The organism is Roseateles paludis (assembly GCF_039872745.1).
GTDB lineage: Bacteria > Pseudomonadota > Gammaproteobacteria > Burkholderiales > Burkholderiaceae_C > Pelomonas > Pelomonas paludis.
The window spans coordinates 384,038-498,962 of sequence record NZ_JBDPZD010000001.1 but is presented as its reverse complement, the minus strand read 5'-3'; the positions used below and the strand labels follow the sequence as shown (position 1 = coordinate 498,962).

At 69.2% G+C, this 114,925-nt stretch carries 91 protein-coding genes (2 of these 91 cut by a window edge); 43 read left to right on the top strand and 48 right to left on the bottom strand.

Features of this window, described 5'->3' with window-relative positions; genetic code table 11:
- The 3 genes from ABDJ85_RS02305 to ABDJ85_RS20325 form a co-directional block, all read left to right on the top strand.
- Nucleotides 1-1,060, top strand: the 3' portion of a protein-coding gene (locus ABDJ85_RS02305; RefSeq protein WP_347703110.1) for a GGDEF domain-containing protein. The gene continues 182 nt to the left of window position 1, outside the view; 1,060 of the gene's 1,242 nt are visible here — the last part of the coding sequence; the start codon falls outside the window, past its left edge; the stop codon is at nt 1,058-1,060.
- A gap of 117 nt (nt 1,061-1,177) precedes the next feature.
- A complete protein-coding gene (locus ABDJ85_RS02300; protein WP_347703109.1) occupies nt 1,178-2,740 on the top strand; it encodes a peptide MFS transporter in 1,563 nt (520 codons plus the stop codon).
- 26 nt (nt 2,741-2,766) lie between these two features.
- Nucleotides 2,767-3,474, top strand: a complete 708-nt coding sequence (locus ABDJ85_RS20325; RefSeq protein WP_430765508.1) for an alpha/beta fold hydrolase — start codon at nt 2,767-2,769, stop codon at nt 3,472-3,474.
- Between the two features lie 183 nt (nt 3,475-3,657).
- On the opposite strand, the gene ABDJ85_RS02295 is transcribed toward ABDJ85_RS20325, so the two are convergent.
- Complete coding sequence (locus tag ABDJ85_RS02295) at nt 3,658-4,365, bottom strand: LiaI-LiaF-like domain-containing protein (RefSeq protein ID WP_347703108.1); 708 nt, start codon at nt 4,363-4,365, stop codon at nt 3,658-3,660.
- Between the two features lie 235 nt (nt 4,366-4,600).
- Complete coding sequence (xylB, locus tag ABDJ85_RS02290) at nt 4,601-6,067, bottom strand: xylulokinase (RefSeq protein WP_347703107.1); 1,467 nt, start codon at nt 6,065-6,067, stop codon at nt 4,601-4,603.
- Between the two features lie 161 nt (nt 6,068-6,228).
- On the opposite strand from xylB, the gene ABDJ85_RS02285 reads away from it, so the two are divergent.
- Nucleotides 6,229-8,205: a PEP-CTERM sorting domain-containing protein gene (locus ABDJ85_RS02285; RefSeq protein ID WP_347703106.1), complete on the top strand. Its 1,977-nt coding sequence runs from the start codon at nt 6,229-6,231 to the stop codon at nt 8,203-8,205.
- A 25-nt stretch (nt 8,206-8,230) separates the two neighbouring features.
- Here the strand turns inward: ABDJ85_RS02285 and chrA are convergent, their stop codons facing one another.
- From chrA to cysQ, 3 genes are read right to left on the bottom strand one after another with little or no spacing between them, the layout of a single operon-like run.
- Entirely contained in the window at nt 8,231-9,460 is a 1,230-nt protein-coding gene (gene chrA / locus ABDJ85_RS02280) for a chromate efflux transporter (RefSeq protein WP_347703105.1), read from the bottom strand.
- A gap of 29 nt (nt 9,461-9,489) precedes the next feature.
- On the bottom strand, nt 9,490-10,503 hold the full coding sequence (locus tag ABDJ85_RS02275; protein WP_347703104.1) for a sulfotransferase family protein: 1,014 nt from the start codon (nt 10,501-10,503) through the stop codon (nt 9,490-9,492).
- Between the two features lie 49 nt (nt 10,504-10,552).
- The gene (gene cysQ, locus ABDJ85_RS02270; protein WP_347703103.1) at nt 10,553-11,317 is read right to left on the bottom strand and encodes a 3'(2'),5'-bisphosphate nucleotidase CysQ; all 765 of its coding nucleotides are present in this window, start codon (nt 11,315-11,317) and stop codon (nt 10,553-10,555) included.
- A gap of 287 nt (nt 11,318-11,604) precedes the next feature.
- Here cysQ and cysC point away from each other — a divergent pair, with 287 nt between their 5' ends.
- Nucleotides 11,605-13,317 carry an adenylyl-sulfate kinase gene (gene cysC / locus ABDJ85_RS02265; protein WP_347703102.1) on the top strand — a complete coding sequence of 571 codons (1,713 nt, stop codon included), beginning with the start codon at nt 11,605-11,607 and terminating at the stop codon, nt 13,315-13,317.
- Here the strand turns inward: cysC and ABDJ85_RS02260 are convergent.
- The 7 genes from ABDJ85_RS02260 to glnE all read right to left on the bottom strand — a co-directional run bounded on the left by ABDJ85_RS02260 (nt 13,302) and on the right by glnE (nt 21,943).
- Nucleotides 13,302-14,492 carry an ROK family protein gene (locus ABDJ85_RS02260; RefSeq protein ID WP_347703101.1) on the bottom strand — a complete coding sequence of 397 codons (1,191 nt, stop codon included), beginning with the start codon at nt 14,490-14,492 and terminating at the stop codon, nt 13,302-13,304. The two genes, cysC and ABDJ85_RS02260, sit on opposite strands and share 16 nt — an antisense overlap.
- An 18-nt stretch (nt 14,493-14,510) precedes the next feature.
- Nucleotides 14,511-15,449, bottom strand: coding sequence for a hydroxymethylglutaryl-CoA lyase (locus ABDJ85_RS02255; protein WP_347703100.1), 939 nt, complete (start codon nt 15,447-15,449; stop codon nt 14,511-14,513).
- Between the two features lie 3 nt (nt 15,450-15,452).
- Nucleotides 15,453-15,929: a nucleotidyltransferase gene (locus tag ABDJ85_RS02250; protein ID WP_347703099.1), complete on the bottom strand. Its 477-nt coding sequence runs from the start codon at nt 15,927-15,929 to the stop codon at nt 15,453-15,455.
- Between the two features lie 123 nt (nt 15,930-16,052).
- Complete coding sequence (locus tag ABDJ85_RS02245) at nt 16,053-18,047, bottom strand: acetyl/propionyl/methylcrotonyl-CoA carboxylase subunit alpha (protein WP_347703098.1); 1,995 nt, start codon at nt 18,045-18,047, stop codon at nt 16,053-16,055.
- Between the two features lie 20 nt (nt 18,048-18,067).
- The gene (locus tag ABDJ85_RS02240; RefSeq protein ID WP_347703097.1) at nt 18,068-18,667 is read right to left on the bottom strand and encodes a hypothetical protein; all 600 of its coding nucleotides are present in this window, start codon (nt 18,665-18,667) and stop codon (nt 18,068-18,070) included.
- Entirely contained in the window at nt 18,657-19,211 is a 555-nt protein-coding gene (gene rrtA / locus ABDJ85_RS02235) for a rhombosortase (protein ID WP_347703096.1), read from the bottom strand. Before rrtA ends, ABDJ85_RS02240 begins: the two co-directional genes overlap by 11 nt.
- A complete protein-coding gene (gene glnE, locus ABDJ85_RS02230) occupies nt 19,208-21,943 on the bottom strand; it encodes a bifunctional [glutamate--ammonia ligase]-adenylyl-L-tyrosine phosphorylase/[glutamate--ammonia-ligase] adenylyltransferase (RefSeq protein WP_347703095.1) in 2,736 nt (911 codons plus the stop codon). The genes rrtA and glnE overlap by 4 nt, the downstream gene beginning before the upstream one ends.
- A 129-nt stretch (nt 21,944-22,072) precedes the next feature.
- Here glnE and ABDJ85_RS02225 point away from each other — a divergent pair, with 129 nt between their 5' ends.
- Nucleotides 22,073-26,206 (top strand): YhdP family protein, encoded by a 4,134-nt coding sequence (locus ABDJ85_RS02225; RefSeq protein ID WP_347703094.1) that lies wholly within the window; start codon nt 22,073-22,075, stop codon nt 26,204-26,206.
- Nucleotides 26,203-26,997 carry a carbon-nitrogen hydrolase family protein gene (locus ABDJ85_RS02220; protein ID WP_347703093.1) on the top strand — a complete coding sequence of 265 codons (795 nt, stop codon included), beginning with the start codon at nt 26,203-26,205 and terminating at the stop codon, nt 26,995-26,997. Before ABDJ85_RS02225 ends, ABDJ85_RS02220 begins: the two co-directional genes overlap by 4 nt.
- Nucleotides 26,998-27,004: 7 nt before the next feature.
- Here the strand turns inward: ABDJ85_RS02220 and ABDJ85_RS02215 are convergent, their stop codons facing one another.
- Both ABDJ85_RS02215 and ABDJ85_RS02210 read right to left on the bottom strand, forming a co-directional pair.
- Complete coding sequence (locus tag ABDJ85_RS02215; RefSeq protein ID WP_347703092.1) at nt 27,005-27,763, bottom strand: substrate-binding periplasmic protein; 759 nt, start codon at nt 27,761-27,763, stop codon at nt 27,005-27,007.
- 17 nt (nt 27,764-27,780) lie between these two features.
- On the bottom strand, nt 27,781-28,350 hold the full coding sequence (locus ABDJ85_RS02210) for a hypothetical protein (RefSeq protein ID WP_347703091.1): 570 nt from the start codon (nt 28,348-28,350) through the stop codon (nt 27,781-27,783).
- A 145-nt stretch (nt 28,351-28,495) separates the two neighbouring features.
- Here ABDJ85_RS02210 and ABDJ85_RS02205 point away from each other — a divergent pair, with 145 nt between their 5' ends.
- Both ABDJ85_RS02205 and ABDJ85_RS02200 read left to right on the top strand, forming a co-directional pair.
- Entirely contained in the window at nt 28,496-29,314 is an 819-nt protein-coding gene (locus tag ABDJ85_RS02205) for a hypothetical protein (RefSeq protein WP_347703090.1), read from the top strand.
- A gap of 206 nt (nt 29,315-29,520) precedes the next feature.
- Nucleotides 29,521-31,215, top strand: a complete 1,695-nt coding sequence (locus ABDJ85_RS02200) for a DUF7453 family protein (RefSeq protein ID WP_347703089.1) — start codon at nt 29,521-29,523, stop codon at nt 31,213-31,215.
- On the opposite strand, the gene ABDJ85_RS02195 is transcribed toward ABDJ85_RS02200, so the two are convergent.
- Nucleotides 31,188-32,381 carry an FAD-dependent monooxygenase gene (locus tag ABDJ85_RS02195; protein ID WP_347703088.1) on the bottom strand — a complete coding sequence of 398 codons (1,194 nt, stop codon included), beginning with the start codon at nt 32,379-32,381 and terminating at the stop codon, nt 31,188-31,190. The genes ABDJ85_RS02200 and ABDJ85_RS02195 overlap by 28 nt on opposite strands.
- Before the next feature lie 37 nt (nt 32,382-32,418).
- On the opposite strand from ABDJ85_RS02195, the gene ABDJ85_RS02190 reads away from it, so the two are divergent.
- Both ABDJ85_RS02190 and ABDJ85_RS02185 read left to right on the top strand, forming a co-directional pair.
- Complete coding sequence (locus ABDJ85_RS02190; protein ID WP_347703087.1) at nt 32,419-33,399, top strand: potassium channel beta subunit family protein; 981 nt, start codon at nt 32,419-32,421, stop codon at nt 33,397-33,399.
- Nucleotides 33,396-36,608: a P-loop NTPase fold protein gene (locus ABDJ85_RS02185; RefSeq protein WP_347703086.1), complete on the top strand. Its 3,213-nt coding sequence runs from the start codon at nt 33,396-33,398 to the stop codon at nt 36,606-36,608. Before ABDJ85_RS02190 ends, ABDJ85_RS02185 begins: the two co-directional genes overlap by 4 nt.
- Here the strand turns inward: ABDJ85_RS02185 and ABDJ85_RS02180 are convergent.
- Nucleotides 36,589-37,185 carry a hemerythrin domain-containing protein gene (locus ABDJ85_RS02180; RefSeq protein ID WP_347703085.1) on the bottom strand — a complete coding sequence of 199 codons (597 nt, stop codon included), beginning with the start codon at nt 37,183-37,185 and terminating at the stop codon, nt 36,589-36,591. The two genes, ABDJ85_RS02185 and ABDJ85_RS02180, sit on opposite strands and share 20 nt — an antisense overlap.
- Before the next feature lie 265 nt (nt 37,186-37,450).
- Between ABDJ85_RS02180 and tkt the strand changes: the two genes are divergently transcribed.
- The 4 genes from tkt (at nt 37,451) to ABDJ85_RS02160 (ending at nt 44,318) form a co-directional block, all read left to right on the top strand.
- Entirely contained in the window at nt 37,451-39,466 is a 2,016-nt protein-coding gene (gene tkt / locus ABDJ85_RS02175) for a transketolase (protein WP_347703084.1), read from the top strand.
- A gap of 84 nt (nt 39,467-39,550) precedes the next feature.
- Nucleotides 39,551-40,576, top strand: coding sequence for a hypothetical protein (locus ABDJ85_RS02170; protein ID WP_347703083.1), 1,026 nt, complete (start codon nt 39,551-39,553; stop codon nt 40,574-40,576).
- Nucleotides 40,577-41,092: 516 nt separating this feature from the next.
- Nucleotides 41,093-42,091, top strand: a complete 999-nt coding sequence (gene gap, locus ABDJ85_RS02165; RefSeq protein ID WP_347703082.1) for a type I glyceraldehyde-3-phosphate dehydrogenase — start codon at nt 41,093-41,095, stop codon at nt 42,089-42,091.
- 139 nt (nt 42,092-42,230) lie between these two features.
- Nucleotides 42,231-44,318, top strand: coding sequence for a S8 family serine peptidase (locus tag ABDJ85_RS02160; protein ID WP_347703081.1), 2,088 nt, complete (start codon nt 42,231-42,233; stop codon nt 44,316-44,318).
- Here ABDJ85_RS02160 and ABDJ85_RS02155 read toward each other — a convergent pair.
- Genes ABDJ85_RS02155 through ABDJ85_RS02145 form a run of 3 tightly spaced genes read right to left on the bottom strand, consistent with a single transcriptional unit; the run spans nt 44,280 to nt 46,215 of the window.
- Nucleotides 44,280-45,005 carry a hypothetical protein gene (locus ABDJ85_RS02155; RefSeq protein ID WP_347703080.1) on the bottom strand — a complete coding sequence of 242 codons (726 nt, stop codon included), beginning with the start codon at nt 45,003-45,005 and terminating at the stop codon, nt 44,280-44,282. The two genes, ABDJ85_RS02160 and ABDJ85_RS02155, sit on opposite strands and share 39 nt — an antisense overlap.
- A 4-nt stretch (nt 45,006-45,009) precedes the next feature.
- Complete coding sequence (locus tag ABDJ85_RS02150; protein ID WP_347703079.1) at nt 45,010-45,744, bottom strand: biotin--[acetyl-CoA-carboxylase] ligase; 735 nt, start codon at nt 45,742-45,744, stop codon at nt 45,010-45,012.
- A 6-nt stretch (nt 45,745-45,750) separates the two neighbouring features.
- On the bottom strand, nt 45,751-46,215 hold the full coding sequence (locus ABDJ85_RS02145) for an SET domain-containing protein (RefSeq protein ID WP_347703078.1): 465 nt from the start codon (nt 46,213-46,215) through the stop codon (nt 45,751-45,753).
- 227 nt (nt 46,216-46,442) lie between these two features.
- Between ABDJ85_RS02145 and ABDJ85_RS02140 the strand changes: the two genes are divergently transcribed.
- From ABDJ85_RS02140 to ABDJ85_RS02125, 4 genes are all read left to right on the top strand, one after another.
- Nucleotides 46,443-49,040 (top strand): DNA topoisomerase III, encoded by a 2,598-nt coding sequence (locus ABDJ85_RS02140; RefSeq protein ID WP_347703077.1) that lies wholly within the window; start codon nt 46,443-46,445, stop codon nt 49,038-49,040.
- 12 nt (nt 49,041-49,052) lie between these two features.
- The gene (locus tag ABDJ85_RS02135) at nt 49,053-50,879 is read left to right on the top strand and encodes an ATP-binding protein (RefSeq protein WP_347703076.1); all 1,827 of its coding nucleotides are present in this window, start codon (nt 49,053-49,055) and stop codon (nt 50,877-50,879) included.
- Entirely contained in the window at nt 50,876-51,844 is a 969-nt protein-coding gene (locus tag ABDJ85_RS02130; protein ID WP_347703075.1) for an AEC family transporter, read from the top strand. The genes ABDJ85_RS02135 and ABDJ85_RS02130 overlap by 4 nt, the downstream gene beginning before the upstream one ends.
- 73 nt (nt 51,845-51,917) lie before the next feature.
- Nucleotides 51,918-54,740 carry a M16 family metallopeptidase gene (locus ABDJ85_RS02125; protein ID WP_347703074.1) on the top strand — a complete coding sequence of 941 codons (2,823 nt, stop codon included), beginning with the start codon at nt 51,918-51,920 and terminating at the stop codon, nt 54,738-54,740.
- 181 nt (nt 54,741-54,921) lie between these two features.
- Here the strand turns inward: ABDJ85_RS02125 and kdgR are convergent, their stop codons facing one another.
- The 4 genes from kdgR to kduD all read right to left on the bottom strand — a co-directional run bounded on the left by kdgR (nt 54,922) and on the right by kduD (nt 59,053).
- Nucleotides 54,922-55,740: a DNA-binding transcriptional regulator KdgR gene (kdgR, locus tag ABDJ85_RS02120; protein WP_347703073.1), complete on the bottom strand. Its 819-nt coding sequence runs from the start codon at nt 55,738-55,740 to the stop codon at nt 54,922-54,924.
- Nucleotides 55,741-55,817: 77 nt separating this feature from the next.
- Nucleotides 55,818-56,954 (bottom strand): pectinesterase family protein, encoded by a 1,137-nt coding sequence (locus tag ABDJ85_RS02115; RefSeq protein ID WP_347703072.1) that lies wholly within the window; start codon nt 56,952-56,954, stop codon nt 55,818-55,820.
- The gene (locus tag ABDJ85_RS02110) at nt 56,951-58,123 is read right to left on the bottom strand and encodes an oligogalacturonate lyase family protein (RefSeq protein ID WP_347703071.1); all 1,173 of its coding nucleotides are present in this window, start codon (nt 58,121-58,123) and stop codon (nt 56,951-56,953) included. Before ABDJ85_RS02110 ends, ABDJ85_RS02115 begins: the two co-directional genes overlap by 4 nt.
- 168 nt (nt 58,124-58,291) lie before the next feature.
- A complete protein-coding gene (gene kduD / locus ABDJ85_RS02105; protein ID WP_347703070.1) occupies nt 58,292-59,053 on the bottom strand; it encodes a 2-dehydro-3-deoxy-D-gluconate 5-dehydrogenase KduD in 762 nt (253 codons plus the stop codon).
- 445 nt (nt 59,054-59,498) lie between these two features.
- On the opposite strand from kduD, the gene ABDJ85_RS02100 reads away from it, so the two are divergent.
- From ABDJ85_RS02100 to ABDJ85_RS02075, 6 genes are all read left to right on the top strand, one after another.
- Nucleotides 59,499-62,459, top strand: coding sequence for a TonB-dependent receptor (locus ABDJ85_RS02100; protein WP_347703069.1), 2,961 nt, complete (start codon nt 59,499-59,501; stop codon nt 62,457-62,459).
- Nucleotides 62,460-62,621: 162 nt separating this feature from the next.
- A complete protein-coding gene (locus ABDJ85_RS02095) occupies nt 62,622-63,149 on the top strand; it encodes a PEP-CTERM sorting domain-containing protein (RefSeq protein ID WP_347703068.1) in 528 nt (175 codons plus the stop codon).
- Nucleotides 63,150-63,163: 14 nt separating this feature from the next.
- Nucleotides 63,164-65,974: a pectinesterase family protein gene (locus ABDJ85_RS02090; protein ID WP_347703067.1), complete on the top strand. Its 2,811-nt coding sequence runs from the start codon at nt 63,164-63,166 to the stop codon at nt 65,972-65,974.
- Nucleotides 65,971-66,696 (top strand): rhamnogalacturonan acetylesterase, encoded by a 726-nt coding sequence (locus ABDJ85_RS02085; RefSeq protein ID WP_347703066.1) that lies wholly within the window; start codon nt 65,971-65,973, stop codon nt 66,694-66,696. Before ABDJ85_RS02090 ends, ABDJ85_RS02085 begins: the two co-directional genes overlap by 4 nt.
- A 19-nt stretch (nt 66,697-66,715) precedes the next feature.
- The gene (locus ABDJ85_RS02080) at nt 66,716-67,057 is read left to right on the top strand and encodes a hypothetical protein (protein ID WP_347703065.1); all 342 of its coding nucleotides are present in this window, start codon (nt 66,716-66,718) and stop codon (nt 67,055-67,057) included.
- A gap of 8 nt (nt 67,058-67,065) precedes the next feature.
- Nucleotides 67,066-67,557, top strand: coding sequence for a YgjV family protein (locus tag ABDJ85_RS02075; RefSeq protein ID WP_347703064.1), 492 nt, complete (start codon nt 67,066-67,068; stop codon nt 67,555-67,557).
- On the opposite strand, the gene ABDJ85_RS02070 is transcribed toward ABDJ85_RS02075, so the two are convergent.
- The 8 genes from ABDJ85_RS02070 to ABDJ85_RS02035 are packed head-to-tail and all read right to left on the bottom strand — an operon-like array spanning nt 67,547 to nt 74,406.
- The gene (locus ABDJ85_RS02070; protein ID WP_347703063.1) at nt 67,547-67,945 is read right to left on the bottom strand and encodes a type II toxin-antitoxin system death-on-curing family toxin; all 399 of its coding nucleotides are present in this window, start codon (nt 67,943-67,945) and stop codon (nt 67,547-67,549) included. The two genes, ABDJ85_RS02075 and ABDJ85_RS02070, sit on opposite strands and share 11 nt — an antisense overlap.
- Complete coding sequence (locus tag ABDJ85_RS02065) at nt 67,942-68,166, bottom strand: AbrB/MazE/SpoVT family DNA-binding domain-containing protein (RefSeq protein ID WP_347703062.1); 225 nt, start codon at nt 68,164-68,166, stop codon at nt 67,942-67,944. Before ABDJ85_RS02065 ends, ABDJ85_RS02070 begins: the two co-directional genes overlap by 4 nt.
- A gap of 38 nt (nt 68,167-68,204) precedes the next feature.
- Nucleotides 68,205-69,326, bottom strand: a complete 1,122-nt coding sequence (locus ABDJ85_RS02060) for a dienelactone hydrolase family protein (protein ID WP_347703061.1) — start codon at nt 69,324-69,326, stop codon at nt 68,205-68,207.
- Nucleotides 69,327-69,344: 18 nt separating this feature from the next.
- Entirely contained in the window at nt 69,345-70,652 is a 1,308-nt protein-coding gene (locus ABDJ85_RS02055) for a TRAP transporter large permease (protein WP_347703060.1), read from the bottom strand.
- Nucleotide 70,653: 1 nt separating this feature from the next.
- Nucleotides 70,654-71,142, bottom strand: coding sequence for a TRAP transporter small permease (locus ABDJ85_RS02050; RefSeq protein ID WP_430765516.1), 489 nt, complete (start codon nt 71,140-71,142; stop codon nt 70,654-70,656).
- 2 nt (nt 71,143-71,144) lie between these two features.
- Entirely contained in the window at nt 71,145-72,104 is a 960-nt protein-coding gene (locus ABDJ85_RS02045; RefSeq protein WP_347703058.1) for a TRAP transporter substrate-binding protein, read from the bottom strand.
- Between the two features lie 14 nt (nt 72,105-72,118).
- Nucleotides 72,119-73,465 (bottom strand): pectate lyase family protein, encoded by a 1,347-nt coding sequence (locus ABDJ85_RS02040; protein ID WP_347703057.1) that lies wholly within the window; start codon nt 73,463-73,465, stop codon nt 72,119-72,121.
- A complete protein-coding gene (locus ABDJ85_RS02035; RefSeq protein ID WP_347703056.1) occupies nt 73,465-74,406 on the bottom strand; it encodes a sugar kinase in 942 nt (313 codons plus the stop codon). The genes ABDJ85_RS02040 and ABDJ85_RS02035 overlap by 1 nt, the downstream gene beginning before the upstream one ends.
- A gap of 155 nt (nt 74,407-74,561) precedes the next feature.
- On the opposite strand from ABDJ85_RS02035, the gene garD reads away from it, so the two are divergent.
- From garD to ABDJ85_RS01960, 15 genes are all read left to right on the top strand, one after another.
- Nucleotides 74,562-76,145, top strand: coding sequence for a galactarate dehydratase (gene garD / locus ABDJ85_RS02030; protein WP_347703055.1), 1,584 nt, complete (start codon nt 74,562-74,564; stop codon nt 76,143-76,145).
- A 45-nt stretch (nt 76,146-76,190) separates the two neighbouring features.
- The gene (locus ABDJ85_RS02025; protein WP_347703054.1) at nt 76,191-76,487 is read left to right on the top strand and encodes a DUF2249 domain-containing protein; all 297 of its coding nucleotides are present in this window, start codon (nt 76,191-76,193) and stop codon (nt 76,485-76,487) included.
- Between the two features lie 16 nt (nt 76,488-76,503).
- Nucleotides 76,504-76,827 (top strand): metal-sulfur cluster assembly factor, encoded by a 324-nt coding sequence (locus ABDJ85_RS02020; protein ID WP_347703053.1) that lies wholly within the window; start codon nt 76,504-76,506, stop codon nt 76,825-76,827.
- Entirely contained in the window at nt 76,824-77,897 is a 1,074-nt protein-coding gene (locus ABDJ85_RS02015) for a DUF8744 domain-containing protein (protein WP_347703052.1), read from the top strand. Before ABDJ85_RS02020 ends, ABDJ85_RS02015 begins: the two co-directional genes overlap by 4 nt.
- Nucleotides 77,898-78,059: 162 nt before the next feature.
- A complete protein-coding gene (locus ABDJ85_RS02010; RefSeq protein WP_347703051.1) occupies nt 78,060-78,836 on the top strand; it encodes a GntR family transcriptional regulator in 777 nt (258 codons plus the stop codon).
- 109 nt (nt 78,837-78,945) lie between these two features.
- On the top strand, nt 78,946-80,670 hold the full coding sequence (locus ABDJ85_RS02005; RefSeq protein WP_347703050.1) for a fumarate reductase/succinate dehydrogenase flavoprotein subunit: 1,725 nt from the start codon (nt 78,946-78,948) through the stop codon (nt 80,668-80,670).
- A gap of 30 nt (nt 80,671-80,700) precedes the next feature.
- Nucleotides 80,701-80,934, top strand: a complete 234-nt coding sequence (locus tag ABDJ85_RS02000; RefSeq protein WP_347703049.1) for a 4Fe-4S dicluster domain-containing protein — start codon at nt 80,701-80,703, stop codon at nt 80,932-80,934.
- A 10-nt stretch (nt 80,935-80,944) separates the two neighbouring features.
- Nucleotides 80,945-81,904, top strand: a complete 960-nt coding sequence (locus ABDJ85_RS01995) for a HEAT repeat domain-containing protein (RefSeq protein WP_347703048.1) — start codon at nt 80,945-80,947, stop codon at nt 81,902-81,904.
- A complete protein-coding gene (gene fdxA, locus ABDJ85_RS01990) occupies nt 81,901-82,230 on the top strand; it encodes a ferredoxin FdxA (protein ID WP_347703047.1) in 330 nt (109 codons plus the stop codon). The genes ABDJ85_RS01995 and fdxA overlap by 4 nt, the downstream gene beginning before the upstream one ends.
- Before the next feature lie 73 nt (nt 82,231-82,303).
- Complete coding sequence (locus ABDJ85_RS01985; protein WP_347703046.1) at nt 82,304-83,728, top strand: ABC transporter substrate-binding protein; 1,425 nt, start codon at nt 82,304-82,306, stop codon at nt 83,726-83,728.
- A 27-nt stretch (nt 83,729-83,755) separates the two neighbouring features.
- Nucleotides 83,756-84,694: an ABC transporter permease gene (locus tag ABDJ85_RS01980; protein WP_347703045.1), complete on the top strand. Its 939-nt coding sequence runs from the start codon at nt 83,756-83,758 to the stop codon at nt 84,692-84,694.
- Nucleotides 84,691-85,527, top strand: a complete 837-nt coding sequence (locus ABDJ85_RS01975) for an ABC transporter ATP-binding protein (RefSeq protein WP_347703044.1) — start codon at nt 84,691-84,693, stop codon at nt 85,525-85,527. Before ABDJ85_RS01980 ends, ABDJ85_RS01975 begins: the two co-directional genes overlap by 4 nt.
- Nucleotides 85,528-85,833, top strand: coding sequence for a gamma-butyrobetaine hydroxylase-like domain-containing protein (locus tag ABDJ85_RS01970; RefSeq protein ID WP_347703043.1), 306 nt, complete (start codon nt 85,528-85,530; stop codon nt 85,831-85,833).
- Nucleotides 85,834-85,838: 5 nt separating this feature from the next.
- Nucleotides 85,839-86,891, top strand: a complete 1,053-nt coding sequence (locus ABDJ85_RS01965) for a YeiH family protein (RefSeq protein ID WP_347703042.1) — start codon at nt 85,839-85,841, stop codon at nt 86,889-86,891.
- Nucleotides 86,892-87,094: 203 nt separating this feature from the next.
- Nucleotides 87,095-87,871 carry a ferredoxin--NADP reductase gene (locus ABDJ85_RS01960; protein ID WP_347703041.1) on the top strand — a complete coding sequence of 259 codons (777 nt, stop codon included), beginning with the start codon at nt 87,095-87,097 and terminating at the stop codon, nt 87,869-87,871.
- Nucleotides 87,872-87,895: 24 nt separating this feature from the next.
- Here the strand turns inward: ABDJ85_RS01960 and ABDJ85_RS01955 are convergent, their stop codons facing one another.
- Nucleotides 87,896-88,810: an alpha/beta hydrolase gene (locus ABDJ85_RS01955; RefSeq protein WP_347703040.1), complete on the bottom strand. Its 915-nt coding sequence runs from the start codon at nt 88,808-88,810 to the stop codon at nt 87,896-87,898.
- 110 nt (nt 88,811-88,920) lie between these two features.
- On the opposite strand from ABDJ85_RS01955, the gene ABDJ85_RS01950 reads away from it, so the two are divergent.
- Entirely contained in the window at nt 88,921-90,216 is a 1,296-nt protein-coding gene (locus tag ABDJ85_RS01950; RefSeq protein ID WP_347703039.1) for an Hsp70 family protein, read from the top strand.
- Here the strand turns inward: ABDJ85_RS01950 and ABDJ85_RS01945 are convergent.
- From ABDJ85_RS01945 to ABDJ85_RS01935, 3 genes are all read right to left on the bottom strand, one after another.
- On the bottom strand, nt 90,203-91,744 hold the full coding sequence (locus tag ABDJ85_RS01945) for a glycosyl hydrolase family 79 C-terminal domain-containing protein (protein ID WP_347703038.1): 1,542 nt from the start codon (nt 91,742-91,744) through the stop codon (nt 90,203-90,205). The two genes, ABDJ85_RS01950 and ABDJ85_RS01945, sit on opposite strands and share 14 nt — an antisense overlap.
- A gap of 79 nt (nt 91,745-91,823) precedes the next feature.
- Entirely contained in the window at nt 91,824-95,276 is a 3,453-nt protein-coding gene (locus ABDJ85_RS01940) for a right-handed parallel beta-helix repeat-containing protein (RefSeq protein ID WP_347703037.1), read from the bottom strand.
- A 240-nt stretch (nt 95,277-95,516) separates the two neighbouring features.
- Nucleotides 95,517-96,698, bottom strand: coding sequence for an alpha/beta hydrolase family protein (locus ABDJ85_RS01935; protein WP_347703036.1), 1,182 nt, complete (start codon nt 96,696-96,698; stop codon nt 95,517-95,519).
- A gap of 162 nt (nt 96,699-96,860) precedes the next feature.
- Here ABDJ85_RS01935 and ABDJ85_RS01930 point away from each other — a divergent pair, with 162 nt between their 5' ends.
- Both ABDJ85_RS01930 and ABDJ85_RS01925 read left to right on the top strand, forming a co-directional pair.
- Complete coding sequence (locus tag ABDJ85_RS01930) at nt 96,861-97,343, top strand: GreA/GreB family elongation factor (protein ID WP_347703035.1); 483 nt, start codon at nt 96,861-96,863, stop codon at nt 97,341-97,343.
- A 355-nt stretch (nt 97,344-97,698) separates the two neighbouring features.
- Nucleotides 97,699-101,739: a S1 RNA-binding domain-containing protein gene (locus tag ABDJ85_RS01925; protein ID WP_347703034.1), complete on the top strand. Its 4,041-nt coding sequence runs from the start codon at nt 97,699-97,701 to the stop codon at nt 101,737-101,739.
- 136 nt (nt 101,740-101,875) lie between these two features.
- Here ABDJ85_RS01925 and ABDJ85_RS01920 read toward each other — a convergent pair whose 3' ends face one another.
- From ABDJ85_RS01920 to ABDJ85_RS01860, 13 genes are all read right to left on the bottom strand, one after another.
- On the bottom strand, nt 101,876-102,604 hold the full coding sequence (locus ABDJ85_RS01920) for a GntR family transcriptional regulator (RefSeq protein WP_347703033.1): 729 nt from the start codon (nt 102,602-102,604) through the stop codon (nt 101,876-101,878).
- A gap of 11 nt (nt 102,605-102,615) precedes the next feature.
- The gene (gene hpxZ, locus ABDJ85_RS01915) at nt 102,616-102,999 is read right to left on the bottom strand and encodes an oxalurate catabolism protein HpxZ (protein ID WP_347703032.1); all 384 of its coding nucleotides are present in this window, start codon (nt 102,997-102,999) and stop codon (nt 102,616-102,618) included.
- Complete coding sequence (locus ABDJ85_RS01910) at nt 102,996-104,411, bottom strand: AtzE family amidohydrolase (RefSeq protein WP_347703031.1); 1,416 nt, start codon at nt 104,409-104,411, stop codon at nt 102,996-102,998. The genes hpxZ and ABDJ85_RS01910 overlap by 4 nt, the downstream gene beginning before the upstream one ends.
- Nucleotides 104,408-104,611 (bottom strand): DUF4089 domain-containing protein, encoded by a 204-nt coding sequence (locus ABDJ85_RS01905; protein ID WP_347703030.1) that lies wholly within the window; start codon nt 104,609-104,611, stop codon nt 104,408-104,410. Before ABDJ85_RS01905 ends, ABDJ85_RS01910 begins: the two co-directional genes overlap by 4 nt.
- Nucleotides 104,612-104,625: 14 nt before the next feature.
- On the bottom strand, nt 104,626-105,447 hold the full coding sequence (locus ABDJ85_RS01900) for an ABC transporter ATP-binding protein (protein ID WP_347703029.1): 822 nt from the start codon (nt 105,445-105,447) through the stop codon (nt 104,626-104,628).
- Nucleotides 105,444-106,280: an ABC transporter permease gene (locus ABDJ85_RS01895; RefSeq protein ID WP_347703028.1), complete on the bottom strand. Its 837-nt coding sequence runs from the start codon at nt 106,278-106,280 to the stop codon at nt 105,444-105,446. Before ABDJ85_RS01895 ends, ABDJ85_RS01900 begins: the two co-directional genes overlap by 4 nt.
- A gap of 5 nt (nt 106,281-106,285) precedes the next feature.
- Complete coding sequence (locus tag ABDJ85_RS01890; RefSeq protein WP_430765507.1) at nt 106,286-107,281, bottom strand: ABC transporter substrate-binding protein; 996 nt, start codon at nt 107,279-107,281, stop codon at nt 106,286-106,288.
- Between the two features lie 21 nt (nt 107,282-107,302).
- Nucleotides 107,303-109,222, bottom strand: a complete 1,920-nt coding sequence (atzF, locus tag ABDJ85_RS01885; protein WP_347703026.1) for an allophanate hydrolase — start codon at nt 109,220-109,222, stop codon at nt 107,303-107,305.
- Between the two features lie 278 nt (nt 109,223-109,500).
- Nucleotides 109,501-110,817: an MFS transporter gene (locus tag ABDJ85_RS01880; protein WP_347703025.1), complete on the bottom strand. Its 1,317-nt coding sequence runs from the start codon at nt 110,815-110,817 to the stop codon at nt 109,501-109,503.
- Nucleotides 110,818-111,618: 801 nt separating this feature from the next.
- Nucleotides 111,619-112,593, bottom strand: coding sequence for a helix-turn-helix transcriptional regulator (locus tag ABDJ85_RS01875; RefSeq protein WP_347703024.1), 975 nt, complete (start codon nt 112,591-112,593; stop codon nt 111,619-111,621).
- A gap of 2 nt (nt 112,594-112,595) precedes the next feature.
- Nucleotides 112,596-113,372 (bottom strand): 16S rRNA (adenine(1518)-N(6)/adenine(1519)-N(6))-dimethyltransferase RsmA, encoded by a 777-nt coding sequence (gene rsmA / locus ABDJ85_RS01870; protein ID WP_347703023.1) that lies wholly within the window; start codon nt 113,370-113,372, stop codon nt 112,596-112,598.
- Between the two features lie 89 nt (nt 113,373-113,461).
- Nucleotides 113,462-114,778: a peptidylprolyl isomerase gene (locus tag ABDJ85_RS01865; RefSeq protein ID WP_347703022.1), complete on the bottom strand. Its 1,317-nt coding sequence runs from the start codon at nt 114,776-114,778 to the stop codon at nt 113,462-113,464.
- Nucleotides 114,775-114,925: the 3' portion of an LPS-assembly protein LptD gene (locus ABDJ85_RS01860; RefSeq protein ID WP_347703021.1), read on the bottom strand. 2,246 nt of this gene lie beyond the right edge of the window; the window shows 151 of its 2,397 coding nt (coding positions 2,247-2,397); the start codon falls outside the window, past its right edge — the gene reads right to left on this strand; it ends in the stop codon at nt 114,775-114,777. The genes ABDJ85_RS01865 and ABDJ85_RS01860 overlap by 4 nt, the downstream gene beginning before the upstream one ends.

Sequence of the window (114,925 nt, the reverse complement as noted above, 5' to 3'; positions counted from 1 at the left end):
TGACGGTGTCGCCATCGAGTGCGAGCTGAAAGCGGGCTTCCAGTTTCCCTACTGCGAGCTGCAGATCGATCTCGGGCGCGCGGGCATCGACTTCACCCAGTTCAGCCACCTGCGCTTTGCCTTGGAGGCCGAGGGCCCGACCACTGACGGCCAGCCCCCCCAGGTGCGCGTCTTCCTGCTCGGCCGTCGTGTGGGCCAGGCGCTGCCGGTACCGCCCGGCGGCTACAAGCCGCACGAGGTGGTGTGGTCGGCCACCCGGGCCGCCAGTGCCGTGCAGCTGCGGCCCGACCAGTTCGTCGTCAGCTCCTGGTGGATGCGCGAGCACCCCGAGCGCATCGAAGAGATCGGCCCCAAGCTCGACCAGGTGCACATCCTCAGCATCGGCACCGGCGGCAATGCCGCGCCGGGCCTGCACCGCATCCGGCTCTACTACGCCGAGCTGGTGGGCAACTGGATGCCCGTCGGCACCCTGCGCCTCGGGCTGCTGCTGCTGTGGATGGTCTCGCTGCTGGTGTATCTCGCGCTCGACGCCCGCGCCGCCCACCGCCGCCTGCGCCGCCACACCGACGACCTGGAGCAGCGCGTCGAGCGCGACCCGCTGACCCAGCTGGCCAACCGCGCCGGCGTCGAACGCTTCATCGAGGAGTTGCGGCGCCAGGGCGACAACAGCTACCCGGTGTCCATCGTCTTCCTCGACATCGACCGCTTCAAGGACATCAACGACGCCCACGGCCACGCGGTGGGTGACGCCGTGCTGGTGCAGTTTGCGCAGGCGCTGCGCCACCACCTGCCGCGCGGCGACCTGGTGGCCCGCTGGGGCGGCGAGGAGTTCCTGATCCTGATGCGCCAGACCACGGCGGCCGAGGCCACCAGCGCCGCCCAGCGCCTGCGTGACCGCCTGGCTGCCGAGGCCTGGCCCGAGGGCCTGCACATCACCGCCAGCTGGGGCGTGGCCGAGGCCACCACCCCGGCCGAGATGGCCGACTGCCTGCAGGCCGCCGACGCCGCCATGTACCGCGCCAAGCGCGACGGCCGCGACCGCGTAGAGACCCGCTTCTAGACGACGCCCGCGTCGGGTTTGCGAGCCACTGACACCTGCTGCCGCAGCGGGACAATCGAGGCCTCGCGCCCGGGCACACCCGTCCTGGCAACGATCCACTTCGTTCAGGCACCCATCTTGAGCACCTCTGCAAGCTCCACCGCGCCCACCGGCGCTTCCGTGGCGGCAGCCGGCCCCGACATCCTCGGCCAGCCCAGTCGCCTGTTTGTTCTGTTCTTCACCGAGATGTGGGAGCGCTTCTCCTACTACGGGATGCGCGCCTTGCTGGTGCTGTTCCTGGTCTCCGAGGCCAGCAGCGGCGGCTGGGGCTGGAGCCGGGCCGACGCCCAGAACCTCTACGGCTCCTACACCTCGCTGGCCTACCTCACGCCCATCATCGGCGGCTACATCGCCGACCGCCTGCTGGGCACGCGCCGCTCGGTGCTGCTTGGTGGCTTTGTCATCGCGGCCGGCCACATCACCCTCTTCTTCGACACGGTGCCGAGCTTCTATGCCGGCCTCGGCCTCGTCATCCTCGGTACCGGCCTCTTCAAGCCCAACATCTCCGCCCTCGTCGGCCAGCTCTACAGCAAGGACGACTCGGGCCGCCGCGACGGCGGCTACACGCTCTTCTACATGGGCGTGAACGCCGGCGCCTTCTTCGGCATTTCGCTGTGCGGCTACATCGGCGAGAAGGTGTCCTGGCACCTCGGCTTCGGCCTCGCGGGCATCTTCATGATCCTCGGGGCGCTGCAGTTCTACTTTTCGCGCAGCCTCTTCGGCACGATCGGCGACCGCGTCGAGCGCAAGGACGCTGCGGCGCCCGTGCCGGCCGATGAACCGCCGGCCAATGTCGTGGCCGACCGCCTCAAGGCCGTCATCGTCTTCTCGCTCTCGACCATCTTCTTCTGGTTTGCCTTCGAGCAGGCCGGTGGCTCCATGACCATCTTTGCGGCCGACTACACCGACCGCACCCTGGTCGGCGCTGCAGGCCTGGCCTTCAAGCTCATCAACACCGCCATGACCCTGGTGCCAGCCGCCCTGCTCACCTGGCTGCTGTTCAAGCTCTACCAGGGCACCGGTGGCAAGGTCTGGCTGGCCAACCTCAGCCTGGCTGTGGCTTTTGCCGTCATCTGGGGCCTGTGCCTGTGGATGCTGGGCCGCGAGTTCGCGATGGACCAGAGTGAGGTGCCTGCCACCTGGTTCGGCGTGCTCAACAGCTTCTTCATCGTCGTGCTGGCGCCGATGTTCTCCAAGATGTGGGAGGACAAATGGAACCCCAGCGGCCCGGTCAAGTTCGGCGTCGGCCTCATCCTGCTCGGCCTCGGCTTCGCCGTGCTCTCGCTGGGCTCGGCCGGCATCGCCCCCGGCGCCAAGACGGCCCAGGTCAGCATGATGTATCTGACGCTGGCCTACCTGCTGCACACCATGGGCGAGCTTTGCGTCTCGCCCGTCGGCCTGTCCTACATCTCCAAGCTCGCGCCCGTGCGCCTGCTGGGCCTGATGTTCGGCTTCTGGTACCTCAACGCCGCCATCGCCCACAAGCTCGGCGGCTCCGTCGGCGCTTACATCGACCAGGTCTCACAGGCCTACTCGATGTCCGTCTTCTTCCTCATCTTCACCGCCATCCCCGTCGCCGCCGGCCTCGTGCTCATGGCCATGACGCCGCTGATGAAGCGGTGGATGCATGGGGTGCATTGAGGCCTGTGACCTCGTGTAGCGAATACATGGTGGTCACTACCCTCGTCTTGCTGCCAGGCATGGATGGGAGCGGCGATTTCTTCTCCCCTTTCGTCCGATGCCTGTCGCCACACTTGAACGCGCAAGTCGTCCGATACCCAAGTGATCGGCCTTTGAACTACGCGCAACTCACGGACTGGGTAGCAGAGCGTCTTCCCAGCGGCGAGCAGTACTGCGTCCTCGCTGAGTCCTTCTCTGGGCCTATTGGCATCGAGTTGGCGGCTCGCAGTCCTCAGGGTATGGCGGGTCTGGTTTTGTGCTGCACCTTCGCCGACTGCCCGCGCCCGGCGCTTCGGTGGCTTGCACCGGTATTGCCTTGGGTGCCTCAGAGCTTGCTACCGATCTGGCTCATTGGACGAGCGTTGATGGGTCGCGATTTCGATCCTGCGCTTCAGCGTGAACTCGCGCGGGTTCTTGCGTCGTTGCCTGCGTCGGTGACCACTGTCCGTGCGCTTGCTACGTTGCGGGTTGATGTTCTGGCGAAGTTGCGGCAAGTTCAAATGCCTGTCTTGTACCTTCAGGCTGCTGCGGACCTAGTGGTTCCTGAGCGAGCCATGCGCCGCATGCTCGCTGCCCAACGGGCCATACAGGTGTGCCGACTTCCTGGGCCGCACTTTCTCTTGCAGACGCGCCCAGATGAGGCGGCTCGTGCAGTAGAGGGCTTCGTGAGTCATCTGCAGGCGCATAGGCGTTGATGCGCGAGCCCGTAGGGGCACACGGTGGCCTGCCCCCCCTCCTGCTTTTCGCCGCGTCCCGGCGCCGTAGGACCGTCGAAGGGGGAACCGCAGGCACCAACGTTTCAGGCGCCCTCGCGGGTGTCGTATCGCTGAATGGTTGAGCCCCCTCCGTCCACTTGCCGGAACTCGGGAGAAACGGACCTAGTGCCGGACTTCAACGCTGCCGAAGCGCGTCCGCGCGCGCAACACCAGGCGTGGTGCCGTGGCGGCCGGTGATGTCGTGCGGTTGATGACGCTACCGAGCAGCGCGTCCAGCTCCACGGCCACCTGCCAGCCTTTCGGGACGATCAGCGTCAAGCTGCTGCAGTGGCCGTCGAAGTCCAGCACGGCCTCGTGACCGTCCAGGGCGGCGTCGGTCAGGTCCAGCTCCAGGTTGCTGAAGCCCAGTTCGATGCGTCCGCCCCGGAAGCTGCGTGACTCGCTGCGCTGGCGCAAGTTGCTGAACCGGGCGTCAAGGTCCAGACGGTCGCCCGGCAGCAGCACGGCGCCAGCGTGTTGGGAGCTCAGGCCGCGCATCACAAGGGCCACGCCTGCCGCGATGACGAATGCGGGCCAAGCGTCGCGCATCGTGATGTCGGCGATGCCGAGGTTGCGTGCCATCAGCACGCCGCCGACCGCGATCAGCACCGCGCCGACCCAGCCGTTGCCGGCCTTGCCGGCGAAGGCCAGCCGGGCCAGGCCGCCCAGCAACAGCGCCAAGGGCCAGAACTGATGCAGCGCCGGCAGCTCGATCAGACGAAGTTGGCCGAGCAGCGCCGCAGTACCGGCCGCAACGATCACCAATCCGAAAAAGATGCGGTACGCGGGATGGCTGCCCTGGTTCTCATGGCGCAGTTGAAGGCTTTGCATAGAAGGCTCCGTGGGGTGGTGGATGACGCCAGTGGACCCTCCAGTCGTCCATGCTCCGACGGGCTTGCGACGAATCGACAGCGGCGGAGGTGAATCGACAGATCGCGCAGCGAACCCCAACATCTCCATCGGCGGAATTCGTTGGGGCTCGCTGCCTACAGCCCCCAGTCAGGCACACAAAGCAAAAGCCGCCGGGGCCTGAGCCACCGGCGGCTTTGCTTTGGAGGGGCAGCGCTTACAGCGTCAGCGCCAGATCCTTGACGCGCGGATACAGCGCATCAAAGCGCTGCAGGCGCGGCGCGTAGAAGCTGCTGCGGCTGGCGTCCGGCGCAAAGATGCGCGCGGTGGGCGGGGCCTTGCAGACGTCGGCGACCTTGGCGCCGGTGGCCAGAGCGCCGAGGCGGGCAGCACCCAGGGCGCCGCCTTGGGCGCCGCCGGTGAAGGTCTCGATCTCCACGCCCAGCACGTCGGCGTGCATCTGCGCCCAGTAGGCGCTGCGGGCACCGCCGCCCACGAGGCCCAGGCGGCTCACGGTGGCGCCGGCGTCACGCAGGGCGGCGAGGCCTTGCGCCATGCCGAAGGCGACGCCTTCAAGCACGCTGTGGGCGATCTCGGTCTGGCCGTGCGAGGCGTCAAGGCCGAAGAGCATGCCGCGGGCGTGCACGTCGTTGTGCGGCGTGCGCTCGCCCGACAGGTAGGGCAGGAAGATGGGTGACTGGGCCGAGACCTTCTCGCCGGCTTCCAGCGGGGCGAGCAGGGCGGTCTCGTTCTCGGCCTTGAGCAGCTTGGTGACCCAGGCCAGGGCCGACGCGGCGGTGAGCATCACCGTCATCTGGTGCCAGCGCTGCGGCAGCGTGTGGCAGAAGGCGTGCACGGCGCGGCCGGGGTTGGGGCGGAAGGCGTCCGTCACCAGGAACATCACGCCGCTGGTGCCCAGCGAGATGAAGCCCTGGCCGGGCTCGACCGCACCGATACCCACCGCGCTGGCGGCGTTGTCACCGGCACCGCCAGCGACGACGACGCTGCTCGGCAGGCCCCAGGCGGCGGCCACGGCGGGCAGCAGGGTGCCCGAGACATCGCTGCCTTCGACCAGGCGCGGCATGTGGGCGCGGGAGAGGCCCGTGGCGGCCAGCAGGGTGTCGTCCCAGTCGCGCTTGGCGGGGTCGAGCCACAGCGTGCCGGCGGCGTCGCTCATGTCATTGGCCAGCTCGCCCGTGAGCTTGAGGCGCAGGTAGTCCTTGGGCAGGATGACCTTGGCCACGCGCGCAAACAGCGCGGGCTCGTGGTGCTTCATCCACAGCAGCTTGGGCGCGGTGAAGCCGGGCATGGCCAGGTTGCCGGTGCGGGCGTGGAGGTCGGGCACCAGCTTCAGCAGCTCATCGCACTCGGCGGCGCAGCGGCCGTCGTTCCAGAGGATGGCGGGGCGGATGGGCTGCAGGTCGCCATCCAGCGTGACGGCGCCGTGCATCTGGCCCGAGAGCCCGATGCCGCGGATCGCGCCCCAGGCGGCACCGTGCTCGGCGCGCAGGCGGGCGGCGGCCTTCTCGGTGGCGGCCCACCAGTCGGTCGGCAGCTGCTCGCTCCACAGCGGCTGCGGCCGCGAGACGCTGAGCGCCTCGCCCGCGCTGCCGACGATGCTGCCGTCCTCGGCCATCAGCAGCAGCTTGACTTCAGAGGTGCCCAGATCAATGCCCAAAAACATGCGTGTTCCTTGTTGAAGCGATTCGGAGGTCAGAACCCCGCATTGGACATTAATTTGGCCGGCGAATCATCTGGATATTCCCGAGCCAGGCCTGCGGCGCCTGAGATGGTGCGGAGACGGAGGCCGGCAAGACTCCGGGCCTTCAACGCCACGGAGCCCCCATGCGCCCACGCACGCTTGCCCGCATCGCCGCCCTGATGCTGACGGTCCAGATCACACCGCCGGTGCTCGCGCTATGCGCGCCCGGGCCAGGCGGCTGTGGCTGCGGTTTGGCGCCACCGTGTCCGGCGCCACCACCCCCACCCCCGCCGCCTCCGCCACCGCCGCCCCCACCGCCGCAGCTGTCCCGCTACATCGGCCCGGCGCAGGGCGTGGTGGACACGCGAAAGAGCCTGTGGGAGTCCCCCGACGCACCGGACGACCCGGTGCCGGTGAGCGTGACCCAGGTGGAATTCAGCGCCGACACGCCGGCCCGCGTACCTGGCACGCAGCTGGTGCTGGCGCTCAATGCCAGCCGCTCGTGGGCCTCGGTCAGCGCGGGGCTCGACCTCAGCCTGCAGATGAACGGCAACAGCCTGCGCCTCACCAACAACGACCTGCCCCCTGGCGCCCCGGCGCTGTCGGTGCTGGGCGGGCAGACCCGGCTGCTGAACGGCATCGTGCGGGCCGACGCGGGCGACGTGCGCATCGGCAGCGGCAACCGTGCCGCCAGCCTCGTGCTGGATAACGGCGCCCAGCTGCTGATGGGAGGCACAGGGCTGCGCAGTGTGTTTGCCGGCACCGGTGGCTTTGGCACCGACGGCTTGCTGCGGGTGGCCGGCGGCGCGGTGCTCAAGACCGATCGCGTCTTCCTCGGCTCCTTCATCGCCGCTGCGGGCGGGCGGCTGGAGGTGTCGGGCACCGGCAGCGTCGTCGATCTCTCGCTCTTGACCGTGGGCGGCACGGCCGCCGGGGCCCATGGCAGCGCGCTCGTGAACAACGGCGCCGTGCTGCGCACCCAGGGCGTGACCGTCGGGGGTCACGCGGGCACGCGGGGTGAGCTGATCGTGGATGGCATCGGCAGCCAACTGGTGCTGCGCGGTGGCGCCGTCAACGTCGGCACGTCAGGGGATGGGCAGCTCACCATCAGCGGTGGCGCAGCCCTGGTGGGCGAGGACCCCACCGTCATCAGCCTGGGCAACGGGCATCTGAACCACAGCTCGGTGCTGCGCGTCGAGGGCGCGGGCAGCCGCATGTCCAACGTCGGCTTCCAGGTGCTGCCCAGTGGCACGCTGGAGCTGCGCGACGGTGCGCGCTGGGATGCGGGCAGCGACGGCGGCGTCAACGCGCTCGCCGTGCAGGCCGGCGTTGCGCGCTTCAACAACGCCCGGGTGACGCTCGCCACCGCGACGGTGACCGCCCTCGTCACCGAGACACGCGATATCGACGGCAAGCCGCTGATCGACGTGATCAAGAGCGGCCAGTGGGATGTTGGCGGCGGCAGCACGGTGGAGGTGAGCAGCCTCATCTCCATTGACGCCGGCAGCAGCCTGGCGGTCCACGACAGCGGCACCACGCTGAGCTTTACCGACATGGTGCTCAACGGCAAGCTCTCCGTGCACAACGGGGCTTCGGTGTCAGGGGGACTGATCGGCCTGGGTGCGGGCGGTGTGATCGGCGGCAGTCGCGGCAGCATCCACGCCGATGTGATGGGTGCCGACGGCCGCATCACGCCCGGCGCCAGCCCGGGCCTGCTACTGATCGACGGCGATGTGAGCTTGAGCGGCCAGGCCGTGCTGGAGCTGGAGATCGCCGGCCACGACGCCGGCGTCAGCTACGACGTGCTGCAGGTCACGGGCAACCTGCAGCTGCACGGCGGGCGCGTGCAGCTCAAGTTCCTGAATGGCTTCGCACCCAAGGCCGGCGATGTGTTTGAGATGTTGCAGGCGGGTGGCCAGCTCAGTCTGGACGGTACGCCCGTGGAGGTGCAGGGCCTGCAGGCCGGCTGGAGCTACGACCTGCAGCCCCAGGCCGGCGGCCATGGCCTGCGCTTGGTGTCGCTGAACGACGGCGTATCGGCCGTGCCCGAGCCTGCCAGCTGGGCACTCTGGCTTGGCGCGGCGGGCCTGTTGGCTTGGCGGCGCCGGTCAGTTCATTGAAGCAGCCCAGGCGGCGCGGCGGACTTCAGCCCATCAACAGCCACGCCAGCCCCATCCCCACCGGGATGCTCACGTAGGGCGGCTGCTTGAACTTGAACACCAGCAGCAGGGCGACGGCGGTGAGTTGGGCGCAGGCGATGGGCGCAGTGCTGAGCGGCAGCTTGAGCCACAAGGTGATGGCGGCGCCGGCGATGAGGCCGACCACGGCGCAGCGCACGCCCACCATGGCGTGCTGGAACCAGCGCAGGCCCTTGAGGCGGTCGGCCGCGTGGCTGACGCCCACGGCGATGACGGCGGTGGGCGTGTAGACGCCGATGGTGGCGGCCAGGGCGCCGCCCCAGCCGGCGATCTCCATGCCGGTGAAGGTGGCGATGCCGACGATGGGGCCGGGCGTGAGCTGGCTGGCGGCGAGGCCGGCGGTGAAGCCGGCGTGGCTGAGCCAGCCGAGGTGGTCCACGATCAGGCCTTCCAGCAAGGGCACCATCACGAGGGCGCCGCCGAACAGCGTGGTGGCGATGCCGGCAAAGGCCAGGCCCAGGCGGGCCACCACGTCCTGCGGCAGCAGGGCCGGCACGAACTGGAAGACGGCCAGCGCCGCCGGCACCAGGCACAGCAGCATCTGCGCCGGGCCCATGGCGGGGCTGGTGGGCGCGGGCGCGGCCGGCGGTGCGGGCCAGAAGAGCCGCGCGATCACGCCGCCGCTGGCCAGCACCAGGATGGGCGCCGACCAGAAGGGCAGCACCAGCAGCGCAATGGCAGCGGCCACGGCCAGGGCCTTGTCGCGCGGCTGGGGGGTGGCTTTCTTGGACTGGTTCCAGGCGGTCTGCGCCAGGATCATGGCCAGCGGCGGCAGCACGCCAACCATCAGCGCGCGCTGCAGCTGCGGGTGGCCGGCCAGCGCGGCATAGCCCCACCACAGTGCCAGGATGATGAAGAAGCTGGGCAGCACGATGCCCGCCAGCGCCGCCGCAAAGCCCACCCAGCCACCCAGCCGGTGGCCCATCACGGCCAGGGCGTTGACGGCCTGCGGCCCCGGCAGCATGGTGACCAGGGCCATGAGGTCGAGAAAGTCTTTCTCAAGCACCCAGCCGCGCTGGCGCACGAAGCGCTGCTGCGCCTGCGCGAGCAGGGCCATGAAGCCGCCCCAGGCCGTGAGCCCGAGCACGATGCAATCCGCCAGCAGCCGCAGCGGGCTGTAGGGGACGGAGCCGGGCGTCTCGGTGGACGGGGTCGTGGGGGCGGAGCTGCTGGACATGGCGGGCCTTGGCTGGGGCGGGGCTGGGGTCAGGCCGGCTGGGCCGTGCGGCTGCGGATGCGGGCCAGCAGGTCTTCCTGCGGCTTGCGGGCGGCAGCGTCCTCGGGCGAGAGCTCTTCGCGGGCCGTGCCCTTGAGGCGCTTGTTCTCGGCATCGAGCGCGGCGACGGCGGCGTCGTCGTAGCTGCGGGCGGGGCAGGTCTTGCCCACGAACTCCAGCGGGTAGCCCAGCGCGGTGAGCGAGTCGCCGGCCACCGACTCGAAGTCGATGATCTGGTCCTGCGTCATGCCCTTGAGCCACTTGCGGCTGTTGTCCGCCATCACGGGCTTGCGCACGTTCTCCCACATCTTGCCGGACGAGGCGGTGCGCCCGGCCTCGTCGGAGTTGTGGAAGTCGAGCATCTCGGCGCGGAACTCGATGCCCAGCCACTCGCAGAGCTTGCGCAGCGCGGGCTCGGGGTTGCCGGTCAGGGTCTCGTAGGACAGCGAGAAGTACTGCGCGCCGGGCACGCGCTCGCCGCACTTGAGGGCCAGTTGCTGCTCGACGTTCCATTGCCGGCCGATGTGGAAGGCCGTCTTCTCGCCGACCACGGCCTTCATGAAGGACAGGCAGACGTCGCGCCCGTCGCGGTACAGGTAGAGGTAGCGGGCCTCGCTGCCGAAGTAGCGCTCGATCTCGGGCAGGAAGTGCACATTGGCGAGCGACTTGCACATCCAGTCGGGCTTGCCCTGGGCCTCGGCCATGCGGTCCATGACCGAGCCGAAGATGGCCACTAGGCTGTTGTCGCGGCAGCGGCGGCGGATGTCGGCGCGGTCGAACGTCACGCCCCAGGGCACGGGGTTCACCTCGACCATGTGGACCACGTCGTCCAGCAGGCGGCAGAAGTTGCCCTCCACGCTCAGGTCGCCATACAGCGGCAGCAGCGGCGCAAAGCGCTCCAGGATGTGGGGCGGGTGCGGGGCCGCGATGTCGGGCGCCTGGTTGACCATCAGGCGCAAGAGGTTGGAACCCGAGCGTTGGGTGCCGATCATGAAGATCTTCATGGGGTGCTCCTTGAGTAAAGCGGGGGACTGATGCGATGCGGGGTGGCGTTCAGGCCGCCGCGTAGAAGTGGGGGTTGTCGAGCCCGGGCTTGCCGTAGCGCAGCGGCTCGTGGCTGCTCACGCAGCGCACCAGGCCACCGGCCGCGCGCAGCACGGCGTCGCCGGCGGCGATGTCCCATTCCATGGTGCGGCCGAGCCGGGGGTAGAGGTCGGCCTGGCCGGCGGCCACGAGGCAGAGCTTGAGCGAGGAGCCGGCGCTGACCAGCTGCGCCACCTTGCGGCCGGCGAGGAAGGCGTCGAGCGCCGCCGCATCGCCATGCGAGCGGCTGGCCACCACGGCCAGGCCCGCCTCGGGCACCGTGCGGCACTGGATGGCGCGGCGGCCGTGTTCGTCCTCGACCCACGCGCCCAGGCCGCGTGCGCCGGTGTAGAGCCGCCCCAGGGCCGGCGCCAGCACCACGCCCAGCACGGGCACGCCTTGCTCGACGAGGGCGATGTTGACGGTGAACTCGCCGTTGCGCGAGATGAATTCCTTGGTGCCGTCCAGCGGGTCCACAAGCCAGAAGCGGCCGCCCGACACATCAGGCAGCGCACCGCCCGCCACGGCCTCTTCGGCCACGATGGGGATGCCGGGCGTGAGGGCCGCAAGGGCCGGCGTGATCAGGGCTTCGGCGCGCTCGTCGGCGGCCGTGACGGGCGAGGCATCGGCCTTGCCCTTGACCTCGAAGTCGCTGCCATAGACCTCAAGAATCGCGTCGCCCGCACGGCGACAAATGGCCTCGACGGCCGCCAGCAAAGTGGGCGTGATGTCCACGTCTTGTCTCCCCTGATCAAGGCTTGCAACTGAGCAATACAGCCGCCTCGATGTCGCTGAAACCCGAGGACCGGCGCTGACGATTTTGGGCCGCCGAGCCGGCGCGAATGTGACGAAACATGCCCGACCTAGCAGCCTTACCAGCTAGGGCGTGCCGCAGTGCCGAGGCCCTCGGACATCCGCTAACTTTGTTGGCGATAGCAATCGCAAAACAGCGAAGCCGCGCAGGCGGTGGGCAGGGAGAAAGCGCGATGGAAAAGATGCAGTCTCGCGGGGTGGGCACATTGATGTCGTGGCTCCAGCGCGAAGCGGCCGAAGAGCAGCCGCCCGGCCAGCTGTGGGTGCATGACCTCGGCGGTGCGGGCCCGAGCTGGCGTGTGCAGGGCGTGTTCGAGCTGCTGGCCAACAGCCCGCTGGGGCGCTGGCGTTGGCAGTTGGGCGAGGCGCGCTCGCCCGCGCTCTCGTTGCTGGAAGGCCGGCGTCGCTCGGCCCAGTTGCTGGTGCTGGTGGACGAACCGAGCGCCGGCTACACCGCCTTGATGGGCGTGCTGCAAGCAGCGGCCCTGCTGGGCAATGAGCCGTTGGCTTTCTTGCTCGACCTGAGCGAGGACGTGGCCCGCAAGATGGGCGCCCACATCCAGACCCAGGCTGCCGCGCTGGGCCTGGACCATGTGCATACCGTGTGGGTGGGTGAGATGGAGGCCTGCGCCCAGCAACTCGGGCGCACGCTGCTGCAGATGACGGGTCTGCGGGCCGCCTTCCTCAGCGGCCCCTTGCGTCTGCAGGTCCAGGCCGTGCTGCCGGGTGCGGGCCTGGCCGTGCGGGGTGAGCTGCTGCAGGGCTCGGTGGCGCCAGGCGAGCGCGTGCGCCTGTTGCCTTCGGGTCAGGTGCTGGTGGTTCGGGCGGTGATTGGTGTGGGCAACTCCATGCCCCTGTGCGGCGATGTCGTGACCCTCGATCTCGAAGGCGACGCCGAGGTCGAGCCCGGTGACCTGATCTCGGCCGCGAACGACCCGGTCGAGTCCGAGGACGAGTTCCAGGTGCGGCTGATCTGCGATGGCCGGCAGACGCTGAGCGAAACCGCTGACTGGCAGCTCTGCCTGGGCCCGGCGCAGCGCTTGCGCCGCGTGCATGTGCAGGAGCTGCGCGCCGACGAGCAGGACCCCGGGCGCGGCCTGCTGGCGCGCCTGCGGCTGGATGCGCCGGTGGCCTTCGAGCCCTCGTCGGCCCTGGGGCCGCTGCGCATGTTCTCGCTGCACGAGGCGGCCAGCGGCCGCAGCGTGGCGGCGGGCATGCTGGTGTCGCCCTGCCGCGCGGCGTCCAACATCCACCGCCAGGCCGTCAGCATCGACAAGCAGGCCCGCGCCGCGCTCAAAGGCCAGCAGCCCTGTGTGCTGTGGTTCACCGGCCTGTCGGGCGCGGGCAAGAGCACCATCGCCAACCTCGTCGAGCAGCGCCTGCATGCGCTGGGCCAGCACACCTACCTGCTCGACGGCGACAACGTGCGCCACGGGCTCAACCGTGACCTCGGCTTCAGCGACGCGGCGCGCGCCGAGAACATCCGCCGCGTGGCCGAGGTGGCCAAGCTGATGGTGGACGCCGGCCTGATCGTGCTCACGGCCTTCATCTCGCCCTTCCGCGCCGAGCGCGACCTGGCGCGCCACCTGCTGGCCGAGGGCGAGTTCGTCGAGGTGTTTGTGGACGCCCCGCTGGCCGTGGCCGAGCAGCGCGACGTGAAGGGCCTCTACCGCAAGGCGCGGCGCGGCGAGCTCAAGGGCTTCACCGGCATCGACGCGCCTTACGAGGCGCCCGAGCACCCGGAGCTGCGGCTCGACACCAGCCGGGGCACGGCCGACATGGCGGCCGATGCCGTGGTGGCCCTGCTGCTGGCGCGCGGCATGCTGGGCGCCGGCGATGCAGCAACGGCTGCGTCGGTGCGTGCTGCCTTTGCGCCCGTGCTGCACGCACCGGCGGCCCAGGCCCCTCAGCCGCGCGCCTGATACGGGTTCATCAGCGCGTGCAGCGCATAGGCGGCACCGCCCACCGCGGCCGCCAGCTCATTGAAGCGGCCCACGCGCACTTGGGGCGCAGCAACGCCGGCTGCCTGCGCAAAGCGCGCCAAGGTGGCGAGTGCCGGCTCCACGAAGGCGCTGCCCCCCAGGCTCACCACCTCGCCGCCCAGCACGATGGCGCGCGGGTCGAAGGTGGTCCAGACGTTTTGCAGCAGCACCCCGAGGTGCTCGCCGGCCTCGCGGAAGGCGGCGCTGGCCTGTGGGTCGCCCGCACTCATGCGCGCACGCAGGCCGGCGTGGTCCAGGCTGCCGCCCTTGGGGCGCAGGCCAGCGGCTTCGGCAATGGCGCGCAGGCCCACATAGGCCTCGGCGCAGCCGCGCCGGCCGCAGGAGCAGACGCGCCCGCCCACGTGCAGCGTGGTGTGCCCGATCTCGCCCGCCGCGCCGGTGGCGCCGGTGAACAAGGTGTGGCCCAGCACGATGCCCGAGCCCAGGCCCACGCCGCAGGAGATGTAGATCAAGGGGCTGTCGGCCGGCCGGGGGCCGAACTCGGTCTCGCCAATGGCGGCCAGGTCGGCCTCGTTCTGGCAGAACACGGGCAGCGCATCCAGGCCCGCACCCGCCAGCTCGGCGCGCAGGCGTTCGCCCACCGGCACATCGCGCCAGCCGATGTTGGGCGCCAGCTGCAGCACGCCGCGCGCCGCGTCCACCGCGCCGGGCAGGGCCACGCCGATGCCCAGCACCTGCTGGCCAGCCTGGATCACGTGCTGAGCCAGCACGGTGACCATCGCGACCAACTGGCGGCAGGCGGCCTCGGGCGCCTGGTCGCGCAGCTCAGCGCTGCGCGACTCCAGCACCTCGCCATGGATGGACGTGGTCACCACGCGCAGCGCATCGGGCGTCAGCTCGGCCCCGATCAGGGCCAGGCCGCAGCCATCCAGCCGTAACGGCACCGGCCGGCGGCCTAGCTGCCCGGTGACGACGGCGTCGTCCTCCACCAGCCAGCCCTCGTCGATCAGCTCCTTGGTGAGCAGGCTGATGGTGGAGCGCGTCAGGCCACTGCGGTCGGCCAGCTCGGCACGCGACAGGCCAGGCACCTCGCGCAGCAGGCGCAGCAAGGCCACGCGGTTGATGTGCTTGACCAGACGCTGGTCACCCGTCACGGGGGGCAGAGGTGGCGCTCATGCTTGACCTGGGGGCTGACGTTTGGCCAGCACCGCCCGCGCCACGCGCGACACCGGCGGGCGGCCCAGCACCTGGGAGATGAAGGCGCCGGCATCCACCAGCCGGTCCAGGTTGATGCCCGTCTCGATCCCCAGGCCCTGCAGCAGGTAGACCACGTCCTCGGTGGCGACATTGCCCGTCGCGCCCTTGGCATAGGGGCAGCCGCCCAGGCCCGCCACGCTGGCGTCAAACACATGCACGCCCATCTCCAGGCAGGCATAGACATTGGCCAGCGCCTGGCCATAGGTGTCGTGGAAATGGCCGCTGACCTCGCCCAGCGGGAAGTGCTTGAGCGCCCGCTCCATGGCCGCCTGCACGCGGCGCGGCGTGCCCACGCCAATCGTGTCGGCCACGCCGAGGTGGTCCACGCCCAGATCCTTGAAGAGCCGCACCACGCGCTCCACCGCGTCGGGCGAGACCTCGCCCTCATACGGGCAGCCCAGCGCACACGAGAGCGCCGCCCGCACCCGCAGCCCGGCCACGTGCGCGGCCTGCACCACCGGCGCAAAGCGCTCGATGCTCTCGGCCACCGAGCAGTTGATATTGCGCTGCGAAAAAGCCTCGCTGGCCGCGCCGAACACCACCACTTCATCAGGTCGTGTGGCAGGGTCGGCCAGCGCCGCTTCGAGGCCCTTGAGGTTGGGCGTCAGCACCGAATAGCGCACGCCGGGTCGCCGCTCGATAGAGCCCATCACCGCCGCCATCACCGCCGTGCTATCCGCCATCTGCGGCACCCACTTCGGGCTCACAAAGCTGGTCACCTCGATCTGCGTCAGCCCCGCGTCCTGCAGCAAGCCCACCAGCCGCGCCTTGTCGGCCGTGGCCACCGGCTGCGCTTCGTTCTGCAGCCCATCGCGCGGGCCGACCTCGACAAGGGTGACGTGGGTGGGGAGCATGGGTCAAGCCTCGCCTTCGTCGAGGCTTTCCAGGTCGGCCAGATCCTTCAAACGGCCTGTGGCTCGCTTGTTGGCCTTGAAGTCGTCCAGCGCGATCACGTACAGCTTGAGTCCGCTGACATCCACCTGCTCGCGCCGTGCCCAGCAGGCGTCGAACTCCACGCCGTCGATGGCGGTGAGCAGGTCGATGCGGCGTGGCGGCTGCCCAAGCTGGACGACGGTGTCGGCGCCAAAGTCCGAAGCGCTCAGCCCGAGCGAGGCGAAGCCAAAGGCTTGGAGGCTCAGCAGCAGGCGTTCGATGTTGAGCGCGTCGGGGCGCACCCAGAAGTCGATGTCACCGGTGTAGCGCGGATGTCCATGCGCGGCCAGCGCATAGCCGCCCACCACCAGGTACTCAACGCCGTGCGCGTTGAGCAACTCGGCAAATTCTTTGAAGTCGCGGTTCAGCATCGGGGTGGTCGGCGAAGCCGGCGTGCTCAAGCCGGAGCTGCTCCACGGCCGCCAGGCGCTCGGCGACCGGGCGCGAGCGCCAAAAGGCCAAGTCTTCCGCCGTCTGACGACCGCGCTTGGCAACTCGAACGATGGGCTGCATGGTCGGCATTGTCAGCCCTCCAATGCCAACAGCGCGGCGCCTTCAGCCAGCGCATCGCCCACCGCGTAGTGGACAGCCGCCACGGTGCCGTCGCGCGGGGCGCTGAGGGTGTGCTCCATCTTCATGGCCTCCATCACGGCCACGGTTTGGCCGGCCTGGACGCGGTCGCCGGGCCCCACGTGCAGGGCGATGAGCTTGCCCGGCATGGGCGCGTTGAGGCCGCCACGCTGGGCCTCGTGGCTGACCACCGCCAGTGGCGAAACGCAGCGCAGCACGGCGCTGCCAGAGTCGGCAAAGACGTGGACGCTGTCGCCCTGGGCGTAGGTGTGCAACTGGGCGGTGCGGCCCCCCAGGCTGAGCTGGTGCTGCTCGATGCCGTTGGACTGGACCTGCAGCACGTGCCGCTCGCCGCCCACGCACAGCCACAACTCGCCGCTGGGGCTGTGCTGGACCTGCACCTCATGCACCGCCTCGCCCACCGCCACGCGCAGGAACTGCGTGGCCGGCCCCGCGAGGCGCCAGCCGTCGCGCCGGCTCCAGGGGTCTGACGTTGCCGCTGCCGTCTGCACGGCGCGCAGCTGCGCCACCAGGCCGGCGAGTGCCAGCGGCAGCGGCAGGCCCGGGGCGTCGAAGAGGGCGGCGCGCTCGCGTTCGATCAAGGCCGTGTCGAGCCGCGCCTCGCGGAAGGAGGCCGTGGCGATGCAGCGCCGCAGGAAGGCCACATTGGTGTGCAGGCCCACCAGGTGCGTGGCTGCCAGCGCCGCATCGAGCCGGGCCAGGGCCTGGGCTCGGTCCGCGCCCCAGACGATGAGCTTGGCGATCATCGAGTCGTAGTGCGGGCTGATGGCGTCACCCTCGCGCACGCCGGCATCCACGCGCACGGCGCCGCGCTCAAAGCGCACATGCGCGGGCCAGCGCGCCACGTCGAGCCGGCCAACGGCGGGCAGGAAGCCGGCCTCGGCTTGCTCGGCACAGATGCGGGCCTCGATGGCGTGGCCATTCAGACGCAATTCGTCTTGCTTGCGCGGCAGCGGCTCGCCGGCAGCGATGCGCAGCTGCCACTCAACCAGGTCCAGCCCCGTGACGGCCTCGGTCACCGGGTGCTCGACCTGCAGCCGCGTGTTCATCTCCATGAAGAAGAAGTCGCGGATGCCGCCCTCCGGGGCCTGCTCGACGATGAACTCCACCGTGCCCGCGCCCACGTAGCCCACGGCCCGCGCCGCCGCCACGGCCGCCGCGCCCATGCGCGCGCGCAGCTCGGGCGAGAGTCCCGGGGCGGGCGCTTCCTCCAGCACCTTCTGGTGCCGGCGCTGCACCGAGCAGTCGCGCTCGAAGAGGTGGACGACCTGGCCCTGCCGGTCGGCAAACACCTGGATCTCGATGTGCCGGGGCTGCTGCACATAGCGCTCGATCAGCACGGCGTCGTCGCCAAAGCTGCCCAGGGCCTCGCGCTGGCAGGCCGCCAGTTGCGCGGCAAAGTCTTCGGGCCTCGTCACCACGCGCAGGCCCCGCCCGCCGCCGCCGGCACTGGCCTTGATCAGCACCGGGTAGCCGATGGCCTCGGCCTCGCGCTGCAGGTGGGTGGGGTCCTGGTCGGCCCCGTGATAGCCGGGCACCAGCGGCACACCCGCCGCCTCCATCAAGCGCTTGGACTCGGCCTTGAGCCCCATAGCCTGGATGGCCGCAGCCGGCGGCCCGATGAAGACCAGGCCCGCGTCGGCACAGGCCTGCGCAAAGCCCTCGTTCTCGGACAAAAAACCATAGCCCGGGTGCACGGCCTGCGCCCCGGTGGCGAGCGCCGCCGCGATCACGCGCTCGGCGTTCAGGTAGGACTCACGCGCCGCTGCAGGCCCGATCGCTACCGCTTCGTCGCAGGCAGCAACGTGCGCGGCGCCGGCGTCGGCATCCGAGTACACGGCGACGGTGCGCACACCCAGCCGGCGCGCCGTGGCCGCAACGCGGCAGGCGATCTCGCCCCGGTTGGCGATGAGGATCTTGCTAAACATGCAGAGTCTCCGAAGCGAACTCAGGCCGCAGCAGGTGGCAGATAGCGCGTGGCGGTCAGCCGCTCGCTGACGGCGCAGGCCTTGACGTCACGCCAGCCGGCCGCGCGCAGCTGCGTGCGCACGGCAGCGTCCATCGCGCCGCCCTTGGGGTAGACGGCCCAGAGCGCCGGTACGGCCTCGCTTTGAGGGCCTTGCAGGCGGCTCAGCAGCGCGGGCAGCTCGGCGGCCTCTTCCAGCACTGCCAGCCACTGCGTGGCCGCTGCGGGCGTGGGCGCGGTGTGGCCCGCCAGCGCGTCGGCCAGCGCGGCATCGGCCACCGTCCCCAGCACCCAGGCCGGGCGCTCGGGCGCGAGGCCCAGCTTGGCGGCGAGGCTCTTGGGCGGTGCGGCGATCCGGTCGGCCCATTTGCCAGCCTCGGGGGAGCCCAGCTGCAGCGTCACCAACTCCGGGCCGACGTTGAAGCACAGCGCATCGCCCTCCACACGCACTGCCTCCAGGGCCGACAACGGCCAACGCCGCTTGATCGCGCCGCGCAGGATCAGTTCGGTGGATTCGAGCAGGGCTTTCGCGTCGGCGCGCTCGGCACCGACACAGGCATGGCAATTCGCTTCACGTCCCATGGCGCCCGATTCTGCTGCCAGCCCAGGCCAGCAGGCCAGCCCCGGCGCCACTCAGGTGCGCCCAAGGCGCCAGCGGGAAGTCGAGCCCCGGCACGGTCTGCAGCGCGGGCCCCCAGGGCTGCTCCAGCACCAGCTTGACGGCCAAGCCCGAGGCAATGCCCGCACCCACCCAGCGCTCGCGCGCCGTGGAACGCGCCAGCAGCGCACAGGCCGCGATGCCTGTTGCCGCATGCAGCGCGCCCGAGAGCCCGCCGTAGCTGGCGAGGTCGGGCCGCAGCAGCAGGCCCAGTTGCGTGAGCGGCAGGGCCAGCCACAGCGCCACCGCATCGCGCGGGCCCAGGGCTGCGCGCCAGCCGAGCACGGCCAGTGCCGCGCAGCCGGCCAGGTTCATCGTCAGGTGCCACGGCGTCCAGTGGACAAAGGCGGCGGTGAACAAGCGCCAGGGCTCGGCCAAGCTGCCTTGCCAGGCCAGCTGCGTGGGCGGCAGCGCCTGGGCCAGCGTGGCGAGCAGGGCCCAGGCGGCGAGGCTGAGGCCCCACTTCACCCGATGAACACCGCCCGCCACAACGCCCGAATCGCCTCGCGCTGGGGCTCAAAGCGGGCCGCCGCTTCGGCATCAAAGGCGGTGGATTGCTCGTCCAGCCGGGCCCGGTGCTGGGCGCGGCGCAGCTCGCGGTAGGCATCGGCCGCCGCGTGGCCGACGCCGGGGGGCAGCAGGCCGACGGCCTCGCAGCGCTCCAGCAGGGCGATGTTGCCGGCATTGGCCAGCAGCTCGGGGTGCTGGCGGGCGTGGGCGAGGACCAGGGTTTGCAGCGCGAACTCGGCGTCCATCATGCCGCCGTCGCTGTACTTGAGGTCGAAGCGGCCGGGCTTGGGCGCCTTGGCCTGATGCACCTTGTCGCGCATGGACTGCACCTCGGCGCGCAGCGCGGGCAGGTCGCGCTCGGCGGTCAGCACCTCGCGGCGCACGGCCTCGAAGCGTTCGGCCAGCTCGGGGCAGCCGGCGCAAAAGCGGGCGCGGGTGATGGCCTGGTGTTCCCAGGTCCAGGCGGTGTTGCTGCCGCGACCTGTTTGGTAAGCGGCAAAGCTGTCCATCGAGGTGACGAGCAGGCCCGAGTTGCCGTTGGGCCGCAGCGCGGTGTCGATGTCGAACAGCTCGCCGGCCGAGGTGCGCAGCGTGAGCCAGGTGACGAGGCGGCGCACATAGGCGCCATAGACCTCGGAGGCGCGCTCGTCCTCGTCGTCGAAGACGAAGACCACGTCCAGATCACTGCCGTAGCCCAGCTCCTTGCCGCCGAGCTTGCCGTAGGCGATGACGGCAAAGCGGGGCGCATCGCGGTGGCGGTTCTTGATGCGAGGCCAGACCCAGTCGAGCGTGCATTGCAGCGTGGCGTCGGCCAGCAGGGAGAGGTCGTCGGCCACCTGCTCCACGCTCAGCTCGCCTTCGACGTCACGCACCAGGGTGCGGAAGATCTCGGCATGGTGGGCGCGGCGCAGGGTGTCGAGCAGGGCCTCTTCGTCGTCGGTCTCGCCGCTGCGCGTCCAGCCGGCGTGGCGGGCCTGCAGTTCGGCGAGGTAAGCGGCGGGCTCGAAGCGGCCGTGCAGCAGGCGGGCGTCGGCCAGCTCGTCGATCACGCCGGGGTGGCGCATCAGGTAGCGCATGGGCCAGCGTGCCACGCCCAGCAGGCTGAGCAGGCGCTGCTGGACCTGCGGGCGCTCCAGCAGCAGGGCGAGGTAGCTCTCGCGGCGCAGCAGGGGCTCGAGCCAGTCCACAAAGCGCAGCGCGGCGTCCTCGCTGCATTCACCCGCCGCCATGTGCTTGGCGGCGCGCGCAATCAGCTTGGCCAGGCGCTGGCGGCTCTCATCGCGGAGCAGCTTGACGCGCGGGTTCTCGGCCAGGCTGCGCACGCTGCGCGCCAGGGCCTCGGGCAGCTTGGCCAGGAAGTCCTCGGAGTCCAGCGCCGGCGGCGGGCAGCCACAGCCGGTGCAGGGGCCGCTGGCGGCGGCGGCCTGCGGGGCGCCGTGCAGCAGCGAGTCGAACTCGGCGGCGACGAACTCGCGCACCTCGTCCAGGCGCTCCAGCAGCTGGCAGCTGTTGCGGTCACAAACGAGGCCGAGCGATGCGGCGATCCAGCGCAGGTCGGCGTCTTCCTGGGGCAGGCAGTGGGTCTGCTGGTCGTCCAGGAACTGGATGCGGTGCTCGACCTGGCGCAGCAGCACATAGGCCGCTTGCAACTGCTCGGCGGTGGCGAGCTTCATCAGCCCGCGCGCCGCCAGGTGCTGCAGCGCCTTGACGGTGGAGCGGGTGCGGATCTCGGGGAACTGGCCGCCGCGCACCACCTGCATCAGCTGCACGATGAACTCGATCTCGCGGATGCCACCGCGCGCGAGCTTGACGTCATTGGCCCGCTCGGGCCGCCCGGCGCAGCGCGCCTTGGCCTCGCTGCGGATCTTGCCGTGGAGCTGGCGCAGGCCCTCGAAGACGCCGTAGTCCAGGTAGCGGCGGTAGACAAAGGGGCTGACCAGGTCGCGCAGGCCACGGGTGCGCGGGTCGCTGGCGGCTGACAGCGGTGCCACCACGCGGCTCTTCAGCCAGGCAAAGCGCTCCCACTCGCGGCCCTGGACGAGGAAGTACTCCTCCAGCATCGCCAAGGACACGGCGGGCGGGCCGCTCTTGCCATTGGGGCGCAGCGCCAGGTCGACGCGGAAGACCTGGCCGTCGTCCGTCACGTCGCCAATCAAGGCGTAGAGCCGCTTGGCCAGCAGCGCAAAGTATTCGTGGGCGGTGATGGGGCGCGGGCCGTGGGTGTGGCCGTCGTCGTCGTAGACGTAGATCAGGTCGATGTCGGACGAGACATTCAGCTCGCGCGCGCCGAGCTTGCCCATGCCGACCACCCAGAAGGCGATCTCGTGGCCGGCTTCGTCCAGCGGCGCGCCGTGCAGGGCGTCCAGCTCGGCGCGGGCGTCGGTCAGCGCGCGGTCGAGCGTGATCTCGGCCAGGTGGGTCATGGCGGCCGTCACGTCGGCCATGGGGCAGCGCTGCTCCACGTCCAGCACGGCCAGGCGCTCCAGCACCAGGTGGCGGGCCACGCGCAGGGCCGAGGGCAGCGGCCGGCCGGTGGCCAGAAGGGCGCCGATGAGGGCGTCGATCAGTGCCCGGTCAGGCCGGCCGGCCGGCAGCAGCGCCAGCTCGGCGGCGTAACGGCGCCGCACGCGCTGCACAAAACGGCTGTGCTCGGCCAGTGCCACGGGGGGGTGAAGAACGGTGGAATTCACGGCGATGTGCTAGGGTCGCGTCCACGGATCAGGGCAGCGCCCGGGGCAGCGAGTGTCCCCGTGCGCCGGGGCCCTGAACGGTCGTCCCGACTTGTCTGCGTGCCCGTTTCGGCCTTTTCCCACTCTTTGATGCGTCGCTGTGGCGCGCCGCTGCGCCTGTGCTGGCGCGGCTTGCGCGCGCTCGTGCTGCTGCTGGCGGGGCTGCTGGTAGTGGCCTGGTTGGTGGTGCACTGGGCGATTCTGCCGCGCGTGGACGGCATGCGTCCGTGGCTGGAGCGAGAGGCCACGAAGGTGCTGGGGGTGCCTTTGCGCATCGGCAGCCTCAAGGCCGAATCCGGCGGCTGGATGCCGGCGCTGGAGCTGCGCGACGTGCAGCTGCTGGACCGCACCGGCCCCGGCGCCCGCGAGGCCCTGCGCCTGCCGCGCGTCACGGCCGTGCTGTCGGTGCAGTCGCTCTTCGTCTGGGAGCCCCGCTTTGCCCAGCTGCTGATCGACGCGCCCGAGGTCGAGATCCGGCGGGACCGCACGGGCCGGATCTTCATCGCCGGGCTGGACGTGGAGGGCGCCGAGAAGACTGAGGCCAGCGGCGCCGGCGATGCCTGGGAGGACTGGCTCTTCAGCCAGCCCGAGCTGTGGGTGCGCAACGGCCGCCTGCGCTGGCTGGACGAGCGCCGCGCCGACAAGCAGGGCCACCCCCCCGCCGCGCTGGAGCTGGACGGCGTCAACCTGCTGCTGCGCAACGGCCTGCAGCGCCACCAGTTCCGGCTCGACGCCACGCCGCCCGCTGCCTGGGGAGAGCGCTTCAGCCTGCGCGGCCAGTTCCGCCAGCAGCTGCTCAAGCGCCCGGGCGACCTCAGCCACTGGCGCGGCGAGCTCTTCATGGACCTGCCCCGCACTGACCTGCGCGAGCTGCGCCGCCATGTGGACCTGCCCTTTGACCTGCGCGAGGGCGACGGCGCCGTGCGCGCCTGGGTGGACGTGCAGGCCGGCCAGCCCGCCGCCGCAACGGTTGACCTCGGCCTGCGCGCCGTGCGCCTGCGCCTGCTGGACGGCGCCCCCGAGCTGCAGCTGGACCAGATCGAGGGCCGGGTCGAGCTCTCGCGCGTCAAGGACAAGCTCAGCCTGCAGGCGCGCCGCCTGGGCTTTGTCAGCGGCGACGGCATCGTCTGGCCGCGCTCGGACTGGGGTGTCAGCCTGCAGATGGCGCCGGCCAAGGGCCAGGCCAGCCCCGAGGTGCTGGGCGGCGAGGTCAATGCCCAGCGGCTCGACTTTGCGCTGATGGCCCAGATCGCCCAGCGCCTGCCGCTGGGCGAACGCAGCCACCACCTGCTGGCCAGCCTGCAGCCCGAAGGCGTGCTGACCGAGCTGCACGGCAGCTGGCTGGGCCCGCTGGACGCGCCGCGCCAGTACCGCGTTGCGGCCCGCCTGGAGGGCCTGGCGCTCACGGCCGGCACGCCTGCCCGCCCGGGGGCCCTGGGCCGCCCCGGCGTCCGCGGCGCCAGCCTGCAGCTGGAGGCCACCGAGCAAGGCGGCCAGGCGCAACTGGCCGTGCGGGATGGCCGTGTCGAGCTGCCCGGCCTCTTTGAAGACCCCTTGCTGCCCATCGCCGAGCTGCAGACCCACCTGCACTGGCGCCTGCCCCAGCCGGGCGACAAGCAGGGCGCTTACGAGTTCGCGCTGCAGGACCTGCGCCTGCAGACGCCCGATGCGCGCGGCGAGTTCGAGCTGCGCTGGCACCGCGCGCGGGACGCCACCGGCCCCGGCACCATCGACCTCAGCGGCCACCTCGACGGCCTGGCCGCCACGCGCGTGGCGCGCTACATGCCGCTCTCGCTGCCGGCCACGCGCAGCTACCTGAGCCGCGCGCTGCTGGCGGGCGATGCCGACGGCGTCAGCGTGCGGCTCAAGGGCCCGCTGGCCGATTTCCCGTACACCGCGCCGGGCAGCGCCGGTGTGTTCCGCGTGGCCACGCAGGCACGCGGCGTCAGCCTGGCCTATGTGCCGCCCGCGCCCGACGGCACGCCGAGCAGCTGGCCGCCCTTCGAGCGCATCGACGGCGAACTGGTCTTCGAGCGCGACGGCATGCAGATCCGCAATGCCCGGGCGCGCATGCTCGGCTACGAGGTCTCGGGCGTGAACGGCGGCATCGCCCACTTCGGCGCCAAGGCCCAGCTCCAGCTCGACGGCCAGGGCAAGGGCCAACTGGCCGACCTGCTGCGCTTTGTGCGCAGCTCGCCGCTGGACGGTTGGCTCTCGCATGCGCTGGGCCAGGCCGTGGCCAGCGGGCCCAGCACGCTCAAGCTCGGCGTGCAGATCCCGCTGTGGGAGGGCAGCCCGCACGGCACCGTCAAGGGCCAGGTGCAACTGGCCGGCGTGGAGCTGCGCCTGCGCCCCGATGTGCCCCACCTCAGCGACGCGCGGGCCCGCATCGACTTTGACGAGCGCAGCGTGCAGCTCAGCGGCGGTGGCGCGCGGCTGCTGGGCGGCGAGGTGAGCATCGACGGCGGCAGCCAGAAGGACGGCAGCCTGCGCTTCGGCATCCAGGGCCAGGCCAGCGGCGAGGCCCTGCGCCAGGCCGCCGAGCTGGGGCCGCTGGCCCAGCTCGCCAGCGCCATGAAGGGCCAGACGGCCTACCGCTTCCAGCTGGCCTTGGCGGGCGGGGCGAATGGTGGAGGCAGCGAGGTCAGCTTTGCCAGCAACCTGCAGGGCATGGCCCTGGACCTGCCAGCCCCGCTGCGCAAGGAGGCCGACGCCGCGTTGCCGCTGCGCTGGCTGCAGGTGCCCATCGCGGCGGGGCGTGACGAGATCCGTGTCGAGCTGGGCGCCAGCAGCGCGCCCTTGCTGCAGGCCCAGGTGCAGCGCGACACCACCACTGGCCGCGCGTTGCGCGGCGCCATCGCCGTGCAGGACAAGCTGCCCGCGTTGCCGGCCGGCGGCATTGCCGTGCAGCTGCAGGCGGCCAGCCTCGATCTCGATGCCTGGCAGGCCCAGGTGGCGCGCTGGGCGCGGCAGGCGCGCCCTGACACCCGAACGGACGGCGCGCCCGCTGCTGCACCAGCGGCCTCCCCCGACTTCAGCTGGCTGCCCCAGCAGGTCAACCTGCGCAGCCGCCAGCTGCGGCTGGATGGGCGCCAGCTCAGCGGCGTGGCCGCGCAGATCTCGCGCAACCCGGACGCCAGCATCTGGCGCCTGCAGCTCGACGCCGAGCAGCTGGCCGGCCTCGTCGAGCTGCGTGGCGTGCAGTTCACCGCGCCGGCCGAGGTGGCCGAGGTGCATGCGCGGCTCAGCCGCCTCTCGCTGCCGCGCCAGGACGCCGACACCATGAGCGCCCGCGCCACCGAGCTGCTCGACCGCGAGGGCGGCGCCAGCTTCCCGGCGCTGGACATCGTGGTGGACGACTTCGAGCTCAAGGGCAAGCGCCTGGGGCGGCTGGAGCTGCAGGCCCGCGTGCCCGATCGCAGCAGCGGCGCGCGGGACTGGCAGCTCGACCGCGTCGAGATCAAGTCGCCCGACGCCACGCTGCACGGCCACGGCAGCTGGGCCGCGCCGCGCCCGGGCAGCCCGCGCCGCACCGAGCTGGAGCTGCAGCTCGACATTGCCGACGCCGGCCGCCTGCTGGCGCGCCTGGGCCAGCCCGCCACGCTGCGCAGCGGCAAGGGCAGCATGAGCGGCCACATCAGCTGGGACGGCTCGCCCCTGGCCTTTAACTACCCCAGCCTCGGCGGCGAGCTCAAGCTGCAGCTCGACTCCGGCACTTTCCTCAAGGCCGAGCCCGGCGTGGCGCGCCTGCTCGGGGTGCTCAGCCTGCAGTCGCTGCCGCGCCGCCTGCTGCTGGACTTCCGCGACGTGTTTGCCGACGGCTTCGTGTTCGACGGCGTCACCGCCGACGTGCACCTGGCCAATGGCGTGGCCCGCAGCGACAACATCCGCATCCGCGGCGTGCAGGCGGCCGTGCTGGTGGACGGCAGCAGCGACCTGGCCGCCGAGACCCAGGTGCTGCGCGTCGTCGTCGTGCCCGAGATCAATGCCGGCGGCGCCTCACTGGCCTATGCCGCCATCAACCCCGCCGTGGCGCTGACCACCTTCCTGGCCCAGCTCATCTTTAGCCGCCCCATGGCGGCCGCCAACACGCGCGAGTTCCACATCACCGGCAGCTGGAGCGAGCCCAAGGTGGAGCGCATCGAGCGCATCGCCGAGGCTGCCCGTGCAGCCGCTTCCGCAGCGTCCGCCCCATCCACCCCAGCCTCCGCTCCCGCCCCATGAAAGTTGCCGCCCTCCAAATGGTCTCCGGCCCCGACGTGGCCGCCAACCTCAGCGCCGCGCGCCGCCTGTTGGAGCAGGCCGCCGCGCAAGGCGCCCGCCTCGCGGCCCTGCCCGAGTACTTCTGCCTGATCGGCCAGCACGACCGCGACAAGCTGGCGATTGCCGAGGACCTGGGCAGCGGCCCCATGCAGCAGATGCTGGCCGACGCCGCGCGCGAGCTGGGCCTGTACGTCGTCGGTGGCACCCTGCCGCTCAAGGCCGACACGCCCGACCGCGTGCGCAACAGCACCCTGGTCTTCGACCCGCAAGGCCAGCGCATCGCGCGCTACGACAAGATCCATTTGTTCGCCTTCGACAACGGCCGCGAAAGCTACGACGAGGGCCGCGTGCTGGAGGCCGGCAGCGAGCCCACGAGCTTTGAGGTCGATGGCCTGCGCGTGGGCCTGTCGGTCTGCTACGACCTGCGCTTCCCCGAACTCTTCCGCCGCTACGCGCCGGTCGACCTGCTGCTCGTGCCCGCCGCCTTCACCCACACCACCGGCCAAGCGCACTGGGAGCTGCTGCTGCGCGCCCGCGCCGTCGAGAACCAGTGCTATGTGCTGGCACCCGCCCAGGGCGGCACCCACCCCAATGGCCGCCGCACCTTCGGCCACACCGAACTGATCGACCCCTGGGGCCAGGTGCTGGCCGTGCAGGCTGAGGGCGAGGGCGTGGTGATCGGCGAGGTGGACCTCGCGCGCATCGCCCAGGTGCGCGAGCAACTGCCGGCGCTCAAGCACCGCAAGCTTTGACGCTGCTTCAGCGTGCAGCGCCGTAGCGGGCCAGGATCTCGCGCAGCGCCGCGCTGCCGCGCAGCTGGTTGATGCCGGCCAGCACGCGCGCCGCGTCCAGCTTCGAGGTCTTGGGCACGGCGCAGTGGTAGTTGGACTTCTCGATCACCAGCTGCCAAGCGGCCAGCCCGGCGTTGCCCCAGGTGCGCACATGCCAGTCCAGGCTCTGGCGGCTGACGGCGGCGTAGTCGCTGCGGTGCACGGCCAGCTTGCGCAGCACGGCGGCCATGTCGAGGGCGTCCTCGCGCTGCGCCTGCTGGGCGGCAAAGAGAGGCTCCAGGCTGGGGTAGCTGAAGCCGCGTACCGTGCCCACGCGGTCGCTCGGCCGCAGGGCCTTGAGCGTGGTCAGGCGCGGCGCATTGCGGTGGCCCACCAGCACGTCCGAGGTCTCAAACAGCGGCTCGCTCCAGTGGTAGCGATCGGGGTGGGGCGTCCAACTGGGGCTGAAGTGGCAGCGCAGGTCGAACGCGCCCTCGGCCATGGCGTCGTCCAGCCGCAGCTGCGGCACCTCCACCTGCACCACCCTCAGGCCCGCGCGCTGGGCGGCGGTGGTGATCACGTCGAAGGTGATGCCGCGCACCAGCTGGTTCTGCTTCAGCTCGCCAAAGGGCAGGGTCCAGGTGCCAGACACGGCCACGCGCAGCGGCGGGGCAGTTGGCGCTGCCGGGGCCGCCGCGCAGCACAGGCTGCACAAGCAAAGCGCGAGGGCCAGGAGCCAGCGCGGCACGCGGTGGCCTCGCCGGGTCAGGGCCGCAGCGCGACAACGTCGCGCAGCATGGTCTGGATGCTGGCGTGCAGCGCGCGCTCGGTGGCGATGCGCTGGCGCTCGGGCAGCGAGAGCAGGGCATCGCCCAGGTCGGCGTTCTGCTCGGTGCGCACCACGCGCTCGTAGAGGATGCGGTTGTTGGCGCTGCGGTCCAGCAGGCGGTAACGCACGGCGGTGCGCACGGTGACCTCCAGGGCCACCAGCGGCTGCTCCAGCTCCAGCAACTCGGCGGCCAGCTCAAAACGGGCGGGCGGCTCGGGCCGGCGGGCGTGCATCTCGGCGGCCTGGAGTGACTCCTCCAGCGCCACGCGCAGCGCCTGGTTGCTGAGCTTGCTGCCCCACCAGCGGCCGGTCTCGGCGCCGCCCTTGGGAGGCGCAGTGACGATCTGCTGGCGCAGTGCCTCGGGCACGAAGTTGCGCATCTGCAGCGCCTCGGCCGGCCCCAGCGTGGCCGGCCCCGGCTGTACCGGCGTGCCACAGGACTGCAGGCCGGCGGCCAGCAGGGTCAGCAGCGCGGCGCGCAGGGCGAGGACCGGACGGAATTCCATGGCCTGGATGCTAGGCGCCGGGCGGCGCGCCATCGCCTCAAATAGCCGTGCACAAACGGCCAATTCCTCGCATCGGCCTCGGGCGCAGAATCCAACCCATGCGTACGACGTTGTGTGGGCGATGGCATTGACCAGGGCTTGGCTTGTGCTGGGCCGGGTTTGCCTGCTCGGCCTGGCCCTGTTGGCCGACCTGGCCGGCGCCGCCTGTTCGCGACCCATCTCGGTGCCCATGGCCCCCACGGGCCTCAGCGTCTACTTTCAGGGCGATCAGGCTCTGGGGATTTACCCAAGCCTGCTGCGCGACCTGAGCGCGCGCCTGCCCTGCGACTTCCGGATGCGCCAGGTGCCCCGGGCCCGGCAGCAGATGCTCTTCGAGTCGGGGCAACTGGACCTCTTCATCCCGGCCTCCGAGGTCCCAGCCCGCGCCGAGTTCGGGGAGTTCATTCCGCTGGTGCAGGCCCGCATCGCCTTGGTCACCTTGGGCGAAGGTCGGGCCCTGCCGGGCTCGGTGCCCGAGCTGCTGGCGGCGGCGGACCTGCGTGTGGCCGTGGTGCGCAGCTACTCCTATGGGCCGGCCTATGAGGCCTTGATCACGACGCTGCGCGAGCGCCGCCGACTGGTGGAGGAGGCCGACCCGGCCAGCGTGGCGCGGGCCCTGCAGATGGGCTTGGCACAGGTCTCGCTGATCCACCCGCTCACCCTGATGGGCGTCATGGTCACCGAGCCCGCGCTGGCCCCGCTGCTGCGGGATGTGCACACCAGCAACCTGCCCGAGTTTGGCTGGACGACCAGCGGCGCCTACCTGTCCACCCGCTCGCTGGGCGAAGCCGACCGGCGTTTGCTGAAACAGGCGCTGGTGGAGGCGGCGCGCAACCAGGCCGTGTGGCGCCTGGTCACCCAGATTGCGGCCGTCAGCCCGCAGCACAGCGGCATGCGCCCACTGCCGGCCAATTTGTTGCCCTGACGGCGGGCGACTCCCAGGGGGGCGCAGGATTGCGCCGCCAAATGGCTCACCACCTCACCCCTGGGGCCAGGGATGCCCGGATGGGGCCCGGTTCCCTAGCATCGCGGCGCTTTCTGAAACCTTGCTGCACTCCTTGCCGCGTGCCTCCTGCGATGTCCCGTCTCGCCCGCCTCCATCCTTCTTTCGCCCCTACTCGCCGTGTCGGCGTGGCGGCCTTGCTGCTGGGCCTGGCCAGCGCCGCGCAGGCGCTGGACTTCCAGACCATCGCGCTGAGCGGCACCACGGCCCTGCCTTTTGCCGCCGGTTCCAGCACCAGCTACCAGTTCGGGCTGCGGCAGGTCAGCATCGCTGAGGATGGCTGGGTGGGCTTTGCGCCCGGCAGCAGCCTCACGGCGGCGCACTTCATGGTGGGCGAGCCCGGCACCGTGCGGCGCGTGGTGTCGGGGGGCGAAAGCCTGCTGGGCAGCACCGTGGGTGCATTGCGCAGCCTGCGGGTGGACGATGGCCAGCAGGTGGCCCTGACGGTGAGTTTGGCCTCGGCGATCAACACTCAACTGCACTACACCGCCCTGGCCGACGGCAGCGGCGCGCCAGCGCTGGTCAAGGTGCCGTCACCGGCTACGACGGCGGTTTACAACCGCGTCGGGGGCGGAGGCAGCATCGGCTTTGAGCTGCTGCCTGGCGGTCAGCAGTGGGTGCACGCCAGCAACAGCAGTGGCAGTAGCTTTGAAGCGGGGCGCTTGTCGGCGGCCGAGGACTACACGACGCTGGTGCGCACGGGTTCCGCGTCCACGGCCAAGCTGGCGCTGCCGAGCACCGGTATCGCGGGTGTGGGCACACCGGCCAGCGGCCGCAGCTGGGCCAGCGTGCAGGCCGTGGGCGGTACGCTGGCGGGCAACACCTTGCTGTACGGCCTGCAGGTGGGCAGCGGCATCACCAGCGAGGGCGTGCAAATGCGCGGCAACCTCGTCGAGCTGCGGGCTGACGGCAGCAGTGTCTCCATCGTCCACCCCGGCAGCACCGTGCCGGGCGCCCCACAGCCCTTTGCGGGCATCAGCGCGGGCGCGGCGCAGTTCGCGGCAAACACGGCCGGTCAGCTGGTCTTTCGCGGTGACTTTGGGCGCAACACAACCTTCGATCGCAAGCTGTTCGGGGGCCTGCTGCGCTACGACGGCAGCACCCTGTCCATCCTCGCGCTGCCCGGCGCGGCGGTGCCGGGCTTGAGCGGCGTGAGCTTCGGCCACAAGATCCTGCCGGACGGCGCCACGCTCTCGCCGCTGTCCATGCTGCCCGACAACCTGGTGCTGGACTCGGCCCGGGGCCTGGCGCTCAACCAGTCCGGCACGGCGGCCTTTGTGTCCGCCATCACGGGCGCGCCGGCCGTGGCGGGCTATGGCGTCTTCCTCAGCCACGCCGACGGCAGCTTTGCCACCTTGGCCACCACCAGCAACATCCAGGCGCAGCTGGCGCCGGGGGCATCGGCCGGCTTTGCCAAGTTCCACGACGTGGCCCTGAATGACAGCGGCCTGGCGGTGTTCAGCGCCACCTTGGTGGGCGGCGATTCGCGCCAGGGCCTGTGGTACGGCCACTCGGCGGCCGACCTGCAGCTGCTGGTGCTGGAAGGCCAGGAGATCGAGGTGCTGCCCGGGGTGTTCAAGACCGTGGGCAACCTCGACACCGGCCTGCATGAGCTGATGGATACCCGCATCACCGCGCTCGATGACGGGCTCAACAACGCCGGGCAGTTTGCGTTCAGCGTCACCTTCACCGACGGTAGCGAGGCCGTGCTGCGCACGGCCCTTGTCAGCAGCGTGCCCGAGCCCGCATCGGCGCTCTTGATGCTGTTGGGGGCGGGCCTGCTGGTGCTGCGCCGTCAGCGGCTGCCGAACATCAGCTGCTGAGCCAGCCGCCGCTTGAGCGGCCCGGCCAACTGAACCGCCGCCAACGCCGCGCCGCGCACGGCCGGCAAGCCGGGCCAGCGCCAGGCGAAGCTGCGGGCGAGGAAGTCGGTCGCGGCAATCATCGGCCAGCGGTCCGGCGCGCGTTGCCACTCGATGCGGGCCAGCGTGTCGTCAAGTAGGCGCTCGGGGTGCAGGCGCAGCGCGTCCACCAGCGCATGCGCGTCGCGCAGCCCCAGGTTCAGGCCTTGGCCGGCCACCGGGTGCAGGGTCTGCGCCGCATTGCCAATCCGCAGCGTGCGGCCATTGACGAGCTTGGTCTCGACATTGAGCCCCAGCGGGAAGCACTTCAGCGGCCCCACGCTGGCGAGCTGTCCCGCCGCCTCGGGCAGCTGGCGCTGGATCACCACCTGGCGCTGCGCAGCATCGAGCCCGGCGATGTCGTCCTCAGCCTGCGGCATGCACCACACCAAGGCCGCACGCGGGCCCTGCGCGTCGCGCGGCAGGGGCAGCAGGGCGAGCGGGCCATTGCGGGTGAAGCGCTCGATGGCGCGGCCTTGCAAACCCGGCTCCTGCAGCCGCACCTGGCCGACCCAGGCGTTCTGTTCGTAGTCGCGTGAGAGGCGCTTGCGGTCCTGCTCCGCAAAGACACCGCCTTCGGCCACCACGGCGAGGTCAAAGGTCTCGGCCACATGCCCGTCGCCCGTCTCCAGCTCGACGCCCTCGGGCACCGCCTTGATCGCATGCACGGCAGTGCCGAAGCGCGAGGTCAGCCCCTCGCGCTGCATCGCCAGCCAGCGCGCCTGCAGCGGCGCCACCACGGCGCCATAGCTGAGCACGGCGCCCAGCTGGGCCACGCCCTGTTCGGCGGCGGTGATGCGCACCTCGGGCTCGCCCGCCGCGCCAAACACCGGGTGCGACAGCGTGGGCGGCGCCTGGCTGACATGGACCTCGCGGATCGCCTCAGCCCCACTCGGCACCCAGGCCTGCAGGCGCTGCAGCAGCTGCACGCTGCCGAGGTTGAGGGCCAGGGTGCGCGCGTCACCGCTGACGTCGCGGTCGAACGGGCGTTGGTCGAACAGGCTCACGCGGACCTGCGGCAGGCGCTCGGCCAGCATCAGGGCCAGCGCCAGGCCCACCGGGCCGGCGCCCACGACGGCGAGGTTCATGGGAGGATTCGTCACCTCTGAAACTATAGCCAGCGCCATGCAATACCGCCGCCTCGGCCGCTCCGGCCTGCAAGTCTCCGAGCTCTCGCTCGGCTCCTGGATCACGTATCACAACCAGGTGGGCGTGGACGCTGCCGTGGAGATGATGGCGGCCGGGTATGACGCCGGCATCAACTTCTTCGACAACGCCGAGGTCTACGCCCAGGGCCAGAGCGAGGTGGTGATGGGGCAGGCGCTCAAAAAGCTCGGCTGGGCGCGGCTCAGCTATGTGGTTTCGACCAAGCTCTTCTGGGGCCTGGAGGCGCCAGGTTCCCAGGTCAACCGCCGCAACACGCTCAACCGCAAATACCTGCTGCAGTCCATCGACGCCTGCTTGCAGCGCCTGCAGCTTGATCACGTCGACCTCGTCTACTGCCACCGGCCCGATCCGGCGACACCGATCGAGGAAACCGTTTGGGCCATGCACGACATGGTGGCGCGCGGCAAGGCGCTCTACTGGGGCACCAGCGAGTGGAGCGCCGCCGAGATCCGCGCGGCGTGGGACATCGCCGAGCGCCACCACCTGCACAAGCCCATCGTCGAGCAGCCGCAGTACCACCTCTTCCATCGCCAGCGCGTTGAGGTCGAGTACGCGCGGCTGTATGAGGACCTCGGCCTCGGCCTCACCACCTGGAGCCCGCTGGCCTCGGGCCTGCTCACCGGCAAGTACCGCGACGGCATCCCCGCCGGCAGCCGGGGCGCGATGGAAAACCTGGCCTGGCTGCGCGACGGCCTGACCGACACGGCCAAGAACGCGGCCGTGGGCCGCCTGGCCGGCGTGGCGGCCGACCTCGGCTGCACGCTGGCGCAACTCGCCATCGCCTGGTGCAACCGCAACCCGCGCGTGTCCAGCGTCATCCTCGGCGCCAGCCGCGTCTCGCAGCTGCAGGACAACCTCGGTGCATTGGCCGTGACGCCGAAGCTCACGCCCGAGGTGCTGGCCCGCATCGACACCTGCACCCAGGCCCTGGCCCGGTGAGCCACGCTCCTCTTGCCTTTGGCCACGCGGCCCTCGTCACCCAGCTGGCCGACGAGCTGCAGGACAGCCTGCGGCAGGACCGCTCGGGCTCCATGGAGCCGGCCCTGGTGGTGGGCGTGTTTGGCGAATGGGGCTCGGGCAAGAGCCGCCTGCTGACCTCGGTCGAAGACGAACTGCGCCGCCGCGATGCCGCCCGCCCCGAGGCCGAGCGCGCCACCGCGCTGACGGTGATCGTGCCCTTCAACGCCTGGCGCTACGAGCGCGAGGAGCATTTGCTGGTGCCCCTGCTGCGCGTGGCCGAGCAGCAGCTGCGCAAGGCGCTCGATGCCAGCCTGCCGCAGGACCTGCGCCAGCGCGAGCAGCTCTCTGACCGCCTGCTGCTGGTGGCCGACCTGGCACAGACCATCTACAGCCACGGCGGCCGCGAGCTGCTGCAAGCGGCGCTGACCGTGCAGGGCGTGGCGCTCAAGCTGCCTGAGATCAAGGCCGGCAGCACCGGCGCTGCGGCCCCTGGTCTGCTCGGGCGCTGGAAGGCGCTGCGTGAGGCCCAAGCCCAGGCGCGCCGGCTGCAAACGCCCATCAGCGCGCTGCACAGCCTGTACTACGACTTCCTCGAACACCTGCGCGCCGTCACCGGCCGCAACCCCAAGGCCCTGGCCCTGCACCGCGAGCGGCTCAAGCTGCGTGGCTTGGGCTGGTGGCCGCGCTGGAGCACGCGCGTGCGCACCGCGCTGCACTGGCTTCTGACCGGCGAGACCCCGGCCGAGCCGCAGCTGCAGGTCAACCTCGTCTTCCTCGTCGACGACCTTGACCGCTGCCTGCCCGACAAAGCGGTGGAGGTGCTGGAAGCCATCAAGCTCTTCCTGGAGGTGGAGGGCTGCGCCTTCGTGCTGGCGCTGGACGAGGAGGTGGTGGAGCGCGGCATTGCCCACCGCTACAAGGACTACGCGCTGCAGGGCAAGGAGGGCCTCACGCCCATCACCGGCGCCGAGTACCTGGAAAAGCTCGTCCACCTGCCCATCCGCCTGCCCCGGCCCACGCCCACGTCCACCTGGGGCTTCCTGGCGGCCGAGCAGCCGGCCTGGTTTGCCGACGCCAACGGCCAGCCCAACGAGCTGGCCAAACTGGTGGGCGCCATCACCCCGGCCGTGCCGCGCAAGCTCAAGCGCATGGTCGCCCTCTTGGAAACGGCCGAGGAACTGGGCGCCGGCGACGAGACCCTGCCCGAACGCCGCGAGTGGCTGGCCATCGCCTGCGCGCTGCAGCTGTTTGCGCCTGCGCTCTTCCGCTACCTGCGGCTGCGCGGGCCGGCGCTCTTGATCACGCTGGCCGAATGGCGACGCGACGTCTGGTTCAAGGACCTGGAGGCGCTGAGAAAGAAGCTCAAGACCCAACAGCACAGAGCCACCACCACTGCCGCACTGCAAGTCATCAACGCCAAGCTGCGCCTACCGGAACTCTGCGAGCAAGTGATGCAAAACCGCTCAGGCTTCGACTTGCTGGAGCTGCTGGGGCGGGTGGATGTGCTGCACGCCCGCCGGGCGCTGCAACCGGCACAGCTGGGGGCCTTGCTGGCCTTTACCGAGACCGAGGACGCAGTGGCGCCCGAGGCTGCGCCGTCAGATGGGATGCCTGCGGCTTCCTCGTTGGCGCCGTCCGTAGACGCTGAATTGGAGCGTCAGGCCCGGCAGCGCTTGCAGGACGAGCAGATGGCCCAGGCGCGCCGCATCGGCGAAGGGGTGGCTGATCAGATCCGCAAGCCAGCACCCGCGCCATCTGCCGTACCACCTGCCCTACCCGATGACTTGAGCGCGGGCTGGGCCTCGGGCGCACCGCCGCTGGATGAGCCGCCTGCCAGCCCGGACGCTGCGGAAGCGTTGCCCGATGCGGCTCCGTCAGCTGCTGCCGCGCCAGAGGTGTCGCCGGTTGAGCAAGTGTTTGGCGCGCCTCAACGCTGGGCACCTCCGGTGGCCGCGCTGGAGCACGAGCGCGGCCTGCTGGAGGCCCTGCTCTCGGGCGAGCCGGAGGTGATCCGCGTCCAGCTCTCGCGCGAGGGTCGCGCCTTGGACGGGCGGCTGCTCCCCGAGCCGCTGGTGGACGAGTGGCTGGCTGCGATGTCCGATGAGCGGCTGGACCGCTGCCTGGCCGGCGTCGAGCCTTATCTGTCGCAGCGCGCGGTCTTTCGCATCCTGCAGGTCCGCCGCGCGCAGAGTGTTCGAGCCTGGAATCAGCTGCGCAGGCCGAACTGGTCGCATGGCATACAGCCGTGGAACGATGGGCCCCGACTTCAGGCGCCGCCGATCAGTGCGCAGCAGGTGGAGTGGTTGGCGTCTCTGGGCTCCGAGGGCGCCGAGACCTGGGCGGTGCCCATGGGCTGGCGCACCGAGCGCCGCCAGCTATGGCGTGGGCCGATGTTGGCCGAGGGCTATGCCTATGAGATGCATCTGGGCGCGGACGAACGGTTTGGCGTCTACCTCGATCTGATTGCCGGCGCCACCGACGACCGGGTGGAGACCCGCCAGCGGCTGCGCTGGGTGCCGCCCGGCGAGTTTGTGATGGGCTCGCCCACGAACGAGGACGGGCGCGACCCTGCCGAGGGGCAGTTGCGCACCGTCGAGCTGACACGGGGCTACTGGATCGCCGATACCGCGTGCACGCAAGGGCTGTGGCGGGCGGTAATGCAGGACGAAGATCCGCGCGCCTGGCTGCCCAAGCTGGATCGACTGCCCGTCCAAGGCGTCAGCCCGCAGATGGCTGAGCTGTTCTGCCAGCGACTCGCAGCGCAGTACTTTGGCAGCGAGGTGCGCCTGCCCAGCGAGGCCGAGTGGGAGTGCGCCTGCCGCGCCGGCACGCGTGGCGCGTTCGCCCTAGCGGTCGCCACGCGCGAGACCATCAATGTCGAGGGGCTCGCGCGGGTGGAAGTGGGCTCCAGGCCGCCCAATGTCTGGGGGCTGTACGAGATGCACGGCAATGTCGCCGAGATCTGCCGCGATTTGCTGACGCCGCAAGAGCGCGCACCCAACAACCGGACGGATCCGGAAGGGATGGACAAAACGGGGCTAGCCCATGCGCTCAGAGGCGGATCGAGTCACGAGAGTTTGAATGCGGCTCGCAGCGCCGCCTTTGACGCCATCGGGCACGAGCAATCGCGCCCTGACGCCGGCTTCCGCTTCATCCTCCGCGCCGCGTTCAATCCCCCGACGACGTAGCCGGCGCCCAGCCCAACGGGGCGGGCAGGTGGCTCAAGATGCGGTGTCGCAGGCCGGCGTATTGGCTGTCGGCCTCGACGGGGCCAGAGAGCCCGGTCAGGGGGTCCTGGTTCTGCGCAAAGGCCTGGTCCAGGTCGTCCCAGTCGGCGTCGGTCAGCAGCTTGAGGGCGGCGGGCAGCACGTCCTCCTCCTCGCGGCGCATGTGGCTCAGGTAGCGGGTGGCGAAGTGGTTGAGCTGGTGCTGGAACTTCTCGCGGCGTGACTCGCCCATCTGCTCCCAGGCCAGCAGGCTGTGCTGCAGCTCGCGGATGGTGCGCTCGCCCTGGGCGTGGTCGCGGTCCAGTTCGTCGAGCACGGGGCGCAGCTCGGGCGCACGGGCACGCAGCTTGGGGAAGAGCAGCTCGCTCTCCTTGGGGTGGTGCAGGCGCTCGGGGAACTCGTCCACGTAGAAGAGCATGGCGCGCAGGCTGGCGAAGTCGGGCTCGCGGCGGCCGGACAGCACCTGGGGCAGGGTGCGCAGCATCGCGGCCAGCACGCCGTGCTCGGCGCGGATGATGCGGAGGGTCAGGGGCAGCATGGCGCGCAAGCATGCCCCTGCGCGGCGCCCGGGGCCTTGCTCTGGATCAAGCGGGCCGGCTGAGGGCCGGGGTGTTGCGGGTGGCCGGTTGGTGCCGGTTTATGGCGGCTTGGCGGCCCGGCCCCGCATCCGAGGGGCCTGTCCAGCAAGCCAAAGTTCACGGGATGAAGAGCTGACGGTAGCGCTAACAACGGCTTCCCACCTAGAATTCTCGGGTTGTCCCGCCCCTGTCTTCACCCCGATTTTTCTGAGGAAAGCCCTGGTCATGTCCGCCACTGCCACCGCCACCCCTTCCATGATGGCCACCGCCATCCGCGCCCTGGCCATGGATGCCGTCCAGGCCGCCAATTCCGGCCACCCGGGCGCCCCGATGGGCATGGCCGACATCGCCGTGGCGCTGTGGGGCCGCCACCTGCGGCACAACCCGACCAACCCGCACTGGGCTGACCGCGACCGCTTCGTGCTGTCCAACGGCCATGGCTCGATGCTGATCTATTCGCTGCTGCATCTCACGGGCTATGCGCTGCCCATCGAGGAGCTCAAGGCCTTCCGCCAGATGCACAGCAAGACCCCCGGCCACCCCGAAGTGGGCATGACCGCCGGCGTCGAGACCACCACTGGCCCGCTGGGCCAAGGCATCACCAATGCCGTGGGTCTGGCCCTGGCCGAGAAGCTGCTGGCGCGCGACTTCAACCGCGACGGCCACACCGTCGTCAACCACAACACCTTCGCCTTCCTGGGCGACGGCTGCCTGATGGAGGGCATCAGCCACGAGGCCTGCGCGCTGGCCGGCGTCTGGAAGCTGAACAAGCTGATCGCCATCTACGACGACAACGGCATCTCCATCGACGGCAAGGTCGAACCCTGGTTCGGTGACAACACCGCCCAGCGCTTTGCCGCCTACGGCTGGAACGTGATCGGCCCGGTGGACGGCCACAACGTCGACGCCGTGGACGACGCGATTGCCAAGGCCAAGAAGAGCGCTGACAAGCCCACGCTGATCATCGCCAAGACCACCATCGGCAAGGGCTCGCCCAACCGCGCCGGCACCGCCAAGGCCCACGGCGAGGCCCTCGGCCCCGATGAAATCAAGCTGACCCGCGAAGCCCTGGGCTGGACGCACGAGCCCTTCGTGATCCCCGCCGAGGTCTACGCCGCTTGGGACGCCAAGGCATCCGGCGCCAAGCTGGAAGCCGCCTGGGACGAGCGCTTTGCCGCCTATGCCAAGGCTCACCCCGAGCTGGCCGCTGAGTTCAAGCGCCGCATGGCCGGCCAGGTGCCCGCCAACTTCGCGCAGGCCGCCGTGGACGCCGTCATCAAGGCCAATACCGAAGCCCAGACCGTCGCCAGCCGCAAGGCTAGCCAGCTGGCGCTGGAAGCCTTCACCGCCGCTGTCCCTGAACTGCTGGGCGGCAGCGCCGACCTGACCGGCTCCAACCTCACCAACACCAGCCACACGCCCAACCTGCGCTTCGATGCCGCTGGCCTGCCCAACAACGGCCGCCACGTGAACTACGGCGTGCGCGAGTTCGGCATGGCCGCCATCATGAACGGCGTGGCCCTGCACGGTGGCTTCATCCCCTACGGCGGCACCTTCCTGACCTTCTCGGACTACAGCCGCAACGCCATCCGCATGGCCGCGCTGATGAAGATTCGCGTGATCCACGTGATGACGCACGACTCCATCGGTGTCGGCGAGGACGGCCCCACCCACCAGCCGGTCGAGCATGTCTCCAGCCTGCGCCTGATCCCGGGCCTGGACGTCTGGCGCCCGGGTGACACGGCCGAAACTGTCGTGGCCTGGACCATGGCCATCGGCAACGCCACCCGCCCCAGCCTGCTGGCCCTCTCGCGCCAGAACATCAGCTACGCGGCCAAGACCAATGTCGACGAGATCGCCAAGGGCGCCTACGTGCTGTCCGAGCCCGCCAAGGGCAAGGCCAAGGCCGTGATCATCGCCACCGGCTCCGAAGTGCAACTGGCCCTCAAGGCCCAGGAGCAACTCGCCGCCGAAGGCATCAAGGTCCGCGTCGTCTCCATGCCCTCCACCTCGGTCTTCGACCGCCAGGACAAGGCCTACAAGAAGGCCGTGCTGCCCAAGGGCCTGCCCCGCATCGCCGTCGAAATGGGCGTCAGCGACTACTGGTGGAAGTACGGCTGCGCGGCCGTCGTCGGCATCGACAGCTTCGGCGAGTCGGGCCCGGCGCCTGAGCTGTTCAAGCACTTCGGCTTCACGGCCGAGAACGTGGCTGCGACCGTCAAGGCGGTGTTGAAGGGCTGATTCGCTCCGGCACTTTTCCCCTCACAAATCAAGCCCGGCGCGAGGCAAACTCGCGCCGGGCTTGATTGCTTTGGGAGGATAGACATGCGGGTGTGGTTGTGCATCGCCGTTGGCTTTCTGCAGTCGGCAGTCGCCTTGCTTCCGGCGGCATGGGCACAGACCGAGACAGTTGTGCCCACGGATGCGCAGGCGTTGCGCTGTTTGATCAAGCCAGAGAAGCCGCCCGAGTTTCCAGAGCAGCATCGCCTGGACCGAGGCTCCGGTGGCATGCGCGTACTCCTGAAGTTCAGCGCCCCAGACAAGGGGCCGAGCGTAGAAGTGCTCTACAACTCGGCGCGCCAAGACATGCAGGACGAGGTTTACAGCTACCTCTCAAAGCTGCGTTTGCCTTGCTTGCAAGCCTCCGATGGCGTGGTGGTTGCGGTGCAGGAGTTCCGGTTCTGGAATTCAGACCGGGATCCCGAGCCAATGCCGCCGGCAAGTTCGCAAGAGGGGCAGCATTCCTGCGTCGTTGTGCCGCGTACCGACATGGAGGGGCCGCCAAGTTGGTATCGCGCTGACAGCACGGAGCACATCATTGCTGCTGTTACCTTTGTGGGCGATGGAGCTCAACCGCCGCAAGTCAAGTTCCTGCATTCATCGGCGGGCCAGATCTTCGAGAAGGCTGTGCGTGACCGGCTGCTGACCTATCGCATGCCCTGTCGCACCGGCAAAGAGTCCCCCTACATGCTTCGGCAGCAGTTCACGTACTTTCCGGCGCGTGGCCGAAGTTGGACCCTGAAGCAGGAACGATTCGGTTTGGTGGAGTTCTTGAAGATGACCAGCAACGTCTTGGCGCGACCTGTTGACTTCGACTTGAAGACCATGGACTGCCCCTTCAAAGTCGGCTACACCATCTACGGTGGCAATGTGCCGAATGAGGCGTACGTGCTGGGTCGGCGGAATGATCCAAATGTTCTGGGTTTTGTGCGATGGCTGGAGGGCTTGCAGCTCAGGTATTCCAGCGCGGAGCAGGCCAATGACTTCTTCGGTTCGGAACTGCAGATCGAAGTGCCGTGCCTTCATCTCAAGCTGACCCCCAAGCCGCCCGTAGCCGCCAGCGCGCCATGACACCATCTACGGCCTAAAGTGCTTCTGGCTTTTCGGTGGAGCACCTAGAGGCGATGCTGCGCCTTGCCTGGCGTGCTGCGTTGGCGCTGGTTTGGCGCGGCAACGCGGTCGCGTTGCAAGCGGGCTGGTGGCGCGGTCAAGCAAACCCAGTCGTGCCGGCAAGGCGGTGGCCGGGGCCTGAGTGGCGCGACTTTGGGCGAAGCCGAGCAGCACAGGACTTGGGCCGGCGCGCGTACCCGCGCGCTTCCACTTCTGACTCGCCGCAGCTGTTTGACCGCAGTGAGCGCAGCGAACGCAGGGAGTTTTGCGGCGCGGCCCAAGTCCGCGCAGCGCAGGGCACCCGGAGCAACGCGAAGGGCAAGCCCGCAGAGCGACGCCAAGGCCCCGGCCGCCGCCTTGCTCAACCCAGCCACGCACCAGGCACAACCCACATGAAACCGCTCTGTACCTCACGAGCGCAAAGCATCGGCCACAATGCTCGATGCAGTTGAACCCCCTATTCCTGGAGACAGCCTCATGACCATCAAGATCGGCATCAACGGCTTCGGCCGCATCGGGCGCATGGTGTTCCGCGCCGCCGTCGCGAACTTCAAAGACATCGAAGTCGTTGGTATCAACGACCTGCTCGAACCCGACTACCTGGCTTACATGCTCAAGTACGACTCGGTGCACGGCAATTTCAAGGGCGACGTCTCCGTCGAGGGCAACACCCTGGTCGTGAACGGCAAGAAGATCCGCCTGACCGCCGTCAAGGACCCCGCCGAGCTGAAGTGGGGTGAAGTCGGTGCCGACATCGTGATCGAGTCCACCGGCCTGTTCCTTGACAAGGCCGGCGCTGAGAAGCACCTGGCTGCTGGCGCCAAGAAGGTCATCATGTCGGCCCCGTCCAAGGACGAGACCCCCATGTTCGTCTTCGGCGTGAACCACACCAAGTACGCTGGCGAAGCCATCATCTCCAACGCTTCCTGCACGACCAACTGCCTGGCCCCGATCGCCAAGGTGCTGAACGACAAGTGGGGCATCAAGCGCGGCCTGATGACCACCGTGCACGCTGCCACCGCCACGCAAAAGACCGTGGACGGCCCGTCGAACAAGGACTGGCGCGGTGGCCGCGGCATCCTGGAGAACATCATCCCCTCCAGCACCGGTGCCGCCAAGGCCGTGGGCAAGGTCATCCCTGAGCTGAACAAGAAGCTCACCGGCATGGCCTTCCGCGTCCCGACGAGCGATGTGTCCGTCGTGGACCTGACCGTCGAGCTGAACGCCGACGCCAGCTACGCCGACATCTGCGCCGAAATGAAGGCCCAGTCGCAAGGCGCCCTGAAGGGCGTGCTCGGCTACACCGAGGACAAGGTCGTCGCGACCGACTTCCGTGGTGACGCCCGCACCTCCATCTTCGACGCCGAAGCCGGCATCGCCCTCGATGGCACCTTCGTCAAGGTCGTGTCCTGGTACGACAACGAGTGGGGCTATTCGAACAAGGTCCTCGAAATGGTCAAGGTTGTCTCTGCATAAGCAGACCGCACCGGACTGAGCAAAAGCCCCGCAACGCGGGGCTTTTTTGTGCCTGTCTGAACGTTGTCGGAGGGAACATTTGCTTGCCAGCAGGCGCTGCCCTGCGGCCTACACTGCCCCGCCCGTGGGAGCCCTCCAGATGTCGATGCGATCTGCCCTGCTTGCCGTGGCCGCCTTGGTTGCGGTTGCCTTGACCCCACTGCCTGGTGCTGCGCAAGGCACGGCGACCGAGCCGGAAGTGCGCCTGATCGTGCGCTTCAAGCCGCAAGCCGACAGCGTTCGGGCCAAGGCCCTGGCGGTACGCGCCACGCGCAGCGAGGCGCGCGACGTCGCCCAGACCCGGGCCACCGCGCTGGGCCTGCGGCGCGGCCACAGCTTGACGGCCGGGCGCAGCCTCGACGAGCGCACGCATGTCGTCTTCGCCCGGGGCCGTGATGCCGCTGCGCTGGCCCGCCAACTCGCTGCGGACCCCGAGGTGGAACTGGCCGTGGTGGACCAGCGGCGCAAGCACACGGCCACCCTGCCCAATGACCCGCTTTTTGGCGGTGCAGCGGTCAACCCCGAGAGCAGCTCGGGCGGCGTGGCGAGCCGCGTGATCGACCAGTGGTACCTCAAGGCGCCCAGCAGCACGCCGGGTCAGGTGGTGTCCAGCATCAATGCGCCGGCCGCCTGGGACATCAGCACCGGTAGCAGCAGTGTGATTGTGGCCGTGCTCGACACCGGCGTGCGCAAGGACCACCCGGACCTGGCCGCCAAGATCGTCGGCGGCTATGACTTCATCGGCTACGGCTCGCCTGGCAGTGTGTCTACGGCCGTGGCCAACGACAGCGACGGTGCCGACGCCGACGCCAGCGATCCGGGCGACTGGGTCAGCCAGGCCGACATCAACAGCGGCAAGCTCGGCAGCGAATGCACCAGCGCCGACATCGGCAACTCCTCCTGGCACGGCACACGCGTCTCGGGCCTGATCGGGGCCAGCAGCAACAACGGCCTGGGCATGGCCGGCGTGGGCTGGGGCGTGCGCCTGCTGCCCGTGCGCGTGCTGGGCAAGTGTGGCGGCTATGACAGCGACATCATGGCTGGCATGCGCTGGGCGGCGGGCATCGACCTGCCCGGCGTGCCCAGCAACCCGAACAAGGCCAAGGTGCTCAACCTCAGCCTCGGGGGCACTGGTGCCTGCGACACCACGGGCAAGGGCAAGCTCTACCGCGAGACCATTGCGGCCGTGAACGCGGCGGGCAGCAGCATCGTGGTCGCGGCCGGCAATTCGGCGGGCCTGGCGGTGGGCATGCCGGGCAATTGCCCGGGCGTCATCACCGTGACGGCCTTGCGGCATGTCGGGACCAAGGTGGGCTTCTCCAGCGTGGGCACCGAGGTCACCATCGCCGCGCCGGGTGGCAACTGCATCAATGTCGGCGCTGGCCAGCCTTGCCTCTACCCCATGATCAGCACCACGAACAGCGGTGCACAGGGCCCAGTGGCGGGCGACAACGCCTACACGGGCAGTGGCGCCTCGGTGGGCACCAGCTTCTCGGCGCCGGTGGTCAGCGGCATCGTGGCCTTGATGAGCTCGGTGCGGCCCTCGCTGACGCCGAGTGAGATCACCACCCTGCTCAAGCGCACGGCGCGCCCCTTCGTGACCAGCGGCGGCGGCAGCAGCGACGACCCGACGCCGCCGCAGTGCAAGACACCCACGGCCACCGAGCAGCTGGAGTGCTACTGCACGGTGAAGACCTGTGGCGCCGGCATGGTGGACGCAGCGGCGGCGCTGGCGGCCGTGCAGGCCCTCAATGGCGCCACGGTCAGCATCGCGGCCACGCCGGCCACCGGCCTCAAGGCGGGTGACACGGTCAGCCTGGCGTCCACGATCACCGGCCTGGGCGCGGGCCGCAGCATTGCCAGCTATGCCTGGAGCCTGGTGGACGGCGGCGGCATCGTGAGCGGCGCGGCCAGCGGCGGCAGCACGGCCACGGCCAGCTTCGTGCCTTCGGGCGCGGGCAGCTTCACGGCGCGGGTGCTGATGACGGATGACCTCGGCTTCACCTACGCGCAGCAGCTGACGGTCAGCGTGGCGGCGGCGGCCAGCACCAGCAGCCCGTCGTCGTCGGGTGGCGGTGGTGGCGGGGGTGGGGCGGCCAGCGCGGGCTGGCTGCTGCTGATCCTGCTGGCGGCGCTGGCTCTGCCGGGATCAGCGGGACGCCGCGCTTCCGGCAATCAGCGGCGCTGAAGCCGCAGCGGCGGCCACCGGCGGCAAGGCGCTGTTGGTGGCGGGCGAGCAGGTCTTGAAGCCGACGGAGAGGGCTGGGTCCTTGAGGCCGCGCAGCTTGCTGGCGGTGATGCCATCGGCCTCGCGCAGCACCAGGTAGTGCTGGCGGCTCGGCGCGCGCACCTGCAGCACCCGCAGGCCCTTGAGACCGCGCTTGTCGAGCGAGGCCAGCTCGGCGTGCGCCTGTGCCTCGGTGGCAAAGCGGCCCAGCACGAGGGCGGGCTGCTCGGCGGGCAGGCCGGTGAGCGGCTCGGTGTCGAGCTTGAGCTGCTTGTAGGTGGCTTCCTTGCGGGCGCGGAACTCGGCGTTGTCGAGCCGGATGGTGGCCACTACAAAGCTGCCGGGCTGCTCGGCGGTGCGGGTCAGCCACTCGCCGGTGACGAGGTTGCTGGCGCGCAGCGCGGCCTGGGCGGCGGCCAGCGGCGCATCGCCATCCAGCGGGCCCAGCTCCAGGCAGGTCTGCTGGGTCAGGGCGGCGGTGGTGGCGGCGTCCAGGATCTCGATGCGCTCGGGGTGTTCCTGACGCTGCAGGCGGTGGGCCTCCGAGCTGCCCTGGGCCGGCACGCCGGTGATGCGGTCCAGCCAGCCACGCGACCAGGCGAAGAACCCGAGGTTCAGCACCAGCAGCAGGACCACCAGGGCGCGCATCGGCCTACTCTTCCAGCCGCAGGCTCAGCTCGCCACTGCGGCAGACTTGCAGGCCGCTGGCGGTTTGCAGCAGCAGGTCGCCGTGGCCGTTGACGCCACGCGCGGTGCCCACGAGGGTGCCCACGCGCACCACCTGGCCGCGCGCCAGGTCACGCTTGGCGAACACGCGCTGCCAGGGGCCGAAGCCGCCGAAGTCTTCAAAGTCGGACAGCAGATGGCGCAGCGCCGGGGCCAGGCGGGCCAGCACCGCGTCGGCATCGGCCTCGGGCCACAGCGAGGTCAGGGCCGCATGGCCGCTGGCATAGGCGCTGCGGTCGGCGTCCAGCGGCAGCGGCGCGAGGTTGAGCCCCAGGCCGATGACCACGCCGCGCTGGGCATCGGGCAGGGGGATGGTTTCGATCAGGATGCCGCCGAGCTTGGCGCCGTCGAGCCACAGGTCGTTGGGCCACTTCAGGCGGATGTGGCCGCCGCTGGGGTCGAGCGCATCGGCCACCGCGCAGCCCACGGCCAGCGACAGGCCCGAGAGGTCGAGCCGCGCCGGCAGGGCCAGCGCGAAGGAGCAGGTCAGCGAGCCGCCGGGGATGGAGATCCAACTGCGGCCCTGGCGGCCCCGGCCGTTGGTCTGGCGGTCGGCCACCAGCAGCAGCGGGGCGCCGCCCTCGCGCAGGTGGTCCAGGCCGAGGGCGTTGGTCGACTCACACTCAGCGAGCCAGCGTCGTTCAAAGATGGCGACGGGCATGGCCGGTCAGCGCTTGGGCGCCAGCAAGGTGCCACGACAGGTGGCGGTGCCGCAGAAGCAGGCGAACTCCTTCTTGAGCTTGGCGGTGTAGCGCTCGTCCAGCACCAGGCCGTAGTCGTAGAAGAGTTCTTCGCCGGGCTCGATGTCGCGCAGCGCGCGGATGTAGACGCGGCCGGCGTCGGTTTCCTCGGCCTCGCAGTTGGGCTCGCAGCTGTGGTTGATCCAGCGCGCGTTGTTGCCGCCGTAGAGCGCGTCGATCACCTCGCCCGAATCCAGGCTGAAGTAGAAGGTGTGGTTGGGGTGGGCCGGGTCGTGCGGGTGACGGTCCTGCGCCTCTTGCCAGCTGATGCGCTCGCCCGTGTACTCGATGATCTTGGTGCCGGCCTCGATGGGGGCTACGGCGTAGACCCCCTTGCCGTGGACACCGGAGTTGCGAACCTGGATCTTGCGGCGGGGGGGCTTGCTGCTCATCAGGCCTGTGTTAGGGTGATTTCATGGGGGCGCGCGTGTGCGTGTGCGCGCGAGGCCCCGGATTGTAGGCACGAGAAACGTGGAACCCCCGGCCCAGCGAATACGCTGAGCCGCCCCCCGAGGGGGCGAAGCTGACGGCGACCTTGAATCGCCATCAGCCTCTGACGGGCCGGCTTGGGGCGGCCCGGCGCTCGGCCCGAAGATGTTGAGAACGGATAGATCGATCGATGAGCAAGACCCTGATCATTGCGGAGAAGCCTTCGGTGGCGCAGGACATCGTCCGTGCGCTGACACCGGTGGCGGGCAAGTTTGACAAGCAGGACGATTACTTCGAGAACGACCAGTACGTGGTCAGTTCCGCCGTGGGCCACTTGGTGGAGATTGCGGCGCCCGAAGCCTTCGACGTGAAGCGCGGCAAGTGGAGCTTTGCTCACCTGCCGGTGATCCCGCCGCACTTCGACCTCAACCCCATCGACAAGAACAAGACCCGGCTCAACGCCCTGTGCAAGCTGATCCGGCGCAAGGACGTGACCGCCCTGATCAACGCCTGTGACGCGGGGCGGGAGGGGGAGCTGATCTTCCGGTTGATCGTCCAGTACGCACAGCCGGCGCGCGGCAAGCTCGACAAACCCATCCAGCGCCTGTGGCTGCAGTCCATGACGCCGGCCGCCATCCGCGAGGGCTTCGAGAAGCTGCGCAGCGACGCGCAGATGCTGCCCTTGGCCGACGCCGCACGCTGCCGCTCCGAGGCCGACTGGCTGGTGGGCATCAATGGCACGCGGGCCATGACGGCCTTCAACTCGCGCGACGGTGGCTTCTTCCTGACCACCGTGGGCCGGGTGCAGACGCCGACCCTGTCGGTCGTGGTCGAGCGCGAAGAAAAGATCCGCAAGCACATCGCCCGCGACTACTGGGAGCTGCGCGCCAACTTCGACGCCGAGGCCGGCCAGTACGAAGGCAAGTGGTTCGACCCCGCCTGGAAGAAAAACGACGACCCCGACCGCCGTGCCGACCGGCTCTGGACGCAGGCCGAGGCCGAGGCCATTGCCAAGGCCGTGCTGGGCAAGCCCGCCACGGTGACCGAGGAGAGCAAGCCCACCACCAGCTCCTGCGGCGCGCTCTACGACCTGACCACCCTGCAGCGCGAGGCCAACTCGCGCTTCGGCTTCTCGGCCAAGACCACGCTGGGCCTGGCCCAGGCGCTGTACGAAAAGCACAAGGTGCTGACCTACCCGCGGACGGACTCGCGCTTCCTGCCCGAGGACTACCTGGCTGTGGCCAAGGACACCGCCAAGATGCTGTCGCAGGAGGACCTGCCGGGCCCGCTGGCCGCGCTGTCCGGCCACGCGGCCACGGCGCTCAAGGAGGGCTATATCAAGCCCACCAAGAAAGTGTTCGACAACACCAAGGTGTCGGACCACTTCGCCATCATCCCCACGCTGCAGGCGCCCAAGAGCCTGACCGAGCCCGAGGCCAAGCTCTACGAGCTGGTGGTCAAGCGCTTCCTGGGCGTGTTCTTCCCGCCCGCCGAGTTCCTGGTCACGACGCGCATTTCGACCATCGAGAAGCACCAGTTTCAGACCAATGGCAAGGTGCTGGTCAAGCCCGGTTGGCTGGCCGTCTACGGCAAGGATGCCGATGAGGATGAGTCCGGCAGCCTCGTGCCCGTGAAGCCGAACGAGCTGGTGCGGACCGAGAGCGTCGACGTGAAGGGCCTGCAGACCAAGCCGCCCGCGCGCTACACCGAGGCGACCCTGCTCTCGGCCATGGAGGGCGCGGGCAAGCTGATCGACGACGACGAGCTGCGCGAGGCCATGGCCGAGAAGGGCCTGGGCACGCCAGCCACGCGCGCGGCCACGATTGAAGGCCTGATCGCCGAGAAGTACATGCTGCGCGAGGGCCGCGAGCTGATCCCCACGGCCAAGGCCTTCCAGCTGATGACGCTCTTGCGCGGCCTGGAGGTCGAGGACCTGACCAAGCCCGAGCTGACCGGCGACTGGGAATACCAGCTCGCCCAGATGGAGAAGGGCAAGCTCAAGCGCGAGCAGTTCATGGCCGAGATCGCCACCATGACCGAGAGGATGGTGGCCAAGGCCAAGGGCTATGACCGCGACACCATCCCCGGCGACTACGCGACGCTCAAGACGCCCTGCCCCAAATGCGGCGGCGTCGTCAAAGAGAACTACCGCCGCTTCACGTGCCAAGGCAAGGACGCGGCGGGCGAGGGCTGCGGCTTCTCCATCACCAAGATCCCGGCCGGCCGCAGCTTCGAGCTGCATGAGGTCGAGGCCTTCCTGGCCAACAAGCGCATCGGGCCGCTGGAGGGCTTCCGCTCCAAGGCGGGCTGGCCCTTCACGGCCGAGATGGCCCTGGTCTACGACGAGGAGATCGCCAACTGGAAGCTGGAGTTCGACTTTGGCGACGACGCCAAAGACGGCGAGGGCGACGGCGAGCCGGTGGACTTCTCGGCCCAGACGAGCTTGGGCGCCTGCCCCAAGTGCAAGGGCCATGTCTATGAGCACGGCAGCAACTACGTCTGCGAGCACAGCGTGGGCGCCCATGTGACCTGCGACTTCAAGACCGGCAAGATCATCCTGCAGCAGCCCATCGAGCCGGCCCAGGCCAGCAAGCTGCTGGGCGAAGGCAAGACCGATCTGCTGGAGAACTTCGTCTCCAACAAGACGCGACGCAAGTTCAAGGCCTTCCTGGTGTACGACAAGAAGGAGGGCAAGGTCGTGTTCGAGTTCGAGCCTCGTGCGTCCAAGTTCCCACCCAAGGCGGGCGCCAAGACCGGCGCCAAAGCCGCTGCCAAGACAACCAAGTAGCGCCAGCGGCCCATGCAGTTCGGCCTTCAAGCCCGCGTGGTGGCGGGTCTCACCCTGTTAACCACGGTGCTGGTGGTGGTGGTGGGCTGGGGCTGGCTGGCACGTGAAGAGGCGCGGCTGGACCGCGAGCTGGAGGCGCGCCAGACGCGGCTGGCGGCCCTCATCGAGCACGGCATGGCCGGTCCGATCTGGAATCTCGACCGCGCCACCGTCAGCGAGATGCTCGGCGCCATCATGGCCGACCCCGAGGTCCACAGCGTCGAGCTGCAAGGCCTGGGGCTGCCGCCGGGCTGGGCCTGGCGCCGCCGCGACGAGCCGCCAGTGCGCCCCATGGAGTGGCATTTCGACATCCACTACCAGCCCGTCGGCAAGGGCAGCGAGGAGGTGATTGCCCGCGCCACCTTGATCAGCACCCGCGCCGGGCTGGAGGCCAAGCTGGCTGCCTCGCGGCGCCTTGTCGGTCTGCTGCTGGCCACCGTGCTCACGGGCGTGGTGGTGGGCAGCCTGCTGCTGATGCAACTGCTGGTCAAGCGGCCGGTGCAGCGCCTGGGGCAGTTTGCCAAGCGCGTGGCCAGCGGCGAGCTGGGCGCGCAGGTGGACGTGGTCTCGCGCGACGAAATCGGCGACCTGACGCGCCAGTTCAATGCCATGAGCCAGACCCTGCACGCCGCCCATGCGGAGCTGGCCACTTCCGAGGCGCGCTACCGCAGCCTCTTTCAGAACGCCAGCGAAGGCATCTTCGTGGCCGACCATCTGGGCCGCGTGGTGCGCATCAACCGTGCGCTCGTCGACCTGCTGGGCGTGCCCGAGCCCACCGAGCCCCACCGCCTGGCCGAGCTGCTCGGCCTCGCGCCCGAGGCCGCCCGGGGCCTGGAAGAGCGCCTGGGCCGCGAGGGCCAGGTGCGCCAACTGCCGCTGGAGCTGCGCCGGCCCGATGGCGCACGGCGCTTCATCGAGCTGAGCGCGCACTGGACCGGCAGTGCCGGCGAGCGCGAGATCGAGGGCATCGTCACCGACGTCACCCAGCGCCGCGAGGCCGAGCTGGAGCTGCAGGCCCACCGCGACCGGCTGGAAGAGCTGGTTGCCGAGCGCACCGCGGCGCTGCGCGAGGCCTCCGAGCGCGCCGAGGCAGCCGCACTCAGCAAAGGCCGCTTCCTGGCCACCATGAGCCACGAGCTGCGCACGCCGCTCAACGGCATCCTCGGCTTTGTGCAGCTGCTGCAGATGGACCCGCAGCTGACCGCCCAGCAGCAGGCCCGCCTGACCGTGATGCGCGACTCCGGCGACCACCTGCTGACCTTGATCGAAGACGTGCTCGACATGGCCAGCATCGAGGCCGGCAAGATCACGCTCAAGGCCACGAATGTCGATCTGCGCGCGCTCTTCGACATCGTCGTCCAGAGCCTGCGCCCGCGTGCCGATGCCAAGCAGCTCGACCTGCAGCTGGACCTCGACCCCGCCTTGCCAGCACACGCGGTGCTGGACGGCCAGCGCCTGCGCCAGGTGCTGCTCAATCTGCTGGCCAATGCCATCAAGTTCACCGACGCCGGCCACGTGCGACTGCAGGTGGATCTGTTGCCGGCCACGTCCAGCGCCCCGCAGCGCCTGGCCTGCGCGGTCAGCGACACCGGCATCGGCCTCACGCCCGAGCAATCGACCCGGCTCTTCCAGCCCTTCGAGCAACTCGGTGACCTGCCGCGCCGCCAGGGCGGCTCAGGGCTCGGCCTCTCCATCAGCCAGGAGCTGGTGCGCCTGATGGGCGGGCAGATCGTCGTCGAGAGCACGCCGGGCAGCGGCAGCCGCTTCAGTTTCGAGATCGAGCTCCAAGCCGTTACATGAGCTTTGCCATCGTCGCCAAGCTGCTGGCCATCCTGGCCGCCGTGGGCCTGGGCTGGGCGGCGGGCCGGTCCAAGCTGCTGGGTGAGGGCGACCCAGCGCGTGTGCTGGCCAATGCGGCCTTCTATCTCTTCGTGCCCGCGCTCTTGGTGCGCACCACCGCGAGGCTCGACACGCACGCGCTGCCCTGGTCGCTGCTGGCGGCCTTCTTCGTGCCCGTGCTCGGGCTCATCCTGCTGGTCTACCTGTGGCAGCGCCCGCGCCGCACCAGCGCCGCCGAGCCCAGCGTCAAGGCCATCACGGCGGGCTTTGGCAACACCTTGCAGGTCGGCATCCCGCTGGCGGCGGGCGTGTTTGGCGAGACGGGCCTGGCCATCCACATCACCGTGGTCAGCCTGCATGCGCTGGTGCTGCTGATCCTGCTGACCTTGCTCGTCGAGCTGGACCTGGCGCGCGAGCAGCCCAGCCGCAGCCTGGCGGCCACCTTGGCTCAGACAGCGCGCAACACCGTGATCCACCCTGTCGTGCTGCCCGTGGTGGTGGGCCTGTCGTGGAACGCCACCGGCTGGCCGCTGCCGGCCGTGCTGGACGAGGCGCTGCAAACCCTGGGCACCGCCGTCGTGCCCCTGTGCCTGACGCTCATCGGCCTCTCGCTCGCGCAGTACGGCTGGCCGTCCGCCTGGCGCGGCATGCTGGGCCTGGTGCTCGTCAAGCTGCTGGTGCAGCCGGCCCTGGTGCTGGTGTGCGCGCATTGGGGCTTTGGGCTCACAGGCCTGCCGCTGGCCGTGATCGTGATGATGGGTGCGCTGCCGATCGGCTCCAACGCCCTGATCTTTGCCCAGCGCTATCGGTCGCTGGAGGCCGAAACCACGGCGGCCACCGTGCTCTCGACCGTGGCCTATGTGGCCACTGCGCCGCTGTGGCTCGCGCTGCTGGCGCGCTACTTTCCCTGGTCGGGTGGCGCATGACGGACGGCACTGCCGGCCGCTGCGCAATGCTCCCCACACTTCCTGCTCTGCTGTCCTTTGCACCTCTGCTGCCATGCGTCTGAACCACTTCGCTTCCGTGCTCGCCCTGGTGGGTGTCCTCGTTGCCGCCGTTGCGGCGCCGCAGCCCGCTGCCGCCCAGGTGCAGGGCGCGGTCGTTACTGAGCAAGGCCGGCTTGCCATCCGGCATGAGAAGTTCCGGCTGGAGAACGGCTTCGAGGTCATCCTGGTCGAGGACCACCGCCTGCCCCTGGTGGCCTTCAACCTCTGGGTGCACGCCGGCCCGCGCAATGAGGCCAAGGGGCAGACTGGTTTTGCCCACCTCTTCGAGCATCTGATGTTCGCCGGCAGCAAGCACGTGCCGCGCGGGCAGTTCGACAAGTTTGTCGACGCCGCCGGGGGCACCGACAGCAACGGCTCCACCAACTTCGACCGCACCAACTACTTCTTCACCTTGCCTTCGCACCAGCTGGCGCTGGGGCTCTGGCTCAAGTCCGACATGCTGGGCTACATGCTCGACGAGGTGGACGCCGTGGCGCTGGCCAACCAGCAGGACGTGGTGCGCAACGAGCGCCGCCAGACCACCGAGAACCGCCCCTACGGCGTGGCCGACGAGGCGCTCTATGCCGCGCTGTTCCCGGAGGGCCACCCCTACCGCGCCGCCATCATCGGCTCGCACGCCGACATCCAGTCCATCAAGCTGTCCGACGTGCGCGACTTTGCGCGCACCTACTACCGGCCTAACAACGCGACCCTGGTGCTGGCCGGCGACTTTGATCCCGCCGAGGCCAAGGCCCTGGTCACGCGCTACTTTGGCCCGCTCAAGGCCGGCCCCAAGCCGCCCGAGGTGCAGGTGGCCCAGCCCGTGATCAGCGCCGAGCGGCGCCTGGTGGTGACCGACCGCATCGAGCTGCCGCGCCTCACGCTGGCCTGGCACAGCCCGGCCTACGCGGCGGCGGGCGACGCCGAGCTGGACGTCGTCAGCCACGTGCTGGGCGGCGGCAAGGCCAGCCGGCTCTATGGCCTCCTGGTGCGCGACAAGCAACTGGCGCAGAGCGTGCAGGTCGTGCAGGACTCGGCCTCGCTCGGCTCGCTGTTCAACGTCGAGGTCGTCGCGCGGCCGGGTGCCAAGCTCGACGACATCGAGGCCCTCGTCGATGCCGAGATTGCCCGCCTGGCCGCCGAGCCGCCCAGCGAGGCCGAAGTGGCCCGCGCCCGCGCGGCCGTCGAGACCCAGCTGCTGCAACGCATGGAAAAGGTCGCCACCCTCGCTGACCTCGTCAACTTCTACAACCAGATGGCCGGCGACCCCGGCTTTGTGACCCAGGACCTGGCGCGCTATCGCGGCATCACGCCCCAGCAAGTGAGCGCGGCCGCCGCGCGCTGGCTGCGCAAGGACGCGCGCGTCAGCCTGCACACCGTGCCGGGCGAGAAGCTGCTGGCTGCCGACGTGCCCACGCCGCCGCCGCCGCGCAAGGCGACCAAGGGCGTGGGCATCAATGCCGACGCCGCCTGGCGCGCCAAGCTACCGGCCGCAAGCGCCGCCAAGCCGCTCGCCTTGCCGACGGTGCGCAGCTTCCAGCTCGCCAATGGGCTGACGGTGCTGCACTCGCCCAAGCCCGGCCTGCCCCTGGTCAGCGCCAGCCTGGTGCTGCGCGCCGGCCAGTCGGCCAACCCGATCGACAAGCCGGGTCTTGCCAGCTTCACCGCCGGCATGCTGACCGAGGGCACCACCACGCGCACTGGCCAGCAACTGGCCGAAGCCCTCGCTGCTTTAGGCGCCCAGCTGCACGCCGAGGCTGGCGCCGAGAGTGCCCGCATCGACCTCAACTGCCTGCGTGCCCAGGTGGGCCCCGGCATGGAGCTGCTGGCTGACGTGCTGCTTCGCCCCGCCTTCGATGCCGCTGAGTTCGAGCGTCAGCGCGGCCAGCGCCTGGCGGCGCTGTCACAGCAGCGCGAGGACGGCCCGACCCTGGCCCAGAACGTCGCCGCCCGGGCGCTTTACGGCAAGGCCCACCCACTGGGCACGGCGGCCCTGGGCACCGAGGCCAGCCTCAAGGCCCTGGACGTGGCTAGGGTGCGCGCCTTCTGGCAGGCCCACTACCGGCCCGACCGCGCGGCCCTGGTGGTGGCCGGCGACATCGACGAAGCCGAGCTGCGCGCCCTGGCCGAGCGCCTGCTGGGCGGCTGGGCGGCCCCCGCCAACAGCGCTGCGCTGGCGCCCCTGCCGGCACCGCAGCCGCTGGCCGCGCGCACCGTGCTGGTCCACCAGGCCGGTGCCGCGCAAACCGCGCTCGCCGTCGTCAGCCCCGGCCCCCGCGCCGGCGCGCCCGACACGGCCGCCATCAAGGTGATGAACGCGGCCCTCGGCGGCCTCTTCACCTCACGCATCAACCAGCAGCTGCGCGAGGTCAAGGGCTACACCTATGGCATCTACTCTGGCTTCCAGATGGGCCGCGAGCGCGGCAGCTTCGGCCTCTACGGCAGCGTGCGCAGCGACGTGACCGGCGCCGCGCTGCAGGACATCGCCCGCGAAGTCACCGCCATGCGCAAGACCCCCATGGGCACACCTGAGCTGAGCCGCGTGCGCAATGCCGTGATGCTGGCGCTGCCGGGCCAGTTCGACACCAATGCCGCCGTGGTGCAGGGCTATGCCAACCAGTGGGTCATCGGCCAGCCCATCGAGGCGCTGCGTGCGCTGCCGGCGCAATTGGGCAGCGTGACCGCCGCCACCGCGCTGCAAGCCGCCCGCCAACACGTGGACCCGGCCCGCCAGACCGTGATCGCCGTGGGCGACCGCGCGCAGATCGGCCCGCAGCTGAAGAAGGCGCGCGGCACGGTGCTGGAGTTGGGCCCGGAGGGCGAGCCGCTGAAGTGAGGAGCCCCTCGTCCAACCTCGCCTCGCTGAACGCGGGCGAGTCTGGCCGATCCCCCGAGGGGATGAGGCCATCAGCGGCGTCGAGCCGCCGACGGCCACAAGGGGCCGGCTTGGGGCGGCCCGGCGCTCGGCCCGAAATGCCCCGTTTTACTGGCGGCGGGTCGCAGCCACCTGACCGGGCTCAGGCCGCCGGGTAGTTGATGCAGCCCAGCCGCTCGGAGATGTCCTTCGCGGCCTTCTGCAGTGCGGTGACGACGGCGCCGACCTTGCTCTCGTCGTAGCGGAAGGTCGGGAAGGACACGCTCATGCCGGCCAGGGGTTGGCCTAGGCGGTCGAAGATGGGGACGCCGACGCAGCGGATGTGGTCGTCGAACTCCTCGCGGTCTTCGGCAAAGCGCTGCTTGCGCACCTGCTCCAGCTCCTTGAGGAACTCGCCGCGGTCGGTGATGGTCTTCTCGCGGAACTTCTGGAAGGGCGCGCCGTCAAGGATGCGGTCGCGGCGCTCGGGGTGCTCCCAGGCCATCAGCACCTTGCCGATGGCGGTGCAGTGCAGGGGCGCGCGGCGGCCGACGCGGGAGTACATGCCGAGCATGTGGCGCGAGTCCACCTTGTGGATGTAGATGATCTCGCTCTCGATCAGCATGCCCAGGTGGACGGTCTCGCCGCTGAGGTCGGCGAGCAGGTTCATGTGGTGCTTGGCGAGGTCGACCAGCTCGGGGTAGGACAGGGCCTTGGCCCCCAGCTCGAACATGCGCATGGTCAGGCCGTAGCGCTCGCTGTCGGCCTCCTGGCGCACATAGCCCAGGGTCTTCATGGTCTGCAGGAAGCGGTAGACCGTGGCCTTGGGCATGGCCAGGCGCATGGACAGCTCGGAGACGCCGGTCTCGTTGCGCTCGGACAGCGCTTGCAGGATGGCAAACACCTTGAGGACGGCGGCGACGCTTTCGGGCTGCTTGCTGTCGGGAAGGTCGTCGTCGAGCGGGGCGGATGCTGTATTCACGGCGCGAAGGTGGGAGGTGTCAGGGTGCATTGTCCATCGGTATGGCAGCGCTACCAATCCAGGGTTTGAGCGATCCATCAGGGCGTCTTGCCTGGGTCTGGGGTCGGCTGGCTGTTGTACTCGTGGAGACGGGCGGCGGTCTCGCCCACGGCTGTGTAGGGGCGGCGGGCGGTGGAGGCCACCCAAGGCCCGAGGTGGGCGCCCAAGGCGCTGTCGCGGATCAGCAGTTGCCCATTGGGCGAGACGCCGGGCTGCCATTCACCCTTCTTGACGCCGGCATCCCAGGCGCGGCCGAGGGCGACGCTGCCCGGGGCGAGGCCGGGCTCTGCCACCAGCTCGCTGTGGGTGACGAGGAAGCCGTAGCGCTCACCCGGGGCGGTGCTGGGCGCAAAGACGATGCCGCCCTCGCCGGGCCCGCGCCGGCCGGCGCGGCTGAGGATGCGGCTCTGGTCGATGACCAAGCGGGCGTTGCCGAAGATGAAGTCAACGTCCCCGGCAATGAGGCTGTGGCGCACCAGCATGCGGCCGGGCGAACCAGTAGGGCGGCGCACATAGAAGGTGTCCTGGTGGCCCCAGAGTTCGACGTGGTCGAGCAGCAGGCGGTCGCCCTCCAGCAGCAGGGCCACGGCCTGGGCGCCGCCGGTCTCGCCACTGCCCAAGGGGTAGCCCTGGCCCCGGCGCACGGCTTCCAGGGCGTCGTTGCGGATGCTCAGGCCGACGAGTTCGATGTTGTCCCCCAGCAGGGCCACGCTGGCGCTGCCGGCGGTGCCGACCTCGGGCCGGCTGTGGGCCATGCAGGGGTTGGCCTTGCCTTGAGATTGCGGCAGCGCCGCGTGCAGGCTGAAGCTGAGGGTGACGCGGCTGGGCGCGCTCGGGTCGCCCCGCAGGGTGAAGGGCGCGCGGCCTTGCACGCACAGCTGCTCGACATAGCGGCCGGGCTGGATCTGGATCAGCCAGTGCTTGGTGTCGCCCGTCGCTCGCGGGGGCAGGGCATCGAGCGCGGCTTGCACGCTGCGATGGGTGCCGCTGCCGTCAGCGGCGACGATGAAATCCGGCGGGCGTGGCTGGAGGGGGCCGGGCTGCCAGCCGTCGAGATAGTGCTGGGGCAGGTGGTGGGCCGCCTCGGCCGCGCTCATCTGCGGCCGCGCGTCCTGGGCGAGCGCTGGCAGGCTGAGCAGCAGGCTGAGCAGCAGGCCCGGGGCCAGGGCTCTCACGCAGGCGCCTCGATGTCGGCCAGGTAGAGGGCGGGCTCGCCGGGCTCCTTGTCGCAGCTGAACAGCACCTGCTTCTCGTCGGGCGTGAAGCTGGGGTGCGGGTGGGTGACCTGGCGGTTGTCCTTGTAGACGCCCCAGCCGCTGTCGTGGCGTGCGATGGGGCGGGTAGCGCCGGCCTTGAGGTCGAAGAGGTGCAGGTAGGGGTCGCCCTGGAGCATGGCATTGCTGGCACTGCTGTCGCCGCTGGCCTTGCCGCAGCCGTCGCCCACGATGAGGCTGCCGTCGTGGTTGCTCATCAGGTGCGAGCACTGCGGCATCACGGTCAGGACCTTGTTCTCCAGCGTGACGGGGTCGAGGCTGCAGATCCAGCGGTCCGGCGAGTCGTGGCGGTAGCTGACGTAGATCATGGCGCTGCCGTCGGGCACCCAGAACTCGTGGGTGCAGCTCTCGCCGTTCTCGTGGGCTTTGCCGCAGCGTCGGTTCGTGCCGTCTTCGTTGATGAACCACATGCGCGCGTCGATCAGGTCGTGCGGGCCTTCGTGGCAATAGGCCACGGTGTGGTCGTCAAACGGCCGGTACTGCGGGTGGCCCAGCCAGCCTCGCTGCTCCAGGATGACGGTGCGTTGCCCCGTTGAGAGGTCCACGCTGAAGAGCCGGCACAGCGGCTTCTTGTGGAACATCTCGTTGAACTTTTCCCAGGTGTTCAGCGGGAACCAGTCCGTGGCCGAGATCTCGATGCCGACCATCTTGGTGCAACTGCTGTTGGCCACCCAGGTGCCGTAGGCGACCCAGTCCGCGTCGGTGGTGTAGACCGTGGTTTCGCTGAGGTCAGCGAGGGCGAGCCGGATCAGGTGGCGCTCGGCGCGCACGAAGTAGAGGAAACGGTCGTCCGGGCTGAGGAAGCCGCCAAAGGTGTTCTCGCCCGCGCCATCGGTCAGCTGCGTGGCCACCTGGGTGTCGAGGTCCAGCAGGTGGTAGTTCCAGTTCGGGCTGGGCTGGGGGCCGAACTCACCGCCGAAGATCAGCTTGCGGCCGTCGTTCGTGAAGCACTTTTGGTAGAAGTAGTTGCGGTGGCAGGTGTGGGTCAGCGGCGTGAGCCGCGTCACCCGGGCCCCGGTGTCGGGGTCGGCCGTGGTGACGAAGTTGAATCGGCGCTCGGTGGCTTTCATGACATGAACCTTAGTGCCGCTCGACTTGCGGGCCGAGCGCCGGGCCGCCCCAAGCCGGCCCGTTCTGGCGATGTGCGAGCGGCTCAACGCCGCGAGCATCGCCGCCCCCTCGGGGGGCCGACCAGGCTGGCGCGCGTTCAGCGACGCTTGGCTGGGCGGGGGGCACCCTCATCGGGCGAGCCAGCCACCATCCACAGCGACGGTGTAGCCGTTCACGTAGTCAGACGCGGGCGAGGCCAGGAAGACGACCGGGCCGGCCAGGTCTTCGGGCAGGCCCCAGCGGCCAGCGGGGATGCGGTCGAGGATGGCGGAGTTGCGGCTTTCGTCGGCGCGCAGCTGGGCGGTGTTGTTGGTGGCCATATAGCCCGGGGCGATGGCGTTGACATTGATGCGGTGCTGCGCCCACTCATTGGCCATCAGGCGGGTGATGCCCATCACGCCGCTCTTGCTGGCGGTGTAGGAGGGCACGCGGATGCCGCCCTGGTAGGACAGCATCGACGCGATGTTGATGATCTTGCCGCCCGAGCCCTGGGCGATGTATTCACGTGCCACGGCCTGGCTGAAGAAGAACACGGTCTTGAGGTTGAGGTCGACGACGTCGTCCCAGTCCTTCTCGCTGAACTTGATGGCATCGTCACGGCGGATGATGCCGGCGTTGTTGACCAGGATGTCGATGCGGCCACCAAAGGCCTTGGCCTGGGCGACGAGGTCGGCCAGGCAGGAGACGTCGGACAGATTGGCGCGCAGGTCCAGGAAGCGGCGGCCGGTGGCCAGCACGGCGTCACGGGTTTCGTCCGGGTCGGTGACGTTGACACCGACAACATCGGCCCCGGCTTGCGCCAGCGCCACGGCCATGCCCTGGCCCAGGCCGGTGTTGCAGCCGGTGACGATGGCCACGCGGCCCTTGAGATTGAACTGGTCGAGGATCACGCCTCTACTCCTTGTGGTGAACGCCCCCCGGTGCCGGGGCTCGGGGGTGGGGAAGACGGGGCTCCGGCCGGGAGCCGGGCGGCAGGCCGGGGTGGGTTGCGAGGGGTTCGCGCAGGCCTGGAGCCCTCGCGCTGCCGATGAGGTTAAACGCCGGTTCGATTTGTCGAAATCATGGTTTCTTCGGAGTGAACCGATGTTTCAAAAAATCGTGGCGCCGCTATAGTAGCTGCATTCGATGGGGGCGGGAAGCCTGTTGGGCGCACTGCGCGCACCGGCCGCCAGCCTTGCACCGACCGATTCTTTCGAGCCCATGAGCCCGGGGCGCACTGCAGCGTTCCAGGCCCATCAGCGGCGCCCTGCGAGCGCCCTCCGCGGTCTTTTGATGTGCTGGCGGTGACCCGCCCCATTGATGGCCAAGACGACCTGATTCCACGGAGACAAGACCATGACCGCCAAGCGCCCCCGCTCCTCCTTTGCCTTGACTGGCCGCCCTGCCGCGCTGCCCACGGCCGTCGCGCTCGCCGCGCTGTGCCTGGTGCAACAGGCCGCTGCCCAAACTGCCGCGCCCGCCGAGCCCAACCAGCTGGACACCGTCGTGGTGACCGGCCTGCGCGCCTCGCTGGAAAACGCGCTGAACAAGAAGCGCAGTTCTTCCGGCGTGGTCGACGTGATCCGCGCCGAAGACCTGGGCAAGTTCCCCGACACCAACCTGGCCGAGTCGCTGCAGCGCGTGCCCGGCGTGGCGATTGACCGGGACGCCGGCGAAGGCCGCCAGATCACGGTGCGCGGCTTGGGTGGCGGCTTCACCCGCACCCGCATCAATGGCCTCGAAGCCATGGCCTCCACCGGCGGCTCCGACGCCTCGGGCGGCAACAACCGCGGCCGGACGATGGACTTCAACGTCTTCGCCTCCGAGCTCTTCAACTCCATCACCGTGCGCAAGACCGGCCAGGCCGAGGTGGACGAGGGCTCGCTCGGCGCCACCATCGACCTGACCACCGGCCGCCCCTTCGACCTGAAGAAGGGCTTCACCGCGCTGGCCAGCGTCAAGGGCACCTACAACGACCTGTCGGGCAAGAGCGCGCCGCGCGCCACCTTCCTGATCGCCGACACCTTCATGGACAAGAAGTTCGGCGCCCTGTTCTCGGCCGCGTACTCCAAGCGCAATCTGTTCGAAGAAGGCTTTGGCACGGTGCGCTGGGACAACGGCACCTCCAACGGCGGCTGGTGCCCCCCGCAGGGCGCCACCATCGCCACCGGCACCACACTGCCCACAGGCTCCACGGCCACCACCTGCGGCCCGACTGCGCAAGGCATCTCGCGCCTGCCCAACACCGCTGAGAACCAGGCCAACTACCAAACCGCCTCGTCGGCCAACAACTTCCATCCGCGCCTGCCGCGTTATATGCGCCTCGTGCACGAGCAGGAGCGTCTGGGCATCACCAGCTCCTTCCAGGCGCGCCCGATGGAAGGCACGCTGGTCACGCTGGACTACCTCTACGCCAAGCTCGACGCTACGCGCCAGGAAAACTACCTGGAGGCCATGCCCTTCAGCCGCGCACTGAGTTCCGGCGGCAAGCCGCAAGTGAGCGTGCTGGCGTCCGAGTACGACAGCAATGGCGGCCTGCTCTATGGCAAGTACAACGCCGTGGACATGCGCTCCGAGCAGCGCTTTGACAAGCTCTACACCATCTACAAGCAGCCCACGCTGACGGTCGAGCACGACCTTAGTGACACCGCCAAGCTCACTGTGCTGGCCGGCCGCTCGGACTCGCAGTTCCGCAACCCCATCCAGACCACGACCACGCTGGATGCGCCCAACACCAATGGCTACGAGATCGACTTCCGCACCGGCAGCCGCACGCCGCTGATCAAGTACGGCTTCGATCCTTTGCAGACCGGCGGCGCGCTCACCATCGTCGGTGTGCCTGCGGGCGCTACCTCCCTGGCCAACAGCCTGCCCAGCGAGATCCGCATCCGCCCCAATGGCACCGACAACCGCACCGACACCCTGACGGCCAACATCGCCTGGGAGTTTGCGGACGACATGACCCTGAAGGCCGGCGCCAGCTACAAGAAGTACGGCTTCAACACTTTCGAGTCGCGCCGTGGCGTCGAAACCATCTACGGCGTCCCCACGGGCTCCACGGCGGCCAGTCTCTCGACCACCATCACCGGCATCGGCAAGGGCCAAGGCCTGCCTGCTGGCACCATCACCGGCTGGGCGGTGCCCAACCTGGATGCCATCGCCTCGGCCTACGACATCTATTGCAACTGCTTGAAGAGCGGCCCGGTCAACGGCCCTGGCGACTACACGCTCACGTCCATCACCAACGGCAACGCCCGCGGCAGCAACTTCGCCATCGAGGAAGTGGACCGTGGCTGGTTCGCCCAGCTCGACTTCAAGACCCGCCTGGGCGACGTCCCCGTCCGTGGCGACATCGGCACGCGCTTCGTCAAGACCCAAGTGGTCTCCACCGGCTACCTGGCCACGGGCGGCGGCACCCAGGTGTCGGTCCCGCACAGCTACAGCGACATGCTGCCCTCCGCCAACCTCACGGCTGAGCTGACCCGCAACTGGCTGCTGCGCGCTGGCGTGGCCCAGGTGATGACGCGGCCCAACCTGGGTTCCATGAACCCTGGCGGCTCGGTCAGCACGACCGGCCAGCTCAACATCTCCAACGGCAACCCGCTGCTGCAACCCTATCGCGCCAAGACCCTGGACCTGGGCACCGAGTGGTACTTCGCCAAGAACTCGATGATCGGCGCCGGCTTCTTCTACAAGGACATCAGCAGCTTCATCACCAGCACCACGATCAACCTGCCGTTCAACCAGACCGGCCTGCCGCAGAGCATCCTGCCCACCAACTTCACGGGCAATGAGATCTTCTCGGTGCGTTCCAGCTTCAACACCGAAGGTGGCAAGGTCAAGGGCCTGGAGCTGAACTACCAGCAGCCCTTCACCTTCCTGCCCTCCTTCGGCAAGAACATCGGCTTGCTGGCCAACTACACCTTCATCAAGTCCAAGATCAAGTACGCCACCTCGGCCACCAACAACACTCCGATCGAGGCTGACCTGATCAATATGTCGCCGCGCTCGTGGAATGCCTCGCTGTACTACGACGACGGCACCCTGATGCTCCGCGCCTCGGTGGCTACGCGCTCCAAGTACCTGCAGGCCGTGCCGGCCGCCACGCCGACCAACGACGTGGACGGCAAGAACGGCACCCGCAACGTGGACTTCTCGGCCTCCTACAAGCTCACCAAGAAGTTCAGCGTCAGCCTCGAAGCGATCAACCTGACCAACCAGGCCAACGACCTCTACACCAGCAGCGTGCGCAACAGCGTGGTGCAGAACACGGTCACCGGCCGCGAGGTCATGGTCGGCGCGCGGATGGACTTCTAAGCGCCCAGCAGCCCGCTTCTCCGGTCGTCGTTTCGTCTCCTCGACCGCCCCAGGTGGGCCGGCACGTCTGTCACGTGCCGGCCCCGCCTCTTGAACTCAATCACCAGCCGTCGGCTCGGTCCTGCAGGCCCGCCATCGGAGGTTTCTCCACATGGAACTCCGATGAACACCCGCCGTCTTTGCGCCGCCTTGCTCGGCCTCGCCTCCTTCGCTCTCCCGGCCCTTACTGCACACGCTGCCCCGACCGTCACGGTCACCGCCAGCGGTGGCAGCTTCTACTCGCTGGCTGATGGCTACAGCGCAGCCACCAACCCCGCCAGCAGCGCCATCAGCGACAGCTTTGGCGACGTCGAGTTCCTCTCCGACGACTTCAACCTCGCTTTCGACTTCCGCAGCGACGGCAGCTTTGACGTCTACGGCCTGGCTGCCCTCGCCAGTGGCGTCTACGACTTCGACTTCAGCGACCTCGGCGGCCGCCTGGTCCGTGCCGGCTGGGACGGCGCGGCTGCCGGGCTCACGCTCACCGTGCTCGACGCCGACAGCCTGCGTCTGAGCATCGACGGCCAGGCCTTCACGCCCGACACGAATGCACCCTTCAGCGGCCGCTTTGCCGTGCCTGAGCCTGCGGGCCTGGCGTGGCTGGGCCTCGGCCTGATCGGCCTGGTACAGCGTCGCCGCACGGCGGCTTGATCGGGAGGCGCCACATGCACAAGCTTCTTCTCGCGGCGCTGGCCCTCGCGGGCAGCGCGGCCCTAGCCGCCGTTGATCCCGCCCTGCAAACCGCCCCCACGGACGGCTGGGCTGCGCAAGCCGGCGGCACCACCGGTGGTGCTACTGCAGCGCCGAGCCAGATCTACAGCGTCAGCAACCGCAGCCAGCTGCTGGCCGCCATCAGCAATGGCGCCTTCCAGCCCAAGATCATCAAGGTCGTGGGCAGCATCGACATGAGCCAGGGCACGCCCTTCACCAGCACCTCCGACCAAAAGGCGCGCGGCCAGGTCAAGCTGCCCAGCAACACCACCCTGATCGGCGGCGGGCCAGGCGCCGGTTTCGTCAACGCCTGGATCAACATCGCCGGCGTCAGCAACGTCATCGTGCGCAACCTGACCATCGTCGCGCCCTGCGATGTCGGCCCCATCTGGGACCCGACGGATGGCGCTACCGGCAACTGGAACGCCGCCTACGACGCCATCTCGGTGACCGGGGCCGACCACGTCTGGATCGACCGCAACACCATCACCGATGTGCCGGTGACGGACAACCTGCTGCCCATCGAGAACGGCAAGACCCGCCAGTGCCACGACGGCGCCATCGACATCACCAAGGCGGCCGACTACGTCAGCGTCACGAACAACATCATCGAGATGCATGACAAGACCATGCTGATCGGCAGTTCGGACACCGGCAGCACAGCCGCCGCCGACGTGGGGCGGCTCAAGGTCACCATCGCGGGCAATCTGTTCCGCAACGCCCAGCAGCGCGTGCCGCGCGTGCGCTTCGGGCTCGTGCACGTCTTCAACAACTACTTCGTGGGCGACAAGGCCGCGAACCCCTATCCGCACTCCTACAGCATCGGCGTGGGCAAGAGCGGGCAGATCCTCTCGCACGCCAACCTCTTTGCCATCACCGGCGCTGCGGCGGGCGACTGTGTCGGCATCCTGCAGACCCTGAGCGCCGACGCGGTCAGCTTCTTCAAGGACGCGGGCTCGGTGCTCAACGGCACGGTGCTGGGCGCCTGCCCGGTGTCCAGCAATGCCACCTGGACGCCGCCCTATGCCTTTGCGCCCAAGCCTGCCGCCCTGGTCAAGGCCAGCGTGCTGGCCCAGGCCGGCGCCGGCAAGATCAGCAGCAGCATCACCGGCGGCGGCAACACCGGCGCGGTGCCGGGCACCCTGGTGCCGGCGGCCGGCGCCACTGGCGTGCACACCGACACCAGCCTCTCGATCGCCTTTGACAGCGCCCCGGTGCTGGGCAGTACCGGCAAGCTGCGCGTGTTCCGCGCCGACGGCACCCTGGTGGACAGCATCGACGTCTCGACCGCGCCCTCCAGCACCGACACCCAGACCCTCATCCCGCGCACCAACCTTGAGATCGATGCCATAGGCAGCGGCGCCATGCCCGATGGCCGTGCCCGCTACGTCTGGTACCGCCCGGTCAGCATCGTCGGCAACACCGCCACCATCCGCCTGCACAACAACAAGCTCAGCCCAGCCACCAACTACTACGTGACGCTCGACAGCGGCATGTTGGTGGGCACCATCAATGGCGCGGCCTTCAATGGCGTCGGGGCTGGGGCCTGGAGCTTCACGACCAAGGCAGCGCCGCTGTCGAACACGGCGGTGCGCGTGTCCGCCACCGAGCCGGGCGCCGACTTCCGCACCGTGCAGGGCGCGCTCAACTGGATCATGGCGCGCTGCTACAGCTCGGTGTCGGCCAATGGCTGCAACACCGTCACCACGCCCAAGACCATCACCGTGGGTGCCGGCCTCTACCCCGAGCTGCTGATGCTGCGCAACGTGGCCAACCTCAGCATCGTGGGCGAGAGCCGTGCCGGCGTGATCGTCGGCGACGTGAACTACGAGTCGCTCAACAGCGGCAGTGGCACCTCGGCCACCAGCGCCACCACCACGCTCTCCACCTCGGGCAAGGTCGTCGGCCACCGCAACCTGGGCGGCGGCCGTGCCGTGTTGCTCGTCGAAGGGGCCGACCTGCTCTCCCTTAGCAACTTCACGCTGCAGAACGCCCACGTCCGCACCAGCACTTACGACAATCAGGCCGAAGCGATCTACTTCAACACCGGCACCGCTGCCAACGCAGCCCGCCTGGTGGCCAAGCAGATGAACTTCCTGTCCGAGCAGGACACCCTGCAGCTCAAGGGCTATGTCTGGGTCTACCAGTCGCTGGTGGCGGGCAATGTGGACTACATCTGGGGCAATGTGATGGCCGCCTTGTTCGAGGACTGCGAGATCCGCTCCGTCTTTGACAACAGCAGCAGTTCGCCCGGCTACATCGTGCAGGCCCGCGCCACGGCGGGCGACAAGGGTTTTGTCTTCCTCAACAGCCGCCTCACCGCCGGGGCAGGCGTGACCCAGGCCTACCTGGCGCGCAGCGGTGGCACCACGAGCAGCACCTACGTCGACAACGTCGCCTTCATCAACACTCGCATGGACACGCACATCCTGCCGGTGGGCTGGTGCCTGGGCACCGGCACCAGCAAGACGGGCACCGGCGCGGGCAGTTGCAGCACCAACCCACCGCCCTGGGCCGGCACCGCCAACGGCGGCGCCACCGACGCTGCGGGCTGGCGCGAGGCCGGCAACATGGACGCGAGCGGTGCGCCGCTGAATGTCAGCAGCCGTCTCGGCGCTGCCAGCGTGACCGTGGGCGGCCTGCCCGCCAATGTGACCCTGGCCAAGCCCTTCGACAGCACGGCCGGCTTCACCACGCGTGCCGAGGTCTTCCAGGCTTCCACCATCGCCACCGGCGCGCCCGGCGGCTGGGTGCCCAGCCCGTGAGGCGCGTGTGGCTTGCGCTGTGTCTGGCGGTGGCCTTTGGCGCCGCCGCGCAAGTCACGGGCGAGACGCCCGCCAGCGTTGCGACAGGCCCGCGCCTCATCCTCGTCGGCGACTCCACCATGGCCCCGCGCAGCGGCTACGGCAATCAGCTGTGTGAGCGCTTCCAGCAAGTCGCCTGCCTTAACCTCGCGCGCGGTGGCCGCTCCAGCAAGAGCTACCGCGCCGAGGGGCTGTGGGACACCGTGCTCCAGCTCCTGAACGAAAAGGGCGCGCCGCAAAAGAACCTGGTGCTGCTCCAGCTCGGCCACAACGACCAGCCCGGCAAGCCCGGCCGCAGCACGGATCTGGCCACCGAGTTCGGCCCCAACCTCAGCGCCTATGTGCGCGAGGTCAAAGCCACCGGGGCCGAGATCATCCTCATCACCCCGCTCACGCGCCGCAGCTTCAAGGACGGCCTGCTCACCAACGACCTGCGCCCCTGGGCCGAGGCCGTGATCCGCGTCGCCGAGGCCGAGCAAGTGCCCGTGTTCGACCTCAACGCCGTCAGCCATGCGGCCGTGCAGGCCCTGGGTCAGCAGGAAGCCGACACCCTGGCCGAAGCTCCGCCGCGCTTTGACCGCACCCACCTTGGGCCCAAGGGCGCCGCCTACTTTGCCGACATGGTGGTGGCGGGTTTGATCAAGCTGCGGCCCCAACTGCAGAGCGCGCAGACCCTGAGGTAAGCCGCGCGAAAATCGGCGCATGCCTGCTGCCGCGATCGTCGTTCCCATCCCACCTGAGGATGCGGAGCTGGTGCCCCACTTCCAAATTCATCTGCCCTTGCTGCAGCCCGCGCTTGACCTGAGCGTTGTCGAGTTCGATGAGCTGGCCTTGCTACAGGCCCTCACCATCGAGGCCGTGGAGACCAGCGCCACCGGCGTGGCCCTGCACTACAGCGTGTCTTGGGAGGCCTTCCACGCCTGCGATGGCGTCACCGTCCGGGGCCAGCATCGGCGCCTGGTGCGCGGTCGGCGCGAGGGTGACCGCTGGTGCTTCCAGCCCGCCGCGCCCCAACCCACGCGCGACAGCGCCGACGAACTTTGATCGCTGAAGTGTTCTCCCTGGCCCAGCTGCTGGGCTATGCCGCCTTCGTGCTCGGCGTCGTCTGCTTTGCGCAGACCGACGACCGCCGCTTCAAGCTCTTCATGGCAGCCGAGTGCGCGGCCTACATCGGCCACTTTGCGTTGCTCGGCCAGCCCACGGCCATGGCCAGCACCACGGTGTCGCTGCTGCGCTCGCTGGCGTCCATCAAGGCGCGCACGCCGGCCGTGGGCGTGTTCTTCATCCTGCTGTCGGCCGGGCTGGGCGTGTGGCTGATGAAGGGCTGGCTCAGCCTGCTGCCGATCGTCGCCAGCTGCATCGGCACCTTCTCGCTCTTCTTCCTGCACGGGTTGCGCATGCGCGCCCTGATGCTGGTCGGCACCGGGCTCTGGCTCGTCAACAACCTGCTCGTCGGGTCCATCGGCGGCACGCTGCTGGAGGGCGTGCTGATGGTGACGAATGTGCGGACGTGTTGGGTGCTGTGGCGAGGGGCTAGCCGATAGGCTCGGTGTTCTCGCGCAACCAGTCAGCGAGTTTGGGCTCCTCGATCGCGCTGGCCGCGACGCCGAGCATGGTCATCACACAGTCGGCGTCGTGGGCGACCAGCTCCAGCCCGTTGAGCCAGAGGAAGAGTTCCATCGCCACGTAGGCCGTGCGCTTGTTGCCGTCGACGAATGGGTGATTCTTGGCGAGGCCCACCGCGTAGGCGGCAGCGAGTTCAAAGACATCAGACTCGCCGTAGTGGGCGAGGTTCTGCGGCCGCGCCACGGCGGACTCGAAGAGGCCCTCGTCACGTACCCCAGTGGCGCCGCCATGCTCGGCCAACTGCTCGTGGTGGATGGCCCGCAGCACGTTGGCGTCCAGCCAACGCCAAGGCCGGGCTTGGCTCATTTGGCCAGTTCACGCAGCACGGCGCGGCGCTTCTTCATGATGCTGCGCGCGGCGTCCATCTGCTGCTCGAACTCCGGGCTGTAGGGCGAGATCAGCACGCCGTTGACGGCCTCGGACAGATAGAGCAGGTCGCCCTTTTCCACCTTGAGCCGCGCCAGCACTTCCTTGGGCAGGATCACGCCGAGGGAGTTGCCGATCTGGGTGATCTTGAGTGCGCTCATGGTGGCGCCTCTGCTTGAGAGTTATAACAAACGTAATACTAAACGCTGGGCGAGGAGGGTGCAAGCCGGGCCTTGAGCCATTGCGCGGCCAGTTGCTGCGCCTCACGCCCAAAGCGATGCCCACCCGCCACGGCCTCGTATTGAAAGCCCCGCCCGCCAGGCCACGCGCGGGCCAGTTGGCGGGCGGCGGTCTGCGCGGCGTCCCAGGGGAAGAGGGCGTCCTCGGGCGAGCCCATCAGCAACAGGGGCCGCGGGGCGATGAGGGCGGCCACGTCGGGGTGGTCGAGCTCGGCTGCGAGGCCGGGGTGGAGCATGGTGAAGGCGGACTGGCCGGCCAGCGCGTTGCCGCCGGGGCGCAGCAGGCCTTCGCGGGTGCACATCCAGTGCGCAGCGATGCAGGCTTGCGCTTCGTGCGGCTCAGCGACAGCAGCCAGTTGCCAGGCGCGGAAGGCGCCCATCGAGAAGCCGAACACGCCCACGCGATGGCGGTCGATGCCGTCCTGCGCGCGCAGCCAGCGCAGGCTGCGCAGGTCGTCGCTGGCGATCAGGCCGGCCCAGGAGAAGCCGAGCTGCTGCAGGTGGGCCGCGAGGGCTTGCTGGTCGTCACGCGCAAAGCCAGGCCGCGTGCGGCCACCCCAACCCAAGGCGTCGACGCACAGCACCGCATAGCCTTGGGCGGCCAGCCAGTCGCCAATGAAGGTGCTGTCGAAGTAGCGCGCGGCCCAGGCCTTGGCCGACGCGGTCTCGGCAGCACCGGCCATGGGGGCGATGAGCTTTTCCTTGCCGATGTCGAAGCGCGCGCCGTGGTCGTGCAGCAGCAGCACGGCCGGGTGGGGGCCGGGGCCGGCCGGGCGCAAGAAGAGGGCCGGCGCATGCTCGCCCGCCGCCACGCGCAGGCGCAGCTGCTGGGCCAGCACGCCGCCGGCACGGGTCTCTTCGGCCAGCACGTCGGTGTCGAAGCGGGCGCCGTCGTCGCCCGGCTGCAGGATGTGGCGCTGCGCGCTGGCCAGCGCCTCGGCGTGCCAGCTGGGCTCGGCCCGCCAGGCCAGTCGCGGGCGCCATTGCTGCTGCAGGCGCTGCAGGCTGTCGTCGAGCCCAGCGAGTGCGGGAGCGGCCAACAGCGCTGCAGGCAGCAGCGAGAAGTGACGGCGACGGATCATCGCCAGATCATCGTTGCTTCAGCCGCCCACCCACTTGGGCAAACCCAGCGACAGCATCGGCACATACGTCACCGCCAGCAGGGTCACCAAGAGCGCGCCGTAGAAGGGCGCGATGGAGCGCATCACCTGCCCGACGGACACGCCGCCAATCGCGCAGCCCACGAACTGCGTGCTGCCCACCGGCGGGGTGTTGAGGCCGAGCGCGCAGTTCAGCAGCATCACCACGCCGAACTGCGTCGGGTCCATGCCGGCCTTCATGCAGATGGGCAAAAAGATGGGCGTGCAGATCAGGATGGTGGCGGCCATGTCGAGAAAGGTGCCGAGCAGGAAGAGCAGCACGTTGACCCACAGGAAGATCAGCCAGGGCTGGTTGCCGCTGAGCTGCTGCAGCCAGTCGCCGGTCTTTTGCGGCACCTCGTAGAGCGCCATGAAGTAGCCAAAGGCCGAGGAGATGCCGATCAAGAGCAGCACCACGCCGGTGGTCTTGCAGGCCTTGGCGCAGGCGGCCAAAAAGCCCTGCCAGCTCAAGGAGCGGTAGGCCAGGCCGGTGACGATGAGCGCCCAGCACACGGCGGTGGCGGCCGACTCGGTGGCCGTGAAGACGCCGCTGAGGATGCCGCCCAAGATGATGACGATCACGAGCAGGCCCGGCAGGGCAGCCAGCAGCGCTGTAAAGACCGGCCCCCAGCCCGGGAAGGCACCGTGTGTCGGGTAGCCGCGCTTGACGGCCACGCCATACGCAGCGACCAGGTTGGCCACGGTCAGGAACAGTGCCGGCAGCAGGCAGGCCAGGATCAGGTTGAACACGCTCACCGCCGCGATGCCGGCCGTCGCCAGCACGTAGATGATGAGGTTGTGCGAGGTGGGCATCAGCGCGCCGACGAGGGCCGCGTGCGTGGTGACGTTGACCGCGTAGTCGGCGTCATAGCCCTCGCGCTTCATCAGCGGGATCATCACCGAGCCCATGGCCGACACGTCCGCGAGCGGCGAGCCCGCCACGCCGCCGAACAGCGTGCAGCCGAGCACATTGCTCATGCCGAGGCCACCGCGCACGTGGCCCACCAGCCGGTTGGCAAAGGTGACGATGCGCTCGGCAATGCCGCCATGCAGCATCAGCTCGCCCGCAAAGATGAAGAAGGGAATCGCGAGGAAGGAGAACACCTGCATCCCGCCGACCATCTTCTGGAACACCACCGCCACCGGCAGGTCGGCCGCCACCACCGTGGCCACCGACGAGAGCCCGATGGCAAAGGCCACCGGCACGCCGAGCACCAAGAGCAGCACGAAGCTGCCGCACATCACCCAGAGTTCAAAACTGCCTTCCATCTCAAACTCCGGCGGGTTCAACCGACTGGCCGCGCAGCAGCGCGATCAAGTGCTCGATGCAAAAGAGCACGATCAAGCCGCCCGAGATCACCAGCGGCAGATAGTCCAGCCCCTCGGGCACGCCGAGCATGGGCTTGGGTTCGTCCCATTTCAGCGTCAGCCACTCCCAGCCGGCTTGCGCCATCAGCACGGCAAACACCAGCACGCACAGGTGGATCAGCCCCTCGGCCACACGCTGCGCGCCGCGCGGCAGCAGCGCCACGAGCGACTCCATGCCCAGGTGGCCCGCGTCGCGCACGCCCACCGCCACGGCCAGCGCCGTGATGTAGAGCACCAGCAGCAGAGCCACGGGCTCGGTCCAGGTGGGGGAATCGTTCAGCAGGTAGCGGCCCACCACCTGCCATTGCACGCAGAGCACCAGCACGACGAGGCCGAGCACGCAGGCACGCAGGGCCCAGCGCGAGAGCTGGGCGCAGAGTTGGGAATACAGGCTCACTTCGTGTCCTGGATGGTCTTCACCAAACGCTGCAGGTCGGGCGTGTTGACGAACTTGGCGACCACGGGCGCCACGGCCTTTCGGAAGGCCTCTTTGTCGGCGTCCACCAGCTGCGCGCCCGCCGCCTTGGCGGCTTCCAGCGACTTGGCCTCCTGCGCGTCCCAGGCCTGGCGCTGCACCACGACCGAGGCGCGTGCGGCCTCGCGCAGTTGCTTCTGCTGCTCGGGCTTGAGCTTGTCCCAGATGCGCTTGCTGATGAAGAGCACATCGGGCGTCATCGCATGCTCGGTGCGGCTGTAGACCTTGGCGGCCTCCATGTGGCGGAAGCCCTCATAGGACGGCAGGTTGTTCTCGGCCGCGTCGATGAGGCCAGTCTTGAGGCCGGTGTAGACCTCGCCGATAGGCATGGGCGTGGGGTTGGCGCCGATGGCGGTCATCGCGGCGATCCACAGGTCGGTCTGCGGTACGCGGATCTTCAAGCCCTTGGCGTCGGCCGGCGTCTTGATGGGCTTCTTGGCGTAGATGGAGCGGGCGCCGGCGTCATAGATGGCCAGGCCCACCAGCCCCTGGTGCTCGCAGGCGGTGAGCAGCTCGTCACCGGCCGGGCCGTCGATGGTCTTGCGCATGTGCTCGACCGAGCGGTAGAGAAACGGCAGGGCCGGCACGATGAGCTTGGGGCACATGGCCGAGAGCGGCGCCGCGTGTACGCGCGTCATCGCCAGGGCGCCGAGCTTGACCTGGTCGATGGTCTCCTTCTCGCTGCCGAGGGCTCCCTTGTTGAAGACCTTGACGGTCAGTGCACCACCGCTGCTCTTGGCCAGCAGCTGGCCCAGGTGCTTGACGGCCGCGACGGTCGGGTAGTCATCGCTGTTGTGCACGTCGGCGGACTTGAGCTCCAGCGCACCGGCGGTGGTCGCCAGCAAGGCGGCGGCGAGCAGGGTCAGGGTCTTCTTCATGAGTGGGTTCCTGGCTACTTGGAGACCTGGGTGAACAGCGAGGCCCAGCCGGCCTTGGGGCTCATGTCCTGCAGGTTCCAGTCGGCTTCGACGAAGGGGCGCTGTGTGGGCTTGCGCTGCGGGTGGCCGGCGGGGTTGTTGTCCAGCTCGTCGTTGATGAGCTGGCCTCGGTCTTCGGCGATGTCGGAGAGCTGCTTGAAGTCCAGCGGGTCGCGCGCCCAGGGCCGCGAGCCGACGAAGAGCGGTAGCACGCGCTCCAGCTCCTGCGGTGTGAGCCACTTGAGGCCCGCGGGCAAATAGGGCTCGCGCACCGACACGATCTGCGCCGGGCTGGTGGTGTAGCGGCCGGTCATGGGCAGCGGCTGGCCGAAGCGGTCCACGGCGAGGTTGTCCGCCAGGAAGAGCTCCACATCCCCCACGCCGCCAAGGCTGAAGAGAGGCACCTTCTTCTCGGTGCCCGGCCCGGCGCGGTAGGCATTGCCCACCAGCGTGACCTTGCCCACCTGGTAGGGCCGGCCCACCCACTCGTGCGCAATCAGGTTGTAGTGGACGGCCTTGGTGCCGGGGTTGTAGATGAGGTTGTTGACCATCGCGCCCCAGGCGCCGCCCTTGAACAGCGCATTGCGCTCGCGGTTGGACGCGTAGACATTGCCCAGCAGCAGCAACTGCGTGACGTTGTCGTGGATCAGGCTGCCCTTGCTGTGCTCGCCCTTGATGTGCACGGCCTCGCCGAGGCCCTCGTAGATGAGGTTGTGGCTGTAGGTGACGGCGTGCGAGGTGGCCTCGCGCCAGTCATCGGGCGTGGCGCCTTCAAAGCGCTTGCCGCTGGTGGAGAGGTTCTCGTCTGTCGCCCACGAGAAGCTGCAGTGGTCGACGATCACCCGCGCCGAGCCGGTGGCGGTGGAGAGCCCGTCGTGGTCGTTGCCGCTGCGCTTGGCCCGCCCGTAAGCGCCGGGCCGAATGCTGAGGTGCTGAATGATCACGTCGCGCGCAAACACCACCAGCTCGCCCTTGATGAGGGTGATGCCGGGGTCCGGCGCCGTCTGGCCGGCGATGGTGACGCGGCCTTCGCGCAGGGGCCAGCTCTTGCCTTGCAGGTCGATCACGCCGCCCACCTCGAAGACGATGGTGCGCGGCCCGGCAGTGTCGAGCGCGGCCTTGAGGCTGCCCGGGCCGTCGCTGGCCAGCGTGGTCACGCGCACGATGCGCCCGCCTGCGCCGCCGTTCGTTTGCGCCCAGCCCTTGGTGACGAAGGTGGCGGGGTGCAGGGGCCCGATGGCCTCATGGGTGGGTGCCGTTTGCGCCTTTGCAGACAGCAGGCTGAAGCTCAAACCCAGGGCAAGCAAGGCGCGTGAGGACATCAGGACTCCATCAAATCAAGCATGGCCTCGGCGGGAATGATGGCGCCGGGGTGCTGGATGACACGCGCCGCGAGGCAGTTGCCGAAGGTGGCCGCGTCAAGCGCCGAGGCGCCCTGCAGGCGGCGCGACAGATAGCCGGCGCCGAAAGAATCGCCCGCTGCCGTGGTGTCCACCACGCGCGCCACGGGCTCAGTGGGCGCTTCGGCCCAGGCCTCCCCGGCACCGCGCACCAGGGTGGGCTCGGCGCCGCGCTTGATGATGATCTCGGCCGGCGCCAGCTGCTGGGCGGCGGCCTGCGCGTCGGCCAGGCTGGCGTGGCCATACAGAAGCTGGTGGTCGTCCAGCGTGATGAGGGCGGTGCTGGCCAGCGCAAAGGCGCGGTCGAACACGGCGCGGGCCTCCGGGGCCGAGGGCCACAGGCGCGGGCGGTAGTTGTTGTCGAACACCACCTGCGCCCCGCGTGCGCGCAGCCGGCCCATCAGCGCAAAGAGGCGCTCGCGGGCTTGCGTGTCGAGGATGGCGAGGCTGATGCCGCTGAGGTAGAGCAGGTCGATCTCGGCCTCGCGCGCTTCCAGCGGCGTGGTGGCGGCGTCAAAGTAGGCGCGCGCGGCGCTCTGGCTGCGCCAGAAGTGAAAGGCCCGCTCGCCGTTGGCCGCCAGCTCAATCAGGTAGAGCCCCGGCAACCGCCCGGCAATGCGCTGCACCATGCCCACCCCCAGCCCGGCAGCAAGCCAGCGGTCCAGCATCTGCTGGCTCAAGGGGTCGTCGCCCAGCGCGCTCACAAAGTGCACGGCCAGCGCCGAGGGCGGGCTGCAGCGGCGCAGGTAGATGGCGCTGTTCCAGGTGTCGCCGCCCATGGTTTGGCGCATGTCGCCAAAGGGGGCGCCCTGCAGCTCCAGCATGCATTCGCCAAAGAAAGCCACTTGCAGGGGACGAGACATCGGGGCGCCTTGATACTTCGGTTCTGCCTGCACGGGCGTCGGCAAGCTTGAATTGTCGAAACAGTGTTCCATTTTGCTAGAGTTTGCGTTTTAAAGACTAGGGGCAAGCCCGAGAAGCCTCGGGGCCTGCCTGCTGGCGCTGCTGGAGTTGCCGCTTGAGTTCCACCCCCATCGCCCCGCCCGCCCCTCCCGCTCCTTTGTGCCTGCGCGTCCACCCCTCGGACAACGTGGCTGTCGTTGCCAATGATGGTGGCCTGCCGGCCGGGACGGCTCTGACCGGCGAGTTTGCCGGGCTTCAGCTGCGTGAGGCCGTGCCCCAGGGCCACAAGCTGCTGCTGACCGACCTGCCCGAGGGCGCCGAGGTGCGGCGCTACGGGGTCGTGATCGGCCGTCTGCTGCAGGACTTGCCCGCCGGCAGCTGGGTGCATGAGCGCCGCCTGCAGATGCCCGACGCGCGCGGCCTCGTCGACCTGCCCATGGCCACCCGCGCGGCGCCCAGCTGGGAGCCTTTGAGCGGCCACAGCTTCGAGGGCTACCGCAACCCGGACGGCAGTGTTGGCACGCGCAACCTGCTGGCCATCACCACCACCGTGCAGTGCGTGGCCGGCGTGGTGCGGCACGCGGCCGAGCGCATCCGCCGCGAGCTGCTGCCGCGCTACCCCAATGTGGACGGCGTCGTCGCGCTGGAGCACAGCTACGGCTGCGGCGTGGCCATCGATGCGCCAGACGCCGTCATCCCCATCCGCACCCTGCGCCACATCAGCCTCAACCCCAACTTCGGCGGCGAGGCCCTGGTCGTGTCCCTCGGCTGCGAGAAGCTGCCGCCGCAGCGCCTGCTGCCGGCTGAATCCATTCCCATCGGCCGCGTGCCCCACGGCATGGGCCAGGTCTGCCTGCAGGAGCAGGACGGCTTTGCTGCGCAGATCGAGGCCATCTGCCGCCAGGCCGAGCAGCATCTGGCCCGCCTCAACGCCCGGCGCCGCGAGACCGTGCCCGCCAGCGAGCTGGTGGTGGGTGTGCAGTGCGGTGGCAGTGACGCGCTCTCGGGCCTCACGGCCAACCCGGCGGTGGGCTTTTGTGCCGACCTGCTGGTGCGTGCCGGCGCCACCCTCATGTTCTCGGAGAACACCGAGGTGCGCGACGGCATCGCCCAGCTCACCGCCCGCGCGGCCACACCCGAAGTGGCCGAGGCTCTCGTGCGCGAGATGGCCTGGTACGACGCCTACCTGCAGCGCGGCCAGGTGGACCGCAGCGCCAACACCACGCCGGGCAACAAGGCGGGCGGGCTGTCCAACATCGTCGAGAAGGCGATGGGCAGCATCGTCAAGTCGGGCTCGGCGGCCATCAGCGGCGTGCTCGCTCCCGGCGAGAAGCTCGCCCCCGGCCAGCGTGGCCTGATCTACACCGCCACCCCGGCCAGCGACTTCATCTGCGGCACCCTGCAGATGGCGGCGGGTATGAACCTGCACGTCTTCACCACCGGCCGCGGCACGCCCTATGGGCTGGAGGCCGTGCCGGTCATCAAGGTCGCCACGCGCAACGACCTGGCCCGGCGTTGGCACGACTTGATGGACCTCAACGCCGGCCGCATCGCCACCGGCGAGGCCACGATCGAGAGCGTGGGCTGGGAGCTCTTCCAGATGCTGCTCGACGTGGCCAGCGGCAAAAAGAAAACCTGGGCCGAGCACTGGGCGCTGCACAACGCCCTGGTGCTGTTCAACCCCGCACCGGTGACTTGATGCAGTTCAAGGCGGGCCCGGGGGCGTCGCCCCTAGGCTCGCGCCATGACTGCCCACATGCCCACCTACGACCTGCGGCCCCTTGCGCCTTATCAGCGCCACGAGCTCGCCTTCAGCAGCTTTGATGCGCTTGCCGTCGGGCAAGCCTTCGAGTTCATCAACGACCACGAACCGCGTGGCCTCTTGATCCAGATGGCCGAGCAGCGCCCAGGCAGCTTCGACTGGCAGGTGATGGAGAGCGCCCCGGGCGTCTGGCGCATCCGCGTCACGCGGCTCGACAGCGCTGCTGCCGCGCCTGACACTGGCGGCTGCGGCGGCTGCAGCTGCGGTGGCAAGACTTGAGAGCTGGCTTGACGACATGGCCGACGAGACTCTGATCCAACAAGCCTGGGACTGCCTGCGCGAGGTGCTGGACCCCGAGCTGGGCGTCAACGTCGTGGACCTTGGCCTGGTCGAGTTCATCCAGGAGACGGCGCAGGGCCTGCTGGTGCGCATGACGCTCACCAGCGCCGCCTGCCCGATGGCCGACATGCTGCTCGACGACGTCGAGGACCGGCTCAATGCGCTGCTCACGCCGCCGCGCGAGACGATGCTGGAGCTGTCGTTCAACCCACCCTGGACCCCCGAGCGCATGAGCGCGGCCGGGCGCGAGCAGCTCGGCTGGCAAGCCGGCCCCCCATGAGGCGACGCGGCCCGACACCGTGGCCGCGCTTTGCCTTGCTGGGGCTGGGCATGTCGGTGCTGGTGGTGGGCATTGCGGGCGGCCTGCTGCGCCTGGGCTGGCCGCTGCCAGTGCCGCTGGCGGCGGCCTGGCATGGCCCCTTGATGCTGTGCGGCTTTTTCGGCGTCGTGATCGGGCTGGAGCGCGCGGTGGCCGTGGGCCAGGCCTGGGCCTATGGGTCGCCCGTCTTCAGCGGCCTGGGCGCCTGGGCGCTGCTGGCGGGGCAGGCGCAGCTCGGGTTTGCGGGCTTTGCGCTCGGCAGCGCGGTGCTGCTGGCCGCCACGGTGGCGGCGGCGCGGCGGCAGCCCGAGCCCTTCATGGGCGTGCTGGCCCTGGCCGTGGTGGCCGCGCTGTTCGGCCAGGGGCTCTGGTGGCTGGGGGCGCCGTTGCGCGCCGGCCTGCTGCCGGCCTTCGCCTTCCTGGTGCTGACCATCACCGCCGAGCGGCTGGAGCTGTCGCGCTACGTGCCGCGCCCGCCGCAGGCCGCGCCGCTGCTGGCCGTCATCGTGCTGGCGCTGCTGGCGGCCTTGGCGCTGCCCGAGCCCTGGGACGCGCACGCCTTTGGGCTCGGCCTGGTGGCGCTGGCCGCCTGGCTGGGCGCCTGGGACCTGGCCCGCAACACCGTGCGCCAGCGCGGGCTGCCACGCTTTGTGGCCGTGGCGCTGCTGCTGGGCTATGTGCAGCTGCTGGCGGCCGGCCTGCTGCTGGCGCGCTGTGGGCTGCAGGCCGGCACTGCCAGCTATGACGCCGCGCTGCATGCGCTGGGCCTGGGCTTCATCTTCTCCATGGTGTTTGGCCACGCCCCGGTGATTGCGCCGGCCGTGCTGCGGGTGCAGCTGCGCTACCACGCCGTGCTCTACCTGCCGCTGGCCGTGTTGCATGCCTCGCTGCTGCTGCGCGGGGCAGGCCTTGCCCTTGAGCAGCCGGCGCTGCGGCGGCAGTCGGGCCTGGTGTCGGCCGTGGCCATCGGCAGTTTTGTGCTGCTGCTGGTGCTGTTGAATCTGTTCAAGCGTTCACGACGCTCGCACTGAGTTCGCTCGGGCGCGCACCAGCCTGTGCACTGCTTCGGCGCAGCCATGCGCCACAAACCCGCATGAACACGGGCCAAAACGGCGATTGACGGCGAAGAAGGGCCTAAAAAAGCTGGCACGCCGCTTGCGGGTTATGACCTGTCATAACAGGTTGGTGCAGACATGCGAGCTGGACGTGACCCCGGGCTGAAGCGCGTTGACGAGACCTCTGAAGAGGGCGCCGCCATCGCCACCCTGCCGCTCTACACGCAGATCCGCGAAGTGGTGCGGCGGCGCATCCTGGACGGCAGCTACGCCCCGCACTCGCAGATGCCCTCCGAGGCCCAGATGATGGAAGCCTTCGGGGTCAGCCGCATCACCATCCGGCAGGCGCTCGGAGACCTTCAAAAGGAAGGCCTGATCTTCAAGGTGCCCGGCAAGGGCAGCTTCGTCTCCAAGCCCAAGGCCTTCCAGAACCTCTCGCGCCTGCAAGGCTTTGGCGAGGCCATGACGCCCGCTGGCTACGAGACCTACTCCCAAGTGCTCTCGGCCCGCGCCGTGCCGGCCGAGGCCGCCGTGGCCCAGCGCCTGCAGGTGGCGCCTGGCGAGAAGGTGTTCGAGATCCAGCGGCTGCGGCACCTGAACCGCGAGCCCATCTCGGTCGATGTCAGCTACTTCCCGCTGCTGCTGGGCCAGCGCCTGGCGCAGGAAGACCTGCCCGCGCGCGACATCTTCGTGATCCTCGAAAACGACTACGGCCTGCACCTCACGCATGCCGACGTGAGCATCGACGCCATCTCGGCCACCGAGCCGCTGGCGCGCCTGCTGCGCACGCCCGAGGACGCGCCCTTGCTGCGCATCGAACGCCTCACCTTCGCCGACGACCAGCCGCTCGACTTCGAGTACCTGTACTACCGCGGCGACGCCTTCCAGTACCGGCTGCGCGTGGAGCGCAGCTGAGCCAACCCGTCACGCCGCAACGCAAACCAAGGATCGATATGCCCAGCCCTTCGTTCCCTTCTGCGTGCCCCCCGTCTCTACTACGCGCCCCTCGCGCCGGAGCAGCCCCATGAACCTCATCGAACATGAATTCGACCTCGTCGTCATTGGCGGCGGCACCGGCGGCCCCATGGCCGCCGTCAAGGCCAAGGAGGCCAACAAGAACCTGCGCGTGCTGCTCATCGACAAGGCCCACGTCAAGCGCAGTGGCGCCATCAGCATGGGCATGGACGGGCTCAACAACGCCGTCATCCCCGGCCACGCCACGCCCGAGCAATACGTCAAGGAGATCACCGTCGCCAACGACGGCATCTGCGACCAGGAAGCCGTGATGGCCTATGCGGCGGGCAGCTTCGACATGATCCAGGAGCTGGACCGCTGGGGCGTCAAGTTCGAGAAGGACGAGACCGGCGACTACAGCGTGCGCAAGGTCCACCACCTCGGCGCCTATGTGCTGCCCATGCCCGAGGGGCACCACATGAAGAAGATCCTCTACCGCCAGCTCAAGCGCGCGCGGGTCGAGATCACCAACCGCGTGATCGTCACGCGCATCCTGACCGGGCCCGACGGCCAGGTTGCCGCCGTGATGGGCTTTGACTGCCGCACCGCCGAGCTGCACCTCATCAAGACCAAGGCCGCCGTCATCACCACCGGCGCCGCCGGCCGCCTGGGCCTGCCGGCATCGGGCTATTTGATGGGCACCTACGAGAACCCCACCAACTGCGGCGACGGCCACGCCATGGCCTATCACGCCGGGGCCGAGCTGGCGAACCTCGAGTGCTTCCAGATCAATCCGCTGATCAAGGACTACAACGGCCCGGCCTGCGCCTACGTGACCGGCCCCCTCGGGGGCTACACCAGCAACGCCAAGGGCCAGCGCTTCATCGAGTGCGACTACTGGTCGGGCCAGATGATGCAGGAGTTCTACAACGAGCTCGCCGGGGGCAATGGCCCCGTCTTCCTCAAGCTCGACCACCTGGCCGAGGAGACCATCCAGAACATCGAGACCATCCTGCACACCAACGAGCGCCCCAGCCGCGGGCGCTTCCATGACGGGCGGGGTACCAACTACCGCCAGCAGATGGTCGAGATGCACATCAGCGAGATCGGCTTTTGCAGCGGTCACAGCGCCAGCGGCATCCACATCAATGCGCGCGGCGAGACGCGCGTCAAGGGCCTCTACGCGGCGGGCGACTGCGCCAGCGTGCCGCACAACTACATGCTCGGCGCCTTCGTCTACGGCAAGCTCTGCGGCGAGAACGCAGCCGCCTACTGCGCCGAGGTCGGCCACGTGGCGCACGACGGTGACGCCCAGGCCAAGGAGGCCACGCGCATCCTCACGCCACTCGGCAAGACCGAGGGCCTGCAGCCCAACCAGGTCGAGTACAAGACCCGCCGCTTCGTCAACGACTACCTGCAGCCGCCCAAGGTCACGCGCAAGATGCAGATCGCGCTGACCCGCTTCGACGAGATCCGCGAAGACCTGCAGCACATGGCTGCGCCGGGCCCGCACGAGCTGATGCGGGCGATGGAGGTGCACTCCATCCTCGACTGTGCCGAGATGGCCGCCCGCGCCTCGATGTTCCGCACCGAGAGCCGCTGGGGCCTGTACCACGCCTACGCCGACCACCCCGGCCGCGACGACGAGAACTGGTTCTGCCACTCCCTGCTCGGCAAGGACGCGCAAGGCCAGATGAGCCTGCGCAAGAAGGCCGTCGAGCCCTATCTCTTCGAGGTGGACGAGGAAGAGCGCACCGCCTACCAACGCCTGCGCATTGCGCCGCAAGCCGCTTGATCACCGCCTGATCGAACCCAGGAGACCGCCATGACCCTCGCCCTCACCGCCACCCAGGTCCCCGTCCGCGTGGACGAGAGCAAGTGCATCGCCGAGAAGGGCTGCACCGCCTGCGTCGATGTCTGCCCCTTGGACGTGCTGGCCATCGACCTCACCAAAGGCAAAGCCTTCATGAAGTTCGACGAGTGCTGGTACTGCCTGCCCTGCGAGCAGGACTGCCCCACCGGCGCCATCGAAGTGGACATCCCCTACCTGCTGCGCTGAGACGGCCACCATGAGCACCGCAATCACCCACCGCCTGCAAGACCCCGACGCGGCCGTGCGCCGCCTCGCGGTGATGGACCTGCCCTACAGCGACGAGGACGACATCGTCCCCCTGCTGCTGCCCATGCTGACTGACCCCGACGCCAGCGTGCGCACCGAGGCCGTCCGCGCCCTTGAAGGCCAGGAGGAGCCCGAGGTCGTCGAGGCCCTGGCCGCCCGCCTGCTCGACGCCGACGCCGCCGTGCGCAAGGCCACCGGCGAGGTGCTGGCCGAGCTCAAGCTCGCTGCGTCTGCTGATCCGCTGCTGCCCATGCTGGCCACCAGCCATCCGGCCGAGGTGCGGGCCATGGCCTTCCGCGCCATCCGGGCGCTGCGCGACCCGCGTGCCTTCGCCCCGGCGCTGGGCTCGCTGCGCGATGCCGACGCCACCGTGCGGCGCGATGCCGTCGGCGTGCTCGGCTATCTGCGCGACGAGGCCGCGCTCGGTGAGATCGCCGAGGTGGCCGCCAACGACCCCGACCCCGAGGTGCGCCGCGTGGCCGTCGGGGCGCTCGGCTATGCCAGCAGCATCAGCGTGCTGCCCTCGCTGACCCGTGCGCTCGTCGACAGCGTCTGGACCGTGCGCGATGAAGCCGCGCAGACCCTGGGCAAGCTGCGCATGGCCCCGGCTGTGCCTGACCTGGTGCGCGCCATGGACGACGCCTACTGGCAGGTGCGCCTCAAGGCCGCCCGTGCGCTGGGCGTGCTCAAGGCCGAGGCCGGCCTGCCAGCCCTGGTGCAGGCGCTCAGCCATGAGGTCAGCAATTTGCGCAAGGAGGCGGCCATCGCGCTCGGCAGCATCGGCGACCGCCGCGCCATCGCCCCGCTCGAAGCCGCGCTGGCCGACCCCGACCCCGATGTGCGCAAGCTCGCGCGCCTCGCGCTCACCGCCATCGGCCTGGCCCAGGAGGCCAAAGGAGCTGCGTCATGACCTTTGTCGTCACCGAAGCCTGCATCCGCTGCAAGTACACCGACTGCGTCAGCGTCTGCCCGGTGGACTGCTTCCACGAGGGCCCGAACTTCCTCGTCATCGACCCGTCCGGGTGCATCGACTGCGCCGTTTGCGTGCCCGAATGCCCCGTGCAGGCCATCACCGCCGACACCCAACTCACGCCCGAGCAGCAGCCCTACCTCGCGCTCAACGCCGAACTGGCCGCGCTGTGGCCCGTCATCACCCAGGCCAAAGACCCGCTGCCCGATGCCGAGCACTGGGCCCAAGCCACACCCAAGCGCGCCGAGCTGCAGCTCAGCCCCTGAACTGAGGGCAGCCACGGCATCGCTCTTGCATTGAACCGATCGAGACCCCCCGATTCGCCTAGGAGTACTGACCATGACCCGCCCCCTCGCTCGCTGGCTCACCGTCTTGTCTCTCGTTGCCGCAGGCAGCGCCGCCACCGCTGCCCCGCAGGAGGTGGTGATCGGGATCGGCACCCAGAACACCACCACCAACACCGTCACTGGCGGCGTGGTGCTCAAGGAGCTCAAGCTGCTGGAGAAGCACTTGCCCAAGACCGGCAAGTACAAGGACATCGTCTTCAAGCTCGACTGGCAGAACTTCACCAGCGGCCCGCCCATCACCAACGGCATGATGGCCAAGAAGCTGCACATCGGCATGATGGGCGACTACCCGCTGCTGGTGAACGGCGCCACCGGCCAGAGCCAGCCCGGCAACGAGACGCAGCTGATCGCCGTCATCGCCTACAACGCCTTCGGCTCGGGCAATGGCGTCGTCGTGCACAAGGACTCGCCCTTCTACGAGCTGGCCGACCTCAAGGGCAAGAGCGTCTCGGTCCCCTTCGGCAGCGCCGCCCACGGCATGCTGCTGCAGGCCATGCAGACGCGGGGCTGGTCCGAGAACTTCTGGAGCCTCTCCAGCCAGAGCCCCGAGGTGGGCACCACCAACCTGCAGGAGAAGAAGCTCGACGGCCACGCCGACTTCGTGCCCTTCTCCGACCTGCTGCCCTTCCGCGGCTTTGCACGCAAGATCTTCGACGGCGCCGAGACCAAGGTGCCCACCTTCCACGGCGTCGTGGTACGCAAGGACTTTGCCGAGCAGTACCCCGAGGTCGTCGTCGCCTACATCCGCGCGCTGATGGAGGCCAATGACTGGCTGCGCAGCAACCCCGCCGCCGCCGCCGCCAAGATCGAGGAGTGGACCAAGATCGAGAAAGAGGTGGCCTACCTCTACCTCGGCCCCGGTGGCATCCACACCCTCGACCCCAGCATCAAGCCGCGCTGGCTCGACGCCATCAAGATCGGCCACGAGGTGCTGACCAAGCTCAACCGCGTCAAGCCGCTGGACATCAATGCCTGGGTCAACGAGAGCTATGTCAAGCAGGCCTTCGCCCAGCTCAAGCTCGACTACGCCGCACAGAAGCAGACCCTGGCCAACTACGACATCACCGGCACCGACGCCTTTTGCAAGCAGCCGGTGACGCGGCCCAAGGAGGCCGGCGAGGTCTGGCTCGACGGCGCGGCGCCGGCCCCGCATGCCAGCGCGCTGTGCACGCTGGGGGCGCTGAGCAAGGCGCAAGCCAGTGGCAAGAAGCTGCGCGTGGCCTATGTCTACGACAAGGCGCTGGGCATCAAGGTGTTTGCCGACAAGGCCTTCTATTCCATGGTCGCCACCGACCCCAAGAAGCCCCAGATCATGCCCTTCCTGCTCAAGAAGGACGCCGAGGCCCACGCCGCCAGCAGCGGCGGAAAACTGGCCAGCTACAGCGAGGCGCTGGCCGCTGCGGCGGCCGCCTTCTGACCTCTTTGCTCTAGACGGGAGCGCACCATGTCCTCGGTCCCCTTGCGAGCCTTGACGCTCGATCCTGCAGCCGGGCCGCCGGCTGTCAGCCTCGTGGTTCCTGCGCCCGCGGCGCGCACGCCGCCCGCTGCCATGGCGCCTGTGGCCGCTTCGCCGGCGGCATCCTGGCTGCGCGCGCTGCGGCGCCAGGCCCTCGGGCTGCTGCTGGGCGCGGTCTCACTGGGTGGGCTGCTTTTGTTCTGGCACCTGGCCACCACCTACCGCTGGGACTTCTACATCCGCTTCACCAACCTGCCCACGCCGGCCGAGGTCTTCACCCAGCTGCAAACCGCGCTGGCCTCGCAGAAGTTCCTCACCAATGTCGGCATCAGCCTGCGGCGCATCGCGCTTGGGTTTGCCGTGGCCACGCTGCTGGGCGTGGGCCTGGGGTTGTTGGTGGGCCGCTACCGGTTGGCGCGGCAGCTGCTCTTCCCGGCCTTCGAGGCACTGCGCCCCATCCCGGCCATCGCCTGGGTGCCCATCTCCATCATGCTCTGGCCCGACAACGAGGTGAGCATCGTCTTCATCACCTTCATCGGCGCCTTCTTCCCCATCCTGCTCAACACCGTGAGCGGCGTGCAGGCGGTGGATGCCGTGCTGCTGCGCGCCGGCCAGTGCCTGGGAGCGCGTGAGCCGCAGCTGATGTGGCATGTGGTGCTGCCCGGCGCCGCGCCGCAGATCTTCACCGGCCTGGCCGTGGGCATGGGCGTGGCCTGGGTGTCCTTGATCGCGGCCGAGATGATCTCGGGCCAGTTCGGCATCGGCTACTTCACCTGGGAGTCCTACTCGCTGATCGCCTATGCCGACATCGTGCTCGGCATGATCACCATCGGTGTGCTGGGCCTCGCGTGCAGCTGGCTGATCCGGCTGGCCAGCCATGTGCTGCTGCCCTGGCAGGCCTTCACCAAGCTTGGGGGCCAGACATGAACGGGCACATCGAGGTCAAGGACCTGGGCGTCCGCTTTGGCGACGTGGTGGCCGTCGATGGCGTCAGCCTCGACGTCAAGCCCGGCGAGTTCGTCTCCATCATCGGCCCCTCGGGCTGCGGCAAGAGCACCCTGCTCAATGTGGTGGCTGGCTTCACCCCGGCCACGCAGGGCGAAACCAGTTTGGACGGCGTGCGCATCACCGGCCCGGGCAGCGACCGTGGCGTGGTCTTCCAGCAGTACTCGCTGTTCCCGTGGATGAGCGTGCGCAAGAACGTCGAGTTCGGGCTGCGCATGCAGGGCATGGGCCGCTCGCAGCGCGAGGGTGCGGCGCGCACCCTGCTCGGCCTCGCTGGCCTGCTGCCCTTCGAGAACCACTACCCCGACCAGCTCTCCGGCGGCATGAAGCAGCGCGTCGGCATCGTGCGCGCCCTGGCCACCAGCCCGCAGGTGATGCTGATGGACGAGCCCTTCGGCGCGCTCGATGCGCAGACGCGTGTCGTCATGCAGCAGATCCTCACCAATATGTGGCAGCGCATGAAGCTGTCGGTGCTCTTCATCACGCACGACATCGAGGAGGCCATCTTCCTGTCTGACCGCGTCTTCGTGATGACCGCGCGCCCGGGCCGCATCAAGGCCGAGGTCGAGATCCCGCTGCCGCGCCCGCGCACGGCGGACATGATGTCCTCCACCGCCTTTACGCAAGTGCTGCACAAGCTGCGCAACCTGATCCGCGAGGAGAGCCTCGCCGCCATGGGCGACGAGCTCGGCGATCACGGCCTGGAAGGCTTTGATGTGCACGTGGGCGAGCAAGGCATGCGCGAGGTGGTCTGAATGCCAGCCACCCCTGAAGCCCTGACCGACCACAGCGCGAGTGGCGTGCTCGAAGTGCGCTGGTCTGATGGCAGCGTGCACGAGCTGCCGCATGCCCTGCTGCGCCGCCGCTGCCGCTGCGCGGCCTGCGAGCAGCAGCGCCGCAGCGGCGCCACCATCGCGGTGGCCGAGGGCGTCCGCCTCACGGCCCTCCACCCCATCTCCAACCAGGGCCTGAACCTCGTCTTCAGCGACGGCCATGGCCGGGGCATCTACCCCTGGGCCTATCTGGCGGCGCTGGGGGCTGAACTCAGCCCCGTCGCCTGAGCGCCATGCAGGACCCGCCGCTGCCCCTGTCTGCGCCGGCGGCTCCTGCCACCCCGCGCTGGTGGCTGGCCTGCCAGGCGCGCTGGTCGGGGCTCTTGCTGTGCATCGTCATCGGCTTGGCAGCTGCGTTTGTGTCCAAGGCCCACGGCGGGCCGCAGCTGCTTTATGCGCTGCTGTTTGGCGTGTCGCTGCACTTCCTGCATGAGGACCCGCGCATCGCCCCCGGCCTGGCGCTGTGCAGCGGCCTGCTGCTGCGCCTGGGCGTGGCCCTGCTGGGCGTGCGCATCACCTTTGGCCAGATGGTGGGTTTGGGGCTGGGCACGGTGCTGGCCGTGGCCGGCAGCGTGGTGGCCACCCTCGGCTTCGGGCTGTGGCTGGCGCGGCGCCTGGGGCTGAGCCCCGCGCAGGGCGTGCTCTCGGGCGGGGCTACGGCCATCTGCGGGGCCTCGGCGGCGCTGGCCATCGCGGCCGTGCTGCCGCGCAGCCGCGAGCAGGAGCGCTTCACGGTGCTGGTGGTCATGCTGGTCACGGCGCTGTCGACCTTGGCCATGCTGGCCTACCCGGTGGTGGCCCATGCGCTGGACCTGTCGCCCCGGCAGTCGGGCATCTTCTTCGGCGCTGCCATTCACGACGTCGCCCAGGTCGTGGCCTCGGGCTATTTGCTCGGCACGCAGGCGGGCGACACGGCGACCCTGGTCAAGCTGCTGCGCGTGGCCTCTCTGGCCGGCGTGGTGGCCGTGGTGTCGCTGGCCTGGCGGCAGGGGCCGCAGGCTGGCGCGGTGCGAGGCGGAGCCCTGCGCACCGTGCCCTGGTTCCTGTGGGTGTTCTTCGGCCTCGTCGGCCTGCAGTCGCTTTGGCCCATGCCGGTGGCCGTGGCCACGGCGGCCACCGAGCTCTCGCGCGACTGCATCACCCTGGCCATTGCGGCTTTGGGCGTGCGCACGTCCATGCAGGCCCTGGTGCACAGCGGCTGGCGGCCGGTGCTGCTGATGGTGGCCGAAACCGTGTGGCTGGCCGGCCTGGTGCTGGCCTGGGTGCTTCTCGGCACCGCCCGCTGAAGGGGTTTCAGAATCATGCTGCACTGCGGGACAATCCTGGGTTTTGCCGAGGCTTGCCGGCTTTGCTGGCGGGCCGGGGCCCGGCGCGGTGCTGTTTGCGGCGCCAGCAGGCCTCTCCATCGGGCCGCCGCCCCTCTGCGCCCAGAGGGCAGCAGGCCCGCGGCGGACCCCAAATTTTCATCACGACCCAACCGATTCAGGCCATGGCCAACTTTGCCAACGAGCGCGTGCTGAGCGTTCACCACTGGAACGACACGCTGTTTTCCTTCCGCACCACGCGTGATGCGGCTTTGCGTTTTCACAATGGTCACTTCGTGATGATTGGCCTGCCGGTGGATGGCAAGCCCCTGCTGCGGGCTTACAGCATCGCCAGCCCCAATCACGAGGAATACCTGGAATTCCTCAGCATCAAGGTGCAGAACGGCCCGCTCACCTCGCGCCTGCAGCACCTGAAGGTGGGCGACGAGCTGATCGTCGGCCGCAAGCCCGTGGGCACCCTGGTCATCGACGACCTCAAGCCCGGCAAGCGCCTGTTCCTGTTCTCGACCGGCACGGGTCTGGCGCCCTTCATGAGCATCATCCAGGACCCCGAGACCTATGAGCGCTTCGAGCACGTCGTCCTCGTGCACGGCGTGCGCCAGGTCAGCGAGCTGGCCTATGCCGACTTCATCGAGAAGGAACTGCCCGCGCACGAGTACCTGGGCGAGCTGGTGAGCGGCAAGTTGCTCTACTACCCCACGGTCACGCGCGAGCCCTTCCGCAACCAGGGCCGCCTGACCGACCTGCTGGAGAGCGGCAAGCTCTGCGAAGACCTCGGCCAGCCGCCGCTGGACCCCGCGACCGACCGCGCCATGATCTGCGGCAGCCCCGGCATGCTGACCGATCTGTCCAAGATCCTCGACGCCAAGGGCTTCAAGATCAGCGCGAGCCAGGGCGAGCCGGGCGACTACGTGATCGAACGCGCCTTCGTCGAGCGCTGAGCCTCGTTTTTCGCGGGCGCCAGGTCAGCGCCCCGTTGGCTTGGGCAGGGCCCACATCAGGCCCCGCGTGATCAGCGCCGGGAACACCGTGGCGTGGTCCTCATCGCCCAGCACCTGGCTCTGCAGGTTCAGGCCTTGGTAGCGGTGTGAGCGCATCTGCGCGACGAAGCGCGCGAGGTCGCCCACCATGTCGTAGTGGGTGTCGTAGCGGGGCACGCCCTTCCTGATCTGCTCAAAACTCCCGATGTAGAAGCGCACCTGGGCCGGCATTTGCCGGTGGGTGCTGGCGTAGCGCCGCTCGGCCTCGAACGCGTGGTGGTCGTCGTACCAAAGCGAGGGGCTGCCCAGCACATAGTGGCTGAAGAGCGTGGGCTCGGTCAGCAGGGCGTGGATGCCCAGCAGCGAGCCGTAAGAGTGGCCGACGTAGATGCGCCGACCGGGGTCCGCCCGGTAGCGGCGCTCGACGGCGGGCAGGGCCGTGGTGCGCAGATAGTCGAGATAGGCCGCTGCCTGGCCGTAGGCCCCGGGGCGCTCGTCGCTGCCCGGCTTGGCGTGGCGGTCGGTGGGCGTGTAGTCCCGGTTGCGGCTGGTGGTGCCGCTGTCGCCCTTGGCGTAGGACAGGCCCACCAGGATGAAGTCCTCCAGGCCGACGCCGTGGTCCCGCACGCGCGCCGCAATCGCACGGACGAGCGGGAAGGCGTACGCCGCGTCGGTGACGTACACCACCGGGTAGCGCCGGTTGGACTGCGCATAGCCTTTGGGCAGGGCGACGAAGGCCTCATAGACCCGCCCCAGCGCGGGCGCAGGGATGGGCAGCACCTCGGTATCTGCCAACTGATAGGCCGGCAAGGCCGCTTCCTGGGCAGGCTGTGCCAGGGCCAGTGGCCAGGGCGCGATGAGGCCCAGGACGCAGATCCACGAAAGCAAGCGATTGGGCATGGGCGTGGAGGAGGGGGCAGGCTTTTGGGGGACGCGCATTGTGCGTGGGGACCGTGGGGGACCGTGGGGCGGGGCGCATCGCTGCCGGCCCTCCTAGAATCCGCGCCCCCATGAGCCCAGCCTCCCACGCCAGCCCCCGCTTCTGTGCCATCGACTTCGGCACGTCGAATTCCGCAGTGGCGGTGCCGAGCGCGGACAACATGCGCCTGGTCCCGCTGGAGCCCCAGCACACGGGCAACACCAACACCAGCCCCACGGCGGTTTTCTACTTTGCCGAGGGCGCCCACGACGCCGACGGGCCGCCGCGCGCCTTTGGCCGGGCGGCCATCCAGGCCTATGTGGACGGGCACGACGGGCGCCTGATGCGCTCGATGAAGTCCATCCTCGGCTCCAGCCTCATCGACCAGACGACAGACGTGGGCGGCGGGCGCGGCGCCAAGTACTTCGACATCGTGGCCGGCTACCTCAAGCGCCTGCGCCGCGCGGCGGGCGACCCGCAGCAGGTGGTGCTGGGCCGCCCGGTGTTCTTTGTGGATGGTGATGCCGAGCGCGACGCGCAGGCCCAGTCGCAGCTGGCTGCCATGGCCCAGGCGGTGGGCTTCACCGAGGTGCAGTTCCAGTTCGAGCCCATCGCGGCGGCCTTCGACTTTGAACGCCAGGCCACGCGCGAGCAGGTCGTGCTGGTGGCCGACATCGGCGGCGGCACCTCAGACTTCTCGGTCGTGCGCGTCGGCCCCGAGCGCATGGCGCGCCTGGCGCGGCGCGACGACATCCTGGCCAGCCACGGCGTGCACATCGCCGGCACTGACTTTGACCGCCACATCGAGCTGGTCGCCATCCTGCGCGAGTTCGGCTTTCGCGCGCTGGGGCCCAGCGGCCGCGAGGTGCCGAGCGGCCTCTACTTCGACCTCGCCACCTGGCACTTGATCAACACCTGCTACGCGCCGCTGCGCGTGGCCGAGTGGCGCGGCATGCGCAAGTGGTTCGAGCGGCCCGAGCACCATGCGCGCCTGATGACCGTGCTCGACGAGCGCCTCGGCCACGAGCTGGCCGCCCGCGCCGAAGACGCCAAGATCGCCATCTCGGGCGGCAGCGATGCCGAGATCCTGCTCGACCTCATCGAGCCGGGGCTGCACCTGCGCCTGAGCGAGCCCATCGCCATCGAGGCGCTGCGGCACGACCTGGAGCGCATCGTCACCACTGCGCACGAGACCGTGCTGCTCGCCGGCCTCGCGCCCACGCAGATCGATGCGCTCTACCTGACCGGCGGCTCCACCGGCCTGCGACCCCTGGCCGACGCGCTGGCCGCCGCCTTCCCGCAGGCGCAGCGCGTCACGGGCGACCGCTTTGCGTCCGTGGCGACGGGGCTGGGGCTGTATGCAGAGCGGGTGTTCAGCCCAGCCTGAGCACGGCGGCGCTGGCGCGCGGCAACGGCAGGCTCAAGACCCCGTGGCTCGCCTTGAGCCTTGAGACCTCACGCGGCTGCCACTGCGCGCCAGGGCCCACCGCGCTGCCGGCCAGGGTGATGCCCTCGGTGGCGTCCAGCGCCGGGCCGGTCAGGCGCCAGACCTCGGCCTGGCGCAGCTGTTTGTGTCCCGCTGCCGGCAGTTGCAGCTGCACCGTCAGGTCACGCTCGGCGTCCTTGTTGACGAGGGCCACACGCCAGCCGCGCCCGGCCTGCGCCACATAGGCGGTGGCATTGGCGCCCTGGGTGTCGAAGTGGCTGCGGACCAGGCGCGTACCCGCCAGCTGCTGTACGGCCAGCATCGCCAGGAAGAGCGGGCGGGCCGTGTAGCCCCGCTCGGGGTTGCCCGCCACGGGCGAGTAGAAGGTGCCGAGCCGGGCGATCTCGCGGTCGCGCTCGTTGAAGGCGCCGGGCAGCTTGTCGCCCAGGGCGCTGGCAATCTCGCTGCCGCCGCCGCCATGAAAGTTGATGCCCTGGCAGCCGCGTGCCGCCATGTCGAGCATGTAGTCCATGCCCCAGAGCGCGCCCGCCAGTGCATTGCTCATGCCGGCCTTGCCGCCGCGGAAGCAGCTGTTGCCCTCGGCCATCCGGAAGCCCAGGCCCCGCGCGCGGGCCACCGGCATGATGGCGTCCATGCGCTCGGCAATGCGCGGGTCGGGCGCCAGCAGGTTGGCGATGGTCGCGTCAGGGCTGTCGGGCGGGCCCTCGGCGTAGTAGTGGCCCGAGAGCTCGACGAGGCGCGCGCCCAGCAGCGGCGCGGCTTGCTCGCCAAAGCGCACCACCCAGTCGGCCGACGAGCCCACGTCGGGCCCGCCAAAGCGCGCCGTCGGCACGGCGGCAATCACGGCGCGGGCAATGCCCATCCACTCCTGCAGGTAGTCGGCAAAGTCCCAGCCCGGCGGGCGCAGCAGGTTGTTGTCGGAGCGGTAGAAGTCGGGCTCGTTGCCGATCTGGAAATAGCGCAGGCGCGGGCCCAGGGCGCGCGCCACGTAGGCGGCCTCCTCCGCGTCACGCTCGGGCGAGCCGGTGCCGAAGTTCAGGCCGTAGATGCAGCTCCAGCCCGTGGCATCGAGAAAGGCGCGCAGGTGGTCGATGGCCTGCGGCGTGATGGCATGGAAGCGCTGCGGCATCCAGTTGTCGGCGCGGCCCTGGCCGGCCGTGCGGATCTGCGGCGGCGTGGCATCGGGCCGAGCCTTGAACCAGCAGAACTCGCTGCTGTTGCCGCCCAGGCGCAGCACGCCGCTGGGCGTCAGGCGCTTGAAGAGCGCCACCAGGCTGCGGTTGTCGGGGTGGTAGATGCGCGGGTTCTCCAGCGTCGAGGTCTCGATGCTGAAGCCGTTGTAGTCGGGCGGGACCTGGTTGAGCGTCTCGCCGGGCAACACCTCCAGCCGGGCCTCCGCGCTGCCCGCCCATCCCGGGCCAGTCAGCGCCAGTGCGCCTGCCCCGCACAACCACGAACGTCGATCCATCGCCGGCCTGCCTTGCCATTGCGCCACCCCGTGTGGCGGCGGGGAGGATAGCAATGCGGCCGGGGTGTGCGTCTCGTCTTCAGGGCAACTGGTGGCCGCGCTGGCCGCGCCGGGCATCGCCCGTAGGCAGGCCGGTGGTGGGCCCGCTGCCCACGAGGGCGCTGGTGCTGGTGACGACGCTGCCCGAGGCGGTGGTGTCGCGCCCGTAGGTGCCTTGCCAGGCGGGCCAGAGCATGTCGTTGCCCGAGCACTCGACGTCCTTGTGCGCGAGCACGCTGGTGGTCTCGATCAGGTTGGCCGCCGTGGTCATGGCGGTGGCAAAGCTGTCGGGCAGGCGCTGGCAGGAGACACCCCAGTAGGGCGCCCACTTGCCCGAGCTGATGATGTTGTGCGTGATGCGCGTGCCGCTGCTGCCGGCGTTGAAGACGCCCCAGGCCTGCTCGATGGTGGCGTTGACCAGGGTGTTGTGGTGCACGTTGTGCTCGGTCATCGTGCAGCCCTCGGTCACGCACTGTGTGCCCAGCAGGATGTTGCCGTTGACCAGCAGGTTGTGGTGGATGTGCACGCCCTTGGAGCCCCCCTGCGCCGAGATCTGGATGCCGTGGTTGGGTGAGTTGGCCGGGGCCTCGACATAGTTCTGCCGGTAGACGTTGGACTGCGAGTTGTCCTTGTCGTGGAAGCCGCCGTTCACGCCCTCGCCCAGGCGCAGCTGGTTGTTCTCGATGAGGCTGTCAAAGGCGTCGAAGAAGGTCGTGGCATAGGCCGCGCCCACGTAGCGGCCGAAGTCGTTGTCCTGCACCAGCAGCTTGTGGCGCGGCAGCACATCGCCCCAGGTGTGGATGAAGCCGGGGTTCTCGAACTTGACCGGGCCTTCCACCGCGTCGACGAAGCGCACATTGCGGATCACGGCACCGGCCAGCGCCGGGTCGACATTGATGCCGTACTGCTGCACGCCGGTGATGTCCACGCCCTCCACGCGCGGCATGGGCAGGCGGTCTGAGCGGATGTCGATCGAGCTGCTGCGCGCCAGGTCGAGCGTGACGACCTCGTCGGGGTAGGCCACCAACTGCTTGGCCTTGTCGTCGGTGAGCGCGAGGCCCACCGCGCTGTAGCGCCCCTTGCGCAGCAGCAACACCTTGTCGGGCCCGCTGTTGGCCTGCGCGTAGGCAATGGTCTTGAAGGGCGCGCTGCGGCTGCCCCGCCCGGCGGCGTCCAGGCCATCCGGCGCGACAAAGGCGAAGGAAGCGCTGGCCACCGTGATGTTGAAGGTCTGCTGCAGGGTCTTCTGCACGGCGCCGCTGTCACGCACCTGCAGCGTCAGCGCGTAGTTGCCCTCGGTACTGGGCGTGAAGCGCACGGTGCCCGCGCGGAAATCGAGCTTCACGCTGCTCAGGTCCTGCGTCACGCCGTCGCGGGTGAGGGTGAGCAGCCGGTACTCGTACGGGAAGATGCCGCCCACCACGCCGGGCCGGCTCTCATAGGGCAGGCCGGGGTAGGCGCGGTCTTGCAGCGGGAAGCTCACGCTGAGCGCCGCATTGGGCAAGGTGTCGGGCAGGGTGAGGCGGCTGCCCGGCTGGCTGACGCAGCGCACGAACACCGGGCTGCCATCGGCCGGCACGGCGCTTGGCGCCAGCTCGGACACCGCGCAGCGCTGGCCCGCCGGCTGGCTGCTCACGCTCAGGGCCAGCGGCGCGCCGGCTGCGACCTGCGGCGTGAAGCTGTAAGGCCCGTTCAGCGTGGCCGTGACCGTGGCGCTGCCCTGGCTCAACACCACCTGCCCGCCCAGCGCCAGGCCCGCCACGCGCACGTTCAGCGCGACGGCGCTGGGGGAGGGGGCCGGTGCGGGAGCTGGGGCTGGGGCTGGGGCTGGGGCTGGGGCTGGCGCGGGTGCAGGTGCAGGTGCAGGTGCAGGTGCAGGTGCAGGTGCAGGTGCAGGTGCAGGTGCAGGTGCGGGAGCCGGAGCCGGAGCCGGAGCTGCCGTCACGCCAATCACCTCGCGCTCGGTCTCGTAGGCGCCGGCATGCTGGCCGGTGCCCAGCAGGTTGCGGGCGGGTGAGCCGGGCGCCGGGCGGTAGCTGCTGTCGCTGAACAGCGCCTGGAACACGCCCGAGGCGCCGTGGCTGTCGGGCGCGTTGACGGCCAGCGTCGTGTAGCGGCCACTGCGCAGGCGCTGCCAGGCCGCAAAGCCCTGCACCGTGGCCCGCGCGGTGCTGCCCTGGTCCAGCAGGTAGCTGCCGGTGCCGGGGTGCACGTTGTAGTCCGCCGCCGTCAGCCGCGCGTAGATGCGGCTGCTGGGCTTGCCCAGCACCAGCGGCCGTGCCTGCCGCGTGAAGACATTGGCCTGCAGGCGCAGGCTGCGGTGTGCGTCGGCGGCAATGCCGGTGGCAGACGGCGCGTCGGTGCCGTCGAACACGTTGTGCTCCAGCACCAGCAGGCCGCTGGGCTCGCGCGCGTTGGCGAGCATGCTGTCCAGGCCCGTGGGCGCGATCACGATGTTGTGGTGCAGGCGGTTCTCGCCCGCCTCGGTGCCGCCCGTGGCGCGCGCCCTGATCTGCACGCCCGTCTGGCGCGCCGTCACGCGGTTGAGCCGCACCTCGGCCTCTTGCTGCGTGCCCGGCGTGGACGCGGCAAAGTGGTCGCGCCAGGCTAGGCCGATGTCGACGTTCAGGATCTCGTTGTGCTCCACCAGCACCCCATCAAGGCCCAGGCCCAGCAGCCCGATGCCCGCCCCCACCGTGGTGGTTGTGACGCTGCCGGCCGCAGCCGTGCGGGCCCCGCCACTCACGCCGTCGATCACGTTGTCCCGCACCGCCCAGCCCCGGGCGTGCGCCAGCGCGATGGCGGCGGCGTCGCCCAGGCTGCCGCGCGTCTGCTCGATGCGATTGCGCTCCAGCACGATGCCCGAGGCCATGCGGCTCTGGTTGGCCGCCTCGTTCAACGCCAGCAGCGTGTTGCCGATGCCCACGCCCAGGTTGTTGCGCAGCACCAGGCCGCGCACCGTCCAGTAGTCCTGCCCGTTCAAGGCCAGGCCGCTGCGCAGGCTCTGGCTGTCGATGATGACGCGGCCTTCGTCGCCCGGCGCGGCGGCCAGCACCAGCCGCGCCGCTGCCGTGCCCGAGCGCGGCAGGCACAGGCTGGCCGTCACGCCCGCCAGCCCCGTGCAGGGCGCCGTGAAGGCGCTGCGCGCGGAGTCCTCCACATAGGTGCCCGCGCGCAGGTAGAGCGTGTCGCCCGGGGCCAGCAGGCTCAGGCCTTTCTGGACCGTGCGGCAGGGGGCGGCCGCGCTGCAGTCGGCGCTGTCGCTGCCCGTCGGGGCCACCCAGCGCTGCACGCCCACCGTCGCGGCCAGGGCCGAAACATTTGGTGACGATTCGCCGTTGGAGGCGCCCGCCGGAGCCACCGTGGGCGCGGGCGGCGCCGCCATCGGCCCCACCTGACCCGCTGGGGCCGAGGAGCCTGCCCCCCCGCCACCGCAGGCAGACAGCAGGGCCGAGACGAGCAAAGTCGGGCTGAGCAGGAGCGGCGTGCGCATGGGGAGTCTCTCCGGGGCGGCAGGGGTTTTAGGGCGTGGCGCCGCACTCGGGCAGCCCGCTCCGGCGCCTCACGGCGGCCCCGGCCGACCTCCCTCACGCGGCATGGAAACGTTTACATGCCCAGTGTGTCGCGCCCCGCGCCGGCCAGGGGTTTCAGCGGCCGTTACGTCTGTAAGCAAATGCTGGACAGCGTTGTCCGCCGGCGGGTGCCGTCGCCGCTGTCGCCGCGCTAACAGGCCCTAGTTGAGCGGCGACACCAGCATCCGGCTGCGCGTGCTGCCCTGCACCGTATTGCCCGGCACCAGCAGCGCCCGGGCAGCAGCGTAGCCGCGCAGGTAGGCGTCAAAGAAGACCAGCTCCCAGGCCCGGGCCTCGGCCTCGGCGGTGCTGCCGCCTTCACCCAGGTTGTGGCTCGCGCCAGCCAGCTCCACCACCCAGGCCGGCCCACCCACGCGGCGGGCCGAGGCCTGCACCGTGCTGCTCGGGCAGCTCTCGTCCTTCTCGCCCGCGATGGCGAAGTAGGGCACCTTCACGCTCTGCAGCCCCGCGTAGTCCTTGCCAAAGAACCAGGCGTCCACCTGCATCGGCCACACGCCAAAGCTCGTGCCCGTGAAGGGCACCGTGCCAAAGCCCGCCTTGATGCGTGGGTCGTGCACCGACGGCTGCATGCCGCCCGGCCGCACGCCGCCCATCATGGACAGGATGGTCTGCCCGCCGGCGCTCGCGCCCGAGGCGCCCACGCGTTCAGCATCCACATGGCCCGCAAAGGCCGGGTCCGTCAGGATGAAGTCCGTCGCCGCCTTGAAGGCCACCTGCCGCAGCGCCATCGACTCCAAGAACCCCGGCCCCCGCGCGTCGCCATGGAAGATGTCCACCACCACATAGCCGTGTGACGCCAGCGTCTTCAGGTGCGCCAGGTGCCACAGCCCATGCGTGTTGTAGCCGCCTGAGTAAATGATCACCGGGTACTTGGCCGCCGCATCCGCAAAGATCGGTGCCTCCCCCGGCCGCTGCATGTGCGGGAAGACGTTGTCTCCCGTCTCCGTGTACGGAAAGGTATAGCTCGGCCGCGCGTTTTCCTTGGCCGTGGGGTAGAGCACGTAGAGCAGCAGCGGCAAGCTCTGCCCCGCCAACTGCCCCGCGCCCGGGTGGCCGGCCGGCACCGTCACGGTCTTCAGCAGCGCCGCGTCCTTGTGCGCCAGGATGTCGTCCATGTAGACAGCCTTGGGTGACGCCAGCTTGCCGTTCAGGTACTCGATCATCGGCAGCGCGTCGGCGGCCGGCAGGGTGACCTGTATGTTGGTGCTGCCGACGGCGTAGGGGCCGGGGGCGGCGGCGGGAAGCTCGGCGGAGAACGCCATCAGCGGGGCGGCGATGGCCGCGATGAAGGCGAGGGTGCGGCTGAGGCGAGTGGCGTGCATAGGCGTCGTGGGGCGTTGGCGAGGTTCAGTGTCGCTGGCGTCGGCCGTGGTTCCGTCGTGCCCGGTGCTGGTGAGGCGGCAACGATCAGAAGCGTCGAACGTTGGTGGTGCGCTTCACAATCAAACTCTGCCCCCGCTTGTTCGAGATGCTGGCCGTTCATCATGGATAAATTCTTGCTGCTGCAGCAGGTGCTGGAGCGGCTCGCCGAAGACCTGCTGCAAGCCGAACACGCAGCGCGAGTCGCCCATGAAACGGCGACTCACGAAGAAAACATCGCCGAGAACAAATACGACACCTTGGGTCTCGAAGCGGCCTACCTGGCCGCTGGACAAGCTCGTCGCGCCGAAGCCATCCGTCAGGCGATGGTCAATTGGCGCCAGTTCCGCCCCAGCCCCTACGACGCCAGCAAAGGTATTCAGCTCGGCGCGCTTGTCTGCCTCGTCGATTCAGACGGCAAGCAACAACAGCTCTTTCTCGGCCCAGGTGGAGGCAGCATGAAGTTGGTCAGCGGCGCGCAGCCCGTGCAGGTCATCAGCTGCGAGGCCCCGCTCGGCAGGGCCATGCTGGGCAAATGCGAGGGTGATGAGGTGTCGATCGGGGACGCTCCAATCCGACAGCAGTTTGAGGTGCTGCGGGTCGAGTAGGCCGCAAGCAAGTACACGGCTCGTGAAGTCGTTGTCCGGCACTGACGCGGCCCTAGCAGAAGCGTCATCGTGCGAGCGGGCGACTCAGGAAGCTACCGTTGATGGCAGCAAACTCGACGTGCCCAGCGGTGTCCACGCGGAATGGCCAAAGTCGAGGGTCGCGAACGGGCGCTGCCGACCCGTTCCTGCCATTCGTCACATCCAACCGGGCGACCGCAATCTCGCCGAGGCACCCCAAGTTCGCGTGGGCTAGCATGCTGAACAGCTCGGTTAGCTTGGCATTGGGGCCCGATTTCAGGTGGGATGCTGGGAAGAAGCGCTCTGGCATCGATCATGGCCCTTACCGTTACTAAGTATGGATTCAGACATCACAAGTCTGCTTGGGCAATACGCAAGCGCCGAGCCTCGGCGGGCCACGGGTGGCATTTATGCGATGGCAGGCTTTGCCTTCCAGGCGCGGGTCTACGTTGCGGAACTAGCTGAGGCACTCGCTGGATCGGGCGATGACTTACGTAGCAAGGGTGATGTTTTTGTCGAGGCTTTGTCAGACATCGCTAGGTGGGATGGGGCTCAGCGACTCGTGCTGCTCCAGGTAAAGCGCACGCTTACGCCTGCCACCCTTGACTCGGCTGCGGGGGAAATCGATGCAATCGAGTCATTCGTTTCCACGGCCAGACCTGAGCTGAAGGGAGAGCTCAGGTACGGAGTTGTTTCTGCCTTCACATCCGGGGCAACGAAATGGACTGATCTGCCCAAGGGGTCGCTTCACAAAAACCTGATTGGAAAACTGGAGGCGCAGGGGCGACTCGTTTCGCCCCGCATCGAACTGGATCCATGGTGGCGCGCCGTAACTGCAGTTTGGCATCACGTCGCCGATCCGTATTCGTTTGCCAGGTTCGCCTTTGAACGCGTCATGCTGAGGCGTGTCGACCCCGACGATGCCCGTCTATGCAGAGATGCAATCGCTGAGCGCTATGCAGTTTCACGCCGGCCGGGATCTCACGTGGGGCAGTTGCTTTCGGCCGCCGACTTCGCGCCAGCAAGGCAAGTACATCGCTTTCGCCTTGAAGTGGGACGGCAGGCCACTCTGGCGCGTATGCGCGCAGGTCAGTACATGCCGCGCGATGCGCGAGTTGCGCTGCTGACGCAGCGGGCAGCAGAGCTCAGCGAGCTTGCAGTGCTCTCTCCAGATGCGGCAATCCGGGTTCTTTGGTTGAGCGGGCGATCTGGTGTCGGCAAGAGCGTGCTCCTGCTACAGCTACTTGAGCAGCTGGTTTTGAGCGGACGCCGCGTGCAGTGGCTAAGCGGTGACGCCAGCTTGCTGGATCGCGCACTCAGGGACACGGAGGACTTGCGGCCGCACGAAGCTCCTGAGTTCATCGCTGTCGATGACATCTACGATCGTGACGCGCGTGAGCAGCTAGATTTTTCCAGACTCGCAAGTTATGTCGACGAGCAGGGTCCCCGCGGGTGGCCTGTACTGGTTACTTGTGGCCCAACCGAGTTCGCGGAGGCATTCGTCGATGCGACGAGGTTCCGCGGGTTCGAGGTCACAGCCGTGCCGATCAATCCGGTTGGCAGCAGCGAAGCGGCCGATGTTCTCCACTGGGTCAGCGAGAGGCGTGGATCGGCGGCCTCCGGCCAGGGTGTGGCGTTTGCGCAATCACAGCAAGGCCAGGGCCTATTTGTCTCAATGGCCGCCGAGCTGGAGTTTGGGGACCTCAGAGAGTTCGGCGCCAAGTTCTGCGATCGTCTCGCAGCTGCATCTTTGCAACAACCGCTGCGGCCCTTGCTCGCGCTCAACCGACTGTACCTGCGGGCGCCCTACAGATGGTTAGAGGAGTCGGACCGGGAGAGTCTGGAGGCACTGAATCGCGATGGTGACTTCTCAGTGCTCGAACTCCAAGCAGCAAGTCAACTGGTCCGCCTCACCCATCCGCATTTGAGCGACGCCATCTACCGCGCGCTCGTCAAACCCTCCACTCCGCTGGCATACGCCCGTGATCTCGCGTTGGCATTCGAGCGTGCGGTAGACGAGGGGGACGATACCCTTGCCGCTCGATTGCTGCGGACGTTTTCGGCCTCCGACCGGAGTCTGCTGGTCGATCGCTTGGTAGACGTCGACATGGACGGTTTGGCCGCACGATGCGTCGCGAAGTGGCGGATCTTGCCACCCGGCGGTGATCGGAGGATTCAGTCAGACATGGCCATTAGTTGGGCCTGTTGGCGTGCAGCACATGCCAGCCTCGGCACTGGCGCAAACGACTTGATCCAAAGAGCGCTGGAGACCATGGACCAGTGGCGCGATTCGGATCCGCGCCAAGCCTACTGGCCGGCGTTCTGGTGGCGTCTTTGGAGATCTCATCCGAACGACCATTCATTGGCAGACTGGGCAAGACGTCGAATCGTGTCGGACGAGGGATTGAAGATCGGCCAGTGGTCTCGGATTTGGGAGGCTCTTGCGGAGCACCAATCCGGTACGAACGGCGTTGAGCCTGAGATGGCCGATGTCGCAGCACGCTGGCTTGAAAGCAATCAAGAACGGGCGGACTGGCACTTCGTGTGGAAGAAGCTGCCACGCCAAGGTCAGAGCGCACTTGAGATGTCTCGTCGACTGGCGCTTGCCGAACTTGAGTTGACGGATGTGCCGTGTTGGGCGTTTGTGCTCCAAGACATGCTTGCTCTCGCCGGAAGTTCGGTGCACGAAGATGAAGCACGCAACTTGGTCGCTCAGGGCTGCTCGTGGCTGACGGGTCGAGAAGATCGCGCTGAATGGACCTACGTCTGGCGGGCGCTGCTGGAGCGGCCCAAGCTGCTACCCGAGACCGTCGACGAGCGCGCCCTGGTCGCTCAGGGCTGCTCGTGGCTGACAGGTCGAGAAGATCGCGCTGAATGGACCTACGTCTGGCGGGCGCTGCTGGAGCGGCCCAAGCTGCTACCCGAGACCGTCGACGAGCGCGCCCTGGTCGCTCAGGGCTGCTCGTGGCTGACAGGTCGAGAAGATCGCGCTGAATGGACCTACGTCTGGCGGGCGCTGCTGGAGCGGCCCAAGCTGCTACCCGAGACCGTCGACGAGCGTGCCCTGGTCGCTCAGGGCTGCTCGTGGCTGACAGGTCGAGAAGATCGCGCTGAATGGGCTTACGTCTGGCGGGCGCTGCTGGAGCGGCCCAAGCTGCTACCCGAGACCGTCGACGAGCGCGCCCTGGTCACTCAGGGCTGCTCGTGGCTGGCAAGTCGAGAAGATCGTGCCGAATGGACCTACGTCTGGCGAGCGCTGCTGGAGCGGCCCAAGCTGCTACCCGAGACCGTCGACGAGCGCGCCCTGGTCGCTCAGGGCCGCTCGTGGCTGACAGGTCGAGAAGATCGCGCCGAATGGACCTACGTCTGGCGAGCGCTGCTGGAGCGGCCCAAGCTGCTACCCGAGACCGTCGACGAGCGCGCCCTGGTCGCTCAGGGCTGCTCGTGGCTGACAGGTCGAGAAGATCGGTCTGATTGGTTGCCGGTGTTCCAGGTTGTGCTTAAGCGGCGGAGCCATTTGCCTGCAGGAAATGCCCTCGGGCTGAGCGATCAGGCCATGAAGCTATTGGCTCGTTTGGGGGATTTCTCGCGCGGCGAAGCCGGACATCTCTTGGAGTCCATGATGGATGCCGGGCTCGCGGATGATGAAGTCGTTGATGCAGCGCTCGATTGGTTGCAGGCCGATCGGTCGCACCCTGCTTGGCCCCTCATCGCCGGCAAGTGCCTGCGGCGTGTTCGCGATGACGAACGCGCTCGGGCAATTTCGAAGGACCTCGTCCAAGCCATCGAACGCCACCCGAATGCCGGCGCCTGGTATCGATTGCAGACCATCCTTGAATCGGAGGATTCGGCGAGCGCAAGTGAATCCTTGGGGACGGTTAAAACCGCGTTGGCGCAGCGAAAGTCTGCCCCAGCCTGGGCCGAAGTTGCGCGCAAGCTGCAATCGGGTGAACCGATCAAGGCGACAGTTACAAAGCAGATCAGGCAGGACGTGACGGTCGAACTCCAAGGCGGACTGTTTGCCCTGCTTCGCGTTGAAGAAGGCTTCCGCCATAGGCAAGGGCGCGACCTCGAGGTGGTGGTAACCATGATCATGACTCACCTCGATCGAATCGTCGTTTTGCCATACCGAGAGACAGCAGTGCCAACACCGCTCGAAGATCTAGTCCCGGGCGCAAACTATGAAGGCACTGTCACAGGTCACCAGCGGTATGGCATCTTTATCGATGTCCGTGGGCAGAAGGGTCTAGTCCACGCCAAGCATTTGGGTGACGTCGCGTCGTACTCAGATCGTTTTCCAATGGGAACAAAGGTTCAAGTCCGGCTCGTCGAGGTTGGACCGAAGGGGTTGGTACTTGCGTTACCGCTCCGGCCATGATTCCGCGAATTGGCTTCGTAGCCCGACCCACGTTTTCGACCAAGGTACTGCACGTCCAAATGGCTGCACTTTGGCTATTCCGACAAGTAGCCGCAGGAGCGAATATCGGCTTGTGGCCGTGAGTCGCCCTTCGGGCTCACCGCCCCCTCATCACCCTCGCCCTCGCCTCATGCAACGTGGCCAGCGTGATCTTGCGCACCTCGGCCTTGCTTTGCTCGACGTGGCTCTTGAGCAGGAGCTGGGCTTGGTCGAGCTTGCGTTGCATCACCGCGCGCAGGATCTTGGCGTGTTCGACGTAGGTGGCTTCGATGCGGTCGGCGCGGGTGAAGTCGAGGTGGCGGACGATGCGGATGCGTTCGGTGACGTCCCAGTGGACGCGGGCCATCTCGGGGTTGCCAGCGGCTTGGACGAGGGTGGCGTGGAAGGCCTCGTCGAGGCGGCCGACTTCGGCGGGGTCGGTGAGGCGGTCCGTCAGGGGCACGAGCCACACGTCCTTGAGTGACTCCAGCTCAGCCGGCGGCGGGCCGGCGTGGGTGCAGAGCTTGGCCACGGCGGCTAGTTCGAGGATGACGCGCAGGTCGTAGAGCTGCTCCAGCAGGTTGAAGTCGATGGGCCGGACGGACCAGCCGGACTTGGGCTCGACCTCAAGAAAGCCCTCGTTGCGCAGCCTGAAGAGGGCCTCGCGCACCGGCGTGCGGCTGACGCCGAGGCGCTGGCCCAGCTCGGCCTCGGAGAAGCGGTCGCCGGGCACGAGGCTGAACTCGTTCATCTCGGCCTTGAGCTGGGCGTAGACCTGCTCGGCGAGGTTGGGCCTCACTCGTCCCATGTCGGCGGACTTCTCGGGCGGGGCGGCGGTGGAGCGCATGGCTGGAAATCTTAGGGCTTGAGCAGGCTCACATGGGCGGCCACGACGCGCCAGCCTTGCGGGAAGCGGACCCAGGTCTGGCTCTGGCGGCCGATGGCGGCGCTGCCTTCGCGCACGAACTCGGTCTGCGCGGTGGCGAAGCTGCGCCCGTAGGTGGTGAGCACGGTGTTTTGCAGGGTGCGCGCCAGGCCCGTGGCCGAGCGCCCGGCGCGGAAGGCCTGGATGGCGGCGTAGCCGACGAGGTTCTCGGTGGCGCCGTAGCGCACGGTGGTGGGCGAGTCCCAGAACAGCTCGTCGAGCACTTCGACCTTGTTGTGCACGAGGGCGTCCTCGTAGCGGTCGAACACGGCTTGCATTTCAAGCAGCACGTCGGGGAGGTTGATCTCTGGTGTCATGACAGTGTGGCCACGGGCGCGCTGACGACGCCCGCTTGTTCCAGCGCGTGGGCGACGCGCAGCGCATGGTCTTCGCGCCAGGGCGCGGCGATGACTTGCACGCCGATGGGCAGGGGTGCGCTGCTCCACACCGGCACCGCGCACACGGGCAGGCCGATGCAGGAGATGGGCTGGGTCAGCAGGCCGAGGCTGGGGCGTGCGGGGAGGCGCTGCCCGTTGACCTCGATCCACTCGGTGCCCAGCAGCTGCGCGGGCATGGGCGTGGCGGGGGCGATGAGCACGTCCACCTCGCGCAGCAGCTCGGCGGCGCGCAGCGCAAACCAGCGGCGCACGCGCTGAGCCTGCTGCACCCAGGCGCCGGGGATCAGGCTGCCGGCCAGGAAGCGGTCGCGCGACAGGGGCTCGAAGTCCTGCGCGCGGCGGCGCAGGTCGGGCAGATGCAGGGCGGCGCCCTCGGAGTTGCTGATCACAAACGCCGCCGCGCGGGCGCGGGCGACCTCGGGCAGCTCGACGACGCGGGTGGTGCCTAAAGCAGCGGCCACGCGGGCCACGGCGGCGCGAGCCTGCGGGCCAGCGTTGTCGTGGAAGTAGCCACCGAGGACACCGATGCGCAGGCCATCAAGGCCCTGGCCCAGGGTGCCGGCTGTGGGCTCGATGCCGCGCGCAACGCAGGCGGGGTCGTGCCCGTCGTGGCCTTGCATCGCGTCATAGCAAAGCGCCAGGTCTTGCACATTGCGGGCAAAGGGCCCGAGGTGGTCGAGGCTGGCGACGAAGGGGTAGCTGCCGTTGCGCGGCAGCCGCCCATAGGTGGGCTTGAGGCCGAACACGCCGCACAGCGACGAGGGCACGCGGATGGAGCCATTGGTGTCGGAGCCGAGGCTCAGCGGCACCTGGCCGGCGGCGACAGACGCACCCGAGCCGCCCGAGGAGCCGCCGGCGCTGCAGCGTGGGTCGTGCGGGTTGCGGGTGGGGCCCTCGTGGCTGTTCTCGGTGGTGAAGCCGTAGGCGTACTCGTCCATGTTGAGCGCGCCCACCAGCACCGCTCCGGCCGCTTGCAGGCGTTGCAGCAGCGGGCCGTCGGCGGCAGCGGGCGCTTGATCGCGCTCGATCTTGGAGCCGGCCAGGGTGGTGAGGCCTTGCACGTCGAAGAGGTTCTTGACGGCATAGGGCACGCCCAGCAGGGGCAGGGCGCGGGTGGCGGCATCGCCCGCTTGCAGGCGGGCGTCGAGTGCGCGGGCCTCTGCGAGCGCACGCTCGGCGGTGAGGTCGGTGAAGGCGTTGACGGTGTCTTCACTGGCGGCAATGCGGGCGAGGCTGGCCTGGGCCAGGGCCTCGGCGCTGACGCGGCCCGCGCGCACGGCCTCGACCATGGCGTGGGCGGGGCCCAGGAGCAGATCGGTGGCCCCCGTCATGGCAGCTCGTCTGGCGCGATGGGGACGAAGGCGGGCGCGGGCTCGTCGGCCACCGTGAGCGGCAGGCCGTTCACCAGCGCGGCCATCTCGCTCGCGAGGCCGAAGTAGCGCAGCACGCCAGGGCGGTGCTCGGGTGCGATCGGCAGCTGCAAGAGCTGCGCGGTCGCATCCACATAGGCACCGATGTCGGCGGGCTTCATGCTCTTCGTTGTCACTAGCGCCGCACCTCGCGCTGGAAGATCTCCAGGCTCAGCTTCTTGGTGGCGATGAAGCTGGGCTCGGACAGCGTGGCCACGGTGCGCGGGCGCGGGTCTTCGTAGCGCAGGATCTCGGCCACCTTGGTGGGCCGCTTGGTCAGCAGCAGCACCTCGTCAGCGAGGTAGACGGCTTCTTCGAGGTCGTGTGAGACGAGCAGCATGGTGGTGCCGGTCTGCATGAAGACTTCCTGCAGCTTCTCGCGGATGAAGAGCGTCATCTCGAAGTCGAGCGCCGAGAAGGGCTCGTCGAGGAAGAGCACCTCGGGGTTGGGTGCCAGCGCCCGCATGATGGAGGCGGTTTGCTGCTGGCCGCCGGAGAGTTCATACGGGAAGCGGTTCAGGTCGAACTTGACGTCGAAGGACTCGACCAGCTCGGCCATGCGGCGGTCCACCTCGGCCTTGCTGCGGCCCTCTAACTTGAGCGGGTAGGCGATGTTGTCGATGGTCCGCATCCACGGGAACATGGCCTCGCGGTAGTTCTGGAACACGTAGCCGATCTTGGTGTCGGCGAGGCTCTTGCCGTCGAACAGGATCTGGCCTGAGTCGATGGGGATGAGGCCCGCGATCATGTTGATCAGGGTGCTCTTGCCGCAGCCATTGGGGCCGAAGACCGAGACGATCTTGCCCTTGGGGATGTCGAGGTCGAAGTTCTCGTAGAGCGGCCAGCCGGCGAAGTATTTGGTGAGGCCGCGGATGGTGATATGCGTGCCCGCCGGCCCGGGGCGGAAGGGGCGCTGCGGCACATCGGCCACGACGGGGGCGTTGAGGACGGTGTTCATCTGCCGCTCCAGTGGACGATCTTGCGCTCGATGACGAGGAAGAGGATGTTGAGCACATAGCCCAGGATGCCGGCCGCGAGGATGGCGGCGTACATGGTCTTGACGTTGAGCACCTGCTGCGCATCGATGATGCGGTGGCCGAGGCCGTTGTCCGAGCCGATGAACATCTCGGCCACGACGACGATGACGAGGGCCATCGACACGGCAGAGCGCAGGCCGACGAAGCTCGGTTGCAGGCTCTCCCAGACCAGCACGTCCTTGAAGATCTGCCAGCGCGTCGCGCCCATCACCTTGGCGGCCATCACGCGCTGCTTGCGCGCATTGATGACGCCATAGGCGCTGTTGAACACCACGATCAGGAAGGCGCCAAAGGCGGCGATGGCGACCTTGTTGATGTCGGACACGCCGAAGATCAACAAGAACAGCGGGATCAGCGCTGACGAGGGCGTGGAGCGGAAGAAGTCGATCAGGAACTCGACGCTGCGGTAGGCCTTCTCGTTGCTGCCCAGCAGCACGCCCAGCGGCATGCCGATGACGGCGGCGATGAAGAAGGCCTGCACGGTGCGCCAGACGGTGACGATGAAGTCCCCCAGCAGCGGGCCGCCGGCCAGGCCGCTGATGAGCGTGCCCAAAGTGGCCAGCGGCGGTGGCAGCAGGATGGGCTTGATAAGCCCGAAGCGCACGACCAGGTCCCAGATGATGAAGAGCACCACGGGGCCAAGCGCCGGCAGCAGCCACGGCGGGACGCCCCGCTTGCGCGGCGGCTGCGGTGCGTTTGAGGCAGGCGCCGCCCAAGGTGCAGCGGCGGCCGTTGACGTCGAGCTGTCGTCCATGGCGGTCACTTGTAGAGCAGCGAGGCCACGTCCAGCTTCTTCTCGAACACGCCCTTCTCGGTGAAGAGGTCGAAGAACTTCTGGAAGGCGGCGACGTCGGCCGGCTTGAACTCGTTGTAGAGCATGTAGGAGGCCAGCGGCACCTCGCCGGTCAGCGGGCCTTCGATGGCGGTGTAGCCCTTGAGGTATTTGCGGGCCTCGGCCGGGTCCTTGCGCACCAGCTCGATGCCGCGCGCGTAGGCGGCGATGTACTTCTTGGCCACGTCGGGGTGCTTCTTGATGAACTCGCTGGTCAGCGTGGCCGAGCCGCCATGCCAGGGGGCTTGCGGGTCGCCGAGGATGTACTTGGCGATGACGCCGGCCTCCAGCACGCGCGTCGTGCCGTTGAGGCGGCCGACGGTGCCGGTGGGCTCCAGCGTGTAGACGGCATCGACCTGGCCAGCCGCCAGGGCCGCCACGTGCTGGCCAATGGGCAGCTCGGTCACGGCAGTGCCGGCGGCGCCGGCGCGCTCGAGCACGGTCTGGGCGAGCACGCGGTTCTGGATGCCGGGGCCGCTGGCGATGCGCTTGCCCTTGAGCTCGGCGAGGCTCTTGATCGGGCTGTCCTTGGGCACCAGGAACTCATCGAGCACATAGGTGGCATTGCTCGGGTTGGTGGCGATGATCTTGAAGAGCCCGGGCGAGGCGATCTCGCCCACGCCGAGGTTGCCCGAGCCGGTGCCGTTGGAGCTGCCGTCACAGCGGCCGGCCAGCATGGCCTCCATCACCTGCTGGGCGCCGGCGAACTTGAGGGCCTCGACATCGAGCCCGGCTTCCTTGAAGTAACCCTTCTCGACGGCGGCATAGAAGGGCAGGCCGGCGGCCACGGGCCAGTAGCCGATGCGGATCTTGGGGCCAGTCTGGGCCCGCACGAGGGCCGGTGCGCCCAGGGTGGCGAGGGCGGCCGTGGCGCCAAGCAGCTGGCGTCGGGTGGTGGTGGGCTTGCGGGGGGTCATGGTCATCGGCTCCTTGGGAGGCAGGGGTCAGGACACGGGGGTCGGTTGGATGGGTGGGGTGGAGGGCGGGGCAGAGGGTGGATGCGAGCCCGCTGCGAGGAACGCGCGCCAGCCGCCGTAGCGCGTGATGTCGGCCGCACCCTGCAGGGCATGGCCCTCGCAGATGAAGCCATGGACCCAGCGGCCATCGGACAGCTCCAGGCTGCCTAGGCCGAGCGGCGGTGGGATGAGGGCCAGCAGCGAGCCCAGGTGCCGCTGCGGCACGGCCCAGACTTCGACGGCGATGGCGGCGCCGCCGGCGTCGCCCGCAGCCACGCGTGCCAGGCCCGGCTTTGGCGGCACGGTGCCGGGCAGTGCGTAGAGGCGGTAGCGGGCGGCGGTGTGGGTGGCCTCGATGAGGGTGGCGCCGCGATCCAAGAGCTGGCCGTTGAGCGGCATGCCCGTGAGGTGCGCACCCACCACGGCCAGCGGCAGCCAGGGCTCGCTGGCCGGCACGTGGCGCAGCGACTGCGGCATGCGCCGCTGCCCGGTGGCCCCGAGCCCGCGCGGGGCGTCGGCGGCGGCCTGCCAGTTGAGGCCAAAGCGCGCCAGCGCGGCGTCCGCCCCGCCGGGGGCGATGAAGCTCACGCCAAAGGGCAGGCCTTCAGGCGTGAAGCCGGCCGGCAGCGACAGCGCGCACCAGCTCAGCAGGTTGACGAAGTTGGTGTAGTGCCCGAGGCGCGCGTTGACGCGCAGCGGGTCGGCGTCCAGCTCGGCAAAGCGCGGGTGGCGCGGCGCGGTGGGCACCATCAGCACATCGACCTTGCGCCACAGGCTGCGCAGCTGCTGCTTGGCCTCACGCAGCCGGTACTGGCCGCGGAAGGCGTCGGTGGCGGTCTGCCCGCGCGCGGACTCGATGACCTGGCGCACCGTCGGGTCCAGCGCCTCGGGCTGGCTGTCCAGCAGCTCCTGCACCACGGCATGGCGCTCGGCCACCCAGGGGCCGTTGTAGAGCAGGTCGGCCACGGCGTGCAGCGGACCAAAGTCCATGGGCACCAGCTCGTGCCCCAGCGCGCGCAGCAGGCGCAGGCTCTCGTCCCAGGCGTCGCTGTAGCCGGCTTCGTCCAAGGCGGGGGCCAGCGGCACGCCCACGCGCAGCTTAGGCATCCAGGTGCCGGGGCCGGGCTCGAAGTGGCTGAAGGCGTCGGCCGGGTCGGGGCCTTCCATCACGCTCAGCACGGTGGCGGCGTCATCCAGCGTGAGCGCAAAGATCGACACGCAGTCCAGGCTGCGGCAGGCCGGCACCACACCCGAGGTGCCCACCCGGCCCGGCGTGGGCTTGAGCCCCACCAGGTTGTTGAAGCCCGCCGGCACGCGGCCCGAGCCGGCGGTGTCGGTGCCCAGCGAGAAGGCCACCTCGCCACGCGCCACCACCACGGCCGAGCCCGAGCTGGAGCCACCGCTGACGCGCGAGGCATCAAAGCAGGAGGCCGGCCGCCCATAGGGCGAGCGCGCGCCGACTAGGCCGGTGGCGAACTGGTCGAGATTGGTCTTGCCCAGGCAGACGGCGCCGGCGTTCAGCAGCCGCTGCACCGCGTGGGCGTTGCGCCCGGCCGTGTAGGCAAAGGCCGGGCAGGCGGCCGTGGTGGGCATGCCTTCGACGTCGATGTTGTCCTTGACCGCAAAGGGCACGCCAAAGAGCGGCGCCTCGTTCAGCAGCGAGGCCCGGCTGCTGGCGGCAGCCAGGCGTGTTTCCAGGGCCTGGATCTGCTGCTCCAGCTGCGCGCTGCTGACGCGGTGGATCCAGTCTGGCGCCGCCGCCTGCGCCGCCAGCTTCTGCGCACGCGCTTCCAGCAGCGCACGCGGCTGCGCGCCTGCCAGGTAGGCACGTTGCCAGTCGGAGAGGGTGAGAAGGCTTTGCTCGTTCATGGTGCACACACTGGTATACCAGTCGGGATGCAGCAGCATCCGTGCCAGCTTTCTGAAAGCTCTGGCGCGCGGCATCGGTGCTGACGTGGGCGGGCGTGCCCTGGCGCTAGCGCTGCCCCGGGGCGGGCGCGGCTGGCGGGGTCTTGGTGGTGTGGCGGTGCTGCGGCAGCCCACGCGGGGGCGAGGGCCTGCACCGGCTGGGCACACCCATCCGGCGCGCCTCAATCTGGGGCGCTGGCGCGCCAAGCCTGGGCGTCGCCCAAAGCAAAACGCCCGTCACGAGGACGGGCGTTTCTGGGGAGGCGGGGGCTAGGCGGTCAGTGTCGCGCCACGCCCTGGGGCTGGTCGCCCTCCACCTTGCGCGGGAAGGGCGCGATCATGGCGCCGAGGATGGACGGGATGGCCGCGAACATCACGATGATGAAGTAGGTCTTGTAGCCAAAGTGGTCGGCCAGCGGGCCCGAGATCATCTGCGTCGGCACCAGGGTCAGGTTCATGATCGAGTTGGCGAACGCGTAGTGCGTCATGTGGAAACGCCCCGGCGAGATCTGCTGCATCATGTACAGCATGTTGGCCACGAAGCCGAAGCTGTAGCCGAACTTCTCGATGGTCACCAAGGTGGCCACGGTGGTGAACGAGAGCTGATGCCCCGGGCCCGCCAGCTGCGACAGCACCACGAAGCAGACGTGCGGGATGTTCAGGCACAGGGCCATGAAGATCAGGGTGCGGCGGTTGAGCCCGAACTTGGCCAGGAAGGCACCGCCCAGCAAGCCGGCCGCGAGGCTGACCACCGTGGCGATGGTGCCGTCGATCATGCCTTTGTCCTTGAGCGAGAGGCCCACGCCGCCAGAGTCTGGCGAGGCTTGCAGGAACAGCGGGCCCTCGATCAGCAGCAGGCCCTCGGAGCTGCGGTACAGGAAGACGAAGAGCAACATGCCCCAGATGGCATCCTTCTTGAAGAAATCGACGACGGCTTCCCAGAAGGTCCCGAAGGCGGCCTTGATGCTCTCGGGGCGGTCACCGATCGAGCCCGTGGGCAGCATGAACCAGTGGTAGACGGCCAGCAGCGCCAGCGTGGCGGCCGACACACCCATCGCCCAGCTCCAGGCTGCGGTGGTCGAGAGGTGGTAGTCCTCCTTCAGGGTGCCGGCGATGTAGACGATCAGTGCCGTGCCAAACAGCCGCCCGACGCTCCAGAACACGCCTTGCACCCCGATGTACTTGGCCTGGCCTTTCTCGTCGAGCGTGGTGATGTAGACGCCGTCCACACAGATGTCCTGCGTCGCGGACGCAAAGGCGAGCACCCAGAGCACGGCGATGGTGATCTGGAAGTAGTTGGGCAGGGGCAGGGCCACCGCGATGGCGCAGCACAGCAGGGCCATCACCACTTCCATCAAGAGGACGAAGAACTTCTTCGTCTTGAACATGTCGAGGAAAGCGGCCCAGAAGGGCTTGAGCGACCAGGCGATGCCGATGCTGGCGGTGGCCAGGGTGATCTCGCCGTCGGTGTGGCCGAGGTCCTTGAACATCGTGCCGGCGACCCAGATCACGAGCGCAAACGGGATGCCCTCGGCCAGGTAGGACGAAGGAACCCAGGACAGGGGATTCCGGACTTTCGTGGCAGAGGTGCTCATGCTGGACAGACGGCGAGAGTGACGGGGCTGCGGCGGCCGGGCAGGCCGTGTCGCGCGGCGGATGCTACTGGCGCCCCTGAGCGGTGCGCCTCAGGCAAACACTGGGTAAGGCCGTGAAACTGAGTGAAGGCCCCCGGATGGAGGTCTGACGGATTGCAGAAATGCGGGAGCCAGGCGGCCCCGAGATCGCGAGCATCGCCGCTCCTCAACCACGCGCGGAGCACCGGGCATGCCTGATTTGGGAATTGATTCGATCCATGGACTGAATGTGGCCGCGCACGTCGGCGCGGGCCTGGTGGCTCTGGGCCTCGGGCTGTGGCAGCTCATGGCCCGCAAGGGCGATGCAGCGCACCGCCGGCGTGGCGTCTGGGCCTGGCGGGTGGCCGTGCTGTGTGTGGCCAGCGCGCTGCTGGGGGCGCTGGTGTTCCGGCCGTCGCCGGACTTGGTAGCGGTGTCCCTGCTGGTGGGCTACCAGCTTTACAGCGGGCGGCGTTGCCTGCTGCTGGCCCGCAACGGCCGTGCCTTGGCAGACTGGGGTGTGGCCGCGCTCTTGCTGCTGTTGGCGCTGGGTCTGGTGTTGGCGCCTGGCCTGGGCTGGGGCTTGCACTGGGAGCCCGTCCGGGCACGGGCAGTGGCGGCGTCGATGGCCTTGATCGGCGTCTACGACCTGGCGCGCATCGGCTTCCCGGCCGGGTGGCGGCGCTTCCTGAACCCGGCCGAGCACGCCTGGCGCCTGTGCTCGATGGTGGGCGCGATGGCCAGCGTGTTGGCGGCGCAGCGGCTGCCCGCGCCGGTGGCGGCTCAGGTATCGCTGGGCGTGTCGGGCGGGTTCGGGCTCTGGGCCTGCATCGCGGCCTGGCGTGCGGCGCGCCAGGCGCTGGGCGTGCAGCCCTCGCGGGCCTTGAAGGCGCGGTTGAACACCGACAGCGCGTTGTAGCCGGCGTCCGTCGCGAGCTGGAGCAGTGGCGTGCCGGCCTGGGCCGGGTCCGCCAGCGCTTGCTTGACCGCCTCGATGCGCAGGCCGTTCAAGTAGCTGCTGAAGTGGCCCTGCCCCTCGCCCAGGTGGATGAGCCGGCGCACGCGGTGCTCGGGCAGCGCCAGACGCTGCGCGAGGCGCGACAGAGTGAGCTGCGGGTCGCGGAAGGCGGCCTCGTCCTGCATCAGCTGGCGCAGCCGCGCGAGCTGCTGCAGCTCTTGCGCATCCAGCGGCGCCGGGGCGGGGCTGGCGGGTGCGGGCTCTGGCGTCGATGAAGGCCAAGAGCGCCCGGCCAAAGCGAAGCACAGCAACAGCGTGCCTGCAGCAGCCACCTGGTTGCGCCCCGCCCCACCGCCCAGCACGGCTGCCAGCGTGACGCCCAAGGCCAAGGCACTGCCCCCGCCCAGGAACCAGGCCCGCGCCAGGCGCCGCCGGGCGATGAGGTCGTCGCGTGCCTGCCAGGCCACGCGGGCCGGCGCTTCGGCAAAGAGCAGCAAGGCCAAGCCGTCAAAGCCAGACGGCCAAGCCGCGCCGAGTCCGAGAGACAGTGCCGCGAGTAGCAGGTCCTGCCACAGCGGCCGCTGCGCGGCATCGAAGCCCGCACGCACCGCACGGTTCACCGCCAGCGGCCCGAGCCATGCCAGTGGGCGCAGCGCGGTCCAGGCGGGCTCGGCCATCAGCAGGAAGAACATGGCCCCCGCGAGCAAGCCCGTGCAGAGCACCCCGGCCTGCGCCGGCCGCTGACGCCACAGTGCGGCTGCCGTCAGGCCCAGGGCCGTGGCTGCGGCCAGGGCCAGCATGCTCAGGCGCCGCGCTGCGCCGCCACGGCTTCTGCCAGCGCCAGGTACTCGCTCACCGGCACTTCCTCGGCGCGGCGTTGCAGGTCGAAGTGGCCGGCAAAGCTGCGCTCCTGCAGCCAGCGCCCCAGTGTGTGGCGCAGCAGCTTGCGGCGCTGCGAGAAGGCGCTGGTCACCAGCTCCCCGAGCAGGGCCTGGTTGATGGCGGCAGGCGCGGCCAGGGGCCGCATGCGCACGATGGCCGAGTCCACGCGCGGCGGTGGGTCGAAGCACTCGGGCGGCACGTCCAGCACCGACTCGATGTCGTAGCGCCACTGCAGCATCACGGAGAGGCGCCCATAGTCCTTGCTGCCCGGCGCGGCGGCCATGCGGTCCACCACTTCCTTTTGCAGCATGAAGTGCTGGTCCACCACCACGTCCACCGCGTCGAGCAGGTGGAAGAGGATGGGCGTGGAGATGTTGTAGGGCAGGTTGCCCACCACGCGCAGCCGCGCGCCCTTGGCAGCGCTGAGTGCGAGGAAATCGACCTTGAGCACGTCGGACTCGATGACCTCGACGTCGCCCCGCGCCCGCAGCCGCGCCGCCAGGTCGCGGTCCAGCTCGATCACGGTCAGCGGCTTGTGCCGCGCCAGCAGCGGCAGGGTCATTGCGCCCAGCCCAGGGCCGATCTCGACGACGGTTTCGCCCGGCTGCGGGTCGATGCAATCAATGATCGCGTCGATCACCGCGCCATCGGTCAGGAAGTGCTGACCGAAGCGTTTGCGGGGGATGTGGTTTCGCATGGGGGGAGAGCCTCATGCCCGCCGGCTTGCAGGCCGGCGGGCCTTCGACCGGCGGCGGACAGCGCGCAGGCGCTGTCCTTGGCCCGGTCTCAGTCCAGCCATTCCCGAATCTCGACGAAGGCCTTGGCGCGCAGCTCGGCGACCCAGTCCTTGTAGGCCTCGTCGAACTTCTGCTCGCGCAATGCGCTGCGGGCCTGGTCGCGCAGTTGCTTCAGTTCGATGTCCACGGTGCGGCGCTCGAGCACCTGGATCAGGTGCAGGCCGAAGCGCGTTTGCACGGGGCCCGAGACGCCATTGATGGGCAGCGCGTTCATCGCTTCCTCGAACTCGGGCACGAAGCCGCCGGCGCCGACCCAACCCAGGTCGCCGCCCTCGGGGGCGCTGCCGTCTTCGGAGTAGTCCCGCGCCAGCTTCTCGAACTGCACCTCGCCGGCTTCGACCTGGCGCTTGTACTCAACCAGGCGGCGTGCGGCGGTTTCGGTGGTCAGCTGCGGGGAGATGCGCAGCAGGATGTGGCGCGCATGGGTCTGGACGCTGCGCGTCAGCGAGTCAGCGCCCTGGCGCTCGATGACCTTGAGGATGTGAAAGCCCGCGCCGGTGCGCAGCAGGCTGTGCGTGTACTCGCCGCGCTTGAGGCCCTTGACGGCCTCGACGAACACGTCGGGCAGCCGGCTGACGGGGCGCAGACCGATCTCGCCGCCCTGGGCCTTGTTGGCGTCTTCGGACATGGCCTTGGCCACGGCGGCAAAGTCCTCACCGGCGGCGAGGCGGGCCAGGGCCTTTTCGGCGCGGGCACGGCGCTCGGCCACGACGGTCTCGCTGGCGCCCTCGGGCACACTGACCAGCACTTGCGCCAGGTTGATGCCGCCGGACTTGGCCAGACTCTCGCGCTTGGCCTCCAGCCAGGCGTCGATGTCGGCGTCACTGACCTTGATGCGGCGTGGCACTTCGTTGTCTCGGGCGCGCTCGGTCAGCATCTGGTCGCGCAGGCCTTCGCGGAAGGTGCGGTAGTCCATGCCCTCGGCCTTGAGTCGCTCGAGCAACTGCTGGGTCGAGATCTTGTTCTGGACGGCGACGTTGTCGACCACGCGGTTCAGCTCGTCCTCGGGGATCTTGTTGACCGCCTCGCGGGCGAAGGTGACGATCACGCGGTCGTCGATCAGCGCCTCCAGCGCCTGCTTGCGCAGCAGGCTTTCCTCAGCGGCGGCTTCGCCCTGCTGGCTGGCCATCTGGCGCAGCGCGGCAATGCGGCGGACGACCTCGCTGGCCGCCACCACGTCGGTGTTGACGACGGCGGCGATGTAATCGCCCGGCTGCAGGGTCTTGGTCGTCTGCGCGCTGGCGGGCAGCGCGGACGACAGTGCGGCCAGGGTGGCGAGCACGAGCGAGGCAGAACGAAGGGTCATGGTAGGGAGTCAGTGCTTGGCGAGCGATCGAGGCTGAGCCTGCGATAGCCGGGCACATTGTCCTTCAAGACCTTGAGCGCGTTGGACCCCAGCTGGGACAGGCCGACCAGCTCCAGCTGGATCATGAATTGGGTGCGCGCTTCGGCC

What these genes read in the sequence shown, in the direction of transcription:
- ABDJ85_RS01910 (WP_347703031.1), bottom strand. Translation starts at nt 104,411, where the DNA reads ATGACGGGGGCCACCGATCTGCTCCTGGGCCCCGCCCACGCCATGGTC.
- ABDJ85_RS02160 (WP_347703081.1), top strand. Translation starts at nt 42,231, where the DNA reads ATGTCGATGCGATCTGCCCTGCTTGCCGTGGCCGCCTTGGTTGCGGTT.
- ABDJ85_RS02255 (WP_347703100.1), bottom strand. Translation starts at nt 15,449, where the DNA reads ATGCTCCCCACCCACGTCACCCTTGTCGAGGTCGGCCCGCGCGATGGG.
- ABDJ85_RS01985 (WP_347703046.1), top strand. Translation starts at nt 82,304, where the DNA reads ATGACCCGCCCCCTCGCTCGCTGGCTCACCGTCTTGTCTCTCGTTGCC.
- ABDJ85_RS01925 (WP_347703034.1), top strand. Translation starts at nt 97,699, where the DNA reads ATGGATTCAGACATCACAAGTCTGCTTGGGCAATACGCAAGCGCCGAG.
- ABDJ85_RS02080 (WP_347703065.1), top strand. Translation starts at nt 66,716, where the DNA reads ATGCCTGCTGCCGCGATCGTCGTTCCCATCCCACCTGAGGATGCGGAG.
- cysC (WP_347703102.1), top strand. Translation starts at nt 11,605, where the DNA reads ATGTCGTGGCTCCAGCGCGAAGCGGCCGAAGAGCAGCCGCCCGGCCAG.
- ABDJ85_RS02140 (WP_347703077.1), top strand. Translation starts at nt 46,443, where the DNA reads ATGAGCAAGACCCTGATCATTGCGGAGAAGCCTTCGGTGGCGCAGGAC.
- ABDJ85_RS02040 (WP_347703057.1), bottom strand. Translation starts at nt 73,465, where the DNA reads ATGTCCTCACGCGCCTTGCTTGCCCTGGGTTTGAGCTTCAGCCTGCTG.
- ABDJ85_RS02070 (WP_347703063.1), bottom strand. Translation starts at nt 67,945, where the DNA reads ATGAGCCAAGCCCGGCCTTGGCGTTGGCTGGACGCCAACGTGCTGCGG.
- ABDJ85_RS02045 (WP_347703058.1), bottom strand. Translation starts at nt 72,104, where the DNA reads ATGAAGAAGACCCTGACCCTGCTCGCCGCCGCCTTGCTGGCGACCACC.
- ABDJ85_RS02130 (WP_347703075.1), top strand. Translation starts at nt 50,876, where the DNA reads ATGAGCTTTGCCATCGTCGCCAAGCTGCTGGCCATCCTGGCCGCCGTG.
- ABDJ85_RS01975 (WP_347703044.1), top strand. Translation starts at nt 84,691, where the DNA reads ATGAACGGGCACATCGAGGTCAAGGACCTGGGCGTCCGCTTTGGCGAC.
- ABDJ85_RS01905 (WP_347703030.1), bottom strand. Translation starts at nt 104,611, where the DNA reads ATGAAGCCCGCCGACATCGGTGCCTATGTGGATGCGACCGCGCAGCTC.
- ABDJ85_RS02190 (WP_347703087.1), top strand. Translation starts at nt 32,419, where the DNA reads ATGCAATACCGCCGCCTCGGCCGCTCCGGCCTGCAAGTCTCCGAGCTC.
- ABDJ85_RS02145 (WP_347703078.1), bottom strand. Translation starts at nt 46,215, where the DNA reads ATGAGCAGCAAGCCCCCCCGCCGCAAGATCCAGGTTCGCAACTCCGGT.
- gap (WP_347703082.1), top strand. Translation starts at nt 41,093, where the DNA reads ATGACCATCAAGATCGGCATCAACGGCTTCGGCCGCATCGGGCGCATG.
- ABDJ85_RS02180 (WP_347703085.1), bottom strand. Translation starts at nt 37,185, where the DNA reads ATGCTGCCCCTGACCCTCCGCATCATCCGCGCCGAGCACGGCGTGCTG.
- ABDJ85_RS02245 (WP_347703098.1), bottom strand. Translation starts at nt 18,047, where the DNA reads ATGTTTAGCAAGATCCTCATCGCCAACCGGGGCGAGATCGCCTGCCGC.
- ABDJ85_RS01960 (WP_347703041.1), top strand. Translation starts at nt 87,095, where the DNA reads ATGGCCAACTTTGCCAACGAGCGCGTGCTGAGCGTTCACCACTGGAAC.
- rsmA (WP_347703023.1), bottom strand. Translation starts at nt 113,372, where the DNA reads ATGCGAAACCACATCCCCCGCAAACGCTTCGGTCAGCACTTCCTGACC.
- ABDJ85_RS02100 (WP_347703069.1), top strand. Translation starts at nt 59,499, where the DNA reads ATGACCGCCAAGCGCCCCCGCTCCTCCTTTGCCTTGACTGGCCGCCCT.
- ABDJ85_RS02020 (WP_347703053.1), top strand. Translation starts at nt 76,504, where the DNA reads ATGGCCGACGAGACTCTGATCCAACAAGCCTGGGACTGCCTGCGCGAG.
- ABDJ85_RS02110 (WP_347703071.1), bottom strand. Translation starts at nt 58,123, where the DNA reads ATGAAAGCCACCGAGCGCCGATTCAACTTCGTCACCACGGCCGACCCC.
- hpxZ (WP_347703032.1), bottom strand. Translation starts at nt 102,999, where the DNA reads ATGACACCAGAGATCAACCTCCCCGACGTGCTGCTTGAAATGCAAGCC.
- ABDJ85_RS01920 (WP_347703033.1), bottom strand. Translation starts at nt 102,604, where the DNA reads ATGCGCTCCACCGCCGCCCCGCCCGAGAAGTCCGCCGACATGGGACGA.
- ABDJ85_RS02035 (WP_347703056.1), bottom strand. Translation starts at nt 74,406, where the DNA reads ATGTCTCGTCCCCTGCAAGTGGCTTTCTTTGGCGAATGCATGCTGGAG.
- ABDJ85_RS01890 (WP_430765507.1), bottom strand. Translation starts at nt 107,281, where the DNA reads ATGACCATGACCCCCCGCAAGCCCACCACCACCCGACGCCAGCTGCTT.
- ABDJ85_RS01980 (WP_347703045.1), top strand. Translation starts at nt 83,756, where the DNA reads ATGTCCTCGGTCCCCTTGCGAGCCTTGACGCTCGATCCTGCAGCCGGG.
- ABDJ85_RS01940 (WP_347703037.1), bottom strand. Translation starts at nt 95,276, where the DNA reads ATGCGCACGCCGCTCCTGCTCAGCCCGACTTTGCTCGTCTCGGCCCTG.
- ABDJ85_RS02210 (WP_347703091.1), bottom strand. Translation starts at nt 28,350, where the DNA reads ATGGAATTCCGTCCGGTCCTCGCCCTGCGCGCCGCGCTGCTGACCCTG.
- chrA (WP_347703105.1), bottom strand. Translation starts at nt 9,460, where the DNA reads ATGTCCAGCAGCTCCGCCCCCACGACCCCGTCCACCGAGACGCCCGGC.
- ABDJ85_RS02025 (WP_347703054.1), top strand. Translation starts at nt 76,191, where the DNA reads ATGACTGCCCACATGCCCACCTACGACCTGCGGCCCCTTGCGCCTTAT.
- ABDJ85_RS02055 (WP_347703060.1), bottom strand. Translation starts at nt 70,652, where the DNA reads ATGGAAGGCAGTTTTGAACTCTGGGTGATGTGCGGCAGCTTCGTGCTG.
- ABDJ85_RS02155 (WP_347703080.1), bottom strand. Translation starts at nt 45,005, where the DNA reads ATGCGCGCCCTGGTGGTCCTGCTGCTGGTGCTGAACCTCGGGTTCTTC.
- ABDJ85_RS02095 (WP_347703068.1), top strand. Translation starts at nt 62,622, where the DNA reads ATGAACACCCGCCGTCTTTGCGCCGCCTTGCTCGGCCTCGCCTCCTTC.
- ABDJ85_RS01930 (WP_347703035.1), top strand. Translation starts at nt 96,861, where the DNA reads ATGGATAAATTCTTGCTGCTGCAGCAGGTGCTGGAGCGGCTCGCCGAA.
- ABDJ85_RS02015 (WP_347703052.1), top strand. Translation starts at nt 76,824, where the DNA reads ATGAGGCGACGCGGCCCGACACCGTGGCCGCGCTTTGCCTTGCTGGGG.
- ABDJ85_RS02295 (WP_347703108.1), bottom strand. Translation starts at nt 4,365, where the DNA reads ATGCAAAGCCTTCAACTGCGCCATGAGAACCAGGGCAGCCATCCCGCG.
- ABDJ85_RS02240 (WP_347703097.1), bottom strand. Translation starts at nt 18,667, where the DNA reads ATGGGACGTGAAGCGAATTGCCATGCCTGTGTCGGTGCCGAGCGCGCC.
- ABDJ85_RS02135 (WP_347703076.1), top strand. Translation starts at nt 49,053, where the DNA reads ATGCAGTTCGGCCTTCAAGCCCGCGTGGTGGCGGGTCTCACCCTGTTA.
- ABDJ85_RS01935 (WP_347703036.1), bottom strand. Translation starts at nt 96,698, where the DNA reads ATGCACGCCACTCGCCTCAGCCGCACCCTCGCCTTCATCGCGGCCATC.
- ABDJ85_RS01995 (WP_347703048.1), top strand. Translation starts at nt 80,945, where the DNA reads ATGAGCACCGCAATCACCCACCGCCTGCAAGACCCCGACGCGGCCGTG.
- ABDJ85_RS02150 (WP_347703079.1), bottom strand. Translation starts at nt 45,744, where the DNA reads ATGCCCGTCGCCATCTTTGAACGACGCTGGCTCGCTGAGTGTGAGTCG.
- ABDJ85_RS02195 (WP_347703088.1), bottom strand. Translation starts at nt 32,381, where the DNA reads ATGAACCTCGCCGTCGTGGGCGCCGGCCCGGTGGGCCTGGCGCTGGCC.
- ABDJ85_RS02170 (WP_347703083.1), top strand. Translation starts at nt 39,551, where the DNA reads ATGCGGGTGTGGTTGTGCATCGCCGTTGGCTTTCTGCAGTCGGCAGTC.
- ABDJ85_RS01875 (WP_347703024.1), bottom strand. Translation starts at nt 112,593, where the DNA reads ATGCTGGCCCTGGCCGCAGCCACGGCCCTGGGCCTGACGGCAGCCGCA.
- xylB (WP_347703107.1), bottom strand. Translation starts at nt 6,067, where the DNA reads ATGTTTTTGGGCATTGATCTGGGCACCTCTGAAGTCAAGCTGCTGCTG.
- atzF (WP_347703026.1), bottom strand. Translation starts at nt 109,222, where the DNA reads ATGCTGCTGCATCCCGACTGGTATACCAGTGTGTGCACCATGAACGAG.
- ABDJ85_RS01950 (WP_347703039.1), top strand. Translation starts at nt 88,921, where the DNA reads ATGAGCCCAGCCTCCCACGCCAGCCCCCGCTTCTGTGCCATCGACTTC.
- ABDJ85_RS01900 (WP_347703029.1), bottom strand. Translation starts at nt 105,447, where the DNA reads ATGAACACCGTCCTCAACGCCCCCGTCGTGGCCGATGTGCCGCAGCGC.
- ABDJ85_RS01865 (WP_347703022.1), bottom strand. Translation starts at nt 114,778, where the DNA reads ATGACCCTTCGTTCTGCCTCGCTCGTGCTCGCCACCCTGGCCGCACTG.
- ABDJ85_RS02225 (WP_347703094.1), top strand. Translation starts at nt 22,073, where the DNA reads ATGCGTCGCTGTGGCGCGCCGCTGCGCCTGTGCTGGCGCGGCTTGCGC.
- ABDJ85_RS01965 (WP_347703042.1), top strand. Translation starts at nt 85,839, where the DNA reads ATGCAGGACCCGCCGCTGCCCCTGTCTGCGCCGGCGGCTCCTGCCACC.
- ABDJ85_RS02005 (WP_347703050.1), top strand. Translation starts at nt 78,946, where the DNA reads ATGAACCTCATCGAACATGAATTCGACCTCGTCGTCATTGGCGGCGGC.
- ABDJ85_RS01955 (WP_347703040.1), bottom strand. Translation starts at nt 88,810, where the DNA reads ATGCCCAATCGCTTGCTTTCGTGGATCTGCGTCCTGGGCCTCATCGCG.
- ABDJ85_RS01895 (WP_347703028.1), bottom strand. Translation starts at nt 106,280, where the DNA reads ATGGACGACAGCTCGACGTCAACGGCCGCCGCTGCACCTTGGGCGGCG.
- fdxA (WP_347703047.1), top strand. Translation starts at nt 81,901, where the DNA reads ATGACCTTTGTCGTCACCGAAGCCTGCATCCGCTGCAAGTACACCGAC.
- ABDJ85_RS01945 (WP_347703038.1), bottom strand. Translation starts at nt 91,744, where the DNA reads ATGGATCGACGTTCGTGGTTGTGCGGGGCAGGCGCACTGGCGCTGACT.
- tkt (WP_347703084.1), top strand. Translation starts at nt 37,451, where the DNA reads ATGTCCGCCACTGCCACCGCCACCCCTTCCATGATGGCCACCGCCATC.
- ABDJ85_RS01970 (WP_347703043.1), top strand. Translation starts at nt 85,528, where the DNA reads ATGCCAGCCACCCCTGAAGCCCTGACCGACCACAGCGCGAGTGGCGTG.
- ABDJ85_RS20325 (WP_430765508.1), top strand. Translation starts at nt 2,767, where the DNA reads ATGGTGGTCACTACCCTCGTCTTGCTGCCAGGCATGGATGGGAGCGGC.
- ABDJ85_RS02285 (WP_347703106.1), top strand. Translation starts at nt 6,229, where the DNA reads ATGCGCCCACGCACGCTTGCCCGCATCGCCGCCCTGATGCTGACGGTC.
- ABDJ85_RS02125 (WP_347703074.1), top strand. Translation starts at nt 51,918, where the DNA reads ATGCGTCTGAACCACTTCGCTTCCGTGCTCGCCCTGGTGGGTGTCCTC.
- ABDJ85_RS02060 (WP_347703061.1), bottom strand. Translation starts at nt 69,326, where the DNA reads ATGATCCGTCGCCGTCACTTCTCGCTGCTGCCTGCAGCGCTGTTGGCC.
- ABDJ85_RS02275 (WP_347703104.1), bottom strand. Translation starts at nt 10,503, where the DNA reads ATGAAGATCTTCATGATCGGCACCCAACGCTCGGGTTCCAACCTCTTG.
- ABDJ85_RS02010 (WP_347703051.1), top strand. Translation starts at nt 78,060, where the DNA reads ATGCGAGCTGGACGTGACCCCGGGCTGAAGCGCGTTGACGAGACCTCT.
- ABDJ85_RS02000 (WP_347703049.1), top strand. Translation starts at nt 80,701, where the DNA reads ATGACCCTCGCCCTCACCGCCACCCAGGTCCCCGTCCGCGTGGACGAG.
- ABDJ85_RS02220 (WP_347703093.1), top strand. Translation starts at nt 26,203, where the DNA reads ATGAAAGTTGCCGCCCTCCAAATGGTCTCCGGCCCCGACGTGGCCGCC.
- ABDJ85_RS02090 (WP_347703067.1), top strand. Translation starts at nt 63,164, where the DNA reads ATGCACAAGCTTCTTCTCGCGGCGCTGGCCCTCGCGGGCAGCGCGGCC.
- ABDJ85_RS01880 (WP_347703025.1), bottom strand. Translation starts at nt 110,817, where the DNA reads ATGAGCACCTCTGCCACGAAAGTCCGGAATCCCCTGTCCTGGGTTCCT.
- ABDJ85_RS02065 (WP_347703062.1), bottom strand. Translation starts at nt 68,166, where the DNA reads ATGAGCGCACTCAAGATCACCCAGATCGGCAACTCCCTCGGCGTGATC.